We start from the raw sequence: 112,508 nt of genomic DNA, 5'->3' as shown, positions 1-112,508 counted from the left end.
TTAAGTGGTCGTTGCTCTTGGCGATCAGGACGGTGCCGGCCACCAGTTCGTCGCCTTCCTCGATGGCGCGCACCGGCATCTCCAGCTGTTCGCCCAGCCAGCGGGCGAAATTGTCGGCGAAGTGCTGGTCGATATGCTGCACCACCACCACCGCGCAGCCGCGCGGCGGCTTCCATCCCGCCAGCATCTTGGACACCGCCATCGGTCCGCCGGTGGAGGCGCCGATCGCCAGCAGCGAGGTGACGCGCGCCATCGCCTCCTGCCCCTCGGCGCCGTTGCCGTTGGCATAGGCCGCCGTTTTCGGCATCATCGCCTGGCTGCCGCCGCTGTGGCGTATCAGCTTGTCCATGGTGCGGATCTTGGCCAGCAGTTCGGCATCGCCGCCCGGTTTGCCTTGCAGTACCGGGGTCGCCGTCACGTCCAGCGCGCCGGCGCCCAGCGCCCGGAACACCTGGTTGACGTTGTCCTGCGGCCGCCCGGTCACCACCAGGATGGCGCATGGGCTTTGCTCCATGATCTGCCGGGTCGCCTCGACGCCGTCCAGCTCCGGCATGTTCAGGTCCATCAGGATCAGGTCGGGACGGTTGTCCGCGCACATGCGCACCGCCTCCGCACCAGTGCGGGCGATCCACAGCACCTGGTGCTCCGCCGTGCTGGCGACCACCCGCCGCAGCGCTTCGGCCGCCATGGCGACATCGTTGGCGATGGCGATTTTCACCTGCGGGCATCTCCTATCAGATCGTTGACGGCGTCGAGCAGCGTCTCGTCGTGGAAGCTGCCCTTGGTCAGGTAGTAGTCGGCGCCGGCCGACAGCCCGCGCGCGCGGTCTTCCGGACGGTCCTTGTAAGAGACTATCATGACTGGCAGTTTATGCAGGTGGATGTCCTTTTTGATCAGGGTGACCAGTTCGATGCCGTCCATGCGCGGCATGTCGACGTCGGTGATCACCAGGTCGTAGTCGCCGCTGCGCACCACGTTCCAGCCGTCGATGCCGTCGATCGCGATATCGACCAGGAAGCCGCGGCCGAGCAGCAGTTTGCGCTCCATCTCGCGCACCGTGAGCGAATCGTCCACCACCAGTATGCGCTTGGTCTTGCGGCGCTCGGCCTGGTCGGACTTGGCCAGTTGATGCAGGCCGCCTTCGTGCAGCAGCTTGTCGATCGAGAGCAGCAGGTCGGGCACGTCGAGGATCAGCACCGGCTCGCCGTCGTCGAGCAGGGCGGCGGAGGAGATGTCGCGCATCTTGCCGAAGATCGGGTCGAGCGCCTGCACCGCCAGGCTTTGTTCGCCGCGTATCGCTTCCACCACCAGCGCGTAGCGGCGCGCGCCGGTGCCGATGACCACCACCGCCAGCTCGTCGCTGCTGGCGTCGGTGTCGCCCAGTTCCAGCACCTGCGCCGCCGAGACCAGGCCCAGGTGCTCGCCGCCCAGATCGAAGAACTGCTTGCTCTCGAGCGTGTGGATGGCCGCCTGCGCCACCTTGACCACGCGCTCGACCTGCACGATGGGTACGGCGTAGGCCTCGCCCTTGATGTCCACCACCAGCGCGCGCACGATCGATTGCGTCAGCGGCAGCGTGATGTAGGTGCGGAAGCCGGCGCCCAGTTCCGATTCGATGCGCACGGTGCCGTTCTGCGAGCGTATGGTTTCGTGCACGATGTCCAGACCGACGCCGCGCCCGGAAATCTCGGTGGTGTTTTCCTTCAGGCTGAAGGCCGGCAGGAACAGGAACTCCAGCAGCTCGGCCGGCGACAGCGAGGCCGCCATCTGCGGGCTGGCCATCTTGCGTTCCACCACGCGAGTGCGGATTTTTTCCAGGTCCACGCCACGGCCGTCGTCGCTGATCTCGATGCTGAGCATGCCGGCGCGGTGCTTCGCCTCCAGCACGATGGCGCCGGTGCCGGGCTTGCCGGCGGCGCCGCGGCCGTCCGGGGCATCCATACCGTGGTCGACGGCGTTGCGCAGTATGTGGTTGAGCGGACTTTCGATCCTGGCCAGGATGTCGCGGTCGACCAGCGTATCCTCGCCGACGATCTGCAGCTGCACGTCCTTGCCCATGCCGCGGGCCAGGTCGCGCACCATGCGCGGGAAGGCCTGCACGCCGTCGCGGAAGGGGCGCATGCGCAGCGTCAGCACCTCGTCCACCATGCTTTGCGAAACGGCCAGCAGGCGGCGCTCGTAGGCCTCGATATCGGCGATGTGCTCCAGCACGAACTGCTTGAGCGGGTGGGTCTTTTGCAGCGCCAGCAGCGACTTCTCTTTCAGGGCGGCGTCGCTGCTGTTGGCGATCGCCTCGTGCAGTTGCTCGACCAGCGCGAACAGGCTGCTCTGGTTGCGCTTGAAGCGCTGCATGTCCTGGATGAAGGGATGCATCTGGTGTGCGTTGATGCGCGACTCGCTGGCCAGCGACAGCAGCCGGTCGAAGTTCTGCGCGGCTTTCAGCGCCGCCGGCGTGCGCGGCGCGATAGCCGGCGCTTCCTCGGCGACGGCGGCCGGCGCGGCGGGCTCGCTGGACGCGCCGGCGGGCGGCAGGCCGGCTTGCGCCCGCAGGTTCACCGGCTCGGGCAGGAAGGCGATGCTGGCGATGGCGTCCAGCGTCTGCTTGATCAACGCGGCGTTGGCGGACAGCCAGGCGTCGACTCCGCTGTCCTGCAGGCGCGACAGCTGGAGGATCAGGTCGACTCCCGCCAGCAGCACGTCGACGCGGTTGGGCGAGAGCGCCAGTTTGCCGTGCTGGGCGGCGATGAATGCGTCCTCCATGCCATGCGCCAGCTGCACCACCACTTCCAGGCCGACGATGGCGGCCGCGCCCTTGATCGAGTGCGCCGCGCGCATCATCGATTCGATGGCGCCGGCGTCGTCCTTCAGGCGCTCCATGGCCAGCAGGCCGTCGGTCAGGATCTGGGTCTGGCTTTCGGCCTCCATGCGGAACAGGTCGAGCATGGAAAACTGGCTCAGGTCGCCGTTGCCGGTGTTGTCGCCGCTCTGGCTCATCGCAGTACCCTCGCAAGTTGGTAGCCGATCAGCGCGGAATCGAGCACGCCGATATGCATGTCTTCATGCGCTATCACGCCCGACAGGAAGCGCGACAGGCCTTTGTTGATGGTGGCGGCCGGCGCCTGTACCGAGGCGCTGGCGTAGCGCAGTATGCCGTGCAGGTCGGCCACCGGCAGCGCATAGGCCTGGTCCTCCCACTGCGTCAGCAGCAGGCGCGCAAAGGTGTGGCGGTTGGTGGCGGCCTCGCCCTCGTTTTCGTCGATGCCCAGCAGCGCCGCCAGCGACATGCACGGATACAGCGTGCCGCCGACGTTGACGATGCCGCTCAAGCCGCGTTCCGCGCGGTGCGGCAGGCGGTGCGGCTTGGCCTGCTGCGCCACCGCGACGAACATCCTGGTCGGCAGCGACAGCCATTCGCGGCCGATGCGGAACACCAGGCAGGAGGCGTCCAGTTGCTGCGTGCCGGCGGCGGCCTGGCGGAAGTGGACGGCCCAGTCCTTTTTGTAGTCGTCGCCGACGGCGCGCTGCAGGTTGCGCTGAGCGGCCGCCGCGTACACTTCGCAGTTGCGGCAATGGACCGCCTGCTCCAGCTTCTCGCAGCTTTGGTCGCCGACAACGCCGATGCGGTTCCAGCAGTCGTCGATGCTGGCGATGGCGATAGGGGAGGTGGTGGTGTTCATGGTCGGTCGCCCTTAAGATCCTTGCTGGCGTTTGTAGATGCGCGCGGCGCGGGCTTTCAGCGCGGTGGCGGCGTCGGGGTCGTTGTTGGTCTCGGCCAGCAGGGCCAGGTGGCACAGCGCTTCGTAGTGGTCCGGTTGCAGGTAGATGCAGCGCTTCCAGTAGTCTTCCGCGAGCTGGCGCTTGTTCGTCAGCTCGTTGACCAGGCCGAGGATGAAATAGGCTTCCGCCGAATCGGGCGCCTGCGCCAGGTGGTCGCGGCTGGTGTTTTCGGCTTCCTTCAGTAGGCCCAGGTCGGCCAGCCGGCGCGCCTCGGCCAGCAGGTCGATGGCGGCCGGCGTCGCAGGCGCCGGAACGGGCACAGGCGCCAACGAAGGCGCGCAGACGGCCGGTGGAGCGGCACGGCGCGCGGTGCGCGGCGCCGGCTTGGTCGCCGGCTTGACGGCGGGCGCCGGCCGCGCGGCTTCCTTCCTCAGGCCGAAAGCCTGCGGATACTGGAGCGGCGTAAAACCATGCTGGCAGAACGACGGCACCTCGGCGTAGCCGGCGAACAGCAGGCCGCTTTCGCCCAGCAAGGCTTCCAGCTTGGCGATGGCCGTCTTGGTGGTGGTTTTGTCGAAGTAGATCAGCAGATTGCGGCAAAAGATCACGTCGTAGTGTCCGGTGCGCGCGCCCAGGTCGAACTCCAGCAGGTTGCCCTGTTTGAAGCGCACCTGCTGGCGCAAGGCGTCGCTGATGCGATAGTCTTCGCCGTCGCTGCCGAAGTGGCGGTCGCGGAAGCCCAGGTCCTGGCTGCGGAAGGCGTTGCGGCCGTAGACGCCGCTCTTGGCGCGCTCCACGCAGCCGGGGCTGATGTCGAAGGCGTCGATGATGTAGCTGGCGCGCGGCACGCCGGCATCGGCCAGCACCATCGCCATCGTGTACGGCTCTTCGCCGCCGGCGCAGGGGACCGACAGGATGCGCACCATGTGGTTGGCGTTGGCGGCCAGGCGCGCGCGGATAAATTCGAGCGCCGCCTGGAAGGCTTGCGGATCGCGGTAGAACCACGACTCCGGCACCACCACCAGTTCCACCAGCGCGGTCAGTTCCTCGGGCGTCATCCGGTCCAGGTAGGCGTCCTGGTTGGCGGCGGGGTTTTGCTCCATGCGGTGCCGGATGGCGCGCTCGACCGCGGACCTGGACAGCGTCAGGCCGGTCGCCTCGTGCAGCATGGATTGGGCTGGTGTCATGTCTGGAACAGCATCGCGCGCAGCGATGCTGGCAGCAGTTGTTCAAGTTCCACCAGTTGCAGCATGCCCGCCGCATCGCTGGCGACCTGGCCGAGGAAGGGCGCCGCCAGCACGCCGCTGTTGGCCAGCTGCGCCTCGGCCACCTCCTGCACGCCCAGCACACGCTCCGCGCGCAGGCCGAGCAGATGGTCCGTGCCTTCCGGCGTGTGGTAATCCACCACGATGATGCGGGTGTCGAAATGGTCGGCGCCGCTGGCCATGCCGCTGGCGCGGCACAAGTCGATCACCGGCACCGACTGGCCGTGGAAGTCCATCAGGCCGGCGACGGCGTCCGGCGCCAGCGGCAGGTGCTTCAGTTCCAGCAGCGGCAGCACGCGCACCACGTCGCGCAGGCGCAGGCCGTAGCGGTCGGCGCCGATGTGGAAAATCAGCAGTTTCATCGCACGCTCCGGTCAGGCCGCGACGGCGAAGTTGGCGACGCTGGTTTGCAAATCTCCCGCCGCGTACTGCAGCTGGTGCACCGCTTCGCTGGTGGCCTTGAGCGACTCCACCGTCTGCTGGGTGGCGTCGTTGAGCTGCATCATGGTTTCCGAAATCTGCTGCGCGCCGACCGCCTGCGACTGCATCCCCTGCAGCACGGCGTCGAACTGCGGCGCCAGTTTCTGCACCTGGTCCATCACCCCCGACAGTTGGTCGGTCACCTGGCGCACCTCGCCCACGCTGCGGCGGATCTCTTCGGAGAATTTGTCCATGCCCATCACGCTGGCCGACACCGCCGACTGCATCTCCTTGAGCATCTGCTCGATGTCCCAGGTGGAGACCGAGGTCTGGTCGGCCAGGCGGCGGATTTCGGTGGCCACCACCGAGAAACCGCGTCCGGCCTCGCCGGCCTTCTCGGCTTCGATGGCGGCGTTGAGCGAGAGGATGTTGGTCTGGTCGGCCACCTTGGTGATGGTGATCAAAACGCTGTTGATGTTGGAAGCCTTTTCCGACAGGGCGGCCAGCTTGGCGTTGATCGAATCGGTGGCGGTGACCATGTGCTGCATGGTGCTGTCCATGCGGCGCAGGTTGGTCTGGGCGTCGGCGGTGGCGCTGGTGGTGTAGTCGGCCACCGCGGTGGCGTCCTCCATGGTCTTGAGCAGCTGCGAGGTGTTGGCGGAGATTTCCTTGGTGGTGCTGAGGATCTCGACGCTGGTCTGGGCCTGCTCGATGCCGGTCGCCTCTTGCTGCCTGGCCGAGGCGGCGATCTCGGTGGCCGAGGTGGTGACCTGGATGCCGGCCTTCTGCACGTTGTTGAGCAGCGCGCGCAGGTTCTCGAACATGCGGTCCAGGCCATGCGCCAGCTGGCCGATGGCGTCGCTGCCGGCCACCTCGATCTTGCCGGTCAAATCGCCGGCGGCGGCCTTGGAGACCACGCCGAGCAGGGAGTCGACCTTGGACTTGAGCAGGTTGGTGGCGGCCAGCTCGTTGGCCTGGTTGTCCTGGATCGATTGGGCCATGCGGTTGAACTCCTTCGTCACCAGGCCCAGTTCATCGGCCGACAGCACCGCCGCCCGCGCGGACTGCTCGCCGGCGGCGATGCGGCCCACCGCGTGCGTGAGGTTGTTCAATGGCGTCAGCAGCGAGCGTCCCAGCAACCATGCGATCATCGCCGACAGTAGCACGCAGGCCAAGCCGCCGGCGCTCAACACCTGGCGCATGGTTTCCTGCAAGCGGTTCGAGGCCTCGGAGCGCTCCTCCAGCAGCGCGCGTTCCTCCTTCTTCGCCTGGCCCAGCAGTTTGTAAATGTCGGAGATCGCGACATTGCCGTTCGACAGAGACCCGGTATGACCCATGATGTCGGCGGCTCCCGGCTTGTCGCCCAGTTCCTTGCGTTCGGCCAGCTGCGCCTCGATGACTTCCTTGATCCACCGGGCGATCATGCCTTCCACCTTTTTGAGGCGCTCGACCTGGATCGCATTGTCGCTGGTCAGTTTTTGCATCGCCTGGAGCGAGCCGGGAAGGTCCGCCAGTTCTTTGTGGGTGCGATCGGCGCGGACCGGATCACCGGTCAGGTAGTAGCCGCGCGCTTCCACCTGCACTTGCACCATGTCGTTGCTCAGCTGGTCGATGGACTGGATCACTTCCATCGTATGCCGGTCCAACCTGTTGGCGTCGGACAGGCTGTTGAACCGGTTGTAAGCGATCGATAACAGCAGCAGGATGATGGCGAGGATGGCGCCAAAACTCAGATACAGCTTGCTCTTGATGCTCAAATCTTTATACATTTTCTCTCCAGGCGCCGCGATTGTCGCGGCATTGTCCCACGCTCAAGCCGCCACGGAAAAGTTGGCGACGCTGTTTTGCAAGTCTCCCGCCGCGTACTGCAACTGGTGCACCGTTTCGCTGGTGGCCTTGAGCGATCCCACCGTTTGCCGGGTGGCCTCGCTCAGTTGCACCATGGTCTCCGAGATCTGCTGCGCGCCGACCGCCTGCGACTGCGTCCCCTGCAGCACGGCGTCGAATTGCGGCGCCAGTTTCTGCACCTGGCCCATCACGCCGGACAGCTGGTCGGTCACCTGACGCACCTCGCCCACGCTGCGGCGGATCTCTTCGGAGAATTTGTCCATGCCCATCACGCTGGCCGACACCGCCGACTGCATCTCCTTGAGCATCTGCTCGATGTCCCAGGTGGACACCGAGGTCTGGTCGGCCAGGCGGCGGATTTCGGTGGCCACCACCGAGAAGCCGCGTCCGGCCTCGCCGGCCTTCTCGGCTTCGATGGCGGCGTTGAGCGAGAGGATGTTGGTCTGGTCGGCCACCTTGGTGATGGTGATCAGAACGCTGTTGATGTTGGAAGCCTTTTCCGACAGGGCGGCCAGCTTGGCGTTGATCGAATCGGTGGCGTCCTCCATGGTTTTCAACAGCTGCGAGGTGTTGGCGGAGATTTCCTTGGTGGTGCTGAGGATCTCGACGCTGGTCTGCGCCTGCTCGATGCCGGTGGCCTGCTGCTGCCTGGCCGATGCGGCGATCTCGGTGGCCGAGGTGGTGACCAGGATGCCGGCCTTCTGCACGTTGTTGAGCAGCGCGCGCAGGTTCTCGAACATGCGGTCCAGGCCATGCGCCAGCTGGCCGATGGCGTCGCTGCCGGCCACCTCGATCTTGGCGGTCAAATCGCCGGCGGCGGCCTTGGAGACCACGCCGAGCAGGGAGTCGACCTTGGACTTGAGCCGGTTGGTGGCGGCCAGCTCGTTGGCCTGGTTGTCCTGGATGGACTGCGCCATGCGGTTGAACTCCGTCGTCACCCGGCCCAGTTCATCGGCCGACAGGACCGCCGCCCGTGCCGACGGTTCGCCGCCGGCGATGCGGCCCACCGCGTGCGTCAGGTTGTTCAATGGCGTCAGCAGTTTTTGAAGACGGCGTTCCAGACTGGCCTCGGCATCGGCGCAGGCGGAGAGCAGCTGGTCGTCGCCGCTGAGCACATAGCCGCGTTCCGCCGACTGCAGTTCCAGCACCGCGATCGAGGTGCGGTCGGCCACGCGCAGCACTGCGCCGAAGCCGGCGGTGAGTTTCGTCTTGATACCCAGATTTTTTAACATATGCGCTCCACGAAAGGCCAGCTGTGGATGCAATGTATCATTTTGTCGTCCGTCGTGGAGGACAAAAAAAAGGACCGCCGGTTAAGTTGGCGATCCCTTGGCTGCTACAAGTCGTGCTTACTGGCCGCGCTTCAGGCGCGCGTTGGCGGCGATGCGCATGCGCAGCGCGTTCAGCTTGATGAAGCCGCCGGCGTCGGCCTGGTTGTAGGCGCCGCCGTCTTCGTCGAAGGTGGCGATGGTCATGTCGAACAGCGAGTCGGTCTTGGAATCGCGCGAGACGACGATCACATTGCCCTTGTACAGCTTGACGCGCACCCAGCCGTTGACGGTCGCTTGCGTGTGGTCGATCAGGGTCTGGATGGCGACGCGCTCCGGCGCCCACCAGTAGCCGTTGTAGATCATCGACGCGTAGCGCGGCATCAGGTCGTCCTTCAGGTGGGCCACTTCGCGGTCCAGCGTGATCGATTCGATGGCGCGGTGCGCCTTGAGCATGATGGTGCCGCCAGGGGTTTCGTAGCAGCCGCGCGACTTCATGCCGACGTAGCGGTTTTCCACCAGGTCCAGGCGGCCGATGCCATGCTTGCCGCCCAGGCGATTGAGTTCGGTCAGCACGGTGGCCGGCGACATGCGCACGCCGTTCAGGGCGACGATGTCGCCTTTTTCGTATTCGATGTCCAGGTATTCCGGCTGGTCCGGCGCCGCCTCGGGGCTGACGCTCCAGCGCCACATGGTTTCCTCGGCTTCGGCGCTCGGGTTTTCCAGGTGGCGGCCTTCGAAGGAGATGTGCAGCAGGTTGGCGTCCATCGAGTAGGGCGCGCCGCCGTTCTTGTGCTTCATGTCGATGTCGATGCCGGCGTCTTCCGCGTACTTCAGCAGTTTTTCGCGCGACAGCAGGTCCCATTCGCGCCATGGCGCGATGATCTTCACGCCCGGCTTGAGCGCGTAGGCGCCCAGTTCGAAGCGCACCTGGTCGTTGCCCTTGCCGGTGGCGCCGTGCGAGATGGCGTCGGCGCCGGTCTCGTTGGCGATCTCGATCAGGCGCTTGGCGATCAGCGGACGCGCGATCGAGGTGCCCAGCAGGTATTCGCCCTCGTACACGGTGTTGGCGCGGAACATGGGGAACACGAAGTCGCGCACGAATTCTTCGCGCACGTCGTCGATGTAGATGTTCTCCGGCTTGATGCCGAACTTGATCGCCTTGGCGCGCGCCGGCTCCAGCTCTTCGCCCTGGCCCAGGTCGGCCGTGAAGGTGACGATCTCGCACTGGTAGTTATCTTGCAGCCATTTGAGGATGACGGAGGTATCGAGGCCGCCCGAGTAGGCGAGGACTACTTTTTTAATATCGCTCATGCTAGTTCCAATTGGTGGGTAGTGTTAGGTGTTGTCTGCGCTGGCGCTTGAATTCACGCGGCCGATCAGCAGGTACTCGATCAGCGCCTTCTGGATGTGCAGGCGGTTTTCCGCCTCGTCCCAGACCACCGACTGCGGGCCGTCGATGACGTCGGCCGAGACTTCCTCGCCGCGGTGGGCCGGCAGGCAGTGCATGAACAGCGCGTCCGGCGCGGCGCGCGACATCTTGGCGCTGTCGACGATCCAGCCGTCGAAGGCCTTCAGGCGGGCGGCGTTTTCTTCCTCGTAGCCCATGCTGGTCCAGACGTCGGTGTTGACCAGGTGCGCGCCCTGGCAGGCGTCGGACGGGTTCTCGAAGAAGGTGTAGCGGTCGGTCGAGACCAGCGACATGTCCATGTCGTAGCCCTTGGGCGTGGAGACGTTGACGTGGAAGCCGAAGACTTCGGCCGCCTGCAGCCAGGAGTACAGCATGTTGTTGGCGTCGCCCACCCAGGCCACGGTCTTGCCGGTGATCGGTCCGCGGTGCTCGTAGTAGGTGAAGATGTCGGCGAACACCTGGCATGGATGGTGTTCGTTGGTCAGGCCGTTGATCACCGGCACGCGCGAATTGGCGGCGAAACGCTCGATGATGTCCTGGCCGAAGGTGCGCACCATGATGATGTCGCACATGCGGCTCATGACCTGGCCGGCGTCTTCCACCGGTTCGCCGCGGCCCAGCTGCGAGTCGCGCGTGTTCAGGTAGATCGCGGCGCCGCCCAGCTGGTGCATGCCGGCCTCGAAGGAGAGGCGGGTGCGGGTCGAGTTCTTCTCGAACACCATGACCAGGGTGCGGTCGATCAGCGGGTGGTAGATCTCGTAGTTTTTGAACTTTCGTTTGATCAGGTGCGCGCGTTCGATGACGTATTCATACTCGTCTAACGTGAAGTCGGAAAACTGCAGGTAATGCTTGATCGGTTTTTGGATAGACATATTAACAACTGACAGGAGAGCAGGGCGTGGGGCGAGGTGCCTGGCCGGCTTAGCCGAACAATTATAAAGGCAATTCGGAAGATAGGGCGGATCGCCGCAGAATCTCCTGTCTATACAGGTATCGCGGCCTTGTGGTTGCTAGGTGTAGATCTGGCTGGCGGCCGCCGTCTGGTGCTCGGGCGCGGTCACGGGCAGGTCGAGGGTGAAGGCGGTGCCGTCGCGCGAACTCTGGACGCTGATATGGCCGCCCAGTAGCGAAGTGACAATGTTGTAGCTGATCGACAGTCCCAGGCCGCTGCCGCCCTGACCGAGCTTGGTGGTGAAGAAGGGGTCGAAGATGCGCGACATGTGTTCCGGCGCGATGCCGCCGCCGTTGTCGCGGAAGGTGATCAGCACCCGGCCTTCGGCCGGCGTGGTCGCGCGCAGCCACATGCAGCCGCTGCGCTCGCGCACGAAGGCGTGCAGCAGCGCGTTGTTGATGAAGTTGGCGACGACCTGGCCGAACGGCCCCGGATAGCTGTCCATCGAGATCAGTTCCGGCACGTCGATCTCGATGCGGTGGTTGGCGGCGCGGATGCGGTTCATCATCGTCGCGATCACCTCGTGCGACACCTGCTGCAGGTTGAACTCGCGGCGCTGCTCGGTGGTGCGGTCGACCGCCACCTGCTTGAAGCTGTTGACCAGGTCGGCCGCGCTGGTCAGGCCGCGCATCACCAGTTCGTGCGCCTTGCGGGCGTCGGCCAGGTAGGCGGCCAGCTCGGAGCGGCGCAGGCCGGCGCCGTTGACCTGGGTTTCCAGCTCCTCGGTCTTCTGTATCAGCGTGCTGGCGATCAGCAGGCTGTTGCCGATCGGCGTATTCAGTTCGTGCGCCACGCCGGCCATCAGGGAGCCCAGCGCCGCCAGCTTTTCCTGCGACACCAGCTGGGTTTGCGCGTCCTTCAGCTGGCGGTAGGCTTCGGCGTTGTCGAGCGCGATGGCGCCATAGGCGCACAGCGTGCGGAAGATCAGCCGTTCCCGCTCGCCGTAGGCGCGCGCGTGCATGGCCTGCACCGTCATCACGCCCAGCGCGCGCTCGCCCACCAGCAGCGGCACATACAGCGCGCTGACCATCAGCTCGGTGCCGGGCGCCAGGAAGATGTCGTCCGGACCCGCCTCCTCGACATAGATCTCGCGCCGCTCGCGCACGCAGCGCGCCGAGTTGGCGCGCGGGTTGTCGATGGCGATGGTGTTGGTCGGCAGCGCGTGGCCGTTCTCGATGCCGAAGGCGCGGCTGACGGTTTCGTCGCCGGCGTCGCACAGGTAGATGGCGAAGCTGTTGGCCGGCAGCAGGCCCTGGACGTGGCGGGTCAGCGCCTGGAACACGGCGGCGGCGTCGAGGTGGGTGGTGATCTCCTGGCCGATGGCCGACAGGCGCTCCAGCGTGGCGCTGGTCTGCTGCAGCACTTCGGCGCGGCGCGCTTCGGAGGCCGCCAGTTCGCGGTGGTGGTAGCCTTCGGCGCGCGCGTGCTCGGTCTGGTGGTGCACCTGCATGGCGATGGCGCGGTTGGTGGCTTCCTGACTGTGGGTCTTCTGGCGCGCGGCGGCCGCGGCCTGCGCCGAGGCGTAGGCCTTGGCGTAGTCGCCGACCCGCGCGTATTCGCGTCCGAGCGCGTCGTGCAGATCGCCGGGCAGGGTGTAGCCGTCGATGGCGGAAGCGACGTCCAGCGCCTGGTACAGGTAGTGCAGAGTGGCGTTTTGCTCGGTCATGCCGGGCGGCGGCGGCAGCGCGTGGCGTTCGTGGATCACCGACAGCACCCGCAGCGCGGCGACGTGGTTGTCGCGGTTGGCCTGCTCGGCCGCCAGCTCCACCGCGCGTTCGGCCATCTGCAGCGCTTCCTGCGGACGGTCGAGGAAGCACAGCGCGTGCGCCTGGCCGCGCCGCGCGATCGACTGGAAGTCGGCCTGGCCCAGCGCGTCGGCGCGGCCCGCCATGCGGTGGAAGGCGTTCAGCGCGCCCGGGTAGTCGGCCTTGTCCAGCGCCAGGTCGCCCAGGTAGGACAGCGCGTGCGCGTAGCTGCGCGCGCCCGGCAGCGGCGTCATGATCTGCAGGGCTTCGTGCAGCAGCTCTTCGGTGGCGTCGAGGCGGCCCAGGCGGCGCATGGTTTCGGCGGTGTGCATCAGGCAGGCGCCGATGCTGCGCGGCCAGCCGGTGGGCCGCGCCAGATCGAGCGCGCTTTGCAGCCATTCCAGCGCCGAGTGGTGGTCGTTGAGGATGGTGAAATTGAGGCCGATGTTGATCGCGGCGGTGACGGCCACGCGGATCTGGCCGGTCTCCAGCGCCGTTTCGTAGCAGTGGATGTAGTGCCGCGCGGCGGCGCCGTGGTCGCTGTGCTGGCTGGCGGACAGGCCGAAGAAGTCGTACACCCAGGCCGCCGCGCCGGGATGCTGCGGCGCCGGGGCGGCGGCGAAGCGCTGGCCCCAGCGGCGTTCGGCCGAGCGATGGTCTTGCAGCACGGCCCAGCGGGCGATGGCCGCTTCGGCGATGTCGGCGCGCTGTGCGTCGCCGGCCTGGCGAGCGGCGGCGGCCATCAGTTCCAATTCGCTCTCGCCGGCGCGGTGGTCGCCGCGGTCGATGGCGATCCAGGCGCGCAGCCAGTGGGCGTCGGCGCAGCCCTGGTGGTCGCCCAGCTGGCACAGTTGATCGTAGGCTTGTTCGGCCAGGACGGCGGCGTCATCGAGTTCGCCGGCCAGCCAGACGGCTTCGGCCTGCACCAGCAGCAGGCGGGCGGAAACCAGGCGCATGTCGTCCGGCGACAGGGCGGTGGCGGGCAGCAGCTGGCGGCCCTCGGTGGCCAGGGCGACGGCGCGCATGGTGTCGCGCTGGCGCAGGTGCCAGGCCAGCGGCACCAGCACCGGCAGGCGCGCAGGACCGCGCAGCGGCAGCAGGGCCGCTTCCCAGTGCGTTACTTCGTCGTCGACCGCAAACATGTCCATCGGTGTCCTTGGACCGGGTGGGGCAGCGGGGATGGGGCTGCGGTACGTCACCACACGGATAATTGCCTTGGGGAATTATAGTCCGCAAATGCAAATTATGCGTGTGCTACGACAATTGTTTTTTTTAATATAGGGTTTGCGACGATTCATGCAACAGCTGGCCATACAAAGTGTGGCGCATTTTGGCAATCTTGCCTTCGGCCACGGCGGTCAGGATCGCGCATTGCGGCTCGATCAGGTGGCGGCAGTTGTAGAACTTGCACTGGCCCAGGTAGGGCTCGAAGTCGACGAAGGCGCGCTCCAGCATGCCTTCGCTCAGGTGGTACAGCCCGAACTCCTGGAAGCCGGGCGAATCGATGATGGATGCGCAGTTCTCTCCTTCTGGTCCCAGTTCCGGCAGCTGGTACAGGCGGGTGAAGGTGGTGGTGTGCTTGCCGGTGTCGAGCGCGGCGGAGATTTCGCGCACGGCGATGTCGGCGTCCGGCACCAGCAGGTTGATCAGCGAGGACTTGCCCATGCCGGACTGGCCGATCAGGATCGACGACTGGCCGGCCAGCAGCGGCTTCAGCACGGCCAGCGCCTCGTCCGGCCTGGCCTTGGCCGACACCTCATGCACCGGGTAGCCCAGCGAGGCGTACGGTTGCAGGCGTTCGCGGGTGCGCGCCAGTGATTCGGTGACGTCGGTCTTGTTGAGGATCAGGCGGGCGGTGATGCCGGCCGCCTCGGCCGCCACCAGCGAACGCGACACCAGGTCGTCGGCGAAGCCGGGCTCGGTGGCGACGACGATGAACAGCTGCGTCAGGTTGGCCGCCAGTAGCTTGGACTTGTACTGGTCCGAGCGGTAGAGCAGGGTCTTGCGTTCCTCGATCTTGTCGATCACGCCCTGGTCGGGGGAGGTCAAGGTGATGCGCACCTGGTCGCCGACGGCGACGTTGGTCTTCTTGCCGCGCGTGACGCATTGCAGCTTGACGCCGTCCGCCTCGGCCAGGTAGTGGCGGCCGTGGGCGGCGATGATGATGGCGTTCAGTTGGGTCGGGTTGCTCATTGCTTGACCGCCGTCGAGTGGAACAGTACGCCGGCCTTGGCCGCGCAGATGAAGTCGTTGTTCGACAGGCCGCCCTGGCCGTGGTTGACCGAATGGGTGTCGTAGCGGACGATGCAGTTTTTATAAGTCACGGTCATTTCCGGGTGATGGTCTTCCGCGTGGCTCAGGTAGGCCAGCGCGTTGACGAAGGCCATGGTGCGATAGTAGTTGGTGAAGCCGAAGGTGCGGACCAGCTTGCCGTTTTCCAGCGACCAGCCGGGCAGCAGCGCCACCAGGCGCGCGGCCTCGTCGGCGCTGAGCGCGTCCTTGGCCGGATGGCAGTTGCGGTTCAGCAGGTCGGCGTGGGTGTTGATCATGCGGCCGCCGCGTGCAGCTGACGGATGCGCACGCTGGCCGGCGGATGCGAGTCGTAGAAGGCCGAGTGCAGCGGATCCGGCGTCAGGGTCGAGGCGTTGTCCTCGTACATCTTGACCAGCGCCGAGACCAGGTCGCGGGCGTCGGTGTGGCGGGCGGCGAAGGCGTCGGCTTCGAACTCGTGCTTGCGCGAGCTGATCGAGGTCAGCGGGCCGAACAGGAAGGTGAACACCGGCAGCACCAGCATGAACAGCAGCAGCACCATGGCGTCGTTGCCCTGGCCGGGCAGCAGCAGCGGATCGACGCCCAGGCCGGTATAGAACCACAGCTGGTTCTTCAGGTAGCCCAGCAGCGCCAGGAAGGCCAGCGACAGCGCGAACATCATGCCGATGCGCTTGATGATGTGCTTGAGCTTGAAGTGGCCCAGTTCGTGCGCCAGCACCGCCTCGATTTCCTGCGGTTGCAGGCGCGACAGCAGGGTGTCGAAGAACACGATGCGCTTGTTGGCGCCGAAGCCGGAGAAGTAGGCGTTGCCGTGGGCGCTGCGCTTGGAGCCGTCCATCACGAACAGGCCCTTGGAGGCGAAGCCGACGCGGCTCATCAGGCCTTCGATGCGGGCTTTCAGCGACTGGTCTTCCAGCGGCGTGAACTTGTTGAACAGCGGCGCGATCACGGTCGGGAACAGCACCATCATCAGCAGCTGGAAACCGCTCCACACCAGCCAGGCGTACAGCCACCACAGGTTGCCGGATTTTTCCATCAGCGTCAGCATGACCCATACCAGCGGCAGGCCGATGGCCGCGCCCAGCAGCAGGCCCTTGAGCAGGTCGGCGAAGAACAGGCTTTGGCTCATCTTGTTGAAGCCGAAGCGCTGTTCCAGGCCGAACTGCTTGTAGTAGTCGAACGGCAGGTCGATGATGCCGCTGATCAGGGCGAAGGCACCCAGCAGCGCCAGCTGGTAGACCATGCCGGGGCCGGTCAGTTTGAAGAGCTCCACCGACAGCCATTGCAGGCCGCCCAGCAAGGTGAAGCCGACCAGCACCACGGTGTTGACCAGCAGCGTCAGCAGGCCGAACTTGGTGCGGGCGACGGTGTAGTCGGCCGCCTTCTGGTGGGCTGCAAGAGGGATTTTTTCGGCGAATTCGGCCGGCACGGCGCTGCGGTGGGCCAGCACATGGCGGATATGGCGCGAGGCGAGCCAGAAGCGCACCATCAGCGTCAAAATGATGAAAGATACAAACAAAATCGAAAACGCGAGTGAATACATTCTATGCCTGTGAGAAAATGGCGGATTCGGATTAATGAAGCCAAGAGAGAATTATGTCACAAGCTAACGAATTGCCAGAAGCTTCCGCACCAGAGGCCATCACCCCGCGCCAGAATGAATTTAACCTGGTCTGGGTCGATATGGAAATGACCGGCCTGGAGCCGGACACCGACCGTATCATCGAAGTTGCCGTGGTGATCACCGACATGCACCTGAATGTGCTGGCAGAAGGCCCGGTGTTCGCGATCCACCAGAGCGACGAGACGCTGGACAAGATGGATGCCTGGAACAAGGGCACGCACGGCCGTTCGGGCCTGATCGAGCGCGTCAAGGCGTCGACCGTGACCGACGCCCAGGCGGAAGAGGAACTGATCAAGTTCATGAAGCTGTGGGTGCCCAAGGGCAAAGCGCCGATGTGCGGCAACACCATCGGCCAGGACCGCCGCTTCATGGTGCGCTACATGCCGAAGCTGGAAGCCTACTTCCACTACCGGAATATCGACGTGTCGACGCTGAAAGAGTTGTGCAAGCGCTGGAAACCGGAAATCGTCGGCGGCTTCAAGAAACACCAGAAGCACACCGCGATGGCCGACATCATCGAGTCGATCGACGAGCTGAAGTACTACCGCGAGCACTTCATCAAGCTGTAAGCTGCATGCATCTCCGAAACAGGTTCCGTCGAACCTGTTTTTTTTCGCCTGCGGCAAAAGCCATGAAAAAATTGAAACTTGTTTTGATAACGGCGGCGCTAGCTGCGAGGCGGGAGGCTGGTCAAGTGACGGGCAGACTTATCGCGCGCCTGGTTTTTCCTTTTGGCATTACAATTATGCAAATGTTAAATTAGCAACCTCTTTGCAGGAATTCTCATGTCCGATCTGATCGAACCCGGCGTCGCCGAACAAACTCCCGTCCAGGCCCCGCCGCCGCCCAAGCGCCGCAAGTGGCCCCGCTACGTGCTGTACACGCTGGCGGTGCTGGGCGTGCTGATGATCGCGCTGCTGGTGGCTGCCTTCATCAAGGCCAACGCCGAGCCGCAGCTGATCAAAATCGACGAGACCGCCTCCATCGACGAGGCGATGACGCGCACCTACGGCAAATACTCGGCGGAGAAAAAGGGCTGGGTGTATGTGGACGAATCCAACGAACCTTTCCTGGTGCGGGTGATCCAGCAGGCGCGGATCGAGGCGGTGGGCGCGAGCGACGAGCTGTTCTTCGCCGCCAGCGGTGTTTCGCTGAAGGGCAATGGGCGGAATTTCTATGGCGTGTTCCAGATCCGTCCCGACACCAAGCCCGGCGGCGGACTGGTCGAGATCAGTTCGCCATTCCGCTACGAGAGCGATGTGCCGGTGACGCCGGAGAAGGTGCGCTTTGAAGCCTTGTCCGAGCGCACCTGGGGCTGGGTGCTGAAGGTGCAGACCGGCACCCGGCAGGTCTCCGAGCCGGTCATGGTCAGCAACGTGATGCTGGCGCCGCACGGCGAGGAGATCGCCTTGCTGGCCCGCTTCAAGGCCTCGGTGGATGCTGACCCGGGTGATTGCGCGCAAGCCAATGCCGACCACGAGACCTGGCGCAAGGCGGTGGAAGCGATGGGCAACCAGGAGCAGGCCGTCGAGCCGGCAGCGCAGGAAGCCGAGACGATGGACGATACCGAACCGATGCGCTGCGAGCACAGCCGCTGGACCTACCGCACCGCCGACGTCATCGGTCCGCAACCGGGGCCGCTGACGGTCAACGTCAAGGGCACGCAATACGGCGCGCCCTTGGAGGCGAAGATCTGGAAGCTGATGTTCGACAGCAAAGCCTTCGTCTACAACGTCCCCGATGAACTGACGGTTGAATAAGCGAGTGCCTATGACGACAAAACCTAAGCCCCGCGACCGTATCGCGCTGACGGTGATCGCGGTGGTAACGTGGTTCGGCCTTTTGCTGCGATTGAACGGCTATCTGGGCGCAAGCGAGTCCATTGTCGATGGCTTGGTGCTCTACTTTGGCTTCTTCACGATCTTGACCAACATCTTCGTCGGCCTGGTGGTGACACTGCCACTGGTCTACGGTGGCACGCGGATGGCGCGCTGGTTTGCCACGGACGCCAAGCTGGGGTGCGCCACGACGGCCATCATGTTTGTCTGCATCGCCTACCATATCCTGCTGCAGCATCTCTGGAGCCCGCAGGGCTGGCAGTGGGCGGCCGACATGACGCTGCACTATGTCGTGCCGCTGATGCTGCTCGCTTACTGGATCTGGCGCGTGCCGCAACAACCCGACTCCACGCTGGCGCCGTTGGCCTGGAGCGCCTATCCGGCAGTTTATTTTGCCTACGTCCTGCTGCGGGGCGAGTTGATCGGCATGTACCCCTATCACTTCATCGACGCCGGCAGCATCGGCTACGGCCGGACCATGCTGAACGCGGTCGTGCTGCTGGTCTTGTTTGTCGGGCTAGGCGCCCTGGTCAAAGGCATCGCCCGGCTTCGCAGCCCGGCTAGCGCCAAGGCTTGAGCTAACTCAGAGTTGCCGGTTTTTTTTTGTATATACAATGCCAGTCAGGTAAATCAAGGAATTTTTTGATTATCAATGACATTCGGCGTAAATTTGTATATACGCAAACGGGGGCGTATCTATGAGACAAAGAGCAAAGAAAATTGAAAGTACGCCGGAGGCCTGGGAGGAGGGCGCGCTAGGTCGCGGCGCTTTCCACGCTCGAACTGCTTCGATCGACATTGAACATCAGGTCGACGATGGCATGGGCCTCCAACTAATCTCCATTCGGTTGCAGAAGGAACTGATTGAAGATTATAAAAAAATCGCGGAATTTCATGGGGTCGGCTACCAACCGCTGATGCGAGACGCTTTGAAACGGTTTGCAGAGGCTGAGTACAAACGCATCGCGCTTGAGTACACCAAACTGAAACTTTCCAAGTAGTCTCAGGCGTCACGCTTCCACCGCGGCAGGCAGTTCATCGTGGCGCGGGGCCACCAGCGGCAGGTGCAGCGCGAAGGTGGTGCCGCCGCCGACCTGGCTGGTGGCGCGGATTTTCCCGCCCAGCAGGCCGGTCACGATGTTGTGGCTGATGTTGAGCCCCAGCCCCGAACAGCCCGCGCCCAGCTTGGTGGTGAAGAAGGGATCGTAGATGCGGCCCAGGTGGTCCGGCGCGATGCCCACGCCGTCGTCGCTGACTCGCAGTTCCAACCAGCCATCCTCGGCCGCGCTGGCGGCGATCGTGATGGCGCCGTTGCTGCGCCCCGCAAAGCCGTGCACGATGGCGTTGTTGATCAGGTTGATCAGCACCTGGCCGATCGGCCCCGGATAGCTGTCCATCGTCAGTGTTTCCGGCACGGCCTGCTCGATGACGTAGGCGGTCTTGTTAATCGTCGGCAGCAGCGCCTTGATGTTTTCCGCGACCACCTCGGCCAGTTGGAAGTGGCGTCGCTGCGAGCTGGTCTGGTCGACCGCCACCTGCTTGAAGCTGGTCACCAGGTCCGCCGAGCGGGCGATGTTGCGCACCACCAGCTCGGTGATCTGGGTCATGTCGCTGATGTAGGCTTCGGTGGTGCTGCGCGTCAGGCCGGTGCGGTAGTCGCTGGCGAACTGGCGCGTTTTGTCGGCCAGCACCGTGGCCGCCAGCAGGCCGTTGCCGATCGGCGTATTCAATTCATGCGCGACGCCCGCCACCAGCGAGCCGAGCGCCGCCAGTTTTTCGCTGTTGACCAATTCCTCCTGCGCGATCCGCAAGGTGTCGATGGCCCGGGCCAAATCCTTGTTGGCCGTGACCAGGTCGGCCGTGCGTTCGGCGACGCGCCGTTCCAGCGATTCGTTCAACTGGCGGGTGGCGGTCTGCTCCACTTGCAGCTGGCGGTACAGCTGCTCATTCTCCGCCACCGAGGCCTTGATGTTGGCGATCATTTCGTTGAGCTTGTTGGTCAGCAGATGCAGCTCGTGGTGGCCGCGGTCGTTCAGCACGAACACGCGGTCGCCCAGGTTGGCGATGTTCAGTTGGCCGACGAACTCGCTCAGTTGGCGCAGCGGCTGGCCCAGGTAGCGCCGCACCACGAACAGGAAGATGAACCACAGCGCGCAAGTCTTGATGACCGAGTTGACCAGGATGAGGAAGAAGCCGTACTCGACCTGTTTGACGATGATGCGCTGGTTCGAATACACGGTCCAGGTGCCGATCACGCGCGCCTGGCCGTTCTCGTCGTTGTAGAGGATGGGGAAGTCCTGGCTGAAGATTTCCGCGAACAAGCCGTCGCTGGCCGGCTCCGGTTTCAGATGGCCGTCGGCTTCGGCGTGCACCTTGACGCCCTGATCGAGCACGGTGCCGACGGCGCGCACCAGCTTGCCGTGATCGTCGGCCACCTTGATGCCGGCCACCACCGGCAGCTCGCTCATGCCGCTCAGGATGCCGCGCAGGATGTCGTCGTTGAAGCGCCACATGGCGTCGGCGATGCCGGGGCCGAAGGTTTGCTGCATCGCGCGGATCTCAAGCACCAGGCGTTCCTTGGTGTGCTTGTATTCGGCCGCCAGCTGCACCAGCGTGACCACCACGGTCACGATGAAGTAGCAGCAGAAAATAATCCGCAGCAGGCGCGCGGCGATGGAGTCGCCGGACAGCAGCGGTGCGGCGGACGGACCGCCATCCTTACCCGAAGGCGACTGTAGACCGAGCTTGGCTGGTACCGCTTGCACATGGCCTCCGTTGGCGCATTAAAACCAGATGGCTTCAATCGCCTTGTAGCGGCCATTGTCCCGAATGATCGTGTAACCGCGGTTGAATTGAGCGAGATATTTGGCGCCGTCCGGCCCCATTTTGCTGAAGGCGATGAATAGGCCGGGCGTGGATACTGTACCCACCAGCTTGAACTTGCCGCCGAGTTCCGCCGCCTCCTTGATGAACAGGGCTTTCGCGATGCGTTCTTCGGCCGCCATGTATTGGATGCGCTTGGCCAGCAGCATCCTGAATCCCTGGACATTTTTGTCGACGATGCGGCGCACGATCTTGGTGTTCAGGTCGAACTCGTCGCCATATTCATAGCCGCGCTCGACGCCGACGGTCTTGCCTTCCAGCTGCCTGGCGGTCAAGCCGCTTTCCGGCGAGTCGCTCAGCGCGTAGACGTTCATGTGGGTGGTGAACAGCGGCTGCTTGTGCCACAGGAAGCTGCCGCCTATCATCGCGTTGGGGACGGCGTCGAAGCAGCCGACCAGGCGGCCGCGCCTGGTGTCGTCCAGGCAGCGGGAATAGGGCAGCACTTCGAAGTTGACGCTGACGCCGACGGCGGCGAAAGCTTCGCGGATCACGTCGACCGAGAAGCCGCGCGCGCTGCGCTCCACCGCCGACGAATACGGCGCCCAGTCGTCTTCCGCGCCCAGGGTGATGGTTTCGGCCGAGGCCAGGCGGCAGGCCAGCACGAGGCAGCAAAGCAGGTATTTCATTCCATCTCTCCAGCCGGCGCGCGTCAACGACATGCAACTCCCTAATTGATAGCACTAATTCACTATAGCAGGGTTGTTTTGCTGACGGGAATGAAGTTTTTGCACCGGGCAGGGATGTTAAAAATACGCGACAAAATGATGGCGTCAGCTCAGCATGAAGCCCAGGTCGGCCTGCGGGAAGCCAGCCAATTCGTTCTTGAAGACCTGGTTCTGCAACATGTCCGCGTCGGCGCCGAACCAGCGGCCCAGCGTGGCGCCGTATTGCTGGTTGGAGAACTGCGGTATCCATGCGCCGCGCCCGGTGGCGTCGTCCTTGCCGCCCAGCGTGAAGTCGGGGAACTGGCCGTACAGCCCGCCCTTGACCGCCGCGCCGACCACCAAGTGATGATTGCCCCATGCGTGATCGGTGCCGCCGCTGTTGGGCTGCAAGGTGCGGCCGAATTCGGACATCGTGAAACTGGTCACCTGCTGCGTGGCGCGGATCTCCGCCAGCGCCAGCTGGAACGCGGCCAGCGCCTGCGATACCTGGCGCAGCATGTCGAACTGCTGGTAGGCCTGGCCGCCGTGGGTGTCGAAGCCGCCCTGCGAAACGAAGTACACCTGCCGCCCCGGCCCTTGCTGCGAGCGGATGCGGATCAGCTGCGCGACCGTCTTCAACTGCTGGCCCAGCGAGGTGCCGGGAAATGCGGTGGACAGCGGCGCGCCGGCGTTGGCGTTCTTCAGATCGGTCACCAGTTCCATGCCGTTCAGCAGCGCCTTGTTGGCGGCGCCGGCGATCAGGTTGGGATGCTGCGCCGACAGGATCTGCACCAGCGCCGCGCGCCGCGCATCGGCTTCCTTCTGCGGCCAGAAATTCATGCCGGCCAGGTTCAACTGGCCGTTGCCCGGCAGCAGATTGCCGTGGGTGCTGGCGCCTTCGACAAACAGGCCGCCGGCGCCGACCGCGATCGCATCCAGGTGGCCGCCGGTGCCGAGCACATCGAGCAAGCGCCCGCCCCAGCCGGTGGCGGCGGAAGAGGGCGTGCCGGCCTGGTTCTGGATGGTCTGGTCCGGGTGCGAGAACAGTTGCGATGGTACGCCGGCGCCGGCCAGGTATTGCGCCTTGCTCAGCGGCTGGCGCAGGTTGCCGACGTTGAGGATGGCGGCCACCTGGCCCTGTCCGTACAGCGCGTCCAGCTCCGGCATGCCGTAGTGGAAGCCGAACGGCTGCGTCAGCGGATGGTCGGTCGCCTGCAAGGTGGCGCTGCGCGCGGCCAGCAGTGTGTTGGCCGCGCTCGACAAGGCCAGGCCGTGGCTGCCGCGGATGGCGTTGTATTGCGCGTAGCGGGTGCTGTCGAGCGGCACGATCATGTTGTTGCCGTCGTTACCGCCGAACATGTAGAGGCAGACCAGCGCCTTGTAGTCGGTGACGGCGGCGCGGGCCGGCGTGGCCACGCCGCTCAGGCCCAGGGCGGAGAGCGCGCCCATCAGGCCGGTCTGCGCGCTGGCGCCGAGGAAGCCGCGGCGGGAGTGTGAGTGCTGGTTCATGATCGTTGTCCTTATTGTGCGACGGCGAATTCGGCGCTGATGGCGGCCAGGTAGAGCGCGCTGATGGCGCGCTGGCGCGGGTCGGTGGTGGCGTTGACGGCCGTGCCGATCGCCTGCCGCGCGGTGGCCGACATGCGGCCCGCCAGCAAGGTGGCGTCGACCAGGTTGACCAGCGCGGTGGCGTTGCCGGCCACGCTGACAAACGGCGTGATGTCGAGGTTGACCATGCCCTTGTATTCGCCGGAGATGAACTTGTACAGGAAGTTGGCGCGCGCCACGGCCAGGCTGGGCGCGTACAGCTGGAACTCGGGACCGTAGTATTGCGGCGAGCCGGGCAGGCGCGTCATCGGCGAGTAGAAGTTGAACACGCTCGGCGCGGCGGTGATCTTCTGGCCCAGCAGGAAGTAGTCCCAGAACAGGTTGCTCGGATCGGTGATGCTGGCGCCCAGCGCGCGGAACAGGCCGATCGAATGCAGCATCGGATCCTTCAGGTGGCCTTGCGTGGGGGCCGGCTGGTCCTGGCGCGCTTCGGGATCGGTCAGCACGGCGGTCAGCGTGGCTTGCAGGTCGCCGCGTCCGGCCGCGCCGTAGGCGAACACGTCGGCCACGCGGGTGATGTAGGCCGGGCTGGGGTTGCTGGTGACGAAGGCGCGTATCAGCCGCGTGGCGATGAACGGCGGCAGGTTGGGATGCTGGAACAGGTTCTGCATCACGCCGTCCATGTCCTGCGCGGCGCTCTGGCCGGCCGGCAGCACGGCGCCCAGCAGCAGCGTCTTGCTGCCTTTGTCGTGGAACCTGTCGCGCGGTTGCAGCGGGCCGGTGTAGCTTTCCCAGTTGATGCCGGTGGCGCTGCTGCCGGGATAGGTCCAGCCGCTCAGGGCGCGCGCGAAGTCGCTGATGCGGGCCTGGTCGTAGGTGGGGATGGGGTCGCCGTTGCGGTCGGTCTGCACGCTGCCGTCCTGGTTCAGCATGACCGGGCCGAGCGTGAACAGCTGCATCACTTCGCGGGCGTAGTTTTCGTTCGGCGACGGCGTGATGCTGTTGCCGAGGTCGAGATATTTTCCCATCGCAGGATTGAGCGTCATCTCGCGCAGCAGGGTGTTGAAGTTGCCGAAGGCGTTGTTGGAGATGGTGGTCAGCCAGGGCTGGATTTCGTTGGCGTAGGGGTTCTTGTCGGCCGAGACGACGAACAGCTGCGACAGCGCGAAGATCATGCGCTGGCGCAGCTGGTCCGGGCCGGACGCCATGTTTTTGTACCAGGTGTTTTGCAGCAGCCTCATGTCGGTGGTGACGGGGATGGCGCTGGCCGGCATGGCGAACTGCTGCTTGAGCCAGGCGGTCTGGCCGTTGGCCTTGATCGCGGCGACATCGGCAGGCGTGGCGCCGAAGGTGGCTTGCTCCAGCAGGCGCACGGCGCTGATTTTGGCGGCGTCCGGTGCAGGCTGTTGGCCGATCGGTGGCGGGGCTGGCGCGGGTGTTGGCGTCGGCGTAGGGGCGGGCGTAGGCGCAGGCGTTGGGCTTTGCGTTGGTTCAGGTGTCGGCGAGGGCGTTGGAGTGGGTGTCGGCGTGCCCGCCTTCTTCAAAGTCAGCGTGGTGCTGGCCGACAGATTGGCGCCCAGCTTGGCATCCTTGGTGGTGGTGCCGGTGATCGTGATCATGACATTGGCCGGCAGCACGGACGGCGCGATGTATTGGCCGTTCTGCGAATTCAGCCTGCCGTAGGTGGCATTGCCGCCGGGGATGCCGTTGACGGCGAAATTCATGTAGACGCCGTGTCCATCGACCCGGCCGAGGAACCAGACTTTGCTGCCCAGTGCGACAGGCCCCCTGGCGGTGCTCTCCACCGTGGCGGTGGCGGCCCACACCGAGCCGCTCAGGCTCAGCAGGCAGGCCACCGGCCAGATACGTGTTGGTAAAAATGACATCGACTTCTCCCATTGTTTTTCAGGCGACGGGAGTCATCTGGCAACATCTGTGCCAATCTCTAAGTGCTTGATTTACATGGAGAGGCGACAAAATTTGCCAGTGTCGGACAAAAAATGTCAGGCGGAGGCTGACAATTTTCGTCAGCCGGGCTCACGCGGATGCCGCATCCACTGGTTTCTCCAGGCCCAACTTACGCGTCGCACAGAACATCGTTATCGGAGCAGCGGCATGCAGCACCATCAGCCACCACAAGCTGCCTGTCAGCGCGTATCCGATGGTGAATGCAAACGCTACAGCGATGGAGCCCAGGAATTGCTTGACGCTCTTGAATCCGTGCCCCGCGCCGTAGGAAATGGCAGCCAGCGAGACTGCGAGCGGCAAACCAGTGACCGGCGTGAGCACAAGCAGCAAATACCCCCGGAATAGCACTTCCCATGTCGCCGTCATGCCGACCATGGTCACGAAGTACGCCACAATTTCCAGGCGCGTCCGGGGCATTGAAAATGGCATTTCGCGTAGCTTGTCTTCTTGCTTGATGCGGTCTTCCGGACTCATTTTGGATTCCGCCCGCTTGCCTAAAACATGCAGGACCAGCATGAGGACGGCCACTATCGCCAGCCCCCAGGCCCCGCGAGGCGACAACGGAATATCCAAGCCAAGTTGATTCGCCGAGTGATTTCCCAGCCACGCGACCAGCATGAACACAGCGAGCAGCGCCAGGACATAACGCCCCTGCCGCCAATAGCTCTGCAAAACGGGCAGATTGGGCTTTGGCGGTGTCTTGGATAAACTGCGCCAAATGCTATCGATAGGAAAATACACCAGCAGGTACAACGTGAAAATTACGTCAGCGACGGGGTAATTTAAAAATTGCATGGCCATGTATGGCGGTTAGCGTGCCTTGTGCTGGGCGAACAGCCAGTCGCGCCAGGCGGTGGCGAGCAGCATGTCGGCGGGCACGGTGTGCCCCAAGTCGCGGTATTCGAGCAGGCGGGCTTTGGCGCCGCCTGGCTGGCGCTGCAAGGCGGCGAACAGCGCGCGGTCCGGCTCGATGGAATTCTCGGTGTCGGCGTCGCCGTGGACCAACAGCAGCGGCAGGTCTTTCAGCTGCGCGGCGGCGGCGCGTTCCGGCGCGATGCCGGAGAAGGCCACAGCGGCGGCGTACATGTCCTGGTCTTGCAGCACCGCCTGCGTGGCGGCGGAAGCGCCCATCGAAAAACCGGTGACGTAGATGCGGTCGGTGTCGATGGCGAACTGCGGCTTCAGGGTTTCCACCAGCGCTTGCAGGGAAGGCAGGTTGGGGCCGGGCTTGGCCGCCAGCAGGCCGTCGGTGGAAGACGGCGAGTAGTTGGCGCTGCGCTCGGCGAACTGCGGCACCACGACGTAGGCGGGGTAGCGCATGCGGATCGCAGGGGCGGACCAGGACAGCGCGAGCTTGCCAAGCTGGCTGTTGTTGTCGTTGCCGACGGCGTCGGAACCGTGCAGCACGATGATCAGCGGATAGCGCTTGCCGGGCTGCAGGGTGGCCGGCGACATGATGCGGTAGTTCAGCTTGCCGGTCGGGCCGGCGTAGGCGCCGTTGTAGAACACGTCGCGGTCCAGCGCTTTCAGCAGGGCCGCGTCGGCGGCCTGGCTGGCAGGCGTGGTGCGGTCGGTCAGCAGTTCCGGCTGGGCGGCCGACGCGCAACCTGCCGCCAGCAATAGAGTGAGGAGTACACCACGCATGGACATGGGCTTATTCCGCCGTGTCAGCGCCGTGGCACTTTTTGTACTTCTTGCCGCTGCCACAAGGGCAGTCGTCGTTGCGGCCGACCTTGGGTTCTTCGCGCACCAGGGTGGTCACGGCCGGCTTGCGGCGCGGTACCCAGAACTTGTAGATGGCCGGCAGGTTGGCTTCCAGTTCCTGGCCCAGCTTGTGCGCCTTGACCGGATCCTCCACCAGCGGCAGTTCCTCTTCCTCGATCTCGTCGGCGCCCAGCAGGTAGATAGGCTTCATCAGTTCCTGGATGTCCGATTCCCAGATCTCGTCCCACGAACCGGGACGCAGCTCCATGCCTTCCCAGAAGCCCCAGCACCAGGCTTCGGCGTCGATCAGGGTCTGGCCTTCGTGCTCGTGCTCGACGAACAGCGGCTCGAATTCCTTCGGCGCCACTTCGAACGTCACCAGCACTTCGTTCATGAAGCGCATGATCAGGTTGAGGATGCGTTCCTCTTCCTTTTCGTTTTTGAATTTCGGGACGTCGGTATCTTCCTGGCCCCAGACGCGCTTGAGCCACTCCACCGGCATGATGGGTTCCGGGCCGATGGCGATGGCGGTCAGATAGCCGTGCAGCATATCCATCGTCATCGCATCTTCAGGGCTGCGGTCGGACAACAGGAAGTTGTCTAGTTCGTCGAATTCTTTTTCGCTCAGTGGCTGGTCGAGTTGCATGGCTTGCTCTTTTTATTGGATTGAAGCCGACAGTATACACGCCGCGCCCCGTACAATGCGGGCATGAACCAAGATCATTTCGACGACGAAGCAGAAGACGCCCGCGCAGCGGCCCTGGCCGCCAGCATGGCCGACCCGCAGGGCGGGGCGGCCGACAGCCAGCAGGAACCGGCGCCGCATCCTTATTCGGCGCTCAATCCGGAGTGCGTGCTCGATGCGCTCGACAGCATCGGTCTGCGCGGCGACGGCCGCCTGCTGGGACTGAACAGCTATGAAAACCGGGTCTACCAGGTCGGCATCGAGGACGACAAGCCGCTGGTGGTGAAGTTTTACCGTCCCGGCCGCTGGAGCGACGCGGCCATCCTGGAAGAGCACGCTTTCACCGATGAACTGGCCGCGCGCGAGATTCCGGTGGTGCCGGCGCTGGCCTTGGGCCCGGACCGGGCCACGCTGCACCATTTCAACGGCTTCCGCTTCGCTGTGTTCACCCGTCACGGCGGCCGCGCGCCCGAGCTGAGCGATCCGTCGGTGCTGGAATGGACCGGGCGCTTCATCGCCCGCATCCACGCGGTGGGCGCGATCAAGCCGTATCTGCAGCGGCCGGCGATCGACATCGCCACCTTCGGCACCGAGCCGTGCGAGTTTTTGCAGGCCAAGCAGTTCATTCCGGCCGATTTGCGGGAAGCCTACGCCAGCGTCTCGGCGCAGGCGCTGGACGGCGTGCGCCGCAGCTACGAGCGCGCCGGCGAGCTGCCGCAGCTGCGCCTGCACGGCGATTGCCACGGCGGCAATGTGCTGTGGACCGACGCCGGCCCGCACTTCGTCGACTTCGACGACAGCCGCATGGGCCCGGCGATCCAGGACTTGTGGATGATGCTGTCCGGCGAGCGCGCCGACCAGGTGCGCCAGATGTGCGACATCCTGGCAGGCTATGAAGACTTCTGCGAGTTCGACCCGCGCCAGCTGCACCTGGTCGAAGCGCTGCGCACGCTGCGGCTGATCCACTACTCGGCCTGGCTGGCGCGGCGCTGGGACGATCCGGCCTTCCCGGTGGCCTTCCCGTGGTTCAACACCCAGCGCTACTGGCAGGACCGCATCCTGGAGCTGAAGGAGCAGATTTCGCTGATGGACGAGCCGCCGCTGCCGATCTAGCAAGCGGCGTTGGCTTGGTGTAAAGTAGGCAACGTTGAGGTAAAAAAACATCGTGGCCGCAAGCGCCTGACCAACCAAAGGAAAACCATGCTGAAACGTAGTCTGCAAATTGCCCTGTTGCTGTCCCTGACGGCCGCCGCGCAGGCCCAGAACCCGCCCCTGGTGATGGAAACCCTGGGTATCAAGATCGGCGATACGCCGGCGCAAATCGACAAAGTGCTCACCGGACTGGGCTACAAGCTGGTCGGCAAGGAGGACTATGTGGCGCGGCTCGGCATGCCGGCCCGGCCGCAGAGGCGCGAGTACCAATATCTGGTGCCGAGGCCTGGAAGGCTGCCGAATGAGAAGGGCTACGTCAAGGTCGGTTTTGGACAGAAGACGAGCACGGTGGAGGCCATCGCCCGCCGCGAGCGGTTCGACCAGCCGGTATCGCGCGCTGAAATGGAAAAGGCCCTGATCGCAAAATACGGACCGGTCACCAAGCACGGCGGCCAGCTGGGGCCGCTTGAGTGGATGTCCCTGGAGTCGAATCGCTACAAGCCCAATGACAGCCCGGATGTTTGCAAGGTGGCTGTGGCCGGAAATGTCAATTACAACGGTTTCGCCAAAAGTTATGAGATGTGCCGTCAGACGGTGGCCGTCATGCTGACGGAGTTTAAGAACCAGGGCGCGGAGATCCAGGAGATTCAGGTCAGCATGGTGGACTTCGTTGCGCATAGCCGCGAAGCCGCGGCGCTGGAGGCGCTGGTCGAGCAAGAGCGCAAGGACGAGATGGAAAAACGCCGGCAGGCTCCGGTGCCCAAGATCTAGCCTCGGATCCGTCGAATTGGCGGGTATTTCCCGCTCTTCTTGCGGTTCGGCTTGCCTGCCCCGTGCTTGATAATGAGAACTCAGAAGTCCTGGTTGGTGCCGGGACATATCGTCTAGCGAGAACCCTCATGCAAGCACAACTGGCCAAACAAGACAGCGTACAAGACGGCGTCACACTGCTCCCCATGATGGCGCTGCATGACCCGGACGAACCGACCCACACCCCGCGCGCCGCGATGGAAATGAAGGCGATCCAGGAAGCGATCGCCCGCGTCGAAGCCGACGCCAAGGCCGCCTGCGCCGCCGAGAACCGCGCCCACGCCGAAGCCCGCGCCCGCTCGCTGGCCGAAGACCGCGCCGCGATGGACGCCGCCGCCGCCGCCGTCGCGCTGCAGAATGCGCAAGCGTCGGAGGAGGCGATCGCCGCCAACCGCGAGCGTCTGGAATCGCTGCGCGCCGCCGCCCAGGCCAGCGTGGCCCGGCTGGACGCCGTCAAACAGGAAACCGCCGAACTGCGCGCCCGGGTCGAAGCCGACACCCAAATCCGCGTGGCCGCCGAACAGCGCGCCAAAGCCGAAAGCGAAAGCCGCAAGCGCGCCCACGAACAGATCGCCGCCGAAACCGAGCTGGCCGAACAAGCCTCGCGCGCCGCCGAGGAGCTGGCGAGCCAAACCGAGCAAGCCCGCCTGCAAGCGGTTGAGCGCGTTGCCGCCGTGCAGGCCGCCAAGGAAGAAGTGGTCGGCATCGCCTCCGCCGATGCGCGCGTAGCGACCATGGCGCGCGAACGCGAGCGCCACGCCTACGCCGCCCGCCAGACCGCACAGATGCTGGTGCAGGCCGAAGCCGAAGCGCTGGACCTGACCGTGCAGCGCGAGCGCGCCGACCAGATCGCGCTGGAATCGGCCTTTAACCGCGCCGCCGCCGAAGTGCGCGCGCTGGAAGAAGCCCGCGCCCTGGCGCACCTGGAGCAGGAGCGCGAGCAGATCGCGCAGGCCAGGGCAGAATCCGAGCGCAGCGCCGCGCAATCGCTGCACCTGCGCCTGCAAACCGAAAAGGAAATCCGCGACGCCGCGATCCACCGCGAACGCCTGGAGATGGTGGCCGCGGCCAGCGCCCAGGCGCGCCGCGATGCGGACGCCAGCATCCTGGCCGCGACCGAAGCGCGCATCGAAGTGGACAGCCAGCTGCGCGCCGTGGCGCTGGCCCGCGTGCAGGCCGAGCAGGAAGCCGAACTGAAAACCCATACCAAGGTCGAAGCCGAGACGCTGGCGCTGGAGCAAGCCAAGCTGCGCCAGGCCGCCGATGAAGCCGCCGCCGAGGCCGCCCGCACCGACAGCCTGGAACAGCAGCGCGCCGCCGAGCTGGCCGAGGAACGCGCCGCCTTGTCGCGCGCCGCCGCCGAACTGGCCGCCAGCCGGAACGCCGCCGAACAGCAGGAAATCGCCACGCTGGCGCTGCATGTCGAAGCGCAGAACCAGGCCAACGCCGTGGCCACGCAAAAGGCCGGGCAGGCGCAAGCGCTGCTGCAAGCTGAGCAGGCCCGTGCCGCCGCCGAGCAGCAAGCCATCGCCGCGCTGAAAGAGAAACTGAACGCCGAGCAGGACGCCAGCGACGCAGCGCAACACCGCATCGCCGCCGAGCGCGCGCAGACCGAAGCCTATCGTCAGCAGCAGGAAGCCGAGCAGCGCCTGGCCGCCGCCGCTGAAAAGGAAGCCGAAGCGGCCCGCCTGATGGCCGCGCAGGTATCGCTGGAAGCCGAACAGAAAGCCATCGCCGGACAGGCGCTGGCGGCGCAAGCCCGCTTGGCGGTCGAGCTGGGCGTGGTGCATGCCGAGCGCGCCCGCGTCGAACAGGAGAAGGCCGCCACCGCCGAAGCGCTGTTGCTGGCCGAGCGTGAATTCATAGAAACCGAGCGTCAATCGCTGGCGCTGATCGACCAGAAGCTGACCCAGCAGCGCCTGACCACCGCCGCGGAAATCCGCGCATCGAAAGCGATCGCCGGCCGCCTGGAAGCGGAACGGAATGTCGCCACCTGCGCCCGCCAGCGCGCCGACGCCGAGCAGGCCGAAGCCGATGCGATGCACCAGCGCGGGCTGGCCGAACAAGCCACCGTGCAAGCGCTGGCCGACAAGGCCGCGGCACAGCTGGCCCTGCTGGAAGCCGCCCAGGCGCACGCCGCGATGCAGCGCAAGGTGGCCGACACCACCGCCGCGATGACCGCCGCCAAACAGAAATTGCTGGAACTGGAAACCCGCCGCCACGCCGCCGCGCAAAAAGCGCTGGCGGCGGTGCAAGCGAAGGTAGCCGTGGCCGCCGGCGAGTGCAAGCAAGCGGAAGAGGGCGCAGTGGTCGCCACGCTGGACGCCGCCCGCGCCCGCAAGGAAGCCGCCCGCCTGGCCCCGCCAGCCGAAGCCGGCAAAGCCGTCTGGCGCGCCCGCTAAAACCGCCGGGGGTCAAGTCTGACATTCGGACACGAGCTCGACCGTAGCAGGTCGCTACGGTCGAGCTCGTGTCCGAATGTCAGACTTGACCCCCCGGGTTAGTAGCTGTAGCCGACGCCGACCAGCAGCAGGTCGGCGTCGCGGTGGTAGTCGGTGACGACGCGGTTCAGCGACAGCGTGCCGACTATCCGCTTGCTGAAGTGGTAGCGGCCCGCCACCGACACCAGTCCCGCCTTGTGCGAACGCGTGCCTGGCACGTCGTGCACTTCAAACGCCAGGTACGGCCCCACGCCCATCCCCAACTCCATGTCGCGGTTCAATGAACGGATCAGCCATAGCTGCGTCGCCACGCCGGTGCGGTGCGTGCCGGCCGAGGTGCCTTCGCTCAGTGCCGTCACGGTCCAGTCCACATAGCGCCCGACCGCGCGCCGGTATTCGATGCTGGTGGCCTTTGATCGCTCCGACTCCAGGCTGTTGACGATGCTTTGCCCGGCCAGCACCGTCACCGTGTCGTCGGTCGACTTGCCGCCGTCCAGGTGCAGCTTGTCGCCGCGCACGCTGTCGAAGCGGTAGCCGACCCCCACCAGCAGCGAGGTGCTCGGATCCTTGGCGCCGGTCGGCACCACGCGGTTCAGCTGCACCTGGGTGTACCAGCGGTTGGGATGGTGCCAGCTGGCTTGCACGCTGTAGATCGGCGCCCAGCCGTGGTCGTTGATGTAGGGCTGGCCGCTGCCGCCGCCGGGACGGGAGGTGTCGAAGAAGTAGTACTGGCCCACACCCACGCCCCAGGACAGGCCCTGTTCGCTGATGTGCGAGCGCAACCACAGCTGGGCGGCGACGCCGTCGCGATGGTGGTTGTGCGGATGGCCTTCGTTCAGGTAGCCCAGGCTCAGCGCCAGGTAGTCGCCCACCGGCTGCGCGTAGTTGACGCCGACCGCGAACGAGTTCTCATTGGTGCCGCTGACGCGCAGGGCGCCGCCCTGCAGCGACAAATCCTGGGCATGAACTGCGGCGCCCGCCAGCAGAGTGACGAGCAGGAGGGGGAGGCGTTTGGGCATAGGTGGTTTCGGTTTCTGTCAGGAATACTGCCGAGATTACCGGAAACTCAGGAAATGCCGCGCCATATTGCTGATGCGGCAATAATCGCGGCCGGAATTCAAGGTTGAACCTGCACCTTGGTGATGTAGTACTCGGTTTCGCCGAAGCACTGGCTGGGCACGCCCTTGTGCTGCGAGTAGCTCAGCACCACGCGCTTGCCGGTGGCCGCCATCAGCTGCTGGGCGACGGCGTCGTCGCGCACGCTGAACTCGAATTTCTCGGGGATGGCGCCCGGCATCGAGGTCAGCAGGATTTCGCCTTCCCAGGTCTTGCAGACCCAGCCCCGGCTGGAGAATTTTTGCAGGTAGCCGGCCCGTTCGCCGTCCGAGTAGGACATGTGCAGCATGATCCAGGTGTAGGCCATGAAGATCAGCAGGGCGGCGGCCAGCAGGCCGACGAGGTAGAGCGTTACGCGTTTGGAAGTGGTCATGGATGGCTAGGGTTGAGTGCAATGTTTTTAATCTTATCACGCGGCCAGCCGGCGTTTGTGGCGGATCGACGACCACAGCGCCACGCCGATGAACGCCACCCCCGACAAACCGGTGAACCATTCCGGAATATGGTATTTGACGCTGGCCAGCATGATCAGCGCCAAAATGCCGATGGCGTAGTGGGCGCCGTGCTCCAGGTAGACGTATTCGTCCAGCGTGCCCTTGTGCACCAGGAACACCGTCAGCGAGCGCACGAACATGGCGCCGATGGCCAGCCCCAGCATGATGATGACGACGTCGCTGGTGATGGCGAAGGCGCCGATCACGCCGTCGAAGCTGAACGAGGCGTCCAGCACTTCCAGGTACAGGAAGCCGCCGAAGCTGCCGCGCGCCACCGTCGCCACCACCGCGCCGACGCCGGCCTCGGTGAGGTCGTCGTCCTCTTCCGGCGGGTCTTCCTCCAGCAGCGTGCTGATCCAGCCGACCGCAAGATACACCGCCACGCCGATCACGCCGGCCGCCAGTACCGTGTACTTTTCCTCCACCGGCACCAGGCCGACGCAGGCGAACACCGCCCCCAGCGCCACCAGCACGGCCAGCGTCTCGGTGCCGTGCTGGCCCAGTTTTTTCTCCATCCAGCCCAGCCAGTGCAGCTCTTTTTCCTCGTCGAACAGGAAGTTCAGGAACACCAGCAGCAGGAAGGCGCCGCCGAAGGCCGCCACCTGGGCGTGGGCGCCGGTCAGGTGGCGGGCGTACTCGGCCGGGTTGGCGGTGGCCATCCGCCAAACGTCCATCAGGCCCAGGCCGGTCGCCAGCGAGACGATCAGCAGCGGGAACAGCAGCCGCATGCCGAACACCGCGACGACGATGCCGACCGTCAGGAACAGCTTTTGCCAGAACGCGTCCCAGTGCCGCAACACCGAGGCGTTGACCACCGCGTTGTCGAACGATAGCGACACTTCCATCACGCCCAGCACGGCGGCCACCCACACCGCTTGCAGCAGGCCGGCGACGCCGCCGTGGGAGTAGCCCCACCAGGCGGCCAGCGCCATCAGGACGAAAGTGACGGCAAATGAGATTCTGAAGTGTTGCATCGTTGTATTTATGGAAATGGGAAGGGTGGCCTGAATTTTATAGCAGATGCTTCCGTCGCTGTAGGGCCATCTGCGATAATTGCGGCACAAAAATGCAAAGGAACCACCGATGGACATCGCTTACCTCGTCACCCCGCTGATTACCTGGATCACGGTCGGGCCGATCAAGTTTCTGATTAATAGCGCCAAGGCGCGCAAATGGGCGTTCAACCTGGTCGGCAACGGCGGTTTTCCCAGCAATCACAGCGCGGTGGTGTCCAGCATGGCGACTCTGATCGCGCTGCGCGAGGGCATCGGCCATCCGGCCTTCGGCGTGGCGGTCACGCTGTGCTTCATCGTCATCATCGACGCCAACAGCCTGCGCCAGCACGTCGGCAAGCAGGCGGCGGCGATCAACCGGCTGGCCAAGGAAGATGGCGGCCACACCTGGCTGCGCGAGCGCATGGGCCACACGCTGGTGGAAATCGGCGGCGGCCTGTGCACCGGCATCGCCATCGCCCACGCCATCCACGCCATCTTCGGCCGCGGCTGATCCCGCCATTGAGCGGCGCGCCGCCTTGGCGCGCCACCCTCTGGCGCGCCGCTTTTCCTGTTCTTTTGGCCGGTCCCGGCTATTCTGACATTTCACCGTTTATCCCAGCATTTGGCAATTCAGCCACGTTTTTTGTCGTCCAGTCGCACGTTGATTGACCGATACCGGACAGTCGGAGATACTCTGCGCCCTGTAGTCTGGCTAAAACTTTAATAAGTAGTCGAGCACCCACGTGCCACTTTCTCGGAGAACTGTATGTTGCGCAAAACCCTTCTAGCTCTCGCCGTCGCTTCAGCCCTGGTTGCCTGCGGCAAGTCCTCCAAGGAGCCTGAAAAGGCGGGCGCCAGCGCCTCGGCCACCGCGTCAAAGGACGGCAAAGACGGCAAGGATGGCAAGTCCGCCACCCCGGCCGTGCTGTCGCTGGCCCCGGAAGACATGCTGACCATCGAAACCAACGCGCTGGCGTCCGGTCCGGTGATCACCGGTTCGGTCCAGCCCGAACGCAAGGCCGACCTGCGCGCCGAAGTGAGCGCCGTGGTGTTGCAAGTAATGAAAGAAAATGGCGAAGCCGTCAAGAAGGGCGACATCCTGGTGCGGCTGGACGAAACCTCGATCCGCGACGCCCTGAACTCGGCCGACGAAGCCACCCGCGCCGCCCAGCAGACGCTGGAGCAGGCCACCCGCATGTTCGAGCGCCAGAAAACGCTGCGTTCGTCCGGCATGGTGTCGACCCAGGCGCTGGAAGATTCCGAAATCCGCCGCAACAACGCCCAGAGCGAGCTGGCCGGCGCCAAGTCGCGCTCGGTGGCCGCCCGCCAGCAGCTGACCCGCACCCTGGTGCGCGCGCCGTTCGACGGCGTCGTCAGCGAGCGCAAGGTGTCCAACGGCGACACCGCCGGCATCGGCAAGGAACTGATCAAGGTGATCGATCCGTCCAGCATGCGCTTCGAAGGCCTGGTGTCGGCCGACAAGATCGGCGAGGTCAAGGTCGGCCAGCCGGTCCGCTTCCGCATCAACGGCTACCAGAACCGCGACTTCGGCGGCCGCGTCAAGCGGGTCGATCCGTCGGCCAATGCGGTCACGCGCCAGGTGGAGGTGCTGGTCGAGTTCGCCGGCAAGGACATGCCGGGCGTGGCCGGGCTGTACGCCGAAGGCCGGGTGGAATCGAACGTCGCCAACGCTTTGATGATCCCCGATTCGGCGCTGGTGACCAGCGGCGACCATACCTACACCTGGCGCGTCAACGGCAAGGCCTTGGGCAAGGTCGCGCTGAACATGGGCGTGCGCGATCCGCGCACCGGCCAGTGGGAAGTGCGCGGCGGCCTGGCCGCGGGCGACCGCGTGCTGCGCGTGCCGAACTCCGGCTACAAGGATGGCCAGGGCGTCGAGCTGACCGCGCCGAAAGTGGCGGCGGCCGGCAACGGCGCGGCCCAGGCCTCGGCGGCGCCGGCCTCAAGCACCGCTGCGAAAGGGAACTGATCCATGTTCTTATCCGATTTCAGTATCAAACGGCCGATCGCGACCATCGTCCTGATTGTCGCCATGATGTGCCTGGGCTTGCTGGCGCTGAAGAAGCTGCGCGTCAACCAGAATCCGGACGTCGAGGTGCCGTTCATCATCGTCAGCGTGCCGTATCCGGGCGCCTCGCCCGACACGGTCGAGCGCGAGATCGTCAACCGGCTGGAGAAGCCGCTGCAGGCGCTGTCCGGCGTGACCAAGCTGGAGAGCTCGGCCGACGAAGGCTCGGCGCAGATCTTCATCGAGTTCAGCTTCAAGAAGAACCTGATCGAGGCGTCCGACGAGATCCGCAACGCGATCGCCTCGGTGCGCTACAAGCTGCCGCTGGAGATGCGCGAACCGATCTTGCAGCGCATCGATCCGGCCTCGGATCCGGTGATGCAGATCTCGCTGTCGTCGACCAGCCAGAGCCACGCCGAGATTTCGCGCCTGGCCGAGGACATGCTGTCGGACCGCTTCCGCGCGGTGGACGGGGTGTCGCAGGTGCGGGTCAACGGTTCGCTCAAGCGCGAACTGTCGGTGCTGCTGCACGCGGAAAAGCTGCGTGAATACAACGTCTCGGTCAGCGAGGTGGTCAGCGCGCTGCACAACCAGAACACCAACGCGCCGGTGGGCAAGGTGCGCGGCGTGCTCGACGAGAAGAGCATCCGCCTGGTGGGCCGCATCGTCACCCCGCGCGAATTCGAGAGCGTGGTGGTCAAGCGCCGCGGCGACGAAGTGGTGCGCCTGGCGCAACTGGCCACGATCGAGGACGGCTTCGCCGAAGTCAACGGCCTGAGCATCCGCAGCGGCAAGCCCAACGTCGGCATCGCCATCTCCCGTTCGCGCGACGCCAGCACGGTGTCGGTGGCGGCCAAGCTGCGCGAGGAAATCAAGACGATCAACGCCACGCTGCCGGCCGGCACCAAGATGGAAATCACCCGCGATGGCGGCGACGAGTCGCAGCGCAGCCTGAACAACGTGATCGAATCGCTGGTGCTGGGCGCGGTGCTGACCATCTTCGTGGTGTACGCCTTCCTGAACTCGTGGCGCTCGACCTTGATCACCGCGCTCAGCCTGCCGACCTCGGTGGTGGCGGCTTTTATCGCGGTGTGGCTGTGCGGCTTCACCTTGAACTTCATGACCCTGCTGGGCCTGTCGCTGGCGATCGGCGTGCTGATCGACGACGCCATCGTGGTGCGGGAAAACATCGTGCGCCACATGCAGATGGGCTCGGACCGCCGCACGGCGGCGCTGAACGGCACCGCCGAGATCGGCATGGCCGTGGCCGCGACCACCTTCTCGATCATCGCCGTGTTCATTCCGGTGGCCTTCATGCCGGGCATTTCCGGCGAATGGTTCCGTCCGTTCGCGCTGACGGTGACCTGCTCGGTGCTGGTCAGCCTGGGCATTTCGTTCACGCTCGATCCGATGCTGTCGGCCTACTGGGGCGACCCGGTCGACCACCACACGGCGCCGAAAAAAGGCCTGGGCAAGATGCTGCAGCGGTTCAACGACTGGTTCGACCAGCAGTCCGACCGCTACGGCCGCGTGATCGCCTGGGCGCTGCATCACCGCCGCTGGATGGCCGTGATCGCGTTCAGCACCTTCGTCGGCGCCATCGTGCTGCACGCCAAGTGGGGCGGCTCCAGCTTCCTGCCGGCGGCCGACCGCAGCACCATCGCCATCGACGTGCGCATGCCGCCGTCGGGCAGCGTGGAGATCGCGCGCCGCAAGATGGAGACCATCGCCGCCATCGCCCGCACGATTCCTGAAACCAAGGACACCAACTCCAACATCAGCGCCGGCGGCGGCCGTATCTACCTGGACATCGGCAAGCGCCAGTTCCGCAAGCGCACCGCGTTCCAGATCGGCGCCGAGCTGCGCGAAAAGATGGGCCATATCGCCGGCGCCGAGATCTCGGTGGTCGACGACCTGGGCAACCAGGGCAAACCGGTGCAGATCGAATTCACCGGCCCGGATTCGCGCCGCCTGATGGAGATCACCAACGCCTTTATGGACAAGCTGCGCCAGGTCCCGGGCGCGGTGGATGTCGGCCTGTCGCAGCAGGATCCGAAGAACGAGTTGCAGATCGAACTCAATCGCGGCCTGGCCAACTCGATGGGCATTTCCGTCAACGATGCGGCGCAATCGCTGCGGGTGGCGTTCGCCGGCGTCGAAGTGGGCGACTGGGTCGATCCGACCGGCGAATCGCGCGACGTCGCGGTGCGGCTGGCGCCGGAAGACCGCGTCAGCGCGGAAAACATCGAGCGCCTGCCGATCTCGGTGACCGGCACCAACCAGATGGTGCCGCTGGACCAGATCGCCACGATCACGATGGGCAAGGGTCCGTCCACCATCGAGCACAAGAACGGCAAGCGCACCGTGACCGTGTCGGCCAACGTGCAGGGCCGTTCGCCGGGCGAGGTGAACGCCGACGCCATGAAACTGGCCAACGCCATCGACTTCCCGCCCGGCTATGGCCTGGACCAGGGCGGCGACGGCAAGCACCAGAGCGAGCTGTTCACGGAAATGGGGATCGCGCTGGTCATGGGCATCGGCCTGATGTACCTGATCCTGGTCATGCAGTTCGGTTCCTTCACGGCGCCGGTGGCGGTGATGCTGTCGCTGCCGCTGTCGCTGATCGGCGTGGTGCTGGCGCTGATGGCCACCAAGAGCACGTTGAACCTGATGAGCTTCATCGGCGTCATCATGCTGATGGGCCTGGTCGCCAAGAACGCCATCCTGCTGCTGGACGCGGCGCGCAAGCGCGAGGAAGAAGGCTACGGCCGCGAGGAAGCGCTGATGTACGCTGGCCGCATGCGCCTGCGTCCTATCCTGATGACCACCTTCGCGCTGATCGCCGGCATGTTCCCGGTCGCGCTGGGCCTGGGCGAGGGCGGCGAGTTCTACCGTCCGCTGGCGATCGCCATCATCGGCGGCACCATCACCTCGACCATCCTGACCCTGCTGGTGGTGCCGACCTTCTACGACAGCATCGAGATCGCCAAGGACCGCGCCATCGCCAAGTTCCACCGCCGCGCGCTGCGCTGGACGGCTGGTCCGGCGCTGGTCATGACCCTGGTCGAAGGCCTGCTGACGCTGATCTTCGTGCGCTTCGTGTTCCGCATGGTGATGTGGGTGGTGTACAAAGTGACCGGCAAGGGCGGCCGCGGCCTGCCGCCGTCCGGCGCGCTGGACCCGCATTAAGTCCTTGTTTCATCGACACTAAAAAAGGACCTTCGGGTCCTTTTTTTACGTCCAGGATGCAGAGCGCTTGCTCGGTTTCAAGGTTTTAATTAGTGTTTCTCCTCTAACGACTTGCCTTTTGTTTCGTTTTATAAATGTAGTATGCTGCTGGCCTCCTGCACCGGTTTTGGCGCAAGAATCCAGAAAAACCTGGCGCAGTGCCGCCACTTATAAAAAGCGAGACCACCATGCAACACAAATACCTCCCCCTGATCATTGCCGCCGCGCTCAGCGCCATGTCCGCCGGCGCCAACGCGTCCGGCTATCGTTTCGGCTCGCAGAGCGTTGCGGCCCAAGGCACGGCTGATTCCAGCGCCGCCGAAGCCAACGATGCGACCACCATCTTCTACAACCCGGCCGGCATGTCCCGCCTGGACGGCATGCAGATCAGCGCCGGCGCCACCATGGTTGTGCCGCACTCGACCTTTACCGACAGCGGCTCGACCCGCTTCACCGGCACCCCGACCGGCGGCACCGCCGCCAGCGGCTACGTGCCGAAACAGGTCACCGCGCCATCGTTCTACCTGAGCAAAAAACTGAACGACAAGTGGGCCGTCGGCGTCGGCATGTTCGTGCCATACGGCACCAAGATCAGCTACGGCGACACCTGGACCGGCCGCTACGCGCTGTCCGACGTCAAGCTGGAATCGGTCACGCTGAACCCGTCGGCGTCGTTCAAGCTGAACGAACAGCACGCCTTCGGCTTCGGCATCGACGCCGAATTCATGAAAGCCAACCTGGGCCAGGCCGTCGACGTGCCGGGTTCGGTCGCCGCGCTGGCGGGCACGCCCAATTCGCTTGCGCTGGCCAAGCAGATCGCTCAGCTGGGCGGCAACCCTAAACTGCTGGGCGCGACGCGCGACGGCCACGGCTCCAACGACGGCAAGGACTGGGGCTGGGGCTTCAACCTGGGCTATCTGTTTACGCTGGACCAGAACACCCGCTTCGGCCTGACCTACCGCTCGTCGATCTCGCACCAGCTGCGCGGCAGCACCGTGTGGGACTTCTCGACAGTGACCAACGATCCTATCGTCAACGGCGTGCTGCAAGCGGCGTCGCACAAGGCCAACTCGGCCGCGCTGGTAGCGCTGCGTACGCCTGAGACGCTGTCGGCCAACGTGTTCCACCAGTTCGACGCCAAGTGGGCCGGCATGGCGGACGTGACCTTCGTGCGCCACAACCGCCTGGGCAACCTGGACATCCAGTTCCCAGGCACCACCGAAGGCGCCGAAGTGATCCGCCAGCAGTGGAAGAACACCGTGCGCGTTTCGCTGGGCGGCAACTACGCCTACAACGAAAACCTGACCCTGCGCGCCGGCCTGGCCTACGACGAATCGCCGGTCAAGAACGCCGAGCTGACCCACCCGGCGCTGCCGGACAGCGACCGCATGCAGTATTCCTTCGGCGCCAACTGGAAGCTGAACGCCCGCTCGTCGATCGACCTGGCCTACAGCTTCCTGGACTTCAAGGATGCGAAGATCAACTACACCAACGCCTGCAACCCGCTGGCGACCACCTGCACGGGTAACGGTGAAACCACCCGCGGCACGTTCAAGACCCACCTGTCGCTGATCGGCGTCGCCTACAACTACAAGTTCTAATCCAGGACGTCGTAGCGAAAAGGACCTTCGGGTCCTTTTTTTACGCCTATTGATTGGTGGTGGGCGGCGGCGCGCTGCCTTGCTGCGCCGGCGGCGTGGTGGCCGGCGGCGGCGTCGTGGCCGGCGCGGCCGGTTCAGGCGTGGTCACGCTGGGCGTGGGCGGTTGGTCCGCCGGACGCTTGTTGCAGCCGCCCAGCAAGGCAAGCGACATGGCCGCGCCCAGTAAAAGTCGGGAGGTAAGGGCTAGGGAAGTCATCATTTTTCCTTTCAACTAAGGGAAAAAATTAGACCGCGCCGCCGGCCGGCGGTTCCGTCGATGTTGGTTATTATTGAATAGATTTTACATATGGCAACAATGTTAGGCTGCCATGGTATTCCAACCAACTGAGGTGTAACCCCATGATCATGAATTTATCGAAAAAAACGGCGCCGGCGGCGCTGCTGGCGATGACCTTGGTCGCCTGCGGTGGCGGCGGTGGCGGCGCCGCCGTCGCGCCGCCGGTGGTCGCCAGCTTCCCCGTGCAGCAAGCGCTGGGCTACGCCTACACGCATGGTCTGCAGTCGAGTCTGACTATAACGGGCACCACCAGCAATGGCGCCACCGTCATTCCGTTGGGCGGCACGCTCACCTATACGCTCGGCGTCGCGGTCAATGCCACGTTCAATGGTGCTGCCGCGCTGCAAGCCACGGAAACCATCAGCGGAACATTGGCCGGTTCCGGCGTTTCGCAGCCGCTGAGCGTTTCCGGCCAGTTGTACGTGAACCCCCAGTACGCGCCGATCGGTTCGACCGAGTCGGACGAATATTGCGTGGCGACCAGCTCGGCGGGCTATCCGGCCAGCGCCACCGCCGGGCAGAGCGGCGACATCGCGTCCTTCAACTGCTACACCGACAGCACCCGGCGCACGCTGGTCAACACGCAAAAAATCACCTATGTCACCACGGCCGGCAGCGACAGCAGCAGTCTCAATTTTCAAATGCTGAGCAAGGTTTTCGACGCCAACAACAAGGCCGGGGCCACCACCACCACCACGTACACGATCTCGGCTGCGGGCATACCGAAACTGAGCCGGGTGCAGATGACGGGCACCGAAAACGGCATCAACGTCGACATCGACGCGAAATAAGCGCCGGCGCTTCGATCGTTCAGGCGGCCTTGCGGTCGCTGTCGATGGGCAGCTCGGCGTCGCTGTTGAAGACGGCCAGGTCGGTCTCGCCCAGCACCCGGCTGGTGACGGTGCCGGCGGCGATCGAGCCGCTGACGTTGAGCGCGGTGCGGCCCATGTCGATCAGCGGTTCGATCGAGATCAGCAGGCCGGCCAGGGCCACCGGCAGGTTCATCGACGACAGCACGATCAGCGCGGCAAAGGTGGCGCCGCCGCCGACCCCGGCCACGCCCACCGAACCGATGGTGATGATCGCCAGCAGCGGCGCGATGAAGGCCAGCGTGAACGGGTCGATGCCGACGGTGGGCGCGATCATCACCGCCAGCATGGCAGGGTAGATGCCGGCGCAGCCGTTCTGGCCGATGGTGGCGCCGAACGAGGCGGCGAAGTTGGCGATGCCTTCCGAGGTGCCCAGGCGCAGCGTCTGCGTCTGCACGCTCATCGGGATGGCGCCGGCGCTGCTGCGCGAGGTGAAGGCGAAGGTCAGCACCGGCAGGATTTTCTTCACGTAGCGGGCCGGGTTGAGGCCGGCGCCGGCGACGAGCGCCAGGTGCACGCAGAACATCAGGATCAGCGCGCTGTACGAGGCCAGCACGAAGTCGATCAGGTGCAGGATGTCGGTGTAGCTGGAGCTCGACACCACTTGCGCCATCAGCGCGAACACGCCGTAGGGCGTGAGCCGCAGCACCAGCGTGACGATGCGCATGACGATGGCGTGGGCGACCTGGATGAAGCGCTCGAAGGAGGCGAACACATCCGGCTTCTTGTCGTGGATGCCGGTGGCGGCGATGCCGATGAACACCGAGAAGATCACCACCGCGATGGTCGAGGTCTTGCGGCCGCCCGTCATGTCGAGGAAGGGATTGGCCGGGATGAAGCTCAGCAGCATGCCCGGCAGCGAGATCGCCTGCGCCGCCTCGACCTTGCCTTGCAGGTAGACGCCGCGCGCGACGTCGGCGCTGGAGGCGGTCAGGCCGACCGCGCTCAGCTGGAACAGCTTGGCCATCAGGATGCCGAGGCCGGCCGCGATCAGCGTGGTCAGCATCAGCAGGCCGATGGTCAGCGCGCTGATCTTGCCCAGCGAGTTGATGCCCTTGAGCTTGATGATGGCGGAAATGATGGACACCATAATCAGCGGCATGATGATCATTTGCAGCAGCTTGACGTAGCCGGAGCCGACGATGTCGAGGTAGTCGCCGGTGGTCTTCAGTTCGGTCGCGCTGGCGCCGTACAGCGCTTGCAGCGCGGCGCCCAGCAGCACGCCCAGCCCCATGCCGGTGAACACCCGCACCGAAAAGGACGCATGGCGGCGCTGCAGTGCATACAGCGCGCCCAGCAAGGCGAGCGCCGCCAGCAGGTTGAGAATTACGTTGATCGTCATGGATTGCCCTTTGCTGCCGCTGTGAAGCGCTTATTTTATATGCGAATGCCGACCGGCACGCTGGCGCCATCCGCCAAAAGACGAATATTTGGCGATATCGTTATGCAGTTTTCATTCCAGGTCCGGGGCCGGTTAGCCTGAAGAGGCCGTTTCGCTTATATAATCGCCACACAATCAAATTCATGGAAGAGCTGCGATGAAATCCCTGTTGGCCCTGATGTTAGTTTCGAGCGCGGCCCTGGCCGATGATGGCGCCATGTTGCGTTGCCGGCAGTTGACCGACGGTCCTGCCCGCTTGAGTTGCTACGATGCGATCCAGCTGGGTGCGCCGGCCACGGTTGCGGCAACGGCGGCGGTGGCGGCGGCGCCGGCCAAGGTGGATCTGGAGCGCAGTTTCGGCGCTGAAAGCTTGTCGACCACCATCAAGCTCGACTCGATAGAAAGCAGCATCGTCGGCAACTTCGATGGTTGGGTGCCGAAGCAGCGCATCCGCCTGGCCAACGGCCAGGTGTGGATGATCAACGACGACAGCCAGGAAGACCTAAGCCTGGTCAATCCCAAGGTCAAGGTCGAGCGCGGCCTGATGGGCGCGATCTACATGGACATCGACGGCGCCCGCACCGCCCCGCGCGTCAAGCGCATCAAATAAACCAAGGGGGTCAAGTCTGACATTCGGACACGGGCTCTGCCGTAGCCAGTGCTACGGCAGAGCCCGTGTCCGAATGTCAGACTTGACCCCCGCTTATTGACCTCCGCTTAACCAGATGTCGAAGCGGGTTGTGCCTTGGCCGGTGGCGGCCAGGCGGTAGCTGTAGCCGTGCCGGTTCAGTACTTCCCGCACGAACAGCAGGCCGATGCCCTGGCCGCCTTTCTTGGTGGTGAAGAAGGGGGTGAACAACTGCCGCGCCGGTACGTCGCCCAGCAGGTCGCCGGAGTCGATCACCGACAGCCGCACGCCGCCGGCCTCGCTGGCCAGCACGAACTCGATCGTCTTCTCGCCGGCCGCCTGTGCTTCCACCGCCTCCATCGCGTTCTTGACCACGTTCAGCAGCGCCTGCTCCATCAGGTGGCGGTCGAGGGCGATCGCCGGCACCTCGTCGCAGCGCTGCCAGGCGATGCGGATGCCGCGGCTGCGGCACGGCTCGCGGTACAGGTAGAGGATGTCGTCCATGATGGCGCGCACGGCGTTGGGCCGCAGCTCCGGCGCCGGCATCTTGACCACCCGCGTGAAGCGCTCGATGAACTCGCCCAGGCTGACGTTGCGGCGCTTGACGGCGACGATGGCGGTGCTGAAGTCCTCGCCGTCGCGCTCGGCCAGCTGGCTGCGGTAGTACAGCAGCGAATCGAGCACCGAACCGGTGGCCGCCACCGTGTTGTTGACCTCGTGCGCCAGTACGCGGATCAGCTTGTCGTAGGTGGCTTTCTCCGAACTTTCCAGTTCGGCCGTCAACTCCTCGATCAACAGGAAGTGGCGGGCGAAGCCGCGGTCGTAGAAGTGGCCCCGCTGGCCTCGGTAGCGGCGGCCGTCGGTGTCGGTCAACAGCTGGCTGTCGCCCAGCGGCAGCGCGTCGAGCTGGGCCAGCAGGCCGGGGTGGTGCGGGTCGGCGTCGGCCGGCAGGCAGGCGGACAGCGGCTTGCCCTTGGCGTCGTCCAGCTTGAGCAGCGCGTGGGCGCTGGCGTTGAGCAGGCTGATGCGGCCGTCGAAATCGAACACGATCACCGCGCTCGGCGTCGCCTCCAGCAGGCGGTCGAGGAAGCCCTGCTGCTCGCCCAGCTGCAAGCGCTCCTGGTACAGCGCGCCCAGCATGGTGTTGAACAGCTGGACCAGTTCGTTCAACTGCGGATCGCCGCTTTGCTGCAGGCGCGCCGCGTAGTGCTGGTCTTGCAGCAGGTCGTGGAAGTGGCGGGTGTAGCTCAGCGGCTCCAGCGCGCGCCGGATCAGCAGCACGCCCAGCGCAAAGCTCAGCAGCACCACCGCTTCCAGCCCCAGCATCAGCAGCGGCGCCTGGTGGAACAGGCTGATGGTCAGGCCCAGGAACAGCAGATGGGCGGCGCTCAGGTAGCCATACAGGCTGCGGCGCAGGCTCATGCGCGCGCTTCGTGCTCGGACTCGGACCCGGCGTCGCCGCCCAGGCCGTGGCGTTCCAGCCGCCGGTACAGCGCGGTGCGGCTCAGGCCCAGCGCCTTGGCCACGCGCGAGATATTGCCCTGGTGCTGTTCCAGCGCCTTGGCGATCATGTGGCGCTCCACCTGTTCCAGGGTCATGCCGTCCACGCCCAGGCTGGACGAACGCGGCACGCCGCCGCCGTCGTTCTGATGCTGCTCGGCGGCGATGAAGTCGGCCTGTTTCAGTTCGCTCTTGCCGACCAGCAGCAGCGTGCGCTCCAGCGTCTGCTTGAGCTGGCGGATATTGCCGGGCCATGGCTGCGCGCTCAGCCATTCGAGCGCGGCCGGCGCGATGCTGGCCGGGCCCAGGCCATAACTTTCCGCCACCTGGACGATGATGTGGCGCGCCAGCAGCGGAATGTCGCTGCGCCGTTCGCGCAGCGGCGGCAGGCGGATGGTGATCAGGTTGAGGCGGTAGAACAGGTCTTCGCGGAACTCGCCGCTGGCGACCAGCTCGGCCAGCTCGCGGTTGGTGGCCGACACCACGCGGATGTCGGCCCGCTCCATGCGGCTGGCGCCGACCGCCTGGTAAGTCTGGTCCTGCAACACGCGCAGCAGCTTGACCTGGTCGGCGCGGTTCAGCTCGCCGATCTCGTCGAGGAACAGCGTGCCCTCGTGCGCGCTGGCGACGTGGCCCTTGCGGTCGGTCTTGGCGTCGGTGAAGGCGCCGCGCACGTGGCCGAACATCTCGCTTTCAAACAGCGACGGCGTGATCGCCCCCATGTTGATCTTGACGATGGGGCGCGCAGCGCGCGGGCTGTTGCGGTGCAGGGCGTCGGCGATCAGCTCCTTGCCACAGCCGCTCTCGCCCAGGATCAGCACCGGCGCCCTGGTGGCCGCGACTTGGCCGATGGTCGACAGCACCTTCAACAGCCGCGGATGCTCGCCGACGATGCCGCTGAAATCGAACTGGGCGTCGAGCGCGGCGCGCGTCGGACAGCCGGCCGGGGCGGGCGCGGCGATGTCCAGCGTGGTGCGGATCAGTTCCACCAACTGGGCGTTGTCCCACGGCTTGGTGAAGAAGTTGGCGGCGCCCGCCTGCACGCCCTTGACCGCCAGCGCGATCGAACCCCAGGCCGTCATCAGCAACACCGGCAACGCCGGCTGCAGCTGCTTGATGTCGCCAAGCAGCTGCAAGCCTTCCTCGCCGCTGGTGCGCAGCGAGAAGTTCATATCCTGCAGCACCAGGTCGGCGCTCTGGCGCGCCAGCTGCGCCAGCGCCTGCTGCGGATCGTCGCAGCACACGGTGTCGAAGCCGGACTGCTTGAGCAGCAGCGCCAGCGACACCTGTACCGCGCTGTCGTCGTCGACGATCAGGATGCATTGCTTAGGGGATGGTTCCATCAATTCAAACAGCCTTATTCATAGTGCAGCGCCTGGGTCGGGCTCAGGCGCGCGGCGCGCCAGCCCGGATAGAGCGAACAGAGCAAGGATAGCAGATAGATCACGCTGGCCGATAGCGCGGTCGCCATCAAAAACACCGCCCAGTTCAGGCTGTCGCCCAGCACGCCGGTCAGCGGCAGCTGCACCAGCAACAGCAGCGCGATGACGATGGCGCCGGAACTGAGCAGCATCTGCTCGACGATGATCTGGCTGTAGATGTGGCCGGAATCGGCGCCGATGGCGCGCCGCAGGCCGATCTCCGGGATGCGCTGGGTGGTGTTCTGCCACAGCACGCCGAACAGGCCGAACGCCACCATCACCAGCAGGAAGGCGGCGATCACCGCCAGTATCGTCAGCGGAATGGTCTGGGCCTTCAGCATCGAGGTGCGCATGTCGACCGTCGGCGAGATGGTGTAGCTCCAGTCGTTGCGCACCAGCTTGAGCTGGCGGTTGAGCGCCGCTTCGAAGGTGCGCGGCGTGCCGGGCCGCACCTTGAGCTGGATCGCGTCCAGCGAACCGCCGCCGGCGCCGATCTGATGGCGCACCAGCATGAAGTTGGTCGGCGACATGAACTCGCCCTGGCTGCGGAATTCCTCGACGATGCCGACCACCCTGAACTGCTTGAGCGCCTTCTTGGGATTGTCCTCGTCTTCGCTGAATACCTGGCCGAGCACCGGCTTGCCGCCGGACAGTTGCTGCGCCAGGCGGCGGTTGATGACCACCGGCCGTTCGACCGCGCCGTCGTCCGCCCGGGAAAACCAGCGGCCCTCGGCCAGCGTCATGTCGGCCACGGCGGGAAATTCATCGCTCATCTCGAACAGGTTGGAGACGAACTTGCGCTTGCCCTCGCGCAGCGTGAATTCGCTGGTCCAGTTCGACGACTGGTAGACCGGGAAGCTGGTGAAGCTCACTTCCTCCACCTCCGGCAAGGCCTTCAGGCTCTGGCGCAGCTTGTCGTAGATCAGCGGATCGGCTTCGATGCCGCCCTCGGTGCGGGCGTTGAGCGCGACCGACCACAGGTTCTGGTAGCCGAAGCCGGTCGGCATCTGGTACAGCTGGTAGCTGCGCAGGGCGAACGCGCTGATGGCGAACACCACCACGAAGGCCAGCAGGATCTCCAGCGACAGCATCATATTGCGCGACTTGCGCTTCCAGATCAGTTTCAATAAGTGGCGCAGCATCATGCGGCTCCTTTCAAGGCGTGGACGGGGTCGAGGCGGGACATTTTCCAGGCCGGCAGCACGCCGGACAGCAGGCCGAACACGGTCGCCAGCAACAAGCCCATGCCGAACACGGCCAGGTTCAGTTCCACCTGCAGGTAGGGGATCAGGCCCGAGCCCTCGAGCCACCACAGCACCAGCCGCGCGCAGGCCAGGCCGATCAGGCCGCCGGCCAGGCACAGCAGCACATTCTCCAGCACCAGCTGGCGCACCAGGTGGCCGCTGGTGGCGCCGAAGGCCTTGCGCACGCCGATCTCGCTGCTGCGCTCGAGGATGCGGCCGGTGTTCAGGTTGACCAGGTTGAGCGCCGGCAGCGCCATGAACAGCAGCATCAGGCCGCCGATGATGAGCAGCAGCGTGGCGGCGCCGGAATCGGCCCCTTCGCGCTGCAACAGCATGCGGGAGAACAGGTCGAGCTTGCTGTCGCCCCAGATGCGGGCGATGTTGTAGACCTTGGGGTCGTCGAACACCACGGTCTTGGCGGCCGCTTCGATGTCGCGCCGGATGCGCGGCAGGTCGGCGGCATTGTGCGCCAGCACCAGCATGCCGAAGTTGCCGAACATCTGGCTGCGGTAGTCGGTGGACGGGAAGGTGGTGATCGGCGCCCAGATGTCGGCGAAGGCGTTGATGTGCATGGCGTCCTCGACCACGCCGATGACGGTGAAGTACTGGCCGCCGATGCTGATCTTCTGCGCCAGCGCCGGCTGGCCGGGGAACAGCTTGCGCGCGGTGCTGGCGTTGACCACGGCCACGAAGCGGCCCTGGTCGACGTCGGCCTGGTCCGGCACGCGGCCCTGCAGCACCTTGAAGTCGAGGATTTTCCAGTACTCGGCGTCGGTGCGGCGCATCATCAGTTCGCTGACGCGGCCCTCCTGGTAGACCGACACGGTTTCCGGCAGGGTGACGGCCGATACCGCCTCAACTCCCCGCAGCGGCTTGATGTATTTGTCGATCAGCTTGAAGCCGAGCGGGCTGCGGCGCACGCCCTTGTTCTCGCTGTGGCGGGCTTCGATCATGATGGCTTGCACGAAGCGGTCGCTCTTGCCTTCCACCCCGGTCGGATAAAAAGCGTTTTGCAGCAGCGCCGTGACCACCAGCAGCACCACCAGCGTCAGCACGATGCACAGCAGGTTGATGGCGGTGAACAGCTTGCGGCGCATGAAGACCTTCCACGCGGTCAGCAGGTAATTCCTGAACATGGCGTCTCCTTAAGCGACCAGCTGGCCGTCGAACACGCGCACGATGCGGCTGGCCAGCTTGGCTTCCTGCTCGTCGTGGGTGACCATCACCACGGTCGTGCCTTCGCTGTTGAGCTTGAGCAGGATGTCCATCACTTCCTGGCCCATCTTGCTGTCCAGGTTGCCGGTCGGCTCGTCGGCCAGCAACACCTGCGGCTGGCCGACGATGGCGCGGGCGATCGCCACGCGCTGCTGCTGGCCGCCCGACAGCTGGTTGGGGTAGTGGTCCATGCGGGCGCCGAGGCCGACTTTTTCCAGCGCCTCGCGCGCCAGCCGCTGGCGCTTCTTGGCCGACAGGTCGCGGTACAGCAGCGGCAGCTCGACGTTGTCGATCACGCGCAGGTCGTTGATCAGGTGGAAGCTCTGGAAGATGAAGCCGAAGGTGTTGTTGCGCAGCTTGGCCACATGCTTGTCCTTGTACGAGGCCACCGGCGCGCCGCCCACGTGGATGGCGCCGCTGCCTGGACGGTCCAGCAGGCCGATCAGGTTCAACAGCGTACTTTTGCCGCAACCGCTGGGGCCCATGATGCAGACGAATTCCGATTTCTCGACGTGCAGATCGATGTCTTTCAGGGCCAGGGTTTCGACTTTGTCGGTTTGATAGGTTTTGCTGACTTTGCTCAGGCGTATCATGATGCTGTCCTTTCGATGCGGTGATTGGGGCTAGTGGGCGACGCGGATGCTGTCGCGTTCCTTGTAGCGGGTGGTGTCTGAAATGATGAGGCGGTCGCCGGCGCGGGCGCCGGCCAAAATTTCCACGGCCTTGCCGTCGCTGGCGCCGATGTTGAGCGTGGTCTTGTGGGCCGTGCCGTTGCGCACCACGAAGATGTCCTGCGGGCCGCGGCCGTTGAAGGCGGGGCCGTAGTCGGCCAGCAGGGTGTTCTGTTTTTGCTCGGTGACGATGTTCACTTCCACCCGCAGCTTGTTGCGCAGCATAGGATGGTTGGGCTGGGCCAGGGTGACCAGCAGCTTGACGCTGCCGTTCTGGATTTCCGGCAGGATGGTCTGCACCACGCCGTCCAGCCGCACATTGCCCTGCTCGACGCGCACCGGCTGGCCGGCGCCGAGGGCGCGGGCGTGGAAGTCGGACAGCGAGGCTTCGACCTTGTAGTTGTTCAGCTCGGAGACCTTGGCCACCAGCTGGCCGGTGGCGAGGCTGGCGCCTTCGTCGGCCAGCAACCAGCTCAGCATGCCGGCGAAGGGCGCGCGCACCTGGGTTTGCGTCAGCAGTTCCTGTTGCTGCTGCAGCTGCTTTTGCAGGATGTTCTTTTGCAGCCGCGCGCCTTCGATGTTGGACGAGGTGACGCGCTTGCCGTCGTCGATCTGTTCGTGCTGCTGGCGCAGCTGGATCTCGGTGCGCTGGACGTTCAGCTCGGCCGTCAGCAAGTCCTCGGCCGAGACGCCGCCGGCCTTGCGCAGCGTCTGGTAGCGGCCCAGCTTGACGCGGGTCGCTTGCAGGTCCAGCTCCAGCAGTTCGATGGCGCTGACGATCTGCTTGCGTTTCTGTTCCATTTCCAGGGTCAGCGCCAGGATGCGGTTTTCCTGCTGGGCCAGTTGTTCGCGGATGCTGTCGATCGCCAGCACGATGGTGCGGTTGTCCAGTTCCAGCAGCAGCTCGCCGGCCTTGACTTGCTGGCCCAGCTTGGCGTGCACCTTGGCGACGTGGGTCTGGATCGGACTGGAGACCAGTTCCTCGTGGACCGGGATGACGATGCCGGAGGCGTTGATGGTGTTGGCGATATTGCCGACGCGGACTTCGGCCAGCAGCACGCTGCCGGCGTCGACGCTGGGGCTGACCACGCGGTTGATGCCCCACGCGGCGGCGCACAGCGTGGCCAGCGCGGCGGCCAGCACCATGACGGTCTTGCGCCGGCGGCCGGAGATGATAGAGGGGTTGAGCGCCTGGTCCATGGGGATGCGATAAAGAGCTGAAGATGTGCTCACTATTGCAATTGCCGTGCCACATGGCGCGGATGGCCGCAAAGCCAGTCAAATCAAGGCTCCGGCGCGCGGCCGCCGGCCGGGCCGGAGGCGCGCGCCTGCCCGTCTCCGTTCAACACTGTCCGGTAACGGACACCCCCGTCTGCCTAGAAGCGGTACTTGAGGCTGAGCGCTGCGCTGCGCGGGGCGGCGTAGGTGATCGCGCCATAGGCGGCGAACATGCCGAAGTGGGTTTTATCCAGCGCGTTGTTGAGGTTGAATTGCGCCGACCACTGGCGGTTGATGTCGTAGCGCGCCATCAGGTTCACCAGCGCATAGGCCGGCTGTTCGATCCGGCCGCCGCTGTTGGCGGGCGCGTTCGGATCGGTCATGTAGCCGCGGCCCTCCCAGTTGACGCCGCCGCCCAGGGTCAATGCCTTCCAGTCGTCCGGCAATTGCCAGGTGGTGAATGCGCGCAGCAGCTGGCGCGGGTAGACGCTGTTGATGTCCTTGCCGGCCGCATCCTCGGCGTGGAAGCGGGTGTAGCCGATGCTGGCGTTCCAGCCTTTGGCCAACTGGCCGGCGATGTCGAACTCGACGCCGCGGCTGGTGGCGCCGGTGGCGGCGCGGTACCAGGCCTCGGGCGCCAGCGGCCCGTTGCCGTCGCGGTCGACCAGGCCGGCTTCCTGGCCCAGCTTGTTCTGCTTGATCTGGAACAGCGCGAACGATGCGTTCAGGCGGCCTTCGAAGAACTCGCCCTTGATGCCGGCCTCGGCGCTCTTGCCTTCGATCGGGTCGAGGTTCCTGCCGGCGATGTCCTTCAGGTTCTGCGGCTGGAAGATGCTGGTGTAGCTGGCGTAGGCCGAGTAGTTGTCGTTGAGGTCGTAGACCAGGCCGGCATACGGCGTCAGCTGATGGTCGTGCTTGAGCTGGTAGGCGGACGTGTAGCGGCCGGTGCCGGTCTTGTCGTAGTCGCTCACGCGGGCGCCGACGATCAGCTTGAGCGGATCGGCCAGCGAGAAGCGCGCCACGCCGTACAAGGCTTGCTGCCTGGTGACGCTGCTTTCGTAGAATTGGGCTGCGCTCCATGTCGGCGCCGGATAGCCGCCGTTCCAGGTGTTGAAGTTGCCCACGTCCGGCGTGCCGCCGGGGCCGAAATCGGCGTCGTAGCTGTCGGTGCTGAATTGCTGCTTCGAATGCATGGCGCCGAACGCCGCCTCGTGCTTGCGGCCGCCCAGCGTGAACGGGCCGTTGGCGTGCAGGCCGAAGTCGTCCTGTTTGGTATGCGTATGGTAGGCGCCGGCGAACGCGCCCATGCCGAGGCCGGTGACGCGGTCGGGGATGCCGGACAGGTACAGTAGCGCGGAATCGGCCTTGCGGTCGCCGTGGCTGTAGCTGGCGCGCAGCTTCCAGCCGTTGTCGAATTCGTGGTCGAGGTTGGCGAAGAAGTTGTCGTACTCCGTGCCCCAGCGGGTCCAGCCGGCGGCCGAGGTTTTCGAACGGTCCCAGTTGGTCTTGCTGCCGTCGGTGTACCAGTAGGGCAGGCCGCCCCACATCGGCCCCTTGGGAGCGGTCTGCTGGCGGCTGTAGCCGGCCGACAGCAGGGTGTTGCGGCCCAGGTCCGCTTCCACCGTGCCATACAGCGTATGGCTGTTCTTCGTCATCAGCCGGGCCCAGTTGTCGCCGGCCTGGTATTCGCCCACCACGCGGGCGCGCACGCTGCCGGCCTGGTTCAGCGGGGTGGAGACGTCGGCCATGGCGCGCCGTTCGCTCCAGCTGCCGATGCCGAGCTCGGCCGAGCCGGTCAGCTGCTTGCTGCCGGCGCGCTTGCGCACCAGGTTGATGGCGGCGGACGGATTGCCGGCGCCGGTCATCAGGCCGGTGGCGCCGCGCACCACTTCCACGCGGTCGTAGGTGGCCAGGCTGCCCAGCACTTCGCCCGAGCTCCACGGCTGGTCCCAGGTGGTCGGGACGCCGTCGATCTGCAGGTTGTCGATATCGAAGCCGCGCGCGGTGAAGCCGGCGCGGTTGGTTTCGTATTGGTTGACGGCGACGCCGGTGACGTTGTTGACGACGTCGGTCACCGTCCGCAGGCCCTGGTCTTCGATGCGTTGCTGGGTCACCACCGAGATCGATTGCGGCGTGTCGCGCAGCGCCATGTTCAGCGGCAGGGCGGTCCTGGCCTTGCCGGTGGTGTAGGAAGCCGTGCCTTCGGTGGTGGCGCCCAGGCTCTGGCCGTGCACTTCAATCTGCGGCATGACCGCCGTGCTCGTTTCGGCCGCAATCTGCGCCTGCGCCGCCAGGGGCATGGCCAGCCCCATCAAGATCGCCAGCCGGTCCAACTTATGCTTGTCCATCCGTATCCCGTAAAAAGACGAGAGTGGGGCTGGCGGCGGCGGGCTTCTCAGTTAAATACGCGAATGATAATCATTCTCATATGGTGCTGTCAAGGCGTTTGCTCATGCCGGCGTAGGCGAAGCGATGGCCGTCGATGCGGAACAGGTCGGGGATCTCGCCGGTTTGCTCGAAGCCTTTGCTGCGGTAGAGCCGGATCGCCGGCGTGTTCACGGACAGCACTTGCAGGTCGATCCAAGCGAGTTGCGCCGATGCGCGCGCCCAGTGCGCGGCGTGGTCGATCAGGCGGCTGCCGAGGCCGTGCTGGCGGAAGCCGCGGTCCACGCCCATGCCCAGCAGGCAGCGGTGGGTGGCGTGGCGCTCGGGATGGGCGCGCAGGTCGATGTGGCCGGCGATGCGGCCGTCGGCGGCGCGCGCCAGCCACACGCGGCGCCAGCCGGGCGAGTCCAGCGGCGTCTGCATGCCGGTGCGGAAGGCGTCGGCCTTGTCGGCGGGGAAGCGCGAGTCGGCGCGCGGCAGCGGCTGGAAGTACGCGCTGTCGCCCTGGCCGTTGTCGGACAGGTGATCGTTGAGGTAGCGGAGAAAATCGTCGAAGCCGGCAGGCTCCAGCAGCTCGATGTGCAGGTCGATGTGTAATTGGCTCATCGACCGATTGTAGCTGGCGGACGCCCGGTCCGCCAGCATCCGGCCTAGGCGGCTTCGCGCTCGTGCCGCCGGTGCGGCGCGCCCAGCGCCAGCGGGAATGGCTGGCGTTGGGCCAGGCTGCGGACCGGCGTCGCGCGGCGGTCCGAGGCCAGCTTGAACACGCCCACCAGTTGCACCAGGTGATGCGCCTGGTCCTGCTGCGCCTCGGCGGCGGCGGCGGCTTGTTCGACCAGCGCGGCGTTCTGCTGCGTCACCGTGTCCATCTCGGCGATGGCCTGGTTGATCTGCTCGATGCCGGCTTCCTGCTCGTGGCTGGCGATGCTGATCTCGCCCATGATGCCGGTGACGGATTGGACGGCGGCGACGATGCGCTCCATCGTCGCGCCGGCTTCGCCGACCAGCTCGGTGCCGGTGGCGACCTTGTTCACGGAATCGTCGATCAGCGCCTTGATTTCCTTGGCCGCCGCCGCCGAACGGTGCGCCAGCGTGCGCACTTCGGTGGCGACCACGGCAAAGCCGCGCCCCTGCTCGCCGGCGCGCGCCGCTTCCACCGCCGCGTTCAGCGCCAGGATGTTGGTCTGGAAGGCGATGCCGTCTATCACGCTGATGATGTCGACGATCTTCCTGGCCGAGTCGTTGATCTCGCCCATGGTGCGCACCACGTTGGCCACCACCGCGCCGCCTTCGACGGCGATCTGCGAGGCGGACGCGGCCAGCGTATTGGCCAGTCGCGCGCTCTCGGTGTTTTGCTTGACGGTGGCGGTCAGCTCCTCCATCGACGAGGCGGTTTCCTCCAGCGAGCTGGCCTGCTGCTCGGTGCGCGAGGACAGGTCCAGGTTGCCGGCCGCGATCTCGGTGGCCGCGGTGACGATGGCATCGGCGCCGCCGCGCACCTGGCCGACGATGCCGGCCAGGCTGTCGCGCATGGCCTGGATCGCGAACAGCAGGCTGCGCTGGTCGCCGCTGCGGGTGGCGATGGGAACGGCCAGGTCGCCGGCGGCGATCCGGCTGGCGATGCCGGCCACGTGCGCCGGTTCGCCGCCCAGCTGGCGCAGCAGCTGGCGCGAGATCAGCGCCGCCGCCGCCACGCCGATGGCCAGCGACAGCAGGCCCAGCACGATGGCGAAGTTGCGCGCCTCGACGTAGGTGGCGTCCGCTTTCAGGCGGCCTTTTTCCATCGCTGCGCTCTGGTGCGCGATCAGCGCGTCCAGGCTGTTCATATAGGCCAGTTGCAGGCCGGGCATCTGCGTCAGCATGCTGTCGACGGCGCCGTCGAAGTCGTCGGCGCGGCGCTTGCGCATCACTTCATCGAGCGCCGCCTCGTAGGGCGCGCGCGTGGCTTGCACGGCCGCGAACAGCTGGCGTCCGGTTGCGGACTTGACCATGGTGCCCAGCGTTTGCGTGCCGGCGTCGATTTCCTTGCGCTGGTCGGCGATGACCGCCAGCTCCTTGGCGGCCGCGGCGTCGTCGTGGATCAGCAGCGCGTTGCGCAGCGCGCGGGCGCTCGTGTTGTTGTGGTTGAGGATGGTCTGCGCCAGCGCCACCTTGGTGTAGTTTTCCGTGACGATGGCGTCGGTGCCGTCGTTGAGCCTGCCGAGGCTGGCGATGTTTTGCACGCTGGCGATGGCCAGCATCAACAGGATGGCGCCGAAACCCAGGCCCAGCCGGGTACTTACTGTGAGATGCTTGATGTTCATGGTGTGATTCTGTTTCTCGTGAAAACATGCGTTCCGCTGCGCGGAGCAGGGCGCGTTGGCGGGTGCGGGGCCAGGGAGGGCTGGCGATCGCGGGGATGGGGCGGTCGCCGTGCTTCAGGTTGTGGGCCGTGAATATACATTAAGATTTGTTGCATGGCAATAAATCGGCTGCATGGCGGAGGCGTCATGCTATGATCGAAACTCCTGTTTCTTGCGAAATAAACTACTCATGGCCCATCGATCACGCCGCTGGCTGTGTGCCGGATTGTTGATGCTGACCTTGGCCGGGACGGTCGCGGCACAGCAAACCAGCTTTACCTTCGGCGTGGTGCCGCAGGAGTCGGCCTCGCAGCTGGCCGCCAACTGGACGCCGGTGCTGACGGCCCTGTCCGAAAGGGCCGGCGTCAAGATCAGCTTTGCGACGGCGCCCGACGTGCCCACCTTCGAGCGCCGCCTGGCGGCCGGCGAGTACGATTTCGCCTATATGAACCCGTATCATTTCGTGGTCTACAACGCCAGGCCCGGCTATCAGGCGCTGGCGCGCGCCAAGGGCGAGCGTCTGCGGGCCTTGGTGGTGGTGCGCAAGGACAGCCCGCTGCGCGACCTCAAGGAGCTGGCGGGCGCCACGCTGGCCTTCCCGACGCCGGCCGCGTTCGGCGCGACGCTGCTGGTGCAGGCCGAGTTGCGGCGCCTGGGCGTGGCGCACAAGGCCGCCTTCGTCAAGTCGCACAATTCGGTCTACCTGGGCGTGACCAAGGGCTTGTATCCGGCCGGCGGCGGCGTGCCGCGCACGCTGGACCTGCTCGATCCCCACGTCTCGCGGGAGCTGCGGGTGCTATGGGCCAGCCAGCCCTACACCACACACGCCATCGCCACCCGCCCCAAGCTGGACCCGGCGGTGCGCCAGCGCGTGCTGGCGGCGATGATGCGGATGAACATGGATCCGCAGCAGCTGAGGCTGTTGGCCGAGATCGGCTTCGTCGGTTTCGAGCCGGCCCAGGACCAGGATTGGGACGATGTGCGCCGCCTGGCGATCTCGCCGGCGGAAGCCCGGATCCAGGAATAAGGTATGCGCCTGGCCCTGAGCTTCCGCGCCAAGACCATCCTCGGCATTGCGCTGATCGAAGCGCTGCTGCTCGGCATCCTGGTGTTCAGCGTGCTGCATTTCCTGCGCGAGTCCAACGAGCAGCAGGTGTTGCGCCACGCGCGCGTGACGGCCGAGACCTTTGCCGCCATGTCGCGCGACGCGGTGATCAGCCATGACCTGGAAGGCCTGCAGTCGTTCGCGCGCCAGCTCAGCAGCACCGAGGGCACGCTGTACGCCCAGGTGCTCGACGCCGACCAGCGCGTGCTGGTGGAGGCGGGCCTGCCTGAGGCGCTGGCCAAGCCCTTCGTGCCGCACGCCTCGCTGGCCGAGGCCAGCGACGGCATGTTCGCCATCGGCAGCCCGGTGGCGGTGGCCGGCGTCAACTACGGCAGCGTGCGGGTGGGCCTGGACGTCGCCAGCCTGGAGCGGACGCTGGCGGAGGCGCGGCGCTGGAGCCTGGGCCTGGCCGCGCTGGAAATGACGCTGGTGGCGCTGTTCTCGCTGCTGCTGGGACGCTATCTGATCCGGCAGATCGCGCAGTTCACGCGCGGCGCGCAAATGATCGCGGCCGGCCAGCTGGGCGGCCAGCTGGAGGTGGTGGGCGACGATGAGATCGCCCAGGCCACGCGCGCCTTCAACCACATGTCGCAAGTGATACTGCAGGGGCGCGAGACGCTGGAGGCGCGCGTGCGCGAACGCACCGAGGAGCTGTTGCGCGAGCGCGACGCGGTGCTGGTCGAGCGCAACCGGGCCGAGACCGCCACGCGCGTCAAGAGCCAGTTCCTGGCCACCATGAGCCATGAGATCCGCACGCCGATGAACGGCATCCTCGGCATGCAACACCTGCTGCGGCTGACGGAGCTGAGCGTGCAGCAACGCGATTATGTCGACAAGACCTATGCGGCGGCGCATTCGCTGCTGGGCATCCTCAACGACATCCTGGATTTTTCCAAGGTTGAAACCGGCAAGCTGGTGCTGGAGCGGGTGCCGTTCAACCTGGAGCTGATGTTGCGCAACCTGGCGCTGATCCTGGGCACCAGCGTGCAGGACAAACCGGTCGAAGTGCTGTTCGACCTCGATCCGGCGCTGCCGTCCGATGTGCTGGGCGACCAGTTGCGGCTCAACCAGGTGCTGGTGAACCTGGCCGGCAACGCCGTCAAGTTTACCGAGCGCGGCTCGGTGGTGGTGGGCGTGCGGCTGCAATACGGCGACGCCGAGCAGGTGCGGCTGCATTTTTCGGTGCGCGACACCGGCATCGGCATCGCGCCGGAGCAGCAGGGCAGCATCTTCGATTCCTTCACCCAGGCGGAGAGTTCGACCACGCGGCGTTTCGGCGGCACCGGCCTGGGCCTGGCCATCAGCCAGCGGCTGGTGCGCCTGATGGGGGGCGAACTGCGGGTCGACAGCGCACCCGGCGTCGGCAGCACTTTCTCGTTCTCGGTGGCGTATGGACGGCTGACGCCGGGCGCGGCGCGCGCGCCGCTGCCGCTGAAGGCGCTGGTGGTCAGCGCCAGCGCGCAGTCGCGGCAGCTGTTGCAAGCGATGATCGCCGGCTTTGGCGGCCAGGCGGACGGGGTCGGCGACATGGCGGCGGCGCAAGCCTTGATGGGCGGGCAGCCCGCGTATGGGCTGGTGTTGCTCGACGGCGTGGACAGCTGGGACGATGCGGCGCGCCTGCGCCGGCAGGCGGCGGCGCCCTTGGTCGCGCTGGCCAACGCCGAGGCCACGCATGAGCTGCATCAGCGCATGCGCCAGGACACAGGCGTGCTGAACCAGGTTCTGATGAAACCGCTGACGCCGGCCATGTTGTACGAAGCGCTGCGCCGCATCGGGCCGGCGGACGGCAGCGGCGACGCGCCGCCGGCGGAGACCGCGGCAGCGGTGCCCGACGCGGCGACGCCGACGCGGCGGCTGGCCGGGCTGCGGTTGTTGCTGGTGGAGGACAATCCGCTCAACCAGCAGGTCGCCAGCGCGCTGCTGCAACTGGAAGGCGCCGAGGTGGACGTGGCCAACAACGGCCGCGAAGGGGTGGACCAGGTGCTGGGCGGCCCGGCCTACGACGCGGTGTTGATGGATATGCAAATGCCCGTCATGGACGGCAACGAAGCCACCCGCCTGTTGCGCGCGCAGGGCTACAGCGGCCTGCCGATCCTGGCGCTGACCGCCAACGTGCTGGAGGCCGAGCGCGACGAATGTCGCGCCGCCGGCGTCGACGACTTCATCGCCAAGCCGATCGAGTTCGAAAACATGGTGGTCACGGTGGCCAGATACTGCGCCCCGGCGGTCCAGCGCGCCTGAATATTTTGCGGCCGATGCTCCTGTGGGAGCGATTCCACTCTACACTTGGCATTCTGTTCACTTTGCCAAGGTTGATGGATTTTTATGAACGCCAACTCTTCCCGTCTGGATGTGATCGATGCCTTGCGTGGCTTTGCCATCGTCTCGATCATGCTTTTGCACAATATCGAACACTTCGATTTCTACTTTGTTCCGGCCGGATTGCCGCCCTGGCTGGTGGCGGTGGACAAAACCATCTGGGATAGCCTGTTTTTCCTGTTTGGCGGAAAGTCTTACGCGATCTTCGCGCTATTGTTCGGAATGACGTTCTACATCCAGGATCACAACCGCTCCTTGCGCGGCCAGGACTTCCGCGGCCGGTTTGCCTGGCGCATGCTGTTGCTGCTGGGTTTCGGCCTGTTCAATTCCATGTTTTATCACGGCGATATACTCAGCATTTACGCCGTGCTGGGACTGGCCCTGATCCCGGTGGCGCGCTTGCGCAATGGCGTGGTATTCGGCATCGCGGTGTTCTTATTGCTGCTGCCGCAGGCCTGGCTGGAATTCTTCCAGGCCTTGCCGCATCCCGACGAGAAACTCGCCGATCCCGCTTCCTGGGCCTATTTCGGCCGCGCCGAAAAATATATGGCGCATGGTTCTGCATTCGACGTGTGGAGCGGAAATTTAACCAACGGGAAAATCGGCGTGATCCGCTGGAGTTGGGAAAACGGCCGCGTATTGCAGATCCCCGCATTATTCATGCTGGGCATGCTGGCCGGCCGCTTAGCGCTGTTTATTCAATCCGGAGCAAACCGGATATTCTGGCGCAAAACCTTGCTGATTGCGGTGCTGGCGTTTATTCCATTGTATCTGTTGAAGACCTCACCCGATGCCTGGCATATCGGCGCGGCGGTGCGCCGGCCGTTATTGGTGATGCTTACTTCATGGTCGAACGTGGCGTTCATGGTGGTGCTGGTATCCGGCTTTACGCTGCTGTCTTATTCCGGTAAATGGCTGGGGATATTCTCGCCGCTGGGCCGCATGAGTTTGACCAGTTATGTGGTGCAATCCATCGTCGGCACCTCGATTTATTATGGTTACGGCCTGGGGATGTATCGCTACACCGGCGCCAGTTTCGCGCTGGCGATAGGAGTGACGCTGGCGCTGCTGCAAAGACAGTTCAGCGTGTGGTGGCTGGGCCGTCACAAGCAGGGGCCGCTTGAAACGCTGTGGCACAAAGCCACATGGATCGGTTCTCATAGTGGGGCCGTGCCAAATATTGGCGCGAATATACCAAAAAGCAGCTTGTGAAGGGCGGCCGGCGACGGCGGCCATTCAAGCTCTTATTCGTCGTCGGGAGCGATCCATTGAATGCGGCCATGCCCGGCCTCATTCAAGCGGTGGATCAGTTGCGCGGCTGCGCTGTCGGCAAGGCTGAATTCGAACTGCACGTGGTCGGAATGGACGACATTATCGAGGGTGGCGCCGGCCAATTCAATTTCGCGCCTGACCATGCCTTCCATCGCATAGGGCGCGGTGCAGGTCAGGTAGTGCAGCTTGATAATCGCGATTTTCTCGGACTTTAATAATGCCTGGGCGACGCTGTCGGTGTATGCACGCACCAGTCCGCCAGCGCCTAATTTAACACCGCCGAAATAGCGGACCACGGTGGCTAATACCCCTTCGAGATCCTGGTGGCGTAAAACGTCGAGCATGGGGCGGCCGGCGGTGCCGCTGGGTTCGCCGTCATCGACTGCCGCCGATTGGCCGCCGGCTAATAATGCCCAGCAAACGTGGGCGGCGCCCGGATGTTGCGCCCATAATTCGGCCACCACTTTTTGCGCGGCGCTCCGATCCGTCATCGGCTGGACGCAGGCAATAAAGCGGCTTTTTTTAATCAGCAATTCGTGGTGAACGGCGGCGGCGAGGGAGAAGGGCATGGCGGGGATTTCTGGCACGGCGGTGGTATAAACCGGCCTATGGTGCCAGAAAACCGGGGGAAAGACAAAAGCGTGCTTAGCGATTGCTGATTTTCAGGCCGTCGCTATCGGTGAAATTGCCGAGGATGACGATAATGAAATCGATCAGCGCCCAGATGCCAAAGCCGCCGAAGGTGAGCAGCATTAAGATGCCGGTGCCGATCTTGCCGACATAGAAGCGATGCACGCCCAGTACGCCCAGGAAAAAGCACAGCAGCACGGTGACGACGTAATCCTTGTCCGAGCGCGGGCCGGAGGCGGCATGTTGCGGCGCGCCGCAATGTGGGCACGTCGGTGCTGTTTCGTGAATTTCTTTGCCACAACCGCGGCAGAATACCATGCCCATGTTTTCCCTTTTGTTTGATCTAATTGTTGTAGGCTGCTTGCCTAGGCGGAATATTATAGGTGGGCAGCCGGCTTGGCTTTCTCACCAACTGTAACGATCTGCTAAAATTCCAGCCCACCTACCCGAGTATCCCACATGAGCAATTCCTCCCCAGCGCCGCACCACAACGCCACCGACAGCGACCACGGGGAAGACGACGACCTGATGCGCAAGCTTGGCCTGAGCGCCAAAGGGGTGCTGCTGGCGCGCCAGGAAGGGCGCGTGTTCCTGCGCCTGAGCGGGGTGGTCGATTATGCAGGATTGCGGGTAGCCTACGACCTGGTGCCGGCGCAGGGTGTGCTGGCCAAAGCGTCCAAATGGCGCAAGATGGACGCCGATACCCGCTCCCAGCTGCTGCTGGAACGCGCCAGCGACGCCGTCGGCGCCGAGTTGCGCGGCTACGTCAGCGCCTTCGTGCAGGAAATGGCGGACGCCTGCGACGACTGCGGGCTGGACCCCCAACCCTTCCTCGGCGCGCTGGCGGAGATGCAGATCTCCGAGCCGGCCGGCGTCGTGTTCGACCGCATCCGGCAGCGCCTGGAGCACGCGGTCGAGCGCGACATGGAAGAGCAGCACGCCGAACGCACGCGCCAGAGCATCAACCTGGCCGAATATCCGGCCTCGTTCGACGTGGCGCGGCGCATGAAGCGCCGTTTCATCGCGCTGCTGGGCCCGACCAATTCCGGCAAGACCCACCAGGCGATCGAAGCGCTGGCCAAGGCGCCCAGCGGCGTCTATTTGGCGCCGCTGCGTCTGCTGGCGCTGGAGAACTACGAGCGCCTGCAGGCGATGGAAGCGCACGGCAAGCCGCTGGCGGTCAGCCTGGTGACGGGCGAGGAGCGCCGCCTGGTGGCCGGCGCCACCCACGTGGCCAGCACGGTCGAGATGCTCGACACCCGTACGCCGGTCGACGTGGCCGTGATCGATGAAATCCAGATGCTGGCCGACCGCGACCGCGGCTCGGCCTGGACCGCCGCCATCTGCGGCGCGCCGGCCCAAGTGGTCTACCTGGTGGGCGCGCCGGAAGCGCGGCGCGCCATCGAGGTGCTGGCGGAGCGGCTGGAGTGCGAGCTGGAAGTCCACGTGCTCAAGCGCAAAGGCCCGCTGTCGGTGGAGCCGAGCGCCGTGCGCAAGCTGAGCAACCTGCGGCGCGGCGACGCCGTGATCTGCTTCTCGCGCCGCGAGGTGCTGATGTGGCGCGACATGGTGACCGAGCTGGGCCTGGCGGTGGCCACCGTCTACGGCAATCTGTCGCCCGAGGTGCGGCGCGCCCAGGCGCAGCGCTTCCGCGACGGCGCCGCCGACGTGGTGGTGGGCACGGACGCCATCGCGATGGGCTTGAACATGCCGATCGCGCGCATCGTCATGACCACCTCGGTCAAGTACAACGGCTATGAAGAGGAAGAGATCCCGGCCGCGCTGGCGCGCCAGATCGCCGGCCGGGCCGGGCGCTTCGGCGTGCACGAGGAAGGCCTGGTGGCCGGCTACGACAACGAGACCCACAACGTGATCCGCTCGCTGCTGAAGGAAAAGCCGGTGCCGCTGAAGACCACCGGCTTCGCCGTGGCGCCGACGCTGGAGCACCTGCACCGGATTTCGTCGGTGACCAACGAGCATGGCCTGGCCAAGCTGCTCAAGCGCTTCGTGCACAACATCGATGTGCCGGACGGCTTCTTCTACCCGCGCATCACCGAGGACCAGTTCGAGCGCGCGGCCTGGCTCGATACGCTGGAGCTGACGGTGGCGGAGAAGTTCGCGCTGTCGCTGGTGCCGATCTCGTCCAAGGTGCCGTCCTTGCAGCGCGCGTGGGAGCATTGGGCGACGGCGCTGGCCGCCAAGAAGATCACGCCGATCAAGGCGGAGCCGGCGCCGCTGCACTACATGTCCTTGCAGGAGGTGGAAGATGCCTGCCGCCTGTATTCGGCCTACGCGTGGCTGGCCTACCGGCAGCCGGAGTTCTTTCCCGATACGGAACGGGCGCAGCTGCTGTCGCGCCAGGCTTCCGAGCGCGTCGACGCGATGCTGCAGGACCAGAATACCGCCCTGCGCAAGCGCCAGCCGAAGAAGTTCCGGCGCTAACGATGAACAAGCACAGCGCGGGCGAACGCATAGACGCCATCGATATCCTGCGCGGCGTCGCGCTGTTCGGCGTGCTCATGGTGAATTTGGTGCTGGAGTTCCGGGTATCGATTTTCCAGCAGTTCGTGGCGCCCGATCCGGGCCTGGGCATGCTGGATAAACTGCTTGAAGGATTGGTGCGCGTCGGCTTCGAGATGAAGGCCTTCGCCGTGTTTTCCTTCCTGTTCGGCCTGGGACTGGCGGTGCAGTTCGAGCGGCTGTCCCGGACCGGGCGGCCATTTTATTGGCTGGCGCGGCGGCTGGGCGTGCTGCTGATGTTCGGCCTGGTGCACCTGCTGCTGGTCTGGAACGGCGATATCCTGACCGAATATGCGCTCGGCGGCCTGCTGGTGCTGCCCTTGCTGGCCGCGCCGGTCTGGGCGCTGGCGCTGGCGGCGGCCGGCATGTTCGCGCTCTACCTGTTCATCGGCGTGGTGCCGGTCGGCATACCGTGGCCGGATCCGGCGTGGTTTCAGCAGCATGTCGCGCTGGCCAACCAGGTCTATGCGTCGGGTAACTATGCCGAGATATGCCGCTTCAGCTTGAATGAACTGCCGTATCTGCTGCCCTTGCACCTCTATGTCATCCCGAGGACGCTGGCCTTGTTCCTGCTGGGCGCGCTCGCGTGGCGGACCGGCGTGATGCAACGGCCGGGCGAGCACCTGCGCCTGTGGACCGGCATCGCGGTGATCGGCCTGGCAGCGGGGGCGGCGTTATGCAGCCTGGATGTGGCGACCGGCGTCGGCCAGACGCTGCTGGCCGCCGGCTATGCCGCGACGGTGATTTTGTTGACGCAACGCGGGCTGCTGCGCAGCTTCGCGCCGCTGGGCCGGATGGCCTTCACCAATTACATCGCCCAATCGCTGATTTTTGGCGGCATCTTCTTCGGCTACGGACTGGGGCAGTTCGGCAAGCTCGGCGCCGCGCCGGTGTTCCTGCTCGGCATAGCCGTGTATGTGGCGCAGATGGCGCTGAGCGCCTGGTGGCTGCGGCATTACCGCTTTGGCCCGCTGGAGTGGCTGTGGCGGACGCTGATGTATGGGACCGTGCAAGCCATGCGAAAGAAGTAATACCTCAAAGAAATACGCGGATTCTCACCAAGCTGGCGCCATCAATCAGCCAAGCTCGGCTATCATGGCGGCCGGTCGGCATACGCTGGAAGTTTAGGGATAGGGATGAATGTAGCAAGGGCAGGGGCTGGCGCGGAAGTAGCGGTCCAGCCGCAGTTTGGTTTGATTAATCTGTTGAAAGCTGGTGCGGCGCAGTTGATTGTTTTGCATCATTTGGCATTTTATGGGCCGATGGCCGATCACGTGCGGCCGCTGTTGCCGGCATTGATAGATGGTCTGAGCGGCAGTGCGCGCATCGCCGTGCAAGTATTCCTCGTCATCAGCGGCTTCCTGCTGGCTAAATCGCTGTCGCCTGCCGGCCAGTCCGGCCTGTCCGATCCGCTGGGTGCGATCTGGCGGCGTTACACCAAGCTGGCGCCGCCGTTCATGGCCGCCACCTTGGTGGCCGCCGTCGCGTCCTACTGGGCCGGCAACTGGATGACGCATAGTTCGATCTCCGCGCCAGCCACCCTGAGCCAGCTGAGCGCCCACGCGCTGCTGCTGCACGGCGTGCTGGGCTACCCGTCCTTGTCGGCCGGCGCCTGGTATGTCGCCATCGATTTCCAATTATATGCAGTCACCGCCCTGGTGCTGTGGCTGGCCGGCCGCGCCTCCGGTCGGCGCCGGATGCCGTGGCTGATGCCGGCCTTGACGGCCTTGGGCGTCACGCTGTCGCTGCTGTATTTCAACCTCGATGCCGACTGGGACAACTGGGCGCCGTATTTCTTCGGCAGCTATGGCCTGGGCATGCTGGCGTGGTGGGCCAGCGACCGCTGCCGCACGCCGGGCGCCGTCGCCCTGCTGCTGGCGATGGCGGCGTTGCCGGCGGCGGCGGCCTTGTTCCTGGACTTCCGCAGCCGCATCGCGCTGGCGCTGGTGGTCGCTTGCCTGCTGTATTTGTTCGGTCGCGTTGAAACGGTGGCGACCGGCCGCGCCTGGGCCGTCGTCAACCGCCTGGGGCGGATATCGTATTCGGTGTTCCTGATCCACTTCCCGGTCTGCCTGCTGGTCAACGCGGCGTTCAGCCGGTTTGCCCCGGCCGGACCGGCCTGGCAGGGGCTGGGCATGCTGCTGGCCTGGGCCGCCAGCCTGGCCGCCGGCGCCGCGTTCTTCCGCTGGGTGGAGGCGCCGCTGGGACGTGCTGTCCAGTTCGCTTCCGGGAAGATCGGCCTGCGTCCCTTGGCCGCCTAGTTCAGCGTCGTTTTCAATGCTTTGGTGACGGCATCGGCGATGTCGTCCTGCACCATCAACAGGTCGTCGACCGGCTTGTCATAGGTTTCCGACCAGATGATGAAGCCGTTGTCGGCCTTCATCAGGCGCGCCGCGACCCGCAAGGTGTTGCCGGATTTGCGCACGCTGCCGTCCAGGATGTAGGCGACGCCCAGCCTGCTGGCGACGTCGGCCACCGCCATCTGCTTACCCTTGTAATAAAACGTGGCGCTGGGCGCCGGTACTTTCATGCCCGGTATCTTGCTGAACCTGCCGATCAGTTCCTCGGTCATGCCATCGGCAAAGGTCTCGTTGCGCATGCCTTCGGTCAAATCCGCAAACGGCAGCACGGCGATGGATTTCTGCGCCACCGCCGCTTGCGCCGCCGGGTGCGGCTCGTTCGCCAGCGTATTGTGCAGCCAGAAAACGATGCCGACCACGATGGGAACGCACGCCGTCAGCAGGAAAACCAGGCGGCCGCGCGCGGCGGCGGTCGGCGGCGCAGGGCGGGGCGGAGCCGGGCTGGCTGCCGGTTCGCGCCACGGGCTCACGGTCGCCACCAGCCGGTAACCCTGGCGCGGCACGGTGACGATGTAGGCAGGTTGCTTGGGATCGTCGCCCAGCACGCGGCGCAGCGATGCAATCGCCTGGTACACCGAATCCGGCGTGACGATGACGCCCGGCCAGACCTGGCTCAGCAGCTCATCGGCGCTGACGATCTCGCCGGCACGTCCGGCCAGGCAAAGCAACAGGCGCATGGTGCGTTGATCGAGCCGCACGGTTTCGCCATCCCGGCCGATCTCGCCCACGGCGGGATCGACGCACCAGGCGCCGACGCGTAGCTTGGCAGCCGCTGAAGTTTCCATTGTGCTCCGATATTTTTGTATTTTTGACAGGGTTGGATTATAGCGCGGGCGCCTGCGGGGCTTTTCAGCGAATTTCAGAACGATTTCAGGCCGATTTCAGGCCAAATTCAGGACTTTCGGCCGGGCCGCTTGCATTGTGATGGCTCCCCACACATGAAGGAGTATCCAATGAAATACCTGTTGCTGCCGCTGTTCTCGCTGTTCACCCTGCCGGCTTTCAGCGCCGAGACGCTGACGATCGATCCCAACCACAGCGCGGTCGTTTTCAGCTGGGATCATCATGGGTTTACCAACCCGGTGGCCCGTTTCGAGAAAATCGAAGGCAAGCTGGTGCTGGATGAGGACTTGAGCAAGTCATCGGTCACGGTGAAGCTGGCGGTGGACGGCATCCACACCGCCGTCGCCGCCCTCGACCGGCAACTGGTGGGCGCGGAATTTCTCGATGCCGCCGCCTTCCCCGACATCACGTTCCAGAGCACCAAGATCGTCAAGGGGCCGATGGACAGCCTCAAAATCAGCGGCAACCTGTCGGTGCATGGCGTGACCAAGGCCGTGGTTCTCGACGGCAAAATCAACAAGATCAAGCGCGACCCGAAGGGGAAGGAGACCGAAGCCGGTTTCGAGGCCATGGTCAAGCTGAATCGTGCCGATTTCGGCGTCAACAAATATTTCCCGAACACGGCGCGGGAGCTGACTGTCCACATCACCCTGGGCGCGAATTCGGAGGGATAACGACAAAAAAAAACCGCCAGCCTGAACGCGCTCAGATCGCGCTCAGTGCCGACGGTTTTTTTGCCGGAACGGTGCGGCGTTCAGACTGCCTGACGCTCGCGGCGGCGGGCTGCCACGCCTATCAAGCCGATGCCGCCCAGCAGCATGGCGTAGGTTTCCGGTTCTGGAACAGCCGTGACCATACCGGCGGTCACGAGACGCATGTTGTCGCAATTGTCGCACTCCCAGGAGCCGGCACCGGTGTTGAAATCGCCAAGCTGCACCGTCGTGCTGCTGGTTGCCGAGGTCAGTGGCGCATCGAAGCGCAGATTCAGGTAGGGTTGCGCCCACGGCGAGTTGTTGATGATGAGGAAGCTGTTAGGGCCGCTGACGTTGTTGCCGAAGAGGCTGCTCGACGCGGCGTCGTAGTGGAAGCCGCCGCGTATCGAGCCGGCGGTCGAGGTCAGGTCGAAGGACAGCAGGCCGCCGCTCACCGAGTCGGTGGCGAAGGTGCCGCTCAGGGTGCCGCCGTCATCGAAGGTGACGCCGGACAGGACCCATGCCTGGGTGTTCGCGTGGGCCGCCGAGCTCAGCAACATCGTTGCGGCGCATGCTGCAGCGGCCAAAAGTTTGACGATTTTCATGGTTCTTCCTGGTTGGTTTCTGGACTGGCGCCGGCTTGAATGACGGCGTTTTGATGGATTTTTATTGGTACACATGCAATTCAGTTTCCGATGGTATATGTTGCATGTCAAATAGTCTATTCATTTTCATAAATTTTATTTCAGCCATGAAATGAGTGTTGCGCGGCCGCGTCGCTAGCGGCGGCGCTGGTACAGATTGTTCAGCAGCAGCGCCGCGCCGGTACATGCCGCTCCCAGCAACTGGCCGGCTGCGATCGGCGTGCCGGCCAGCGCTTCCACCGCAAAGGCGGTCAGCGGCACCACGTCGAGGAACAGCACGCCATTGGTCGGCGTGATGATCTTGTTGCCCAGGTTCCAGCAGAGCACGGCCAGCACGCCGGCGACCAGCACCATGTACGCCAGATAGGGCAGCAAGGCCGGCAACTCCGCGAGCGCGGGACGAGGAATATAGCCCAGCGCTTGCAAGGCAAAGTCGGCGGTGAGGATGGTGGTCAGCCCCAGGCCGGTGGTGATCGCCGAATAGCGATAGCCGCTCCAGCCGGGAAAGAACGATGTGCCGAGCGTGTAGAGCGCCCACGATGCCGCCCCCAGCAGCAGAAAAGCCGCCGAGTCGCTGGCGACGCCCTGCTGCAGCAAGCTGCCCGGCGCGCCGCCGGATACCACCAGCAACACACCGTAGAACGACAGCCCGATACAGCCGAACGCCACCGCCGAAGGGCGCTTGCCCCGGATCGCCCAGTTCAGGACCAGCGTCAGCATCGGCGTGGTCGCGATCATCGCCGACGCGGACAGCGCGCCGGACTGCCCCGCCAACTGCTGGCCGTGAAAGATGAAGAAGCCGTAGCCGCAAAAGCCGCAGGAGCCCAGGGCCCAGGCCAGCACATAGCGTTCGCCGCGCAGCTTGAGCGCCGCGCCGCCTTCCTTGTACAACAGAATCGCCAGCATGATGGCGGCCGCCGCGCCGTAGCGAAACGCCGTGAAGTTAAACGGATCCATGCGCAGCAGGGCTTGCCCCATCACCGGAAACGATATTCCCCACGCCACCGCAGCGGTCAGGCACAGCGCCATGCCCTTCAAATATTCCTTACGCACAGCCTAGCCCCAAGAGTTCAGATGCCGCCGATTCTAGGGGTGGGCCGGTCGGTGGCGTAAGGTACAGATTGGGTACAATGCTCGATACTGTACTGGTACAAGGAGCGTGACAGATGCATCCATTCCACCGATCCGCCGTCGCCGGGGCAAGCGTGGTTGCGCAGGTGGTCGACTATTTTGCCGCGGCGATCGCGGCGCGCGAGCTCACGCCTGGCGCCCGGTTGCCGTCGATCAGAAGCTTCGCGCTGGCCGGCAGGATCTCCAAATCGACCGTAGTGGAAGCCTATGACCGGCTGGTGGCGCAGGGGCTGGCGGTGTCCCGCGCCAAGTCGGGATTTTTCGTCTCCACCCCGAGGCAGGTGCTGGAGATAGGCCGCGCACCCAGCGCACCGCAACGCAAGGTCGATGAATTCTGGATGCTGCGCAACGCCTTGCAGCTGCCGGGCGACGCCTTGCGTCCGGGTTGCGGCTGGCTGCCGCCCGACTACCTGAACGACGAGGGCATACGGCGCGTGCTGGGCACGCTGCGGCGGGAGCCGGGCGACGCGCTGACCTCCTACGGCGAACCGGCCGGCTACCGTGGACTACGCCAGCAGTTGCAACGCCACCTGGGCGGACGCGCCATCGAGGCGCCGCTGGAAGGGATCGTGTTGACGGACAGCGGCAGCCAGGCGCTCGACCTCGCCATCCGCCTGCTGGTGCAGGCCGGCGACACGGTGTTCGTGGACGACCCCTGTTATTTCAATTTCCAGGCCAGCCTGCGCGCGCACCGGGTCAACGTGGTCGGCATTCCGTTGACGCCGAGCGGGCCGGACATGCAGCAGTTTGAGCTGGAACTGGCCCGGCATAGTCCCCGGCTCTACATCACCAACGCGGTGCTACAGAATCCGACCGGCATTTCCTTTGCCGCCGCCGTGGTGCACCAGATATTGCTGCTCAGCCGCCAGCATGGCTTCGACATCATCGAGGACGACACCTTTGCCGACCTGGAGGAACGCCCTGCGGTGCGGCTCGCCGCGCTGGACCAGTTGCAACGGGTGATCTACATCGGCAGCTTTTCCAAGACGTTGTCGGGCGCGACGCGCTGCGGTTTTCTGGTTGCCAAGGCGGAATGGATAGAGGCCATCCTGGACTTGAAGCTGGCCACCACGTTTGGCAACAACGAACTATCGGCCCGGCTCATCTGCAAGCTGCTGCTCGACGGCAGCTACCGCAAGCACACCGAAGCGATCCGGCAGCGCTTGCGCAAGGCGGCGGTGTCGGTGCGCAAGCGGCTGCGCGACTGCGGCCTGGAACCATGGGCCGAGTCGGCGGGCGGGCCGTTTCTATGGGTGCAGGGATGGCCGGGCATGGACGCGTCGGCGATCGCCAGCGCGGGACTGGCGTCCGGCATTCTTTACGCGCCGGGCAATGTGTTCAGCGTCAACAACACCGCCGGCCATTGCCTGCGGTTTAACGTGGCCTACTCGCACGATCCGCGCATCTATGCGTTCTTGAAAAAACAGTTAAAGCTTGACGCTTAGCTGCACGGCCAGCGCGCGCGGCGATACCGGGATATCGAACGGCAGCGCCAGCCCCGGCGCCACGCTGGGTTCGCGGGCGTCGGCATTGAACAGGTTGCGCACGGTGGCGGAGACGGTCCAGCCGTGCGGCAGCGGGTGGGTGAGGGCGGCGTCCACGGTGCGGTAGTTGGCGATGGGCGCGCGCGCGTCGCCGGCCGCGCGACGACGGCCGGCGACCCAGTTCAGCTGCGGACTGAATTGCCAGCCCGGGACGATGGTCCAGTCCAGGCGGGTATTGGCATGATGGCGCGGCGCATAGCCGGGATCCCTGCCGGTGATCGAATCGTGGGCGTTCTGGCGCGCGTAGTTCGCTTGCCAGCGCAGGTACTGGTTCAGCTCCCAGGTCAGCTCGACTTCGCCGCCGTTGCCTTTCGTTCCGCCGCTGTTCTGGTAAGCGGCGCCCGGCGCCGGCGCCGGGTTCGGCACGGAGCGGATCAAGTCCTTCAGCGTGTAGCGGAACAGGCTGACGTTGATGGACAGGTCGGCGCGCGCCTGCCACGCCAGCGCCGCCTCGGTGGTGGTGATGGCCTCCGGCCGGACCTGCGGGTTGCCCATGTTGACCGGATTGATGCCGGTCTGTTCGTTGAAGCTGGGCGAGCGGAAGGCGCGGCCGTGCAGCAGCTTGACGGTGACGTTGAGGTCGGCGTCCCACACCAGCGCCAGGCGCGGATTGGTGGTGCCGCCGAAGTCGGAATAGTCGTCGTGCCGCACGCCGGCCGTCAGCGCCCAGTCGCGGGCGAACTGCCATTCGTCCTGCACGTAGACATAGTTGATCTTGCGGCGCTGGGGCCGGATGTGCGGCTGGAGGATGCCGTAGTCGATCACGGGACCGGTCGGTATCGGTATCCCCGCCGGGCTGATCAGGAAGTTCTTCAGGGTCTCGACCTGATACAAGTACAGATCGTCGTGGCCTGCCCCCACACGCAACGCATGCCGGTTCAAGCCGCTGTACGTGGCAAAGGCCGAGCTGCGCAGATTGCGCTCCCAACGGCCGGGCCCGCCGATCATGCCATTCGGGAACAGGTTGGCGCCGATGCGCGCGCCGGCCGGAAACAGCGCCAAGCCGTCGGGCGTCTGCTCGGTGAAAAACATATAGCTCAGCGAGCCGCCCACGCTCCAATCGTTGGCGAAGTCGGGCGCGGCCCATGACAGCTCGCTGGTCGCATAGCCGCTGCGCGGCTTGTGGTCGGGATCGAGCGCGGAGTTGACGCCGAGGCCGGTGCCAACGTTGCTGCGCCACTTCAGGTTGGTGCGCCAGCGCCAGCGCTGCCAGGACAGGTCGAGACTGCCGTCGTAGGCGTTGTAGCCCGTGTTCATCGGGCCGGGAGCCTTGCTGACGCGGGTGCCGAAGCGGCGGTCGTTGAGGGATTGCGCATCGGCTTCGATCAGCGTGCCGGCGCCCTCGGTGCGGCCCACTTGCAGATAGGCCGCGATGGACAGCTGGCCTTGCTTGTGGCCGTACTCCAGCCAGGCGTCGCGCGTGTCGAACGAGCCGACCCGCGCGCCGACGCGCAGGCCCGGCATCTGTTCCGCCGTCTTGGTGATGATGTTGACGACGCCGGCGAACGCATCGGCGCCATACAGGGCGGAACCGGGGCCGCGGATGATTTCGATGCGCGCCACATTGGTCAGCGGCATGCTGGCCCACATATTGCCCTTGTCGCCGTTGAAGTCGGTGTTCATGCGCAGGCCGTTGAGCAGGAACAGCACCTGGGGATTGGTGACGCCGCCCGCGCCGATGCCGCGGATGAAGTAGTTGGGCGCATACATGGTCGGCACGCGCGTGACGTGGATGCCGGCCACCGCCTCCAGCACGTGGTCCAGGTCGGTCGCCCCCATGGCGGCGATATCCTCGGCCGTGACCACCGAGGCGACGGCCGGCGCGCGGCGCAGCGGCTGGGTCGAACCGGTGGCCAGGCTGATGGCGGAACGGTCCATGCCGTACAGGGCCAGGTCCTCGTCCTCGGGCTGGGCGGCGGCCAGCGACGCCGGATGCCAGACCGTCAAAGCCAGGGCGACCAGCCAGGCAGGGCTGCGGTCGGTCGTGCGGGGGCGCAGGATATGGAACGGTTTCATCTTGGAAGTCGAGCAGCGGTAGAAACACCACAATACACGGCGCTTGGCGCTTTAACAATTAAGTGTTGTCAAAGTGCATCAGGAAGTTATGCTGGTTTCTGCTTGCAGAGGCGGGTGGATTAGTTGCAATTAAGTACTTATAAATATATTTCTTGCATTTGTTCTGAGGGTAGTGGTATCTTTCGGCATGTATTTAGGAAACTTTACTTCCAATTTAGCAATTTCATCCAGCCTGGTCAGACTATAAAATGAAAAACATCTTCAAAATCGCCTTGTTGAGCACCTGCTTTGTTGCCGTTGCGGCGCAGGCAGGGACTCCCGGTCCTGGCACTTCCACCGCCCAAGACGTCAAGTTGAATGCGGAAAAGGCTGACGACTACGAATTGGTCCAGAGAAGCCAGATCAACCCGATCCAATCGACCGACGGATTTGCCAACGCCTTCGTCAGCAGCTCCGGTACCGCAGCCAATGCCTGGACCCTGGCGGAGACTGTCGAATACAAGAACAACGCGTTGGTGCTTTCCGACAAGGCGCTGGGTGATGGTTTGAGCTTCTCCTTTACGCGGGGTAGCAGCACCAGCGGCACCTGGTCGGTCACGAACACGAACCTGACCAAGAACACCGTGGTCGATATGAGCTTGTCTTTCCACGCCGGCAACAACGTTGGCAGCTTCCTGTTCAACGACCAGGCTATCCTGGCCGGGCAGACGCTGACCGGCAACTGGGCCATCAAATGGCTCAATAACGCTGCGCAATCGAACAGCATCCCTGGCTTCTCGAATATCGGTTTCTATACCGGCCAGCGCTCGTTCACTTCGGCAGTGCCGGAGCCAGAGACCTACGGCATGCTGCTGGCAGGCCTGGGTTTGATGGGCATCGTCGCACGTCGCCGCCGCCAAGCAAAATAAGCGCTTGATGCAAAAAGAACGCCAGCTTCATGCTGGCGTTTTTTTTTGCGAACGAAGACGTGGCGGTGCGGCCGAATCCTGTTATATTGAATTTCTCTCTCCTCCTTGCCACCGGCCTGTTCGTCATCCAGCGCTGTTCGGCGCCAATCTGCGAGCCCGCTCGGCAGTCACGTACACCGCTACATCCATGCTGAGTTGCAATGCCCTGGAAGGCGTCCACGCGTACGACGGGTTTTGGCAACGGCGGATATGACCCTATCTCGCCTGCCGACGGAGGCAAGATATGACAGTGGTCGCTCCCACCATCCTGATCGTCGACGACGAAGCCCAAAACCGCCGCTTGCTGGCGGTGTTGCTGCGCCCTGAAGGCTACCAGACCGAAAGCGCCGCCAGCGGCGAGGAAGCGCTGAACGCGGTGGCCCATTCGGCCCCCGACCTGATCCTGCTCGACATCATGATGCCAGGCATCGACGGCTACCAGGTCGCCAGCATCCTGAAGGCCAACCCGGCCACCGCCAACATTCCCATCATCATGATCTCGGCACATGGCGAGCGTGGCGCCCGGCTTGCCGGGCTCGAAGCGGGCGCGGAGGAATTCCTGACCAAGCCGGTCGATCGTACCGAGTTGTGGCTGCGCGTGCGCAATCTGTTGCGGCTGAAGGCTTTCGGCGACTTGCAAGAGCATAGCTTCGTGCTGGAGCAACTGGTCGCGGCACGCACCGCCGATCTACAGCGCTTCCGCACCGCGATGGACGCCACCGCCGATGCCATCATGCTGGTCAGTCGCGACTCGCTGCGTTTCATCGAGGTGAACGCCACCAGTTGCAGAATGCTCGGCTACACGCGCGAGGAAATGCTGGCGCTGGGGCCGGTAGCGCTGGGCGCGGTCACGCGCGACGAGCTGACGCACGTGTACGATAACGTCATCGCCGGCCAGGTCAGCAAGAAATTGAGCGAAACGGCGCTGCACTGCAAGGACGGCTCGTTGATCCAGGTGGAGGTGAGCCGCCAGGCCATGATATCCGGGGACGACTGGATCATCGTCAGCGTGGTGCGCGATATCACCGAACGGAAGCAGGCGCAGCAACGGCTTCAGCACCAGGCCAACCACGACGCCTTGACCGGCCTGCCGAACCGTACCTTTTTCTACGAGACGCTGCGCAAGACCATCGCCTTGGCCAGCCAGCAAGGCTGGAAGGTGGCGGTGATGTTCATCGACCTCGACCACTTCAAGAACGTCAACGACACCCTGGGCCATGCCATCGGCGACGAACTGCTGATCCAGTTCAGCAATCGCCTGATGACCTGCGTGCGCATGCGCGACACCATCGGACGGCTGGGCGGCGACGAGTTCGGATTGATACTGGTGATGGAGCAAGGCCACTCGGGCGCGGCCCAGGTCGCCACCAAGATCCGCGACGCGCTCAATCCGCCGTTCAACCTGCAGGGTTACGAAGTGATCATGACGGCCAGCATAGGCATCACGATCCACCCGGACGATGGGGACGATCCCGACGCCTTGATCAAGTATGCCGACACCGCCATGTACCAGGCCAAGCACGCCGGCCGCAACACCTACCGTTTCTTCACCGCGCAAATGAATGCCGACGTCCTGCAACGCCAGGACCTGGAGAGCGCGCTGCGCAAGGCCATCGAGCGCGAGGAGTTCGAGCTGCATTACCAGCCCAAGGTATCGCTGACCACCGGCGCCGTGGTCGGGCTGGAGGCGTTGCTGCGCTGGGCCAGGCCCGGTCATGGACTGGTTGCGCCGGCGCTGTTCATCCCGGTGCTGGAGGAGAGCGGCCTGATCGTTCGGGTTGGCAGCTGGGTCATCGCGACCGCCTGCCGCCAGATCAAGGCGTGGCGCCAGGGCGAGGTTGGGCCGATGCAGGTCTCGGTCAACGTCGCCGCGCGCCAGTTCATCGAAGGCGACCTGGAAGCCGATGTCGCGCGCGCCCTGGCCGACAACGACCTGCCTGCCGGGCTGCTGGAACTGGAGCTGACGGAAACGTCGCTCATGGTCAACACCGAGCGCACCATCCTGTGCCTGCGCAACCTGCGCGAGCGTGGCGTCAAGGTGTCGATCGACGACTTCGGCACCGGCTACTCCAGCCTGGCCTATCTGCGCCGTTTTCCGATCGATAAACTGAAGATCGACATCGCCTTCATCCGTGACGTGACCAGCAGCCCCGACGACGCGGCCATCGTGCTGGCCATCATCACGATGGCGCACAGCCTGAACCTGATGGTGATCGCGGAGGGCGTCGAGACGCAGGCCCAGCAAGGTTATCTGCTGCGCCACCAGTGCGACCAGATCCAGGGGTATCTGGTCAGCCGTCCTTTGCCGGCCGCGCAGATCACCCAGCTGATGATGCTGCGCAAGACGCTGGATCCGCTGGTGAAGCCGTGTATGGCGCGGCAGGCCTTGCTGATCGTGGACGACGACCCATTCATGCGCGAACTACTGGCAACCGAACTGGGTGGCGAGCAATACAGTGTGCTGCTGGCCCAATCGGCGGCGCAGGCGTTCGAGCTGCTGGCTCAGCATGAAGTTCATGTCATTCTGTGCGACCAGAGCATGCCGGAGATGGCGGGCACGGAGTTCCTGGACAAGGTGAGAGCCATGTATGCGGACACGTTCAGGATAGTCTTGTCCGGCGAGACCAACCTGGAAGACATGATGGCTGCCGTCAACCGGGGATCGGTCGATCGCTTCTACACCAAGCCGTGGGCCCACGAGGAGCTGCTGGGCAGCATCAGGCAGGCGTTCCTGCACCCGCGCCTTAAACCCGCTACATCAAGCGCAGAAGTGGCTGGCTCTTGAGTGGTTGGCGTTGATTAAGCGTCCGTGCCAGTTGAATGGTCCTGCGGTGGTTTATTCTCTGTTTGTGATGTCTCGGGTAGCGGCCGGCCGGATATTTGGAACATGCGGAAGAACGTAAACGGCCGGCTCACCCCCAGAGGATCCGAGATGATGGGAAGTGTGAATTTTTTTTCAGGGAATAGCTTGAGCGTCCAGTCTATCCCGCCGAAGAAACGGAAGTGAACGGTATCAGGTTGCGTCAGATCCAGATCCGAAAATATGCCGGTTGAGTACATGAAGACCATACGAGCCGAATCCATGACGTTTAAGTTCTCGTCCAGAAGATAGATGCTGAGGCCGTCTTCAAAAGGGACGTCGTCGGTCAGGAAAAGCAGAACGTATTTGTTCCACCTTAGTGCGGCTTCAAACACCGCGCCGTCGAGGACTTTTCCGGTCGGTACTCCAGCAACCACGATTTCACTCGTCGGCACGGTGTCTGACGTCGATGGTGTGACTACCCGAATAGAGTAGTCAGGAGCATGGAACAATTTCATGACAGTCCTACCAGATATAACCTGTACCAAATGCTGCAAGCGCGCCGCCTACAAACGCTCCCACTGTAACGCAAACTGGGGCGGCTGGACCGCATGCTAAGCCGGCGACTGCACCACCAGCGACTCCACCGGCGACGCTTGCGCCGTTGATTGCAAGTTCCTTCTGAAACGCGGTAACCTTGTTCGATGAAGTCGCTATTTTGTAAGTGGATAAGGCTACTGCAAGGAAAATCACACTACGTCCAGCATAAGTAAGGCCCGTCATTGCGCGAGTGACGTGAGCATTTGATTTGCCAGCCGATGTGACTATGCTCGCATAAATCGTGTTTTGTTTGCTGCCCGATAAGCGAGAAAAAACAGCTTGCTCGCCGTGCAGCTCTAAGGTCTTGAGCGCGATAAGTTGGTTAAGTGAATACCCTTTTAGTTTCATGCTTTCGGCAAATGCCCGACCTACCGGGGTGCTGCGTACTCGGATTATTCCCATGATGAGATTTCGTGTTTCTTGCGCCCGACGGGCGGCGACAGCCCAGGTGATCCGGCGAGAAATTGCATCGGCTCGCAGCTTGTCAGACATGCGTTTGATCTCTTGGGTGTAGAGTAAACGCGCTCTTGTGTCGATTGCTAGATGCGCTCCCACGTTAGTAATCTGCGCCTCCAAGGAGCTAATGGTGTGCTCAAAGAGCGCCGGATCGTCGGACTCATTTGTCGTAGCCATAATTTTGATCCCCTTGGAACGTAGTCTGGAGATCAAAGATTATGGGAGCATGCCTAATCGCAACTTGTGACTGCTCAATTCAGGATGACGTTGTACGCTTTGAGAAAGACATGATCCCCGGACCGAGTACTGCACAGTTCGTGCAACTGCATGCAAGTGGTTTTGTTCAGCTATCAGTGGGACGCGCGGACAAAGGCCGCCAAAGCACCCCGCCAACGCCCTCACTGTAACGCAAATCGAAGCGGCCAAATCGCACTTGTCAGCGTGATTCAGATTGAGGATTGCCGTCTATCTTGAAATGCCGATGAAATTTGAACGGGCGGTGTACGCCGCGCGGTTCGGAAAAAAGGTGTGCAAAGGTTTGCTCATTCAACAGCTTCAAGGTCCAATCCGTGCCGCCGAAAAAGAGAAAACGAATCATGTTAGGCGGTTGCAGCTCAAGGAGCGAAAAAGCGGCAGGCAGTCGCGCTTTCTCTTGCCTTTCCCCGCGTAAAGGCCCCACAATGCCCTTGTGAAATTGTGTCAGCATCGCATTTCAGGCTGATGAGTTTTGCGACCGACTGCGGCGTCATGCCCCGCTGCACCACTTGAGTATCCACGGAGTGCCCTTGTGAAAAAATTCTTGTTGCTGATTTGTTTGTTGTCCTCGCACGCGCTTTTCGCTCAGGAGGCGCCCAAGACCTCCACTTTCCATCGCCTGCTTCTTTTGAACGAAAAAAATGAGCTGATGGTCGTCAAGATCAAGAACTCGAATCGCTGGGTAACCCCGGGCTGGTATCAGGACGATCGCTTGACCGTCGCCGAGGGCCTTGACGAGCTCGCTGCCAGCTATGGCGTGAAAATCACCAGGCCGACGCTCCGGGGAGTCTTTACGCTGAAGGGGAGCCAGCTATCGACCAGACTCATCTACACTACAAGAATCAAGAGCGGTGAGTTGAAAGCACCTGATCTCATAGACGAGATCAAGTGGCTGCCCATACCGAAAGCGGTAGAAACCATTACCTTTCCTCACATCCGGGCCCAGATTACCCAGCTCAGCAATTACCCGGACGTGGTCTGGGCCGGCTCGCAGACGATGTATCTGGAGAACGGCGTGTATGGTTCCAAGATCGTTGAGAATTTCTACCCGCTGTCCGGAGGGCAGAATTGATTTTGCCGCATCGCACCGTCATGGCGGTACAGCGCCACTGCTGACTTTGAACGGCGCTCCGTTGCGGAGCTTCGAAGCGACCAGAGCGCGACCAGAAACAAAAAAGCCCACGAACCGAAATTCGTGGGCTTTCTTGATGAAATCTTGGTAGGCCGTGCGGGATTCGAACCTGCGACCAACGGATTAAAAGTCCGCTGCTCTACCAGCTGAGCTAACGACCCAAAGGTGTAACACCTTGGTTTTCTTCGAGTGGTAGGCCGTGCGGGATTCGAACCTGCGACCAACGGATTAAAAGTCCGCTGCTCTACCAGCTGAGCTAACGACCCCCGAAGAAGCGAGATTATAGGGGGTAATGAGTCTTGCTGTCAAATACCCCCGAGTAATTATTTGCCGCCGAGGCGTTCTTTTGCCGTTACCGCTGCCGCTGAGTCAGGATAGTTCTTGATCAGGTCCTGCAAGGTCTTCTTGGCGGCCTTGTCTTTCAGCTCGGCCTGGCAGCTGGCGATGTTGAGCATGGCTTCCGGCGCCTTCGGGCTGTCGGCGTAGTTCTTCAATACCATCAGCTGGGCCGTGATCGCGCCCTTGCAGTCGCGCTGGGCGTAGTGGGAGCTGCCCAGGTAGTACTGCGCGTTGGCCGCGTAGCTCGAGCCCGGATAACGCGCCACGAACTCGCTGAACGCCGTGCCGGCCGCCTTGTAGTCGCCGGAGGTGAAGGTCTTCCACGCCGCCTCATAGGTGCGCTGCTCGTTCGGGTCGACCTGGGCGGTCTTGCCGTCGATGGTCACTTCGCGCGGCTCCAGCTTGCGCAGGCGGGCGTCGAGGTCGACGTAGAAATCTTTCTGGCGCTTTTGTGCGTTGGCCAGCTCGTTGCTCAGCACTTCGATCTGGCCGCGCAGCTTGGCCACTTCCTGCAGGGTCATTTCGTTTTGCGAGACCAGGTCCAGCGTGCTGGACTTGTCGGATTTGGTGTCGATGCGGGTGTTCAGCTCGGCGCGTATGGCTTCGACCTTGGAACGCAGGTCGAGCAGGGCCTTGCGGGCTTCGTCGTCGTCGAACAGCCCGGCATGGGCTTGCAGCGGCAGCCAGGTCAGCGCGGCCAGCAGGGCGGCGCTCAGGCCGGATTTGGAGAGTTTCATCATGTCGGGCGCTTTCACACAAATCTAAAAGGAAACGGGGCGGGGCGCGGTGTTATCCGCGCGCCGCCCCGTATTATGCCTGTGACCCGGCAAAAGGGTAGTGCTTTGTATTACTTGTAGACGATGTCTGCACGACGGTTTTGCGCCCATGCTTCTTCGTTCGAACCGGAGGCTTTAGGCTTTTCTTTGCCCAGCGATACGGCTTCGACTTGCGATTCCGGCACGCCCAGCGTGGTCATCGCCTTGCGCACGGCTTCGGCGCGCTTCTGGCCCAGGGCCAGGTTGTACTCGGCGCCGCCGCGTTCGTCGGTGTTGCCTTGGATCAGGATCGAGCGGGCCTTGTTCTTGGCCAGGTAGGCGGAGTGGTTTTCCACCACTGGCTTGCCGTCGGCGCGCACGACGTAGCTGTCGAAGTCGAAGTACACGCTACGGTTGGCCAGCACGCCTTTAGGATCGTCCAGCGGATCCAGCGATTTGGTTTCGACCGGGGCGACGGTGCGGGTGTCCGGCTGCGGCTGCGGTTTCTGTTCGACTTGACGCTCTTCTACTTTCGCTGGCTCAGCGATTTTGACCGGGGTCGAGCAAGCGGACAGGATGGCGGCGGTGGTAACGATAAAAGCTAAGCTGCTGAGTTTACGCATTTGATTCTCCTAAAGATGAAGGCTAAAAATTACTGCATGAATGGACCCCAGGTGGGCTCCTTGATGTTGCCCGCCTGAGTGGTCAGGCGTTGTTTTACACGTCCATCCACCGAAACCACGGCCAGCGATTTGCGGCCTCCGGCTTGCGTGGCGTACATGATGTATTTGCCGTTCGGGGCAAAACTCGGGTACTGGTCGTCGGTGCTGTCCGACAGGCGCTGTTCCTGGCCGCTGGCCAGGTCCATCACGTACAGTTGATAGTTGCCGTCGCGGCGGGAGATGTAGGCCAGGGTCTTGCCGTCGGCCGACACGCGCGGGCTGATGTTGTAGTTGCCGGCAAAGGTGACGCGCTTGGCTTCGCCGCCGTCGCCGTTCATGCGGTAGATCTGCGGGCCGCCGCTGCGGTCGCTCATGAAGTAGATGCTGCCGTCCGGCGCGAAGCTGGCTTCCGAATCGATGCCGGCGCTGTTGGAGACACGCTTGAGGTTGCCGCCGTCGGCGTTGACGGTGTAGATCTGCGTATGGCCGTCCTTGGACAGCGACACCGCCAGCTTGTTGCCGGTCTGCGCCCACACCGGCGAGGAGTTGCTGCCTTTTTCGTTGGCGATCACGGTGCGCGCGCGGGTGATCAGGTTCTGCACGTAGACCACCGGCTTCTTCTGTTCAAACGACACGTAGGCCACCTTGGTGCCGTCCGGCGACCACGACGGCGAGATGATGGGCTCGTTCGAGCGCAGCGCCATCTGTTCGCCGTCGCCGTCGGCGTCGGCCACCAGCAGCTCGTAGTGGCGCTTGTCGTATTCCTTGACGTAGGCGATGCGGGTCGAGAAGGCGCCGCGGATGCCGGTCAGCTTCAGGAACACGTCGTCGGCGATGTTGTGCGCGGTCAGGCGGGTGAACTGCGGCGCGCGCGACAGGTTCAGCTGCGACAGCTCGCTTTGCTTGACGGTGTCGAACAGCTTGTAGCGCACTTCGTAGTCGCCGGCGGCCGACTTGGCCACCGTGCCCACCACCAAGGCGTCGGCGCCCTTGGCTTTCCAGGTGCCGTAGTCGATGTTGCTCATGCTGGCGATCACGCCGGCGTCGATCAGCTTGAAGGCGCCGCTGCGTTCCAGGTCGGCCTTGATGATGGCGGAAATCTGTTGCGGGGCGATGTTTTCGTCGGCGAAGCCGGCCACGGCGACCGGGATCTGGTTGCTGCCGACGCCGGAGATCTCGATCCGCATCTGCGCCGAGGCGCCGCCGGCGGCCAGCGCCAGCGAGGCGGACAGGATCACTTGGTTCAGTTTATTCATGGTGGTCATCAGTGCATATCCTTCATATTGAAATCGGCGACAAACTCGCGCTCTACCGTACCATCTTTTTTCTTGGGTAGTGGTGACGATTTGGCAATCGCGTTTTCAATCGCGCTATCGTAAGCGGCCGAGCCGCTGCTCTTCATCTTGCGCACGCCGATGATTTCACCGGTCGGCAGCTGGGTGATCTGGTAGGTCGCGCTGAGCGTATCGTCGACCGCGCCGTACACCAGGTTGCTCTTGATCTTGGCCCGGATCGCCGCCTGGTAGCCGCCGTCGACCTTGCCGCCGGTCGAGGTGGCGGCGGTGCCGGTGCTGCCCTTGGCGGCGTTGCCGGTGATGCGGCTCATCTCGGCGGCGAAGGCTTTGTCGCGGACCGCCTTGTCGGCTTTCTCGGCTTTTTCCTTGGCGGCTTTTTCGGCCAGCGCGGCTTTCTTCTTGTCCTTCTCGGCCTGTTCCTTCTCGTCCTTCAGCTTTTGTTCGGCTTCCTTCTTGTCGGCCAGTTTCTTGGCGTCCAGCTTGGCCTGCTTCTCTTCGGCTTCCTTCTTCAGCTTGGCTTCCTTGGCCGCTTCGAGTTTTTCCTGCTCGAGCTTTTTCTTCGCCTTCAGGCGTTCCAGCGCGATGTCCGGTTCTTTCGGCGTCGGCGGCGCCTCCACCGGTTTCGGCGGGGCGGTCTTGACCACCGGCGTCGGCTCCGGTTCGGGTTCCGGCTCGGGCTGGACCTGCGGCGGCGTCGGCGCGGCTTCCTGCACCTTCATGTCCCAGATCTCGGCCTGCACCGTGGTCGGCTCGTTGTTCTGCCAGCTGACGCCCACCCACAGGAACAGCAACAGCACGGCGTGCACCGCCGCCGCCAGCGCGATCGAGCGCCAGCCTTCATTTTGTCGCGGCACTTTGTAAGGGCCGCCTGCCGTTGCGGGTTTCATCGTATGCACAGTAATTTACTTGGTGGACAAGCCAACCCGGGTTATGCCCATCTTCTTCGCTTCCGAGATCAGCTGGATCACGTCGTCGTACTTGCTTTCCTTGTCGCCGGCGATCAGCACCGGGTAGTCGGGATGGTCGGTGTGGATGGCGCGCAGCTTCTTGACCAGCGCGTCGCGGTTGGGCGCGGTTTCCGGCGCCTCTTCACCCTTGCCCTTGACGCCGATCGACAGCGCGCCGTTGGGCTTGATGATCACCTGCACGTAGTCGCTCGGCGGCTTGGTGGAGCGCTCCGCGCTCGGCAGGTCGACCACGCTCGGGTCGTTGGCCGAGGGCATGACCATGAAAATAATCAGCAACACCAGCATCACGTCGATGTAGGGCACGACGTTGATCTCGGACTTGAACTTGCGGCCGCGGCCGCCGCGCATGCTGCTGGAAAAAGAGGAAGCCATGATTGCTCTGCCTTCTTAACGCGACTGACGTTGCAGGATGTTGGAGAACTCTTCGACAAAACTTTCGAAGCGGATCGCCAGGCGGTCGATATCGTGGGCGAAACGGTTGTACGCGACCACGGCCGGAATCGCCGCGAACAGGCCGATGGCGGTGGCGATCAGCGCTTCGGCAATGCCGGGGGCGACCGCGGCCAGCGTGGCTTGCTGCACATTGGCCAGGCCGCGGAAGGCGTTCATGATGCCCCACACGGTGCCGAGCAGGCCGATGTACGGCGACACCGAACCGACCGAGGCCAGGAAGGCCAGGTGCGATTCCAGCACGTCCATCTCGCGCTGGAAGGCGGCGCGCATGGCGCGGCGGGCGCCGTCCAGCACCGCGCCGGCGTCCATGCTTTCGCCGGCGGCGGCGTAGGCGGCCTTGCTCTTGATGAACTCACCCATGCCGGCTTCGAAGATGCGCGCCAGCGGGCCGCTGTTGGCGCGGTCCTTGCCGGCGTTCTGGTGCAGCGCGTGCAGGTTGCCGCCGGCCCAGAAGGTTTTCTCGAATTCGATGGTCAGCCGGCGCGCCGAGCGCACCGCGAACATCTTGCTGAAGATGTAGCTCCAGCTGGTCAGCGAGATGACGAACAGCAGCGCCATGATCAACTGCACGATCAGGTGGGCGTTGGTGATGAGGGACAGGAAGGAGAGGTCTTGGGTGACGTTCATGTATAGGTTCAGTCTGTTTTAATGGTGCTACGCATTTTTTCTGCAACCGACGGTGGCACGGCGCGCGGACTGAGGTCCGAACCGACGCAGCCGACCTTGACTCGGGCGGTGTTCAGCAACTGCTCGCCGCACCAGGCTCGCTGCACGAACTGGATGGAGGCGCGGCCTAGCTTTTCGATACTAAGTGTTAATTTTAGTACATCGTCCAACCTGGCAGGCGCATGATACTCCGCGTTGACGCTTTTGACGACGAACATGGCGTCGTGTTCTTGCAGCAGGGCGTGTTGCTCGACGTCGATGGCACGCAGCCATTCGGTGCGGGCGCGCTCGAAGAACTTGAGGTAGTTTGCGTAATAGACGATACCGCCGGCGTCGGTGTCCTCGTAATAGACCCGTACGTTCCAGATAAACTCTGCTGGCATGTTATTTTGACTACTAGTGAGAGTGAGCAACATTCTACGCGATTTTATTGTTGTCGTTGAAGCTGCGACGGGGTGAAACACGTCAAATCCGATTTTTATGCGGATCTTACAACTTGTGCGCAAAAGATTGCACTTACGACAGTAAAGCGTTTTCCCGGCAACTTGCCAAGGTTTGTAACAACCGCTTACGAATCGCTTCAGGGCTGAAGCGACTCGTCGGTGCCGACAGCTTACAGCTTGCGCTTGATCGTCAGTGGGCCGTAGCCCTGGCAAGTCGGCATCATTTCGATGCGGTTGATGTTGATGTGGGCGGGCAGGGTGGCGATCCAGTAGGCGGTGTTGGCGATGTCTTCCGGCGTCAGCGGCTCGGTGCCTTCGTAGACCTTGGCCGCGGCCTCGTCGTTGCCCTTCAGGCGGACGTTGGAGAATTCGGTGCCGCCGCACAGGCCGGGCGCCAGGTTGGTGGCGCGCACGCCGGTGCCGACCAGGTCGGCGCGCAGGTTCAGCGTGAACTGTTCGACGAAGGCCTTGGTGGCGCCGTACACATTGCCGCCCGGATAAGGCGTGTCGCCGGCCACCGACCCCAGGTTGATGACGGTGCCGCGGCCGCGCGCCACCATGCCCGGCAGGATGGCGCGGGTCATGGCGACCAGGCCGCTGCAATTGGTGGCGATCATGGTGTCCCAGTCGTCCAGCGACGCTTCGTGCGCCGGCGTGACGCCCAGCGCCAGGCCGGCATTGTTGACCAGCACGTCGATCTGCGCCCATTCGGCCGGCAAGCCGTCCAGCGCGCCCTTGATCGAGGCCTTGTCGGTCACGTCCAGCACGACCGGGTGGGCGGCCGTGCCCAGCTCGGCCGACAGCGCCGCCAGCCGGTCGGCGCGGCGGCCGCTGATCAGGACCTTGTGGCCGTTCTGGACGAAAGTGCGGGCCATTGCGGCGCCGAAGCCGGCGGTGGCGCCCGTGATGAAGACGATCATGGTCTATCCTTGCGGTTAAGTGAAAGCTTGGGTGGAAACGATGGTCAAGTGTAGCCGAAATGGCAGTATGGCTTGGCTCTCCCATCAAAATCGGCATAAGATTGCATTTTAAGCAATCATTTCCTTGCTCAAAGCTGGCGCATAAATTACAATCAGGCTTCCATTACGTCTCACGTAACTGGCGAAAAGCGCCGATCATCACCATTTTGGTGCGTGGCGATCGGTTAGCGAAAGGTGGGCATCCACCGGGAAACGTGAGATTTCATCAGCCGTTCGCCTGGGCAGCCATCGATGGAAATGCACGAAGAGGCTGCCTGTCCGCTATCGGCTTCCCTCATTCGATCCAACCTGCCAGTAACAAGTTACTCAATTCATTTGGAGTTTTTACATGTTCGCAAAAGATCACACCCTCGCTAACGTTGACCCGGAATTGTTCGGCGCAATCCAGAAGGAAAACACCCGTCAGCACGATCACATCGAACTGATCGCCTCGGAAAACTACACCTCGCCAGCCGTGATGGAAGCGCAGGGTTCGCAGCTGACCAATAAATACGCCGAAGGCTACCCAGGCAAGCGCTACTACGGCGGTTGCGAGTACGTCGACGTCGTCGAGCAACTGGCGATCGACCGCGTCAAGCAGCTGTTCGGCGCGGAAGCGGCCAACGTGCAGCCTAACTCGGGTTCGCAAGCCAACCAGGGCGTGTTCTTCGCCGTGCTGAAACCAGGCGACACCATCATGGGCATGTCGCTGGCCGAAGGCGGCCACCTGACCCACGGCATGCCGCTGAACATGTCCGGCAAGTGGTTCAATGTCGTGTCCTACGGCCTGACCGCCGAAGAAGACATCGACTACGTCGCCATGGAAGCGCTGGCCAAGGAACACAAGCCTAAGCTGATCATCGCCGGCGCCTCGGCGTTCTCGAAAAAGATCGACTTCGAGCGTTTCGCTGCCGTCGCCAAAGCCGTTGGCGCTTACTTCATGGTCGACATGGCGCACTACGCCGGCCTGATCGCCGCCGGCCTGTACCCTAATCCGGTGCCGCACGCCGACTTCGTCACCTCGACCACGCACAAATCGCTGCGCGGCCCACGCGGCGGCATCATCCTGATGAAGGCCGAGCACGAGAAGATCATCAACTCGGCCATCTTCCCGGGCATCCAGGGCGGTCCGCTGATGCACGTCATCGCCGGCAAGGCAGTTGCGTTCAAGGAAGCGCTGACGCCTGAGTTCAAGGCTTACCAGCAACAGGTCGTCATCAACGCCGACGTGCTGGCCAAGACCCTGATCAAGCGCGGCCTGCGCATCGTCTCCGGCGGCACCGAGTCGCACGTGATGCTGGTGGACCTGCGTCCGAAGAACCTGACCGGCAAGGAAGCGGAAGCGATCCTGGGTGCGGCTCACATGACCTGCAATAAGAACGGCATCCCTAACGATCCGCAGAAGCCATTCGTGACTTCCGGCATCCGCCTGGGTTCGCCGGCCTTCACCACCCGCGGCTTCAAGGAAGCGGAAGCGGAACAAGTCGGCAACCTGATCGCCGACGTGCTGGACAACCCGCACGACGCCGCGACCATCGACCGCGTGAAAGCGGCCGTGAAGGTTCTGGCTGACAAGTTCCCTGTCTACGCCAAGTAATCTGTAGTACCGCGACGCCGGCGTGTGCCGGTGTCGCGTCACCGAATAGCGCCAATATGAAATGTCCGTTTTGCCAGCATGAAGATACCCAGGTTCTCGATACGCGTGTATCGGAGGAAGGGGATTCCATACGCCGGCGCCGGCGCTGCGGTAAATGCGATAAACGATTTACCACGTATGAGCGGATCGAACTGGTGATGCCGTATGTGGTCAAGAAGAACGGCAGCCGCACCGAGTACGCGGCCGCCAAGTTGCGCGGCAGCCTGACGCTGGCCTTGCGCAAGCGCCCCGTGGCGGCGCCCGCCGTCGACGCGGCGATACTGTCGATCGAAGAAAAGCTGCTGACCAGCGGCCAGCGCGAAGTCGACACCGGCTACATCGGCGAGCTGGTGATGCAGGAACTGAAGCGCCTCGACAAGATCGCGTATATCCGTTTCGCATCGGTCTATAAAAACTTCGAAGACCTGGCCGAGTTCCAGGACGCGATTGCCGAAGTCGGGCAGGAACGCAAGCCGCGTAAGGCTTAGTTTCTTGTCGGCCTACGGCTGACGCACCTTTGATACACCTCATATCCTCTACAGTCGTCGCTGCTACCGTCTAGCACTGTCCTTGTCGACTTGCGGAGGTGTGCCATGCGCACACGCGCCTATATGCCGGGCTTTACGCTGCTGGAAATCCTGATCGCCGTGCTGTTGCTGGCGGTAGGCATCGTCGGCGGCGTGGCGATGCAGCTGACGGCACTGCGCATGCGGCACCAGGCCGCGCTGTTGTCGCAGGCAACCTACGTGGCGGCCGGCCTGGCCGAACGCATGCGCGCCAACGCCGCGCAAATGCACCTGGCCGATGGCGCCAATCCCTACCTGATGCTGGACTACGATGCGCTGGCCGAACCCGCTCCGCCGGCGCCGTCGGCCTTGTGCTACGGCGGCGCGTGCGACAGCGCGCAGCTAGCGATGTTCGACCTGTATGAAGTGAAAATCCAGGTCAGCCAGCATCTGCCGGCGGGCCGCATACAGGTTTGCCGCGACGGCAGCGTCAAGCCAGGTTGGACTTGCGGCGCCGCCACGGGCGCGCCGGTGGTGGTCAAGGTCGGATGGCACGGCAAGAATCCCGACGGCACGCCGCGCAAGGATGCGGGCGGGGGCTACGCGCCTGCCGTTGCCGTGGCCGTTGGAGCGACGCGATGAGCGCGCGCGGCTGGACCGTGGTCGAGTTCGCCATCGCGGTGGCGCTGGGCCTGATTGTGACCTTGCTGGCCAGCGGCTTGCTGCTGTCGGCCGGCAGCAACTACCGCAATCACAGCGAGAGCGCCGGGCTCAACGACGGTGGCCGCCATGCGCTCGACATCATGGCGCGGGCGATACGGCAAGGCGCGTATGTCAATTGGGACAGTACGGCCGCGCCGGTGGAGCTGGAGGCCGATGCGCCGGCCTCCATCGCGGGACTGGACGCGCGCAGCATCAGCCGGGGCGGCGCGGATATCGCCGCAACGTTGCCGGCGGTGGCGCACGGCAGCGATGTGCTGGCCTTGCGCTTCTCCGGTTCGGGCGTGGGCGGCAATGGCGATGGTTCCAGCCTCAACTGCGCCGGCTTCGGCGTCGCCGTTCCCGCCACCGTCGCCGAGCGTGGCTGGAGCATCTTCTATGTCGGCACGGGCGGCGATGGTGTGGCCGAGCTGCGTTGCAAATATCGCGGCGCCTCCGGCTGGGGCGCGGACGCCATCGTGCGCGGCGTCGATTCCTTTCAAGTGCTGTATGGGCTCGATACCGACATGCCGGCCGACGGCGTGCCCAATGCGTATGTCAACGCCAGCAATATCAATGCGAGGGATGCGGCGCTGGCGCTGTCCGGCGCCACGCCCGGCGAACGCCTGCGCGACTTCCATCGCAAGACTTTCTGGAAGCGCGTGTGCAGCGTCAGGGTGGCGCTGCTGCTGCACGGCGAGAGCAACACGCGCGCGGACAAGGCGACCACGCGGTTCGATCTGTTCGGCCCCGCGTATGCCGATGCGCATGGCGACGATGAGGGCGTGCGCGTGGTGGAGGCGACTCTGCCGCCGGCGCAGCGCACGCGCGCGCGCCGGGTGGTCGGCATGACGGTGGCTTTGCGCAACCGGAGCGGCTAGCTCATGGCGGCGCAACGGCAGCAAGGCGTGGTTGTGTTGATGTGCCTGATGATGTTGATCCTGGCGATGCTGCTGGGCGTGTCGGCGGCGCAAATGAGCTTGCAGGGCGAGAAGGCGGCGCGTGGCGAGCGCGATCGGGATGTGGCGTTTCAGGCGGCGGAGGATGCCTTGGCGGATGCGGAGCGCGATATCGGGAGCGGCACGGCGGAGGCCAGCGCTTGCGCCACGGCGCCCGTCTGGCAGCGGGTGGATTTGTCCGGCGCCGAGGACGACGGCGCCTGCACGCTGGGCTACGGCGAGCATACCGGCGCGGCGATGCCGACGGCGGCAGGCGTGCTGCCGTTCAAGCGGCCGCGATATGTGATCGAGCGCATGGAGTGCCATCAGCCGGGCGAGGATGCGTCGGCCGGCGGCACGGTCGGCTATTGCTATCGCGTGACGGCGATCGGGTTTGGCGCCAGGCCAGGCACGGAGCTGGTCTTGCAAACGGTGTTCGTCAAGCCGGAATGAGGAGGGGATATGCGCATCGCAAACAGTGCACGGCCGCCTGGGCATGGCCGGCGACGGCGGTGGGCGTGGCTGATGATCGCTACGCTGTTGATGTTGCTGCCTACGCTGGCGGGCGGTGTGCGCGCCGCGCCGCCGGTGCTCCATATCGCCAGCGAGCCATTGACCGCCGCTTGCCATGCCGCCCCAGGCGCCGCCCCCGGTGCGGGCTTCGGCTGGCCGGCTTCCGGCGCGCCTGCGTGGGATGCAGGCGCCATCCTGACCGGCGAACCGGGCCGCGCGCCGGTGCCGGAGCCGGCTTCACGCAAGCTCTACACGGCCATCGTGCAGGCGGACGGCAAGCTGGTCGGTATTCCCTTTGCGTGGCCCGCCTTGTCCGCGGCACAGCAAGCATTGCTCAACCGGGCGCCGCCACCGCATGCGGCGGCCGCCGACGGCCTGGGCGAGCGTCGCGTGGCCTACCTGCGCGGCGATCGCAGCGACGAAGGCACTTTGTTCCGTCGCCGCAGCAGCGTGCTCGGCGATTCGGTCAACAGCCTTCCCGTGCTGGTCGGCCCACCATCGGGCACGGCGCTGGATGTCGGCTATCAGGCTTTCCGCGCGCGCCACAAGGCCCGTCGCGCCATGCTCTACCTCGGCGCCAACGACGGCATGCTGCACGCCTTCGACGCCAACACGGGCGGCGAACTCTACGCCTATTTGCCCGACGCCCTGATGCCGGTGTTGAACCGCTTGCCCAGCCTTGAGTATGTGCACCGCGCCTACGTCGACGGCCCGTCGTTCAGCGGCGACGCCCAGATCGGCGGCAATTGGCGCACAGTCCTCGTCGCGGCCATGGGCGGTGGCGCACAGGGTGTATTCGCGCTGGACATCAGCGACCCCGCCGCGTTGGACGAGAACGCCGCGCTCTGGGAATTCACCGACCGCGACGATCCACTGATGGGCAACGTCACCACGCCGCCGCAGCTTGCCAAGGTGCGCACCAGTCGTGGCGCCGACCTGCCCAACTATCGCTACTTCGCCATCGTCGCCAGCGGCCTGAATAACTACGCCAGCGATGGCCATGCCAGCGGCACGGGCAAGGGCGCCTTATTCCTGCTGGCATTGGATAAACCACGCGATGTGCCGTGGACGCTCAACGTGAACTACTTCCGACTCGTCACGCCGATCTCCGACCCATCGCTGGCCAACGGCCTGAGCGCGCCGGCGCTGGTCGCCGACCGCGATGGCGCGTTGCGCTACGCCTACGCCGGCGACCTGCAAGGCAATCTGTGGCGCTTCGATTTCCACACTTGGCCAGGCGCGGCCGCCAAGGCGCTGTTCGTCGCCCGCGATGCCGACGGCAGGCGACAGCCGATTGCGCAACAACCCATGCTGGCCTATGCCTCCGGCGGCGGCTACCTGATACTGTTCGGCACGGGCGCGCTGTTCGATCGGACCGGCCTGGCGGCAAGCAGCTTCAGCACGCAATCGTTCTACGCCATCCTCGACAGCCTGTCCGTGCCGATGGATGCCGTTGCCGGCCGGCGCCAGTTGACCGAGCGCGTGCTGGAGCCTGCGGCGGCCGACCTGTTCGGCATCAGCGGCGCGGAGATCGCGCCCGGCCGCAAAGGCTGGTTTGTCGACTTCCTGCAGTCGGCGCTCACGGGAGAGCGCAGTATCAACAGCGGTAAACTGGTAGGCGGACAAGTCGTGTTCAACACGCTGTTGCCGGGCGCGGACAAATGCGATGCATCGGGCAGCCGCACCTACGTGCTGGATGCACTAAGCGGGCTGCCGGAGGGCCGCAGCATGGCGGCCATCATGCCGGCCGCGCCTATCGTCGGCGTTTTGCAATCGGCCTATTCGGCGGTGCCGTCGTTGGTGCTGCAAACGTCGCGCAGCAGTCCGGCCGATCCGACAGGGCGGGTGGTGGTCGATAAAGGCTATGCCGTGGTCAACCTGTCGGCGCGTGAAGCGACCGTGGTGGGCAGCGTCAAAGTACGGTCGCGGTCCGGCCGGCTCAGCTGGCGCGAAGTGGCCAATTGGCGCGAACTGCACGAGGCTATCAAATGAAGCCCGCGCGCCGACAGGCCTTCAGCATGATCGAATTGCTGATCGTGCTGGTGATACTGGCCGTGCTTGCCGCGCAGGTGATGCCGGGCTTTCAGCAGCACGTGATCCGCGCGCGACGCTCAGAGGCGCAGGCCACGTTGCTGCAACTGATGCAGCAGGAAGAGCGGTTTTTCACGCAGGCCAACACCTACATCGCTTTCTCATCCAGCATCACGGATCCTGAGGCGCGCCAGTTCAAATGGTGGAGCGGCAATGGCGCGCCGACCAGCGCCTACGAAATCGAAGGCAAGGCTTGCGACGGCGAACTGATCTCGCAATGCGTGCAGCTGATCGCCACGCCGGGCACCGCGCTGGTCGACGCCGGCTTTCGCGACGACGATTGCCGGCAGCTCAAGCTGACCAGCAGCGGCCTGCGCCTGGCGACCGGGCCTTCCATCCACTGCTGGCCTTGAGGACCGCATGATGCGAGGTCACCCTTGCAATACTGGCTTTAGCCTGGCTGAACTATTGATCGTGCTGTTGCTGGCAACGATACTGCTCGGCGTCGCCGTGCCGAACTACCGGGCCGCGCTGGAACGCCATCAGTTGCGCATCGCCGTCAACGACCTGGTGGCGGCCATCAACCTGACCCGTTCGCACGCCATCGCGCGCGGTGGACAGGTCTTGCTGGTGCCGATCGAGCCGTCCGGCGCCGCCTGGCGCCTGGGCTGGACGGTTTTTGTCGACGACAATGGCAACCGCCGCCCCGACGCCGGCGAGCTGCTGCTGCTCCGGCATGGACCGATCGCCAAGGATGTCATGATCGCCTCGGTTTTTTCGTCGGGGGCGGCGCCGCAATATCTTGCTTATAATGCTGCTGGGCGTGCTTGCAGCGCCGGCAACAGCCTGGCCGCGCGCTGGGGCACGCTGTCGCTGACGCAGGGCGATACTGCGCGCAACATCAAAATCAATATGCTGGGCCGGGTGCGCGTGTGCGATCCGGCGGTGGACGGGACAAGCTGCGCCAGCGCTATAGACTAAGGACAACGTGAACATCAGCAACGATCGGGAAGGCATGACGCTGGCGCTGGAGTGGGCCGCCAAAGGGCTGTACACGACTTCGCCGAATCCGCACATCGGCTGCGTGATCGTGCGCGACGGGCAAGTGATCGGCGCCGGCGTGACCCAGCAGGCCGGCAGCGACCACGCGGAAATCCAGGCGCTGAAGGATGCGCAGGCGCGCGGCCACGATGTGCGCGGCGCCACCGCCTACGTGACGCTGGAACCATGCAACCATCACGGCCGCACGCCGCCGTGCTCGGACGCGCTGGTGCGCGCCGGCCTGGGGCGCGTGGTGGCGGCGATGGAGGATCCGAATCCGCTGGTGGCAGGGCAGGGCATGGCCAGGCTGGCCGCCGCCGGCATCGAAGTCAGCACCGGCTTGCTGGCCGGGCAGGCCTACGAACTGAACATCGGCTTCTTTTCGCGCATGACGCGCGGCCTGCCGTGGGTGCGCATGAAGACCGCCGCCAGCCTGGACGGCATGACGGCGCTGCACAACGGCGTCAGCCAGTGGATCACCGGGCCGGAGGCGCGCGCCGACGGCCACGCCTGGCGCGCCCGCGCCTGCGCCATCCTGACCGGCATCGGCACCGTCAAGGCCGACGATCCGCAGCTCAACGTGCGCGCGGTGGAAACGCCGCGCCAGCCGCGCCGCATCGTGGTGGACAGCAAGCTCGACATCGATCCATCCGCCAAGGTCTTGCAGGGCGGCGGCACCTGGATCGCGGCGGCGGTGGCCGATCCGGAAAAGGAGGCGGCGCTGCGCGCGGTGGGCGCGGAAATCATCGTGCTGCCCAACGCTTCCGGCAAGGTCGACTTGCCCGAGCTGATGCGCGAGCTAGGCCGGCGCCAGATCAACGAGCTGCACGTCGAAGCGGGGGGCAAGCTCAACGGCTCCATGATACGCGAAGGCTGCGTGGACGAGCTGCTGGTCTACCTGGCGCCGACGCTGCTGGGCGATGCGCAGGGCATGTTCGCCTTGCCGGCATTGACCGACTTGTCGCTCAAGCAGCATCTGAAATTTCACGAGGTTAAGCAGATCGGCGAAGATTTGCGTATCCTTGCACGATTCACCCATTGATAAGAGCATGCACATGTTTACTGGAATTGTCGCCGCTATCGGCAAAATCGAATCCGTCACGCCGCTGGAAGGCGGCTCGTTCGCCGGCGTGCGCCTGAACATCGACGCCGGCGGCCTGCCGCTGGCCGACGTCGCGCTGGGCGACTCGATCGCCATCAACGGCGCCTGCATGACCGTGGTGGAGAAGGACGACAGCAGCTTCCGCGTCGACGTCTCGCGCGAAAGCCTGAACTGCACCGTCGGCCTCGACACGCTGACCGAAGTGAACCTGGAAAAGGCGTTGACGCTCAACGAGCGCCTGGGCGGCCACCTGGTGTCCGGCCACGTGGACGGCCTGGGCGTGGTGCGCAAGTTCGAGGGCGTGGGCGAATCGTGGGAACTGGTGATCGAAGCGCCGCGCGAGCTGGCCAAGTTCCTGGCTTTCAAGGGCTCGATCGTGGTCAACGGCGTGTCGCTGACCGTCAACCGCGTGACCGACATCGGCACCGGCAAGGACCTGGTCTGCCAGTTCTCGATCAACCTGATCCCGCACACCATCGCCATGACCACGCTCAAGCACCTGGTCGTGGGCAAGCAGGTCAACCTGGAGATCGACCTGATCGCCCGCTATGTCGAGCGCATGGTGTCGGTCGGCGCCGCCCAGGCATAACACCAAAGGCATCGATATGAGCAAGCAAGCCTATGAGTCTGTGCAAATTTCACGACTTGTCTTAACCGGATACAAGTCCATCGCCGAAAGTGACTTGTCCCTGCGGAGGCTAAATGTACTGATTGGTGCCAATGGCGCAGGCAAGTCCAACTATATCGGTTTTTTTCGCTTCATCGGCCAAGTCCTGAGTCAGCAATTGCAGACAACGGTCGGGATTGCCGGGGGCGCAGACGGGGTGTTGCATTTCGGTCGGAAGCAGACTGAGGAGTTGACGGCTGAGATCTACCTTGGCAATTCCCGGTACAAATTTGCCTTGTCGCCGACAGCCGATAATCGCTTTGTCTTCCAGCGCGAGGTCATCGCAAATATTGGTGAACAGGAAGTTTCCAGTCAAGGATATGCCGAGTCCCAGGCGCATCTTTATAATTCCCATGGCGGGGACAATAAGTTAGACGGGGTCATCGAGTCGATAAAAAGATGGCGTGTCTATCATTTTCATGACACTGGCGGCAGCGCGAGGGTCAAGCAGATCCACAGCATCAACGACAACGAGTATTTGCGCGAAGATGCACGCAACCTGGCGGCCTTCTTACTTCGATTACGCAACCATCACGGTGAACATTACCGGCGCATTGTCAAGACGGTCGGCTTGGTGGCGCCATTTTTTGGTGACTTTCACCTGCGGCCGACAGTCGACAATAAGGAAAAGATTCAGCTTGAATGGGTAGAGCAAGGCCAGGATGAGCCCTTTCCTGCCAGCGCGCTGTCTGACGGTACTCTGCGTTTCATTTGCCTGGCGACCGTGCTGCTGCAGCCGGAACAGTTCATGCCGACCACCGTCCTGATTGACGAACCGGAGTTGGGGTTGCATCCGTTCGCCGTCAGCGTGCTCGCAGATATGATGAAGTCCGCTTCACAGTCATATCAACTGATCATTTCCACACAGTCGGTGGAGTTGGTCAATGAATTTTCCCCCGAGGATCTGATTGTGGTCGATAAGCCCGGCGGCGCCTCGGTGCTGCACCGCCCGGACGCCGGAGCGCTGTCCGAATGGCTGGCAGATTACAGTCTCGGCGACCTGTGGAAGAAGAATCTGCTGGGCGGAAGGCCCTGACGATGACCCATATCCATGTATTTGTGGAGGGGCAGACGGAAGAGGCGTTTGTTAAAAGACTGCTCACCCCGTTCTATGCGAGCAAAGGTCTCGAGTTCACGCCGATTCTTGTGCGCACAAGTTCCGGTGGGGCCGGGGGCGTGCATCGTTATGCCAAGGTGAGGCCGCAAATCGAAAGGCGCTGCAAGCAGGAAGCAGCCGGCTACGTCACGACGTTATTCGATCTCTATGCGCTGCCGAGCGATTTCCCGGGCAAGGGCAGCACCGGCTACCCCGCCAAGGAGACCGGACTGCGCAAGGCGGTGTTCTTGGAGCGGGCATGGGCGGCGGAGATGAATCAAGCTAATTTCCTTCCTAATTTTCTGGTCCACGAGTTTGAGGCGCTGTTGTTCTCCGACATTGCCGCCTTCAAAGGCTGGGTTGATCGGGACAAAGTACTCAATCCGCTATGGGATATCAGCAGGAAGAAAGCGCCGGAAGATATCAACGACGGCTTGCAGACTGCGCCGTCGAAACGCATACTCAAAGCCTTTCCGAAATACAAGAAAACGCTGCATGGTCCGTCGATTGCGAGCGATATCGGACTGGATGCCATTCGGGAGAAATGCCCGCATTTTGATGAATGGTTGCGAAAAATCGAAAGCTTGGCGTCGACCTGAGCGTCGCTGCCCCGGTCTATGCCCGCCAATCGGCGCAATGTTTTCAATAAGGCATGCTTTGGTCCGGCAAGACCGGCCATTTGGCGGATAAAAGCGGGCTTTTACGGTGGGGCGGGCGTAAATCCTTTAAAATAGCGCCCTGTTCTAGCTCCGCTACAAAGGATTAAAAATGTCAATTTCCAGCACCGAAGAAATCGTCGCCGAATTGCGCGCTGGCCGCATGGTGATCCTGGTCGATGAAGAAGACCGGGAAAACGAAGGTGACCTGGTGCTCGCGGCGGACTTTGTGACGCCTGAAGCCATTAATTTCATGGTCAAGCATGCGCGCGGCCTGGTCTGCCTGACCCTGACCGAAGAGCGCTGCGACCAGCTGAACCTGTCGATGATGTCGGCCCGTAACGGCACCGCCTTCGGCACCAATTTCACCGTGTCGATCGAAGCGGCCGAGGGCGTGACCACCGGCATTTCGGCGGCCGACCGCGCCAAGACCATCCAGGTCGCCGTGGCCAAGGACACGCAGCCGTCGGACATCGTCCAGCCCGGCCACATCTTCCCGCTGAAGGCGCAACCGGGCGGCGTACTGATGCGCGCTGGCCATACCGAAGCCGGCTGCGACCTGACCGCCATGGCCGGCCTGACGCCGGCCTCGGTGATCTGCGAGATCATGAAGGACGACGGCACCATGGCGCGCCTGCCGGACCTGCTGGAATTCGCCAAGGAGCACGGCCTGAAGATCGGCACCATCGCCGACCTGATCCACTACCGCAGCCGCAACGAGTCGCTGGTCGAGAAGATCGGCGAGCGTCCGCTGAAGACCGCCCAGGGCGACTTCCGCATGATCGCCTTCCGCGACAAGCCGAGCGGCTCGGCCCACCTGGCGCTGGTGCACGGCGACATCGAGAAACACAAGGAAACCCTGGTGCGCGTGCACCAGCCGGTGTCCATCCTGGATATCCTGGAATCGGAAGCGACCACCCACTCGTGGAACCTGTCGTCGTCGCTGGCGGCGGTCAAGGCGTCCGAGCGCGGCGTGATCGTGCTGCTCAACTGCGAGGAAACGGCGGAGCAGTTCTTCGCCCAGTTCGACGCGCTGGGCAAGCCGGAAACCAAACCGAAAGGCCGCGCGGCCAGCATGGACCTGCGCAGCTACGGCATCGGCGCGCAAATCCTGCGCGAAGTCGGCGTCTGCAAGATGCAGCTGCTGGCCAGCCCGCGCAAGATGCCGTCGATGACAGGCTTCGATCTGGAAGTGACCGGCTACATGGCCAAACCTAACTAATTCAACCAACACACAAGAGGCACTCCATGACTGTAGGAAGCTACGAAACCAATTTGTCCGGCGATGGACTGCGCATCGGCATCGTTCAAGCCCGTTTTAACGAAGATGTCTGCCACGGCCTGCTGTCGGCCTGCCTGGCCGAACTGAAGCACCTGGGCGTGGCCGATGAAGACGTGCTGCACGTGGCTGTGCCGGGCGCGCTGGAAGTGCCGCTGGTGCTGCAGAAGATGGCCGAGTCGCAGCAGTTCGACGCGCTCATTGCGCTGGGCGCGGTGATCCGTGGTGAAACCTACCACTTCGAGCTGGTCTCGAACGAATCGGGCGCCGGCATCACCCGCATCGGCCTCGATTATGGTATTCCTATCGCTAACGCGATCCTGACCACCGAGAACGACGAGCAGGCCGAAGCCCGCATGGCCGTCAAGGGCGCCGATGCGGCGCGCGTGGCGGTGGAAATGGCCAATCTGACCATCGCGCTGGAAGAGCTGAGCCAGGACCAGGGCGAGGACGAGTAAGAACAGGTAGGAAACGGCGCGGTGTGCCGGTATGCGCCGGCGCACTGAGCCGGATTTTGTAAGTATTTAAGAACAGGTATAACCATGACAGATAAAATTTTGCACGCCAACCCTAGCAAGAACCGTACGCCGCGCCACCGCGCGCGTGAGTTTGCGTTGCAGGGTTTATATCAGTGGCTGCTGAACAATGAAGACGCATCCACCGTGGTCAACAACATCCGCGCCGCGCACGGCTTCGACAAGGCCGACGGCGACCACTTCACGGTGCTGCTGTACGGCGCGATCAAGGATTCGGTCGCGCTGCGCGAAAGTTTCGCGCCGCTGGTCGACCGCGGCATCGGCGAACTGTCGCCGATCGAGCACGCGGTGCTGCTGATCGGCGCGTTCGAGCTGAAGAACAACCTGGAAATCCCTTACCGCGTCGTCATCAACGAAGCGGTCGAGCTGACCAAGTCCTTCGGCGGTATCGACGGCCACAAATACGTCAACGGCGTGCTGGACAAGCTGGCCGCCCGCGTCCGCCCGGACGAAGTCGCCGTCGACAAGAAGCGCTAAGCAGCGTCCGGTACTGTCCAAAGCCACCCAAGGTATCTTGCGGTGGCTTTTTTTTATTTGGGTTTGACGGGGAGGGGGCTGCGCCGCAGAATCCGTTGACTTAAGATCAATATCGAAGGCGCATCATCGAACTGCATATCCTGAACCGGGCGCCGGCCTGGCGCCGCCGCGGCTGGCTGGCGCTGATCGCCGGCGCGCACTTGCTGGCGTTTATCGGCTGGCGCGCGCCTGAACGGCCTCTGGCGGCTTCCGTGGGCCGCCATGAGGCGATCACCTATATCCTGGCGCCGCTGCGGCCGCCTGCGCCCAAGGTGGCGGCTGCACCCAAACCCGTCCGGCAAGCTGCGCCGTCGCGCATGACCTTGCTGCCGCCCGCGCCGTTGCCGCAGCCGGTTCAGCAGCCGGCGCCAGCCCCGCAGGCCATCACGCAGGCCACGCCGCCGCCGGATCCGTTTGCGCAACCGCCCGCCAAGCCGGCCGAGGATCTGTTGCAGCGCTCGCTCAAGAGCGCCGCCGCCGTCGACCGGCAACTGCGCAAGGAAGCCTGGAATCCACGCGACAAGAAGATCGCCAACGACACGACCGCGCTGGCCGCCAAGCTGGGCGGCGCCTATGCCGGCGACAACGGCACCACGCTCGAGAACTTCACCACGCCCGACGGCCGCCTCATGACGCGCGTGCGCTCGGGCGGCAGCAGTTACTGTGCGGTGATGGAGTCCAATGCGCTGACCGGCGGCCGCGACCCCTTCCGGGACGGGGTTAGAACCAAGGTCAGCACTTGTCCACGCTGATGGTCCAGACGTAAAAAAGCCCGCCGGCACTGAGCGCGATCTTGAGCGCGTTCAGGCTGGCGGGCTTTTTATTTGTTGCTACGAAATCAGAGGCCGGCGATCTGGGTGCCGCTGACCGACTTGTCTACCACCGCGACCGGCGGGGTAGGCTTGGCTGGCGCTGCCGCCATCATTGGGGTGATGGTCGGCACTTTCTTGCCTGCCGAAACTTGCTTCAGGCGCTGGTACTCGGCCAGCACTTTCGAGCCGTAGCCGTCATCGTGTTCGAACGCCGCGGCGCCGACATAGATCTTCAAACCAGCTTCGACCGAACCGCCACGGGTGACGTAGTCCTTCAGGATCAGCGAGCCGACACGGATGTTGGCCACCGGGTTCAGCGCGGCTTGCAGGCCGCCCATTTCCTGGAATTTGTCGTGGTGGATCTTCGACATCACCTGCATCAGGCCTTGCGCGCCGACCGGGCTTTCCGCGAACGGATTCAGGCCCGATTCAATCGCCATCACCGCCAGGATCAGCAGCGGATCGAGCTTGATCTCGCGCGCCGTCAGGTAGGCGGTGGACACCAGCATGTTGGCGGCGTCGCCCGCTACGCGGTAACGCTTGGACAGCCAGGAGGTGACCCATTGTTGCTGCTTCTGCGTGCCCAGCAGGGCTTTTTCTTCGGCGGTCAGCGGGGCGGTGCTGGCAGCCGGGGTGGAAGCCGGGGTTTCCATCAGTGCCGACAGGGGAGGCGCCACGACGGCTACGGCTTCGATTTCCGATTCGTGGTTCAGGCTGTTGCTCAATGCCTTGGCCAGGTCGGGACGGACAAACAGTACTGCCATCACTACTAAAGCGGTCACACCCAGAATGGTCAGCGTGTGTTGGGCGGTGGTCAACACGCCTTTTGCCGAAACGCGAGTCGTGGAAATCCACGCTGCTGGCTGGCGAGCCATGGTGCGGGCAAACTGCGTTGCACCGATAAAACGATTGTTCATAGAATTCCCCTGGAATGTCCGTAAAAGCGGGTCCCCGCCAGCGTCGAACGCAGCTAACCGGGTGCTAATGCCGTGCATCAGAAATATCATCGTCCGTCGCCGCTGGGAGCGCGCGTTGGACGCCGTCATTGCTTGCTAGAGCTGATGTTTCCCTGTGGTATTCGATCAGTCGCAATACAACTTCTTTCGGGGGTAAGGCAGACGCCTTTTGAAAACACTCCTTAAAATGTCATGTGGAGCCCCGACTCCGTGAATGAATAAGCAACACATTTATGTGGTCCGCGTTTCCGGAATATCCCGGGCTGAACCGTGTTCTCTTCAAGTAGGGCAAATTGTAGAAGCCGTTTTATATCAAGTCAATACTAACGCCAATCAAAGCTATAACTTTTAAATCTTACTTTTTTGCTTGTATTGCGCCTAAAACCAATAAAATCAACTACTTGACCTGTCTTTTTAAACAGTATGCTGCGTTGTAAGAAAAAATTAAAAAACGATGAAATATTCTGATTTGCGAGATTTTATTTCTCAACTGCAACGAATGGGCGAACTTAAGCCTATTTTGGTGCCCGTTTCGCCATATTTGGAGATGACCGAGGTCTGCGACCGCACTTTGCGGGCCGCCGGTCCGGCTTTGCTGTTCCAGAATCCGACCGGACACAGCATGCCGGTGCTCGGCAATCTGTTCGGCACCGAGCGCCGCGTGGCGCTGGGCATGGGCGCCGACAACGTCGGCGAGCTGCGCAAGATCGGCCACGTGCTGGCGCGCCTGAAGGAGCCGGAGCCGCCGAAGGGCTTCAAGGATCTGATGGGCATGGGCTCGCTGGTGAAGGCGGTGTGGGACATGGCGCCCAAGGAGTTGCGCGGCGCGCCGTGCCAGGAGATCGTGTGGGAGGGCGCCGACGTCGACCTGTCGAAGTTGCCGATCCAGCATTGCTGGCCGGGCGATGTCGCGCCGTTGATTACCTGGGGCCTGGTGATTACCAAGGGGCCTAATAAGAAGCGCCAGAATCTCGGCATTTACCGCCAGCAGGTGCTGGGGCCGAACAAGGTCATCATGCGCTGGCTGGCGCACCGCGGCGGCGCGCTGGACTTCCGCGAGCACGCGATACAGAGCAAGGGCCAGCCGTATCCGATCTGCGTCGCGCTGGGCGCCGATCCCGCTACTATATTAGGCGCGGTGACGCCGGTGCCGGACAGCCTGTCCGAATACCAGTTCGCCGGCCTGCTGCGCGGCAGCCGCACCGAGCTGGTCAAGGCCATCGGCAGCGAGCTGCGCGTGCCGGCCTCGGCGGAGATTGTGCTGGAAGGCCATATCTATCCTGACGAAAACCATCCGAGCGGCTACGAGCATGCGCTGGAAGGCCCGTACGGCGACCACACCGGCTATTACAACGAGCAGGACTCGTTCCCGGTGTTCACCATCGACCGCATCACGATGCGCCGCGATCCCATCTATCACTCCACCTACACCGGCAAGCCGCCCGACGAGCCGGCCATCCTGGGCCTGGCGCTGAACGAGGTGTTCGTGCCGCTGCTGCAAAAGCAGTTCCCGGAGATTACCGATTTCCACTTGCCGGCCGAGGGCTGCAGCTACCGCATGGCGGTGGTGCAGATCAAGAAGCAGTACGCCGGCCACGCCAAGCGCGTGATGTTCGGCGTGTGGAGCTTCCTGCGCCAGTTCATGTACACCAAGTTCATCGTGGTGGTGGACGAGGACGTCAACATCCGCGACTGGAACGAGGTGATCTGGGCCATCACGACCCGCGTCGATCCGACCCGCGACACCACGCTGGTCGACAACACGCCGATCGATTACCTGGACTTCGCCTCGCCGGTGAGCGGCCTGGGCAGCAAGATGGGCATCGACGCCACCAACAAGTGGCCGGGCGAAACCACGCGCGAGTGGGGCACCACGATCAGCATGACGCCCGAGGTGAAGGCACGGGTGGATCAGATTTGGCAGGAGTTGGGGCTGTAGGTTATAATTGATTCCGGCGGGCCCCTGCGCATTGTGGCATGGCTAACCTGGTCAGGTCGGGAACGAAGCAGCCACGGCTATTAACCATAAGTGCCGCAGATCAGGCTCGCCTCCTTCGGGAAAATGAAAAAGCTGCCAAGGGCAGCTTTTTTTATTGGTTCTTCTTCAGTGCGTCTTCAGCTATTCGTCGTCCAGCGTCGCTTCCAGCGGCCGCTCCGACGCCACCATCAGCGGATTCTCCTTCAGCCATGCGGATTCAGGCGTCAGCTTGATCTGGTTCTTCGCGTCCGTCTTGTAGACGGTGGCGCCCAACTTCAGCTGCGCCGGCTTGGCGAACTTGAACAGCACCGACTTGACGCTCGGTGCGAACAAGCTCAGCGCGCCAGCCATTTTCTTGATGGCGCTGTTGGTCTGGCCGACCGCGCCCATCACCTGCGCATACTGCCACTGCGTCCCCTCGGGCAGCACGGCCGTCACTTCGTAGCCGGCTGCGGACTTCTCGCCCTTCGGCAGGCTGGTCATGATCTTGGTGTCTTCCGTCATCCATTTGGGATTGGGCACCAGCGCCATGCGGTAGTCGGGCGACAGCGGTGTCAGCAGGGTGCGTTCGCCGCCGTGCACCACGGTCAGCACCACGTCGGCCGGCTGGTATTTGGTGTTCTTGGGCTTGACCGTCAGGAACAGGTTGATCTTGTCGCGCTCGGCGGCGGGGATGGCGTAGAACTTGTCGAGGCGCAGTTCCTCCACCAGCTTCTTATATGGCACCCATTCGCGTTCGTCGGCGTGGGCGGCGAGGGACAGCAACAGCAGCGGCAGCAGGGCAAGTTTCTTCATAAATTTTCATGTTAAAAGAAAAACACATTGTAGGGCAGTCCGTCCCGATTACCCAATCCGGCCACGCCTTGTTACAATTGCCGTTTTGGCGACCCTGCGCCGCATCTTATTAGCTGAGCAGGATAGGCCCTTTGCACCCGCTATCTACGGTAAAATCCCAGCATGTCCTATCAAGTCCTCGCCCGTAAATACCGCCCCAAGAATTTCGAAACGCTCGTCGGCCAGGAGCACGTCGTGCGCGCGCTCACGCACGCCTTGCACAGCGGTCGCCTGCACCACGCCTATCTGTTCACCGGAACGCGCGGGGTCGGCAAGACCACCTTGTCGCGCATCCTGGCCAAATCGCTCAATTGCATCGGCCCGGACGGCACCGGCGGCATCACGCCGACCCCGTGCGGCGTGTGCGAAGCGTGTACCGCGATCGATGCCGGCCGCTTTGTCGACTACATCGAGATGGATGCGGCGTCCAACCGCGGCGTCGACGAGATGGCGCAACTGCTGGAACAGGCGGTGTACGCGCCGAGCAATGCGCGCTTCAAGGTCTATATGATCGATGAGGTGCATATGCTGACCAACCACGCCTTCAACTCGATGTTGAAGACGCTGGAGGAACCGCCGGAGCACGTCAAGTTCATCCTGGCCACCACCGATCCGCAGAAAATCCCGGTGACGGTGCTGTCGCGCTGCCTGCAATTCAATCTGAAGCAGATGCCGCCCGGTCATATCATCGGCCATCTGGATAACATCCTGGGGCAGGAGGGCATCAGTTTTGAAGCGCCGGCCTTGCGCCTGCTGGCCGCCGGCGCGCACGGTTCGATGCGCGATGCGCTGTCGCTGACCGACCAGGCGATCGCCTACGCCGCCGGCGCAGTGACGCTCGATGCGGTGCAGGGCATGCTGGGCGCGCTGGACCAGTCTTACCTGATCCGTCTGCTCGATGCGCTGGCCGCGCAGGATGGCGCGGATCTGCTGGCCGTGGCCGACGAGATGGCCACGCGCAGCCTGTCGTACAACGGCGCCTTGCAGGACCTGGGCACCCTGCTGCACCGGATCGCGCTGGCGCAGACGGTGCCGGCCGCCTTGCCGGAAGATTTGCCGGAGTACGCCGAGATCGTGCGCCTGGCCGGCGCCTTCGATGCGGAAGAGGTGCAGCTGTATTACCAGATCGCTGTGCATGGCCGCAATGAATTGGGCCTGGCGCCGGATGAATATGCGGGCTTTTCGATGACCTTGCTGCGCATGCTGGCCTTTCGGCCCGGCGTAGGCGGGGCTGAGGGGCAACCGGCAGCTGCGCCCGCGATGTCGCGTCCGGCGGCGGTGGCTGCGGCACGCGCCGCGGCGGCGCCGCCGGCGCGCGCGGCTGCGCATATGCAGGCCAGCCATGCCAGCGTGACGCCGGCGGCGGTGGTCGCCGGTGCGGCCGCCGCGATGGCGCGCGCCGAGGCGCCTGCTCCGGCGCCGTATTCGGCTCCGGCTGCGCAGGCCCCGTCTGCCAGTGCGATGCCGTCCGCGCCGATTGCACCACCAGCGCCGGCGCCGGTTGCTGCGCCAGCCGCGTACACGGCTCCGATCCCGGCACCTGCGGCACCGGCACCGGTTGCCGCAGCGCCCGCTGCACCCGCCGCACCGATCAGTGCCGCGCGCGCCGCCATCAACGCCGCCCTGGAAGCTGCCCGTGCGGCTTCCAAACCGGGTGGGCGTTCGTCGTCGGCGAGCGCCGCACCGGCTGCCGCCGCGCCGTCCGCTCCCGCTGCAGCGCCGACGTCATCGTTTGGCGCCGCGTCGCCATCCGCGCCTGCCGCTTCCGCGCAGCCTGCCGGGTTCGCCTCTGGTGGGCCTTCGCAACCGCAGGCGCCGAGCGCTGTGTACACGCCGCCTGCCGCGCCGGTTGCGGTCGCGCCTTCGCGTCCCGCGCCTTGGGACGACATGCCGCCGGCAAGCGCCAAGGGCGGTGACGCGCAAGCGGCTGTCCTGGAAGCGCCGGTGCGCCAGGTCGCCCCGCAGCAGGTCGCGCCGCAAGCCGCGCCCGGCGCCAGGCCAGCCCCGCAGCAGGCCGACGAAGAGGATGACCTACCACCCTGGGTCACTGAATTTTCCGACGATAGCGCGGTAGCGCCGGCGCCGGCCTACGCGCCGTCGCAGCCGCCCTCGCACAGCCCGTCGCAGGCGTCGCCGCACATGCCGTCGCACGCCGCGGCGCAGCACCAGGCGCCGCCGCCGCTGGCCTACGCCGACGAAGCGCAAGCCGTCGTCATGCCGGCCCGCGCCGCGCCGGCGCCGGCCAAGGCGCCGCACGCCTACGTCATCACGCCGGTGCCGGAACTGAACTGGGACGGCAACTGGCCGGCCGTGGCCGCCGCCTTGCCGTTGCGCGGTGTGGCCCAGCAGCTGGCCATGCAAGCCGAACTCATCGAATGCAGCATCGACGGCAACGCGGTGGTCTTCAATGTCCGCGTGCCGATCGAAACCTGGCGCACGGCCGGCAACGTCGAAAAGCTCACGGTCGCGCTGACCGAGCGCTTCGGCCGTCCGGTGCGCGTGGACACCGAACTGGGCGCCGTCTGGTACACCGCCAGCGCCGAAGCGCAGGCCCACCGCGAAGCCTGCCAGCGCGCCGCCGAAGTCACCATCGCCAACGATCCCTTTGTGAACAGCATGATCCGCGAGTTCGACGCCTGGGTCGTGCCGGGTTCCATCACGCCGCCGCCCGCCGTATCGGCGTCCGCTGCGGCCAACTGATCACATCTTTCACTTTCAATCTACGGAGAACACCATCATGATGAAGAACCAACTGGCCGGCTTGATGAAGCAAGCACAAGCAATGCAAGACAACATGAAGAAGGCGCAGGACGCGCTGGCCCTGATCGAAGTCGAAGGCCAATCCGGCGCCGGCCTGGTCAAGATCGTCATGACCTGCAAGAACGACGTCAAGCGCGTATCGATCGACCCGTCGCTGCTGGCCGACGACAAAGACATGCTGGAAGACCTGGTCGCCGCCGCCTTCAACGACGCCGTGCGCAAAGCCGAAGCCACCTCCGCCGAAAAGCTGGGCGGCCTGACCTCCGGCATGAATCTGCCGGCCGGCTTCAAGATGCCTTTCTAAGGGCTGCCGCCAGGCTCCATGTCCAAATCGCTGGAATTTCTGACGGAGGCGTTGCGCCGTCTGCCCGGCGTCGGCCCCAAGTCGGCGCAACGGATGGCGTTTCACTTGCTCCAGCATGACCGCGAAGGTGCGGACATGCTGTCGCGCGCGCTGCACCAGGCGGTGAGCGCCGTGCATCACTGCGCGCTGTGCAATACCTTCACGGAAGAAGACGTCTGCGACACCTGCAACGACGAGCAGCGCGACCGCCGCCTGCTGTGCGTGGTGGAGACGCCGGCCGACCAGCTGATGATCGAGCAGACGCTGACCTACAAGGGCCTGTACTTCGTGCTGATGGGGCGCCTGTCGCCGCTGGACGGCATCGGCCCCAAGGACATCCACCTGGAAAAACTGGTGGCGCGCGCGGTCGACGGCCTGGTCGCGGAAGTGGTGCTGGCCACTAATTTCACCAACGAAGGCGAGGCCACCGCGCACTACATCAGCGAGATGCTGAAGGCGCGCGGCCTGCGCGTGAGCCGGCTGGCGCGCGGCGTGCCGGTCGGTGGCGAGCTGGAGTACGTGGACGCGGGCACCATCGCCCGCGCCATGCTGGACCGAAGGGCGACATGACCGACAAGAACACCGCGGGGAAGGAGTCTTCCCCTGCATGGGAAGACCGCAAGCAGGCAGGCGGCATGCCGCCTGAAACCCCTGCTGGCCCATTGGCCGGCATCAAGGTACTGGAACTGGGCACGCTGATCGCGGGCCCTTTTTGTGCGCGCATGCTGGGCGAGTTCGGCGCCGAGGTCATCAAGATCGAGTCGCCCGACGGCGGCGATCCGATCCGCAAATGGCGGGTGCTGAAGGACGGCACCTCGCTGTGGTGGTCGGTACAGTCACGCAACAAGAAATCGCTGACCTTGAACTTGAAGGATGCGCGCGGCCGCGCCATTGCGCGCCAGCTGGCGCTGGAGGCGGACATCATCATCGAGAACTACCGTCCCGGCGTGCTGGAGAAGTGGGACATCGGCTACCAGCAACTGAAGGCCGCCAATCCCGCCACCATCATGGTGCGCCTGTCGGGCTTCGGCCAGACCGGGCCGATGAAGGACTTGCCGGGCTTCGGCGCCATCGGCGAATCGATGGGCGGGCTGCGCTATGTGTCCGGCCATGCGGACCGGCCGCCGGTGCGGGTCGGCGTATCGATCGGCGATTCGGTGGCGGCGCTGCACGGCGTGATCGGCGCGATGATGGCGCTGCGCCACCGCGACGCCACCGGCGGCAAGCTCAAGGGCGAAGGCCAGATGGTCGACGTCGCCCTGTACGAATCCGTGTTCAACCTGATGGAATCGCTGGTGCCGGAGTTCGACCACGCCGGCGTGGTGCGCGAGCGCACCGGCGGCGCGCTGCCGGGCATCGTGCCGTCGAACACCTACACGACCAACGACGGCGAAAACATCGTCATCGCCGGCAATGGCGACGCGATCTTCAAGCGCCTGATGCTGGCCATGGGCCGCATCGACCTGGCCGGCGATCCCCAACTGGAACGCAACGACGGCCGCGTGCCGCGCACGCAGGAGATCGACGATGCGATCCAGGCCTGGTGCGACACCCGGGACATCGACAGCGCGCTGACCGTGCTGAAGGCGGCCGACGTGCCGGCCGGGAAAATCTACTCGGTGCGCGACATGATGGTCGATCCGCAGTTCCTCGCCCGCGAAATGTTCGAGCAGCACCACTTCGCCGACGGCACGCCGGTCAAGCTGCCGGCGATCTCGCCGAAATTGTCGGCGACGCCGGGCCACACCAAATGGATAGGGCCGGCGCTGGGGCAGCACAACGACGAGGTCTTGCAGTCGCTGGGCTACAGCGCCGAGGACATCGCCGCCCTCAAACAGGACGGCGTGCTGTAACGGCTGGCCAACTACCTGACATCAAAGCTGGGCGCGGAACTTAAGCGGGTGGCCATCGTCGCCGGCCGCCAGGCCGCTCATGGTGAACTGGTTGCCGAGCATGAGGTCGATCGATTCGGGCGGCGACGGATGGCCGAGGTAGTAGCCTTGCGCCAGGTCGCAGCCGAATTGCTCCAGCAGCAGCAACTGTGCGCCGGTCTCCACGCCCTCGGCCACGACCGCCATCTTCAGGCCGTGCGCCATGGCGATGATGGCGCGCGTGATGGCGGCGTTCTCCGAATCCTGCGGCAGGCCGCTGATGAAGCTCTTGTCGATCTTCAGCGCGCGCACGTCGAAGCGCTTGAGGTAGTTCATCGACGAGTAACCGGTGCCGAAATCGTCGATCGACAGGTAGACGCCGATGCCGCGCAACTGTTCCAGCGTGACCATGGTGGCGCGGGCGTCGTCCATCAGCGTGCCCTCGGTCAGCTCCAGCTCCAGCAGCTCGGCCGGCAAGCCGGTCTCGTGCAGCGTGGACAGCACGATCTGGCTCAGGTTGTCATCCTTGAACTGCTTGGCCGACAGGTTGACCGCCACCCGCACCGCTTGCTTGCCGGCCGCCTGCCACGCCATCGCCTGGCGGCACGCGGTGCGCAACACCCATTCGCCGATCGGCACGATCAGGCCGGTCTCCTCGGCCAGCGGGATGAACTCGGTCGGCGAAATGATGCCGCGCTCCGGGTGGCGCCAGCGCACCAGCGCCTCGACGCCGACGATCTGGGCGCTGGAGACGTCGATCTGCGGCTGGTACAGCAGATACAGCTCATTGTTTTGCAGCGCCTTGCGCAGGCCGACTTCCAGCCTGACGTGGCTCATGATCTGCATCGTCAGCGACGAGCTGTACAGCTTGGCGTTGTTCTTGCCGCAGTTCTTGGCGTGGTACATCGCGGTGTCGGCGTATTTGAGCAGCGAGTTGCAGTCCTCGCCGTCCTCCGGGTACAGCGAAATGCCGATGCTGGCGGTGACGAAGATTTCATTGGTGTCGAGCAGGAAGGGGCGGCGCATGGCTTCCTTGACCCGGTGGGCGACGTTGAGGGCGTTCTCGACCCGCTCCAGGTCGGGGATCAGGATGGTGAATTCGTCGCCGCCCAGGCGCGCCAGGTTGTTGCCGCCCACTTCGGTGCGCGAGACCAGGTCGCTGGGCCGGGTGGTTTCGCGCAGGCGCTCGGAGACCGCCTTGAGCAGGTGGTCGCCGACGTCGTGGCCCAAGGTGTCGTTGATGCGCTTGAAGGCGTCCAGGTCCATGAACAGCACGGCGAATTTCTTGTTGCCCTTGCGCGAGCGCACCAGCTCGGCCTCCAGCGTCTCCAGGAAGGCCTGGCGGTTGGGGATGCCGGTCAGGCTGTCGCAGTAGGCCAGGCGGCGGATCTGTTCCTCGGTGCGCTTGCGTTCGCTGATGTCGCGCACCAGGCCGAGCACCTCGTCGGGCCCGGTGGCCACCAGCCGCGCCTCGAAATGCCGCACCGGCGGCGCCACCGCGTGTTCGCCCTGGCGCGCGCGCGCGGCCGCGCCGGGGATCGGCAGTTCGTAGTCGAGCGAGCGGATGTGCTGGGTGTCGAGCACGGTCTGCACCTGCTCCAGCATGTGTTTGGCGATGTCGTCCGGCAGCACCTGGTTCAGGTGGCGGCCCACGCACTGCTCGCTGTCGAACACGCTGCTGGCTTCGTGGCCCTGTTCGTAGTCGAGATAGTAGCCGTCCTTGTTCATGCGGAAGAAGGTGTCCGGGATCGCCGCCAGCACCGCGCGGTGATGGGCGTCGGCGATGCGCAGGCGGGTGATGGCGTCGCTGGCGCGCAGCACGTACAGCACGCGGTGGCCGAGGATGGGCCAGTTGATCGGCTTGGAGACGAAATCGGTGGCGCCGGCCTCGTAGGCCTGGGTCACCGATTCCAGCTCGTCGCCGCCGGTGACCATGATGATGGGCACGGTGGTCTGGGTTTCCAGCCGGCGGATTTCGCGGCACACGGCGAAGCCGTCCATGCCCGGCATGTCGACGTCGAGCAGCAGCAGGTCCGGCGCCGTGCTCTGGAAGCGGGCCACGGCCTGCAGGCCGTCTTCGGCCTCGACCGCGTCCAGGCCGACCTGGCCCAGCATTTCCAGCATCAGCAGGCGCATCACGGGATCGTCGTCGGCGACCAGCACCAGGCCGCGCTTGGGGGAGGTTGGGCTTGCCATGTCAGGTTTCCTTTTCCAGGATGGCTCCCAATGCCTGCCGCACGGCCTGGAAAGAGCGTTCCATGTCGGCCAGCAGGACAGCGGCGCCGGCGGTGGTGTCGTTGCGCCCCAGCTGCTCCAGCTCCTTGCAGCGCTGCGCCAGCGCGTCGGCGCCGACGTTGGCGCTGCTGGACTTGAGGCTGTGGGCGGCCTTGCGCATCTGGCTGATGTTGCCGGTGCCGATGGCCTGGCGCAGCGTGTGCAAGTGCTTGGGGGTGTCGTCGAGATAGGCGTGCAGCACCCGGTCCAGCAGCGCGTCGCCGTTGCTGGCGCTGAGGGCGCGGATGTTTTCCAGCGCCTGGCGGTTGATCTGGCCGTTGGCCGCGGGGGCGGCGGGGCGCGGCTCGGGCGCTTCCGCGGCGGCCGGCATGCGCGGCAGGCTGATCCAGCGGGAAATGGTCTGTCCCAGCGCCTGCTGCGTGAAGGGCTTGCTCAGGTAGTCGTCCATGCCGGCGGCCAGGCAGGATTCGCGGTCGCCCTGCAGGGCGTTGGCGGTGATGGCGACGATCGGCATGCTGCGGCCGCGCCCGCGCTGCTGTTCGCGGCGGCGGATTTCCGTGGTCGCCGCGAAGCCGTCCATGACGGGCATCTGGCAATCCATCAGGATCAGGTCGAACTCGGTCGCCTGCACCGCCTGCAGCGCTTCCTCGCCGTTGCAGGCGCGGCTCACTTCCAGCCCCAGCCCTTCCAGCATGGCGCTGGCCACTTCGACGTTGACCGGGTTGTCTTCCGCCAGCAGCACCTTGCGCCGCCTGCGCGCGCGCGGGGCCGGCGTCGGGCCGGGGCTGAAGGCGGCCAGCGGCGGCGCCACCGGCGCGGCGGCCGGCGG

The 112,508-nt window shown here is 64.4% G+C and carries 101 protein-coding genes, 2 tRNA genes, 1 other RNA gene and 1 riboswitch (1 of these 105 running past the window's edge); of the genes, 47 read left to right on the top strand and 57 right to left on the bottom strand.

Features of this window, described 5'->3' with window-relative positions:
• The 13 genes from cheB to AC1RMD_RS26940 all read right to left on the bottom strand — a co-directional run.
• A protein-coding gene (cheB, locus tag AC1RMD_RS27000; protein WP_492931223.1) for a chemotaxis-specific protein-glutamate methyltransferase CheB crosses the window boundary here: on the bottom strand, positions 1–718 show its 5' portion. Its footprint begins 326 nt before the window's first position; 718 of the gene's 1,044 nt are visible here — the first part of the coding sequence; its start codon is at positions 716–718; its stop codon lies beyond the left edge, outside the window.
• Positions 715–2,994, bottom strand: a complete 2,280-nt coding sequence (locus AC1RMD_RS26995; protein WP_492931221.1) for a hybrid sensor histidine kinase/response regulator — start codon at positions 2,992–2,994, stop codon at positions 715–717. Before AC1RMD_RS26995 ends, cheB begins: the two co-directional genes overlap by 4 nt.
• Complete coding sequence (locus AC1RMD_RS26990; protein WP_492931219.1) at positions 2,991–3,677, bottom strand: chemotaxis protein CheW; 687 nt, start codon at positions 3,675–3,677, stop codon at positions 2,991–2,993. The genes AC1RMD_RS26995 and AC1RMD_RS26990 overlap by 4 nt, the downstream gene beginning before the upstream one ends.
• Positions 3,678–3,689: 12 nt before the next feature.
• On the bottom strand, positions 3,690–4,904 hold the full coding sequence (locus tag AC1RMD_RS26985) for a CheR family methyltransferase (protein WP_492931217.1): 1,215 nt from the start codon (positions 4,902–4,904) through the stop codon (positions 3,690–3,692).
• On the bottom strand, positions 4,901–5,344 hold the full coding sequence (locus AC1RMD_RS26980; RefSeq protein WP_492931215.1) for a chemotaxis protein CheW: 444 nt from the start codon (positions 5,342–5,344) through the stop codon (positions 4,901–4,903). Before AC1RMD_RS26980 ends, AC1RMD_RS26985 begins: the two co-directional genes overlap by 4 nt.
• A 12-nt stretch (positions 5,345–5,356) precedes the next feature.
• Positions 5,357–7,171, bottom strand: a complete 1,815-nt coding sequence (locus AC1RMD_RS26975; protein WP_492931213.1) for a methyl-accepting chemotaxis protein — start codon at positions 7,169–7,171, stop codon at positions 5,357–5,359.
• A 42-nt stretch (positions 7,172–7,213) separates the two neighbouring features.
• Positions 7,214–8,482 carry a methyl-accepting chemotaxis protein gene (locus AC1RMD_RS26970; RefSeq protein WP_492931211.1) on the bottom strand — a complete coding sequence of 423 codons (1,269 nt, stop codon included), beginning with the start codon at positions 8,480–8,482 and terminating at the stop codon, positions 7,214–7,216.
• A gap of 117 nt (positions 8,483–8,599) precedes the next feature.
• Positions 8,600–9,832: an argininosuccinate synthase gene (locus tag AC1RMD_RS26965; RefSeq protein WP_116989397.1), complete on the bottom strand. Its 1,233-nt coding sequence runs from the start codon at positions 9,830–9,832 to the stop codon at positions 8,600–8,602.
• 24 nt (positions 9,833–9,856) lie between these two features.
• On the bottom strand, positions 9,857–10,801 hold the full coding sequence (gene argF / locus AC1RMD_RS26960; protein ID WP_492931209.1) for an ornithine carbamoyltransferase: 945 nt from the start codon (positions 10,799–10,801) through the stop codon (positions 9,857–9,859).
• 138 nt (positions 10,802–10,939) lie between these two features.
• On the bottom strand, positions 10,940–13,774 hold the full coding sequence (locus AC1RMD_RS26955; RefSeq protein WP_492931207.1) for a sensor histidine kinase: 2,835 nt from the start codon (positions 13,772–13,774) through the stop codon (positions 10,940–10,942).
• A 124-nt stretch (positions 13,775–13,898) separates the two neighbouring features.
• Positions 13,899–14,819 (bottom strand): ribosome small subunit-dependent GTPase A, encoded by a 921-nt coding sequence (gene rsgA, locus AC1RMD_RS26950; protein ID WP_492931205.1) that lies wholly within the window; start codon positions 14,817–14,819, stop codon positions 13,899–13,901.
• A complete protein-coding gene (locus tag AC1RMD_RS26945) occupies positions 14,816–15,175 on the bottom strand; it encodes a 4a-hydroxytetrahydrobiopterin dehydratase (protein WP_492931203.1) in 360 nt (119 codons plus the stop codon). Before AC1RMD_RS26945 ends, rsgA begins: the two co-directional genes overlap by 4 nt.
• On the bottom strand, positions 15,172–16,440 hold the full coding sequence (locus AC1RMD_RS26940; RefSeq protein WP_492931201.1) for a M48 family metallopeptidase: 1,269 nt from the start codon (positions 16,438–16,440) through the stop codon (positions 15,172–15,174). The genes AC1RMD_RS26945 and AC1RMD_RS26940 overlap by 4 nt, the downstream gene beginning before the upstream one ends.
• 53 nt (positions 16,441–16,493) lie before the next feature.
• Between AC1RMD_RS26940 and orn the strand changes: the two genes are divergently transcribed.
• The 5 genes from orn (at position 16,494) to AC1RMD_RS26915 (ending at position 19,360) form a co-directional block, all read left to right on the top strand.
• Complete coding sequence (gene orn, locus AC1RMD_RS26935) at positions 16,494–17,090, top strand: oligoribonuclease (protein ID WP_492931199.1); 597 nt, start codon at positions 16,494–16,496, stop codon at positions 17,088–17,090.
• A gap of 62 nt (positions 17,091–17,152) precedes the next feature.
• Positions 17,153–17,284, top strand: coding sequence for a hypothetical protein (locus AC1RMD_RS26930; RefSeq protein WP_492931197.1), 132 nt, complete (start codon positions 17,153–17,155; stop codon positions 17,282–17,284).
• Between the two features lie 22 nt (positions 17,285–17,306).
• Positions 17,307–18,281, top strand: a complete 975-nt coding sequence (locus AC1RMD_RS26925) for a hypothetical protein (RefSeq protein WP_492931195.1) — start codon at positions 17,307–17,309, stop codon at positions 18,279–18,281.
• Positions 18,282–18,291: 10 nt separating this feature from the next.
• On the top strand, positions 18,292–18,936 hold the full coding sequence (locus AC1RMD_RS26920) for a Pr6Pr family membrane protein (RefSeq protein ID WP_492931193.1): 645 nt from the start codon (positions 18,292–18,294) through the stop codon (positions 18,934–18,936).
• A gap of 121 nt (positions 18,937–19,057) precedes the next feature.
• Positions 19,058–19,360, top strand: a complete 303-nt coding sequence (locus AC1RMD_RS26915) for a hypothetical protein (protein WP_492931191.1) — start codon at positions 19,058–19,060, stop codon at positions 19,358–19,360.
• Positions 19,361–19,369: 9 nt separating this feature from the next.
• Here AC1RMD_RS26915 and AC1RMD_RS26910 read toward each other — a convergent pair whose 3' ends face one another.
• The 7 genes from AC1RMD_RS26910 to AC1RMD_RS26880 all read right to left on the bottom strand — a co-directional run bounded on the left by AC1RMD_RS26910 (position 19,370) and on the right by AC1RMD_RS26880 (position 27,752).
• The gene (locus AC1RMD_RS26910) at positions 19,370–21,124 is read right to left on the bottom strand and encodes a sensor histidine kinase (RefSeq protein ID WP_492931189.1); all 1,755 of its coding nucleotides are present in this window, start codon (positions 21,122–21,124) and stop codon (positions 19,370–19,372) included.
• A gap of 18 nt (positions 21,125–21,142) precedes the next feature.
• Positions 21,143–21,868: a substrate-binding periplasmic protein gene (locus tag AC1RMD_RS26905; protein WP_492931187.1), complete on the bottom strand. Its 726-nt coding sequence runs from the start codon at positions 21,866–21,868 to the stop codon at positions 21,143–21,145.
• Between the two features lie 144 nt (positions 21,869–22,012).
• Positions 22,013–23,395: a DUF1501 domain-containing protein gene (locus AC1RMD_RS26900; protein ID WP_492931185.1), complete on the bottom strand. Its 1,383-nt coding sequence runs from the start codon at positions 23,393–23,395 to the stop codon at positions 22,013–22,015.
• Between the two features lie 11 nt (positions 23,396–23,406).
• Positions 23,407–25,320 (bottom strand): DUF1800 domain-containing protein, encoded by a 1,914-nt coding sequence (locus AC1RMD_RS26895; RefSeq protein ID WP_492931183.1) that lies wholly within the window; start codon positions 25,318–25,320, stop codon positions 23,407–23,409.
• Positions 25,321–25,471: 151 nt separating this feature from the next.
• Complete coding sequence (locus AC1RMD_RS26890) at positions 25,472–26,203, bottom strand: CPBP family intramembrane glutamic endopeptidase (protein WP_492931181.1); 732 nt, start codon at positions 26,201–26,203, stop codon at positions 25,472–25,474.
• A gap of 9 nt (positions 26,204–26,212) precedes the next feature.
• Positions 26,213–27,052 carry a carboxylesterase family protein gene (locus AC1RMD_RS26885; RefSeq protein ID WP_492931179.1) on the bottom strand — a complete coding sequence of 280 codons (840 nt, stop codon included), beginning with the start codon at positions 27,050–27,052 and terminating at the stop codon, positions 26,213–26,215.
• A 4-nt stretch (positions 27,053–27,056) separates the two neighbouring features.
• Complete coding sequence (locus AC1RMD_RS26880; protein ID WP_332856415.1) at positions 27,057–27,752, bottom strand: UPF0149 family protein; 696 nt, start codon at positions 27,750–27,752, stop codon at positions 27,057–27,059.
• A gap of 63 nt (positions 27,753–27,815) precedes the next feature.
• On the opposite strand from AC1RMD_RS26880, the gene AC1RMD_RS26875 reads away from it, so the two are divergent.
• The 3 genes from AC1RMD_RS26875 to AC1RMD_RS26865 all read left to right on the top strand — a co-directional run bounded on the left by AC1RMD_RS26875 (position 27,816) and on the right by AC1RMD_RS26865 (position 32,155).
• On the top strand, positions 27,816–28,904 hold the full coding sequence (locus tag AC1RMD_RS26875; RefSeq protein WP_492931177.1) for a serine/threonine protein kinase: 1,089 nt from the start codon (positions 27,816–27,818) through the stop codon (positions 28,902–28,904).
• Positions 28,905–28,991: 87 nt separating this feature from the next.
• Entirely contained in the window at positions 28,992–29,714 is a 723-nt protein-coding gene (locus tag AC1RMD_RS26870) for a hypothetical protein (protein ID WP_492931175.1), read from the top strand.
• 128 nt (positions 29,715–29,842) lie between these two features.
• Positions 29,843–32,155, top strand: coding sequence for a coiled-coil domain-containing protein (locus AC1RMD_RS26865; RefSeq protein ID WP_492931173.1), 2,313 nt, complete (start codon positions 29,843–29,845; stop codon positions 32,153–32,155).
• A 98-nt stretch (positions 32,156–32,253) separates the two neighbouring features.
• On the opposite strand, the gene AC1RMD_RS26860 is transcribed toward AC1RMD_RS26865, so the two are convergent.
• The 3 genes from AC1RMD_RS26860 to AC1RMD_RS26850 all read right to left on the bottom strand — a co-directional run bounded on the left by AC1RMD_RS26860 (position 32,254) and on the right by AC1RMD_RS26850 (position 34,778).
• A complete protein-coding gene (locus AC1RMD_RS26860; protein WP_492931171.1) occupies positions 32,254–33,213 on the bottom strand; it encodes a hypothetical protein in 960 nt (319 codons plus the stop codon).
• A 98-nt stretch (positions 33,214–33,311) separates the two neighbouring features.
• On the bottom strand, positions 33,312–33,683 hold the full coding sequence (locus AC1RMD_RS26855; protein WP_492931169.1) for a DUF8785 domain-containing protein: 372 nt from the start codon (positions 33,681–33,683) through the stop codon (positions 33,312–33,314).
• Positions 33,684–33,719: 36 nt separating this feature from the next.
• Positions 33,720–34,778, bottom strand: a complete 1,059-nt coding sequence (locus tag AC1RMD_RS26850; RefSeq protein WP_492931167.1) for a DUF475 domain-containing protein — start codon at positions 34,776–34,778, stop codon at positions 33,720–33,722.
• Positions 34,779–34,887: 109 nt separating this feature from the next.
• On the opposite strand from AC1RMD_RS26850, the gene AC1RMD_RS26845 reads away from it, so the two are divergent.
• The 4 genes from AC1RMD_RS26845 (at position 34,888) to AC1RMD_RS26830 (ending at position 41,657) form a co-directional block, all read left to right on the top strand.
• Entirely contained in the window at positions 34,888–35,310 is a 423-nt protein-coding gene (locus AC1RMD_RS26845) for a divergent PAP2 family protein (RefSeq protein WP_492931165.1), read from the top strand.
• A gap of 255 nt (positions 35,311–35,565) precedes the next feature.
• Positions 35,566–36,789 (top strand): efflux RND transporter periplasmic adaptor subunit, encoded by a 1,224-nt coding sequence (locus AC1RMD_RS26840; RefSeq protein WP_492931163.1) that lies wholly within the window; start codon positions 35,566–35,568, stop codon positions 36,787–36,789.
• Between the two features lie 3 nt (positions 36,790–36,792).
• On the top strand, positions 36,793–40,017 hold the full coding sequence (locus AC1RMD_RS26835; RefSeq protein WP_492931161.1) for an efflux RND transporter permease subunit: 3,225 nt from the start codon (positions 36,793–36,795) through the stop codon (positions 40,015–40,017).
• 227 nt (positions 40,018–40,244) lie between these two features.
• Positions 40,245–41,657, top strand: a complete 1,413-nt coding sequence (locus AC1RMD_RS26830) for an OmpP1/FadL family transporter (protein WP_492931159.1) — start codon at positions 40,245–40,247, stop codon at positions 41,655–41,657.
• Positions 41,658–41,703: 46 nt separating this feature from the next.
• Here AC1RMD_RS26830 and AC1RMD_RS26825 read toward each other — a convergent pair whose 3' ends face one another.
• Complete coding sequence (locus tag AC1RMD_RS26825; protein WP_492931157.1) at positions 41,704–41,916, bottom strand: hypothetical protein; 213 nt, start codon at positions 41,914–41,916, stop codon at positions 41,704–41,706.
• Between the two features lie 140 nt (positions 41,917–42,056).
• Between AC1RMD_RS26825 and AC1RMD_RS26820 the strand changes: the two genes are divergently transcribed.
• On the top strand, positions 42,057–42,785 hold the full coding sequence (locus AC1RMD_RS26820; protein ID WP_492931155.1) for a hypothetical protein: 729 nt from the start codon (positions 42,057–42,059) through the stop codon (positions 42,783–42,785).
• A 19-nt stretch (positions 42,786–42,804) separates the two neighbouring features.
• Here the strand turns inward: AC1RMD_RS26820 and AC1RMD_RS26815 are convergent, their stop codons facing one another.
• Positions 42,805–44,205: an L-cystine transporter gene (locus AC1RMD_RS26815; protein ID WP_492931153.1), complete on the bottom strand. Its 1,401-nt coding sequence runs from the start codon at positions 44,203–44,205 to the stop codon at positions 42,805–42,807.
• A gap of 196 nt (positions 44,206–44,401) precedes the next feature.
• Here AC1RMD_RS26815 and AC1RMD_RS26810 point away from each other — a divergent pair, with 196 nt between their 5' ends.
• A complete protein-coding gene (locus AC1RMD_RS26810; RefSeq protein WP_492931151.1) occupies positions 44,402–44,854 on the top strand; it encodes a hypothetical protein in 453 nt (150 codons plus the stop codon).
• Between the two features lie 93 nt (positions 44,855–44,947).
• On the opposite strand, the gene AC1RMD_RS26805 is transcribed toward AC1RMD_RS26810, so the two are convergent.
• From AC1RMD_RS26805 to AC1RMD_RS26765, 9 genes are all read right to left on the bottom strand, one after another.
• A complete protein-coding gene (locus AC1RMD_RS26805; RefSeq protein WP_492931149.1) occupies positions 44,948–46,294 on the bottom strand; it encodes a sensor histidine kinase in 1,347 nt (448 codons plus the stop codon).
• Positions 46,291–47,715 carry a sigma-54-dependent transcriptional regulator gene (locus AC1RMD_RS26800; protein WP_492931147.1) on the bottom strand — a complete coding sequence of 475 codons (1,425 nt, stop codon included), beginning with the start codon at positions 47,713–47,715 and terminating at the stop codon, positions 46,291–46,293. The genes AC1RMD_RS26805 and AC1RMD_RS26800 overlap by 4 nt, the downstream gene beginning before the upstream one ends.
• Before the next feature lie 14 nt (positions 47,716–47,729).
• The gene (locus AC1RMD_RS26795; RefSeq protein ID WP_492931145.1) at positions 47,730–48,938 is read right to left on the bottom strand and encodes an ABC transporter permease; all 1,209 of its coding nucleotides are present in this window, start codon (positions 48,936–48,938) and stop codon (positions 47,730–47,732) included.
• Positions 48,935–50,173 carry an ABC transporter permease gene (locus AC1RMD_RS26790; RefSeq protein WP_492931143.1) on the bottom strand — a complete coding sequence of 413 codons (1,239 nt, stop codon included), beginning with the start codon at positions 50,171–50,173 and terminating at the stop codon, positions 48,935–48,937. The genes AC1RMD_RS26795 and AC1RMD_RS26790 overlap by 4 nt, the downstream gene beginning before the upstream one ends.
• 9 nt (positions 50,174–50,182) lie before the next feature.
• On the bottom strand, positions 50,183–50,845 hold the full coding sequence (locus AC1RMD_RS26785; protein WP_445232357.1) for an ABC transporter ATP-binding protein: 663 nt from the start codon (positions 50,843–50,845) through the stop codon (positions 50,183–50,185).
• 30 nt (positions 50,846–50,875) lie between these two features.
• Positions 50,876–52,123 (bottom strand): efflux RND transporter periplasmic adaptor subunit, encoded by a 1,248-nt coding sequence (locus tag AC1RMD_RS26780; RefSeq protein ID WP_492931141.1) that lies wholly within the window; start codon positions 52,121–52,123, stop codon positions 50,876–50,878.
• A gap of 176 nt (positions 52,124–52,299) precedes the next feature.
• On the bottom strand, positions 52,300–54,489 hold the full coding sequence (locus AC1RMD_RS26775; protein ID WP_492931139.1) for a TonB-dependent siderophore receptor: 2,190 nt from the start codon (positions 54,487–54,489) through the stop codon (positions 52,300–52,302).
• A 76-nt stretch (positions 54,490–54,565) separates the two neighbouring features.
• Positions 54,566–55,132 (bottom strand): GNAT family N-acetyltransferase, encoded by a 567-nt coding sequence (locus tag AC1RMD_RS26770; protein WP_492931137.1) that lies wholly within the window; start codon positions 55,130–55,132, stop codon positions 54,566–54,568.
• A 44-nt stretch (positions 55,133–55,176) separates the two neighbouring features.
• On the bottom strand, positions 55,177–56,829 hold the full coding sequence (locus tag AC1RMD_RS26765; RefSeq protein ID WP_492931135.1) for a methyl-accepting chemotaxis protein: 1,653 nt from the start codon (positions 56,827–56,829) through the stop codon (positions 55,177–55,179).
• Between the two features lie 271 nt (positions 56,830–57,100).
• Here AC1RMD_RS26765 and AC1RMD_RS26760 point away from each other — a divergent pair, with 271 nt between their 5' ends.
• From AC1RMD_RS26760 to AC1RMD_RS26750, 3 genes are all read left to right on the top strand, one after another.
• Positions 57,101–57,895: a phosphate/phosphite/phosphonate ABC transporter substrate-binding protein gene (locus AC1RMD_RS26760; RefSeq protein WP_492931133.1), complete on the top strand. Its 795-nt coding sequence runs from the start codon at positions 57,101–57,103 to the stop codon at positions 57,893–57,895.
• A 3-nt stretch (positions 57,896–57,898) separates the two neighbouring features.
• A complete protein-coding gene (locus tag AC1RMD_RS26755) occupies positions 57,899–60,214 on the top strand; it encodes a hybrid sensor histidine kinase/response regulator (protein ID WP_492931131.1) in 2,316 nt (771 codons plus the stop codon).
• A gap of 84 nt (positions 60,215–60,298) precedes the next feature.
• The gene (locus AC1RMD_RS26750) at positions 60,299–61,504 is read left to right on the top strand and encodes a DUF418 domain-containing protein (RefSeq protein WP_492931129.1); all 1,206 of its coding nucleotides are present in this window, start codon (positions 60,299–60,301) and stop codon (positions 61,502–61,504) included.
• A gap of 32 nt (positions 61,505–61,536) precedes the next feature.
• Here the strand turns inward: AC1RMD_RS26750 and AC1RMD_RS26745 are convergent, their stop codons facing one another.
• Together AC1RMD_RS26745 and AC1RMD_RS26740 are read right to left on the bottom strand one after the other, a co-directional pair.
• Positions 61,537–62,133 (bottom strand): IMPACT family protein, encoded by a 597-nt coding sequence (locus AC1RMD_RS26745; RefSeq protein WP_492931127.1) that lies wholly within the window; start codon positions 62,131–62,133, stop codon positions 61,537–61,539.
• A 76-nt stretch (positions 62,134–62,209) separates the two neighbouring features.
• Positions 62,210–62,518 carry a TM2 domain-containing protein gene (locus AC1RMD_RS26740; RefSeq protein ID WP_492931125.1) on the bottom strand — a complete coding sequence of 103 codons (309 nt, stop codon included), beginning with the start codon at positions 62,516–62,518 and terminating at the stop codon, positions 62,210–62,212.
• 135 nt (positions 62,519–62,653) lie between these two features.
• On the opposite strand from AC1RMD_RS26740, the gene AC1RMD_RS26735 reads away from it, so the two are divergent.
• From AC1RMD_RS26735 to AC1RMD_RS26725, 3 genes are all read left to right on the top strand, one after another.
• Positions 62,654–64,636 carry a helicase-related protein gene (locus tag AC1RMD_RS26735; protein WP_492931123.1) on the top strand — a complete coding sequence of 661 codons (1,983 nt, stop codon included), beginning with the start codon at positions 62,654–62,656 and terminating at the stop codon, positions 64,634–64,636.
• A 2-nt stretch (positions 64,637–64,638) separates the two neighbouring features.
• Entirely contained in the window at positions 64,639–65,745 is a 1,107-nt protein-coding gene (locus AC1RMD_RS26730; RefSeq protein WP_492931121.1) for a DUF418 domain-containing protein, read from the top strand.
• Positions 65,746–65,850: 105 nt separating this feature from the next.
• Positions 65,851–66,975, top strand: a complete 1,125-nt coding sequence (locus AC1RMD_RS26725; RefSeq protein ID WP_492931119.1) for an acyltransferase family protein — start codon at positions 65,851–65,853, stop codon at positions 66,973–66,975.
• On the opposite strand, the gene AC1RMD_RS26720 is transcribed toward AC1RMD_RS26725, so the two are convergent.
• On the bottom strand, positions 66,972–67,859 hold the full coding sequence (locus AC1RMD_RS26720) for a winged helix-turn-helix domain-containing protein (RefSeq protein WP_492931117.1): 888 nt from the start codon (positions 67,857–67,859) through the stop codon (positions 66,972–66,974). The two genes, AC1RMD_RS26725 and AC1RMD_RS26720, sit on opposite strands and share 4 nt — an antisense overlap.
• Positions 67,860–68,027: 168 nt before the next feature.
• On the opposite strand from AC1RMD_RS26720, the gene AC1RMD_RS26715 reads away from it, so the two are divergent.
• Positions 68,028–68,591, top strand: a complete 564-nt coding sequence (locus tag AC1RMD_RS26715) for a YceI family protein (RefSeq protein ID WP_492931115.1) — start codon at positions 68,028–68,030, stop codon at positions 68,589–68,591.
• 80 nt (positions 68,592–68,671) lie between these two features.
• Here the strand turns inward: AC1RMD_RS26715 and AC1RMD_RS26710 are convergent, their stop codons facing one another.
• Together AC1RMD_RS26710 and AC1RMD_RS26705 are read right to left on the bottom strand one after the other, a co-directional pair.
• A complete protein-coding gene (locus AC1RMD_RS26710) occupies positions 68,672–69,214 on the bottom strand; it encodes a PEPxxWA-CTERM sorting domain-containing protein (RefSeq protein WP_492931113.1) in 543 nt (180 codons plus the stop codon).
• Between the two features lie 174 nt (positions 69,215–69,388).
• Positions 69,389–70,306: a DMT family transporter gene (locus AC1RMD_RS26705; RefSeq protein WP_492931111.1), complete on the bottom strand. Its 918-nt coding sequence runs from the start codon at positions 70,304–70,306 to the stop codon at positions 69,389–69,391.
• Positions 70,307–70,419: 113 nt separating this feature from the next.
• Between AC1RMD_RS26705 and AC1RMD_RS26700 the strand changes: the two genes are divergently transcribed.
• Positions 70,420–71,829: an aminotransferase-like domain-containing protein gene (locus tag AC1RMD_RS26700; protein ID WP_492931109.1), complete on the top strand. Its 1,410-nt coding sequence runs from the start codon at positions 70,420–70,422 to the stop codon at positions 71,827–71,829.
• On the opposite strand, the gene AC1RMD_RS26695 is transcribed toward AC1RMD_RS26700, so the two are convergent.
• Complete coding sequence (locus AC1RMD_RS26695; RefSeq protein WP_492931107.1) at positions 71,812–73,944, bottom strand: TonB-dependent receptor plug domain-containing protein; 2,133 nt, start codon at positions 73,942–73,944, stop codon at positions 71,812–71,814. The two genes, AC1RMD_RS26700 and AC1RMD_RS26695, sit on opposite strands and share 18 nt — an antisense overlap.
• Positions 73,945–74,192: 248 nt before the next feature.
• Here AC1RMD_RS26695 and AC1RMD_RS26690 point away from each other — a divergent pair, with 248 nt between their 5' ends.
• Together AC1RMD_RS26690 and AC1RMD_RS26685 are read left to right on the top strand one after the other, a co-directional pair.
• The gene (locus AC1RMD_RS26690; protein ID WP_492931105.1) at positions 74,193–74,852 is read left to right on the top strand and encodes an FxDxF family PEP-CTERM protein; all 660 of its coding nucleotides are present in this window, start codon (positions 74,193–74,195) and stop codon (positions 74,850–74,852) included.
• 283 nt (positions 74,853–75,135) lie between these two features.
• Positions 75,136–77,676: an EAL domain-containing protein gene (locus AC1RMD_RS26685; protein ID WP_492931103.1), complete on the top strand. Its 2,541-nt coding sequence runs from the start codon at positions 75,136–75,138 to the stop codon at positions 77,674–77,676.
• Positions 77,677–77,690: 14 nt separating this feature from the next.
• Here the strand turns inward: AC1RMD_RS26685 and AC1RMD_RS26680 are convergent, their stop codons facing one another.
• The 3 genes from AC1RMD_RS26680 to AC1RMD_RS26670 form a co-directional block, all read right to left on the bottom strand.
• Positions 77,691–78,209 (bottom strand): hypothetical protein, encoded by a 519-nt coding sequence (locus AC1RMD_RS26680; RefSeq protein ID WP_492931101.1) that lies wholly within the window; start codon positions 78,207–78,209, stop codon positions 77,691–77,693.
• A 7-nt stretch (positions 78,210–78,216) separates the two neighbouring features.
• A complete protein-coding gene (locus AC1RMD_RS26675) occupies positions 78,217–78,924 on the bottom strand; it encodes a hypothetical protein (RefSeq protein WP_492931099.1) in 708 nt (235 codons plus the stop codon).
• Between the two features lie 259 nt (positions 78,925–79,183).
• A complete protein-coding gene (locus AC1RMD_RS26670; RefSeq protein WP_492931097.1) occupies positions 79,184–79,453 on the bottom strand; it encodes a hypothetical protein in 270 nt (89 codons plus the stop codon).
• Between the two features lie 81 nt (positions 79,454–79,534).
• Here AC1RMD_RS26670 and AC1RMD_RS26665 point away from each other — a divergent pair, with 81 nt between their 5' ends.
• On the top strand, positions 79,535–80,074 hold the full coding sequence (locus AC1RMD_RS26665; protein ID WP_492931095.1) for an NUDIX hydrolase: 540 nt from the start codon (positions 79,535–79,537) through the stop codon (positions 80,072–80,074).
• Positions 80,075–80,219: 145 nt separating this feature from the next.
• On the opposite strand, the gene AC1RMD_RS26660 is transcribed toward AC1RMD_RS26665, so the two are convergent.
• From AC1RMD_RS26660 to AC1RMD_RS26615, 10 genes are all read right to left on the bottom strand, one after another.
• A tRNA-Lys gene (locus tag AC1RMD_RS26660) sits at positions 80,220–80,295 on the bottom strand.
• Positions 80,296–80,324: 29 nt separating this feature from the next.
• Positions 80,325–80,400: transfer RNA gene (locus AC1RMD_RS26655), tRNA-Lys, on the bottom strand.
• A gap of 57 nt (positions 80,401–80,457) precedes the next feature.
• A complete protein-coding gene (gene ybgF / locus AC1RMD_RS26650; protein WP_492931093.1) occupies positions 80,458–81,213 on the bottom strand; it encodes a tol-pal system protein YbgF in 756 nt (251 codons plus the stop codon).
• A gap of 107 nt (positions 81,214–81,320) precedes the next feature.
• Positions 81,321–81,851: a peptidoglycan-associated lipoprotein Pal gene (gene pal, locus AC1RMD_RS26645; RefSeq protein WP_492931091.1), complete on the bottom strand. Its 531-nt coding sequence runs from the start codon at positions 81,849–81,851 to the stop codon at positions 81,321–81,323.
• Between the two features lie 29 nt (positions 81,852–81,880).
• The gene (gene tolB, locus AC1RMD_RS26640; RefSeq protein ID WP_492931089.1) at positions 81,881–83,155 is read right to left on the bottom strand and encodes a Tol-Pal system beta propeller repeat protein TolB; all 1,275 of its coding nucleotides are present in this window, start codon (positions 83,153–83,155) and stop codon (positions 81,881–81,883) included.
• Positions 83,155–84,072: a cell envelope integrity protein TolA gene (tolA, locus tag AC1RMD_RS26635; RefSeq protein ID WP_492931087.1), complete on the bottom strand. Its 918-nt coding sequence runs from the start codon at positions 84,070–84,072 to the stop codon at positions 83,155–83,157. Before tolA ends, tolB begins: the two co-directional genes overlap by 1 nt.
• A 15-nt stretch (positions 84,073–84,087) precedes the next feature.
• Positions 84,088–84,525, bottom strand: coding sequence for an ExbD/TolR family protein (locus AC1RMD_RS26630; RefSeq protein ID WP_492931085.1), 438 nt, complete (start codon positions 84,523–84,525; stop codon positions 84,088–84,090).
• A 15-nt stretch (positions 84,526–84,540) separates the two neighbouring features.
• Positions 84,541–85,233, bottom strand: coding sequence for a protein TolQ (gene tolQ / locus AC1RMD_RS26625; RefSeq protein ID WP_492931083.1), 693 nt, complete (start codon positions 85,231–85,233; stop codon positions 84,541–84,543).
• A gap of 8 nt (positions 85,234–85,241) precedes the next feature.
• Positions 85,242–85,655, bottom strand: a complete 414-nt coding sequence (gene ybgC, locus AC1RMD_RS26620) for a tol-pal system-associated acyl-CoA thioesterase (RefSeq protein WP_492931081.1) — start codon at positions 85,653–85,655, stop codon at positions 85,242–85,244.
• Between the two features lie 230 nt (positions 85,656–85,885).
• Positions 85,886–86,635 carry an SDR family oxidoreductase gene (locus tag AC1RMD_RS26615; RefSeq protein WP_492931079.1) on the bottom strand — a complete coding sequence of 250 codons (750 nt, stop codon included), beginning with the start codon at positions 86,633–86,635 and terminating at the stop codon, positions 85,886–85,888.
• 164 nt (positions 86,636–86,799) lie between these two features.
• Positions 86,800–86,925, top strand: a riboswitch (ZMP/ZTP riboswitch).
• A gap of 98 nt (positions 86,926–87,023) precedes the next feature.
• Between AC1RMD_RS26615 and glyA the strand changes: the two genes are divergently transcribed.
• From glyA to AC1RMD_RS26535, 16 genes are all read left to right on the top strand, one after another.
• Positions 87,024–88,271: a serine hydroxymethyltransferase gene (glyA, locus tag AC1RMD_RS26610; RefSeq protein ID WP_217945594.1), complete on the top strand. Its 1,248-nt coding sequence runs from the start codon at positions 87,024–87,026 to the stop codon at positions 88,269–88,271.
• A gap of 56 nt (positions 88,272–88,327) precedes the next feature.
• Entirely contained in the window at positions 88,328–88,798 is a 471-nt protein-coding gene (gene nrdR / locus AC1RMD_RS26605) for a transcriptional regulator NrdR (RefSeq protein ID WP_043479966.1), read from the top strand.
• A 105-nt stretch (positions 88,799–88,903) separates the two neighbouring features.
• On the top strand, positions 88,904–89,458 hold the full coding sequence (pilV, locus tag AC1RMD_RS26600) for a type IV pilus modification protein PilV (protein ID WP_492931077.1): 555 nt from the start codon (positions 88,904–88,906) through the stop codon (positions 89,456–89,458).
• Entirely contained in the window at positions 89,455–90,396 is a 942-nt protein-coding gene (locus tag AC1RMD_RS26595) for a PilW family protein (protein WP_492931075.1), read from the top strand. The genes pilV and AC1RMD_RS26595 overlap by 4 nt, the downstream gene beginning before the upstream one ends.
• Positions 90,397–90,399: 3 nt before the next feature.
• Positions 90,400–90,906 carry a pilus assembly PilX family protein gene (locus AC1RMD_RS26590; protein WP_492931073.1) on the top strand — a complete coding sequence of 169 codons (507 nt, stop codon included), beginning with the start codon at positions 90,400–90,402 and terminating at the stop codon, positions 90,904–90,906.
• A 72-nt stretch (positions 90,907–90,978) separates the two neighbouring features.
• Positions 90,979–92,958 carry a pilus assembly protein gene (locus AC1RMD_RS26585; RefSeq protein ID WP_492931071.1) on the top strand — a complete coding sequence of 660 codons (1,980 nt, stop codon included), beginning with the start codon at positions 90,979–90,981 and terminating at the stop codon, positions 92,956–92,958.
• On the top strand, positions 92,955–93,410 hold the full coding sequence (locus AC1RMD_RS26580) for a type IV pilin protein (protein WP_492931069.1): 456 nt from the start codon (positions 92,955–92,957) through the stop codon (positions 93,408–93,410). The genes AC1RMD_RS26585 and AC1RMD_RS26580 overlap by 4 nt, the downstream gene beginning before the upstream one ends.
• A 7-nt stretch (positions 93,411–93,417) precedes the next feature.
• Complete coding sequence (locus AC1RMD_RS26575) at positions 93,418–93,978, top strand: GspH/FimT family pseudopilin (protein ID WP_492931067.1); 561 nt, start codon at positions 93,418–93,420, stop codon at positions 93,976–93,978.
• Positions 93,979–93,985: 7 nt separating this feature from the next.
• On the top strand, positions 93,986–95,080 hold the full coding sequence (gene ribD / locus AC1RMD_RS26570; protein WP_492931065.1) for a bifunctional diaminohydroxyphosphoribosylaminopyrimidine deaminase/5-amino-6-(5-phosphoribosylamino)uracil reductase RibD: 1,095 nt from the start codon (positions 93,986–93,988) through the stop codon (positions 95,078–95,080).
• A 13-nt stretch (positions 95,081–95,093) separates the two neighbouring features.
• On the top strand, positions 95,094–95,729 hold the full coding sequence (locus tag AC1RMD_RS26565) for a riboflavin synthase (RefSeq protein WP_492931063.1): 636 nt from the start codon (positions 95,094–95,096) through the stop codon (positions 95,727–95,729).
• Between the two features lie 16 nt (positions 95,730–95,745).
• Positions 95,746–96,843: an AAA family ATPase gene (locus AC1RMD_RS26560; protein WP_492931061.1), complete on the top strand. Its 1,098-nt coding sequence runs from the start codon at positions 95,746–95,748 to the stop codon at positions 96,841–96,843.
• A 2-nt stretch (positions 96,844–96,845) separates the two neighbouring features.
• Positions 96,846–97,502, top strand: coding sequence for a DUF4276 family protein (locus tag AC1RMD_RS26555; RefSeq protein ID WP_492931059.1), 657 nt, complete (start codon positions 96,846–96,848; stop codon positions 97,500–97,502).
• A gap of 169 nt (positions 97,503–97,671) precedes the next feature.
• Positions 97,672–98,781: a bifunctional 3,4-dihydroxy-2-butanone-4-phosphate synthase/GTP cyclohydrolase II gene (gene ribBA / locus AC1RMD_RS26550; protein ID WP_492931057.1), complete on the top strand. Its 1,110-nt coding sequence runs from the start codon at positions 97,672–97,674 to the stop codon at positions 98,779–98,781.
• Positions 98,782–98,807: 26 nt separating this feature from the next.
• Complete coding sequence (gene ribH / locus AC1RMD_RS26545; RefSeq protein ID WP_492931055.1) at positions 98,808–99,296, top strand: 6,7-dimethyl-8-ribityllumazine synthase; 489 nt, start codon at positions 98,808–98,810, stop codon at positions 99,294–99,296.
• An 84-nt stretch (positions 99,297–99,380) separates the two neighbouring features.
• Positions 99,381–99,851 (top strand): transcription antitermination factor NusB, encoded by a 471-nt coding sequence (gene nusB, locus AC1RMD_RS26540; protein ID WP_492931053.1) that lies wholly within the window; start codon positions 99,381–99,383, stop codon positions 99,849–99,851.
• Positions 99,852–100,051: 200 nt separating this feature from the next.
• On the top strand, positions 100,052–100,642 hold the full coding sequence (locus AC1RMD_RS26535) for a hypothetical protein (RefSeq protein ID WP_492931051.1): 591 nt from the start codon (positions 100,052–100,054) through the stop codon (positions 100,640–100,642).
• A gap of 86 nt (positions 100,643–100,728) precedes the next feature.
• On the opposite strand, the gene AC1RMD_RS26530 is transcribed toward AC1RMD_RS26535, so the two are convergent.
• Positions 100,729–101,577, bottom strand: coding sequence for a transglycosylase SLT domain-containing protein (locus tag AC1RMD_RS26530; RefSeq protein WP_492931259.1), 849 nt, complete (start codon positions 101,575–101,577; stop codon positions 100,729–100,731).
• A gap of 535 nt (positions 101,578–102,112) precedes the next feature.
• Between AC1RMD_RS26530 and ubiD the strand changes: the two genes are divergently transcribed.
• A complete protein-coding gene (gene ubiD / locus AC1RMD_RS26525) occupies positions 102,113–103,597 on the top strand; it encodes a 4-hydroxy-3-polyprenylbenzoate decarboxylase (RefSeq protein ID WP_492931049.1) in 1,485 nt (494 codons plus the stop codon).
• 15 nt (positions 103,598–103,612) lie between these two features.
• An RNA gene (ffs, locus tag AC1RMD_RS26520) (signal recognition particle sRNA small type) lies at positions 103,613–103,711 on the top strand.
• A gap of 66 nt (positions 103,712–103,777) precedes the next feature.
• Here ffs and AC1RMD_RS26515 read toward each other — a convergent pair.
• Entirely contained in the window at positions 103,778–104,431 is a 654-nt protein-coding gene (locus tag AC1RMD_RS26515; protein ID WP_492931047.1) for a hypothetical protein, read from the bottom strand.
• Between the two features lie 162 nt (positions 104,432–104,593).
• Between AC1RMD_RS26515 and dnaX the strand changes: the two genes are divergently transcribed.
• The 4 genes from dnaX (at position 104,594) to AC1RMD_RS26495 (ending at position 109,426) form a co-directional block, all read left to right on the top strand.
• The gene (dnaX, locus tag AC1RMD_RS26510) at positions 104,594–107,170 is read left to right on the top strand and encodes a DNA polymerase III subunit gamma/tau (protein ID WP_492931045.1); all 2,577 of its coding nucleotides are present in this window, start codon (positions 104,594–104,596) and stop codon (positions 107,168–107,170) included.
• Positions 107,171–107,207: 37 nt separating this feature from the next.
• Positions 107,208–107,534 carry a YbaB/EbfC family nucleoid-associated protein gene (locus tag AC1RMD_RS26505; protein ID WP_020705779.1) on the top strand — a complete coding sequence of 109 codons (327 nt, stop codon included), beginning with the start codon at positions 107,208–107,210 and terminating at the stop codon, positions 107,532–107,534.
• Positions 107,535–107,552: 18 nt separating this feature from the next.
• On the top strand, positions 107,553–108,143 hold the full coding sequence (gene recR, locus AC1RMD_RS26500; protein WP_492931043.1) for a recombination mediator RecR: 591 nt from the start codon (positions 107,553–107,555) through the stop codon (positions 108,141–108,143).
• A 65-nt stretch (positions 108,144–108,208) separates the two neighbouring features.
• Positions 108,209–109,426 (top strand): CaiB/BaiF CoA transferase family protein, encoded by a 1,218-nt coding sequence (locus tag AC1RMD_RS26495; RefSeq protein ID WP_492931257.1) that lies wholly within the window; start codon positions 108,209–108,211, stop codon positions 109,424–109,426.
• Positions 109,427–109,447: 21 nt separating this feature from the next.
• Here the strand turns inward: AC1RMD_RS26495 and AC1RMD_RS26490 are convergent, their stop codons facing one another.
• Both AC1RMD_RS26490 and AC1RMD_RS26485 read right to left on the bottom strand, forming a co-directional pair.
• On the bottom strand, positions 109,448–111,640 hold the full coding sequence (locus AC1RMD_RS26490) for a putative bifunctional diguanylate cyclase/phosphodiesterase (protein WP_492931041.1): 2,193 nt from the start codon (positions 111,638–111,640) through the stop codon (positions 109,448–109,450).
• A 1-nt stretch (position 111,641) separates the two neighbouring features.
• Positions 111,642–112,508, bottom strand: an 867-nt coding sequence (locus AC1RMD_RS26485; protein WP_492931039.1) for a response regulator, incomplete at its 5' end; no start/stop codon positions are given.

It is taken from the genome of Duganella sp. GW822-FHT06D06 (genome assembly GCF_058799615.1).
The sequence above is the reverse complement of the archived record's forward strand: the minus strand, read 5'-3'. Positions and strand labels throughout refer to the sequence as shown.

What these genes read in the sequence shown, in the direction of transcription:
- AC1RMD_RS26925 (WP_492931195.1), top strand. Translation starts at nt 17,307, where the DNA reads ATGTCCGATCTGATCGAACCCGGCGTCGCCGAACAAACTCCCGTCCAG.
- AC1RMD_RS26575 (WP_492931067.1), top strand. Translation starts at nt 93,418, where the DNA reads ATGATGCGAGGTCACCCTTGCAATACTGGCTTTAGCCTGGCTGAACTA.
- AC1RMD_RS26880 (WP_332856415.1), bottom strand. Translation starts at nt 27,752, where the DNA reads ATGCAACTCGACCAGCCACTGAGCGAAAAAGAATTCGACGAACTAGAC.
- ribBA (WP_492931057.1), top strand. Translation starts at nt 97,672, where the DNA reads ATGTCAATTTCCAGCACCGAAGAAATCGTCGCCGAATTGCGCGCTGGC.
- AC1RMD_RS26900 (WP_492931185.1), bottom strand. Translation starts at nt 23,395, where the DNA reads ATGAACCAGCACTCACACTCCCGCCGCGGCTTCCTCGGCGCCAGCGCG.
- AC1RMD_RS26780 (WP_492931141.1), bottom strand. Translation starts at nt 52,123, where the DNA reads ATGGACCAGGCGCTCAACCCCTCTATCATCTCCGGCCGCCGGCGCAAG.
- AC1RMD_RS26985 (WP_492931217.1), bottom strand. Translation starts at nt 4,904, where the DNA reads ATGACACCAGCCCAATCCATGCTGCACGAGGCGACCGGCCTGACGCTG.
- pal (WP_492931091.1), bottom strand. Translation starts at nt 81,851, where the DNA reads ATGCGTAAACTCAGCAGCTTAGCTTTTATCGTTACCACCGCCGCCATC.
- AC1RMD_RS26820 (WP_492931155.1), top strand. Translation starts at nt 42,057, where the DNA reads ATGATCATGAATTTATCGAAAAAAACGGCGCCGGCGGCGCTGCTGGCG.
- AC1RMD_RS26890 (WP_492931181.1), bottom strand. Translation starts at nt 26,203, where the DNA reads ATGGCCATGCAATTTTTAAATTACCCCGTCGCTGACGTAATTTTCACG.
- AC1RMD_RS26865 (WP_492931173.1), top strand. Translation starts at nt 29,843, where the DNA reads ATGCAAGCACAACTGGCCAAACAAGACAGCGTACAAGACGGCGTCACA.
- pilV (WP_492931077.1), top strand. Translation starts at nt 88,904, where the DNA reads ATGCGCACACGCGCCTATATGCCGGGCTTTACGCTGCTGGAAATCCTG.
- AC1RMD_RS26530 (WP_492931259.1), bottom strand. Translation starts at nt 101,577, where the DNA reads ATGGCTCGCCAGCCAGCAGCGTGGATTTCCACGACTCGCGTTTCGGCA.
- ybgF (WP_492931093.1), bottom strand. Translation starts at nt 81,213, where the DNA reads ATGATGAAACTCTCCAAATCCGGCCTGAGCGCCGCCCTGCTGGCCGCG.
- AC1RMD_RS26750 (WP_492931129.1), top strand. Translation starts at nt 60,299, where the DNA reads ATGAACGCCAACTCTTCCCGTCTGGATGTGATCGATGCCTTGCGTGGC.
- tolQ (WP_492931083.1), bottom strand. Translation starts at nt 85,233, where the DNA reads ATGAACGTCACCCAAGACCTCTCCTTCCTGTCCCTCATCACCAACGCC.
- AC1RMD_RS26835 (WP_492931161.1), top strand. Translation starts at nt 36,793, where the DNA reads ATGTTCTTATCCGATTTCAGTATCAAACGGCCGATCGCGACCATCGTC.
- AC1RMD_RS26990 (WP_492931219.1), bottom strand. Translation starts at nt 3,677, where the DNA reads ATGAACACCACCACCTCCCCTATCGCCATCGCCAGCATCGACGACTGC.
- AC1RMD_RS26980 (WP_492931215.1), bottom strand. Translation starts at nt 5,344, where the DNA reads ATGAAACTGCTGATTTTCCACATCGGCGCCGACCGCTACGGCCTGCGC.
- tolB (WP_492931089.1), bottom strand. Translation starts at nt 83,155, where the DNA reads ATGACCACCATGAATAAACTGAACCAAGTGATCCTGTCCGCCTCGCTG.
- AC1RMD_RS26965 (WP_116989397.1), bottom strand. Translation starts at nt 9,832, where the DNA reads ATGAGCGATATTAAAAAAGTAGTCCTCGCCTACTCGGGCGGCCTCGAT.
- AC1RMD_RS26875 (WP_492931177.1), top strand. Translation starts at nt 27,816, where the DNA reads ATGAACCAAGATCATTTCGACGACGAAGCAGAAGACGCCCGCGCAGCG.
- AC1RMD_RS26735 (WP_492931123.1), top strand. Translation starts at nt 62,654, where the DNA reads ATGAGCAATTCCTCCCCAGCGCCGCACCACAACGCCACCGACAGCGAC.
- AC1RMD_RS26715 (WP_492931115.1), top strand. Translation starts at nt 68,028, where the DNA reads ATGAAATACCTGTTGCTGCCGCTGTTCTCGCTGTTCACCCTGCCGGCT.
- AC1RMD_RS26825 (WP_492931157.1), bottom strand. Translation starts at nt 41,916, where the DNA reads ATGATGACTTCCCTAGCCCTTACCTCCCGACTTTTACTGGGCGCGGCC.
- AC1RMD_RS26790 (WP_492931143.1), bottom strand. Translation starts at nt 50,173, where the DNA reads ATGTTCAGGAATTACCTGCTGACCGCGTGGAAGGTCTTCATGCGCCGC.
- tolA (WP_492931087.1), bottom strand. Translation starts at nt 84,072, where the DNA reads ATGAAACCCGCAACGGCAGGCGGCCCTTACAAAGTGCCGCGACAAAAT.
- AC1RMD_RS26745 (WP_492931127.1), bottom strand. Translation starts at nt 62,133, where the DNA reads ATGCCCTTCTCCCTCGCCGCCGCCGTTCACCACGAATTGCTGATTAAA.
- AC1RMD_RS26810 (WP_492931151.1), top strand. Translation starts at nt 44,402, where the DNA reads ATGAAATCCCTGTTGGCCCTGATGTTAGTTTCGAGCGCGGCCCTGGCC.
- ribH (WP_492931055.1), top strand. Translation starts at nt 98,808, where the DNA reads ATGACTGTAGGAAGCTACGAAACCAATTTGTCCGGCGATGGACTGCGC.
- AC1RMD_RS26710 (WP_492931113.1), bottom strand. Translation starts at nt 69,214, where the DNA reads ATGAAAATCGTCAAACTTTTGGCCGCTGCAGCATGCGCCGCAACGATG.
- AC1RMD_RS26760 (WP_492931133.1), top strand. Translation starts at nt 57,101, where the DNA reads ATGCTGACCTTGGCCGGGACGGTCGCGGCACAGCAAACCAGCTTTACC.
- AC1RMD_RS26590 (WP_492931073.1), top strand. Translation starts at nt 90,400, where the DNA reads ATGGCGGCGCAACGGCAGCAAGGCGTGGTTGTGTTGATGTGCCTGATG.
- AC1RMD_RS26995 (WP_492931221.1), bottom strand. Translation starts at nt 2,994, where the DNA reads ATGAGCCAGAGCGGCGACAACACCGGCAACGGCGACCTGAGCCAGTTT.
- AC1RMD_RS26895 (WP_492931183.1), bottom strand. Translation starts at nt 25,320, where the DNA reads ATGTCATTTTTACCAACACGTATCTGGCCGGTGGCCTGCCTGCTGAGC.
- AC1RMD_RS26675 (WP_492931099.1), bottom strand. Translation starts at nt 78,924, where the DNA reads ATGGCTACGACAAATGAGTCCGACGATCCGGCGCTCTTTGAGCACACC.
- AC1RMD_RS26930 (WP_492931197.1), top strand. Translation starts at nt 17,153, where the DNA reads ATGAAAAAATTGAAACTTGTTTTGATAACGGCGGCGCTAGCTGCGAGG.
- AC1RMD_RS26765 (WP_492931135.1), bottom strand. Translation starts at nt 56,829, where the DNA reads ATGAACATCAAGCATCTCACAGTAAGTACCCGGCTGGGCCTGGGTTTC.
- AC1RMD_RS26615 (WP_492931079.1), bottom strand. Translation starts at nt 86,635, where the DNA reads ATGATCGTCTTCATCACGGGCGCCACCGCCGGCTTCGGCGCCGCAATG.
- AC1RMD_RS26695 (WP_492931107.1), bottom strand. Translation starts at nt 73,944, where the DNA reads ATGAAACCGTTCCATATCCTGCGCCCCCGCACGACCGACCGCAGCCCT.
- AC1RMD_RS26495 (WP_492931257.1), top strand. Translation starts at nt 108,209, where the DNA reads ATGCCGCCTGAAACCCCTGCTGGCCCATTGGCCGGCATCAAGGTACTG.
- nrdR (WP_043479966.1), top strand. Translation starts at nt 88,328, where the DNA reads ATGAAATGTCCGTTTTGCCAGCATGAAGATACCCAGGTTCTCGATACG.
- AC1RMD_RS26785 (WP_445232357.1), bottom strand. Translation starts at nt 50,845, where the DNA reads ATGATACGCCTGAGCAAAGTCAGCAAAACCTATCAAACCGACAAAGTC.
- AC1RMD_RS26815 (WP_492931153.1), bottom strand. Translation starts at nt 44,205, where the DNA reads ATGACGATCAACGTAATTCTCAACCTGCTGGCGGCGCTCGCCTTGCTG.
- AC1RMD_RS26770 (WP_492931137.1), bottom strand. Translation starts at nt 55,132, where the DNA reads ATGAGCCAATTACACATCGACCTGCACATCGAGCTGCTGGAGCCTGCC.
- argF (WP_492931209.1), bottom strand. Translation starts at nt 10,801, where the DNA reads ATGTCTATCCAAAAACCGATCAAGCATTACCTGCAGTTTTCCGACTTC.
- AC1RMD_RS26515 (WP_492931047.1), bottom strand. Translation starts at nt 104,431, where the DNA reads ATGAAGAAACTTGCCCTGCTGCCGCTGCTGTTGCTGTCCCTCGCCGCC.
- AC1RMD_RS26560 (WP_492931061.1), top strand. Translation starts at nt 95,746, where the DNA reads ATGAGCAAGCAAGCCTATGAGTCTGTGCAAATTTCACGACTTGTCTTA.
- AC1RMD_RS26945 (WP_492931203.1), bottom strand. Translation starts at nt 15,175, where the DNA reads ATGATCAACACCCACGCCGACCTGCTGAACCGCAACTGCCATCCGGCC.
- AC1RMD_RS26845 (WP_492931165.1), top strand. Translation starts at nt 34,888, where the DNA reads ATGGACATCGCTTACCTCGTCACCCCGCTGATTACCTGGATCACGGTC.
- AC1RMD_RS26565 (WP_492931063.1), top strand. Translation starts at nt 95,094, where the DNA reads ATGTTTACTGGAATTGTCGCCGCTATCGGCAAAATCGAATCCGTCACG.
- AC1RMD_RS26775 (WP_492931139.1), bottom strand. Translation starts at nt 54,489, where the DNA reads ATGGACAAGCATAAGTTGGACCGGCTGGCGATCTTGATGGGGCTGGCC.
- AC1RMD_RS26905 (WP_492931187.1), bottom strand. Translation starts at nt 21,868, where the DNA reads ATGAAATACCTGCTTTGCTGCCTCGTGCTGGCCTGCCGCCTGGCCTCG.
- orn (WP_492931199.1), top strand. Translation starts at nt 16,494, where the DNA reads ATGTCACAAGCTAACGAATTGCCAGAAGCTTCCGCACCAGAGGCCATC.
- AC1RMD_RS26740 (WP_492931125.1), bottom strand. Translation starts at nt 62,518, where the DNA reads ATGGGCATGGTATTCTGCCGCGGTTGTGGCAAAGAAATTCACGAAACA.
- AC1RMD_RS26885 (WP_492931179.1), bottom strand. Translation starts at nt 27,052, where the DNA reads ATGTCCATGCGTGGTGTACTCCTCACTCTATTGCTGGCGGCAGGTTGC.
- AC1RMD_RS26805 (WP_492931149.1), bottom strand. Translation starts at nt 46,294, where the DNA reads ATGAGCCTGCGCCGCAGCCTGTATGGCTACCTGAGCGCCGCCCATCTG.
- AC1RMD_RS26940 (WP_492931201.1), bottom strand. Translation starts at nt 16,440, where the DNA reads ATGTATTCACTCGCGTTTTCGATTTTGTTTGTATCTTTCATCATTTTG.
- AC1RMD_RS26860 (WP_492931171.1), bottom strand. Translation starts at nt 33,213, where the DNA reads ATGCCCAAACGCCTCCCCCTCCTGCTCGTCACTCTGCTGGCGGGCGCC.
- AC1RMD_RS26595 (WP_492931075.1), top strand. Translation starts at nt 89,455, where the DNA reads ATGAGCGCGCGCGGCTGGACCGTGGTCGAGTTCGCCATCGCGGTGGCG.
- AC1RMD_RS26680 (WP_492931101.1), bottom strand. Translation starts at nt 78,209, where the DNA reads ATGAAATTGTTCCATGCTCCTGACTACTCTATTCGGGTAGTCACACCA.
- AC1RMD_RS26855 (WP_492931169.1), bottom strand. Translation starts at nt 33,683, where the DNA reads ATGACCACTTCCAAACGCGTAACGCTCTACCTCGTCGGCCTGCTGGCC.
- AC1RMD_RS26830 (WP_492931159.1), top strand. Translation starts at nt 40,245, where the DNA reads ATGCAACACAAATACCTCCCCCTGATCATTGCCGCCGCGCTCAGCGCC.
- AC1RMD_RS26585 (WP_492931071.1), top strand. Translation starts at nt 90,979, where the DNA reads ATGATCGCTACGCTGTTGATGTTGCTGCCTACGCTGGCGGGCGGTGTG.
- AC1RMD_RS26795 (WP_492931145.1), bottom strand. Translation starts at nt 48,938, where the DNA reads ATGATGCTGCGCCACTTATTGAAACTGATCTGGAAGCGCAAGTCGCGC.
- AC1RMD_RS26730 (WP_492931121.1), top strand. Translation starts at nt 64,639, where the DNA reads ATGAACAAGCACAGCGCGGGCGAACGCATAGACGCCATCGATATCCTG.
- AC1RMD_RS26685 (WP_492931103.1), top strand. Translation starts at nt 75,136, where the DNA reads ATGACAGTGGTCGCTCCCACCATCCTGATCGTCGACGACGAAGCCCAA.
- ybgC (WP_492931081.1), bottom strand. Translation starts at nt 85,655, where the DNA reads ATGCCAGCAGAGTTTATCTGGAACGTACGGGTCTATTACGAGGACACC.
- ubiD (WP_492931049.1), top strand. Translation starts at nt 102,113, where the DNA reads ATGAAATATTCTGATTTGCGAGATTTTATTTCTCAACTGCAACGAATG.
- AC1RMD_RS26700 (WP_492931109.1), top strand. Translation starts at nt 70,420, where the DNA reads ATGCATCCATTCCACCGATCCGCCGTCGCCGGGGCAAGCGTGGTTGCG.
- AC1RMD_RS26720 (WP_492931117.1), bottom strand. Translation starts at nt 67,859, where the DNA reads ATGGAAACTTCAGCGGCTGCCAAGCTACGCGTCGGCGCCTGGTGCGTC.
- AC1RMD_RS26490 (WP_492931041.1), bottom strand. Translation starts at nt 111,640, where the DNA reads ATGGCAAGCCCAACCTCCCCCAAGCGCGGCCTGGTGCTGGTCGCCGAC.
- AC1RMD_RS26850 (WP_492931167.1), bottom strand. Translation starts at nt 34,778, where the DNA reads ATGCAACACTTCAGAATCTCATTTGCCGTCACTTTCGTCCTGATGGCG.
- AC1RMD_RS26755 (WP_492931131.1), top strand. Translation starts at nt 57,899, where the DNA reads ATGCGCCTGGCCCTGAGCTTCCGCGCCAAGACCATCCTCGGCATTGCG.
- AC1RMD_RS26725 (WP_492931119.1), top strand. Translation starts at nt 65,851, where the DNA reads ATGAATGTAGCAAGGGCAGGGGCTGGCGCGGAAGTAGCGGTCCAGCCG.
- nusB (WP_492931053.1), top strand. Translation starts at nt 99,381, where the DNA reads ATGACAGATAAAATTTTGCACGCCAACCCTAGCAAGAACCGTACGCCG.
- AC1RMD_RS26870 (WP_492931175.1), top strand. Translation starts at nt 28,992, where the DNA reads ATGCTGAAACGTAGTCTGCAAATTGCCCTGTTGCTGTCCCTGACGGCC.
- AC1RMD_RS26670 (WP_492931097.1), bottom strand. Translation starts at nt 79,453, where the DNA reads ATGCTGACACAATTTCACAAGGGCATTGTGGGGCCTTTACGCGGGGAA.
- AC1RMD_RS26840 (WP_492931163.1), top strand. Translation starts at nt 35,566, where the DNA reads ATGTTGCGCAAAACCCTTCTAGCTCTCGCCGTCGCTTCAGCCCTGGTT.
- AC1RMD_RS26955 (WP_492931207.1), bottom strand. Translation starts at nt 13,774, where the DNA reads ATGGACATGTTTGCGGTCGACGACGAAGTAACGCACTGGGAAGCGGCC.
- AC1RMD_RS26505 (WP_020705779.1), top strand. Translation starts at nt 107,208, where the DNA reads ATGATGAAGAACCAACTGGCCGGCTTGATGAAGCAAGCACAAGCAATG.
- rsgA (WP_492931205.1), bottom strand. Translation starts at nt 14,819, where the DNA reads ATGAGCAACCCGACCCAACTGAACGCCATCATCATCGCCGCCCACGGC.
- AC1RMD_RS26580 (WP_492931069.1), top strand. Translation starts at nt 92,955, where the DNA reads ATGAAGCCCGCGCGCCGACAGGCCTTCAGCATGATCGAATTGCTGATC.
- AC1RMD_RS26690 (WP_492931105.1), top strand. Translation starts at nt 74,193, where the DNA reads ATGAAAAACATCTTCAAAATCGCCTTGTTGAGCACCTGCTTTGTTGCC.
- glyA (WP_217945594.1), top strand. Translation starts at nt 87,024, where the DNA reads ATGTTCGCAAAAGATCACACCCTCGCTAACGTTGACCCGGAATTGTTC.
- AC1RMD_RS26915 (WP_492931191.1), top strand. Translation starts at nt 19,058, where the DNA reads ATGAGACAAAGAGCAAAGAAAATTGAAAGTACGCCGGAGGCCTGGGAG.
- AC1RMD_RS26800 (WP_492931147.1), bottom strand. Translation starts at nt 47,715, where the DNA reads ATGGAACCATCCCCTAAGCAATGCATCCTGATCGTCGACGACGACAGC.
- AC1RMD_RS26630 (WP_492931085.1), bottom strand. Translation starts at nt 84,525, where the DNA reads ATGGCTTCCTCTTTTTCCAGCAGCATGCGCGGCGGCCGCGGCCGCAAG.
- AC1RMD_RS26920 (WP_492931193.1), top strand. Translation starts at nt 18,292, where the DNA reads ATGACGACAAAACCTAAGCCCCGCGACCGTATCGCGCTGACGGTGATC.
- recR (WP_492931043.1), top strand. Translation starts at nt 107,553, where the DNA reads ATGTCCAAATCGCTGGAATTTCTGACGGAGGCGTTGCGCCGTCTGCCC.
- AC1RMD_RS26970 (WP_492931211.1), bottom strand. Translation starts at nt 8,482, where the DNA reads ATGTTAAAAAATCTGGGTATCAAGACGAAACTCACCGCCGGCTTCGGC.
- AC1RMD_RS26975 (WP_492931213.1), bottom strand. Translation starts at nt 7,171, where the DNA reads ATGTATAAAGATTTGAGCATCAAGAGCAAGCTGTATCTGAGTTTTGGC.
- AC1RMD_RS26555 (WP_492931059.1), top strand. Translation starts at nt 96,846, where the DNA reads ATGACCCATATCCATGTATTTGTGGAGGGGCAGACGGAAGAGGCGTTT.
- dnaX (WP_492931045.1), top strand. Translation starts at nt 104,594, where the DNA reads ATGTCCTATCAAGTCCTCGCCCGTAAATACCGCCCCAAGAATTTCGAA.